This is a genomic window from Ureaplasma canigenitalium ATCC 51252, from assembly GCF_000712165.1.
Lineage (GTDB): Bacteria > Bacillota_I > Bacilli_A > Mycoplasmatales > Mycoplasmoidaceae > Ureaplasma > Ureaplasma canigenitalium.
In genome coordinates this window covers 115,344-223,207 of sequence record NZ_KL544010.1, presented here as the reverse complement: position 1 = coordinate 223,207, position 107,864 = coordinate 115,344, and the positions used below count along the sequence as shown (strand labels likewise).

The following is a 107,864-nucleotide window of genomic DNA, read 5'->3' as shown; positions in this document are numbered from 1 at the left end:
AGTGCTAAAGTTTCGTTTAGCAATACTTCAGTACTTTTTTGATCATCCTTATCCTGACTACCAACTAGAAGACAATCCTTGTATGGAAACGAAAGGACTACTTCACTTTTTTCACTTAAAAACTCACCCTTGTTATCCACTAAACCAATTTTATTTTTAAAGGATGTAAAACTGTCTGGCATAAAGTCTTTTAAGTTAATAAAGTCAATGAATTTTTGATCATTAAAAATTCAAAAATCATCAACTTTGCTAAAAAAGGTTCGCTTCATTAATTCATTATGGAAGAGTAATTTAAAGAAATCAGGATCATGGTTATTTACAGCAACAAAAATATTTCCAAGAAGCAATTTATTTTGTTCAGTCGAATAGTATTTTTCGTTTCCTTTAACTAAATCAAGTAAACTCTGCTTTAAATCCATACGATTCATCCTTATATATCTTTTATTAATTTATTTATAAACTAGGAGACAAAAAACATTAAGTGCTAAGAAACTTCACATTACATCCATCCGTTTTTTATACCATTATACATTTTACTTAGTAGACAACTAAGATAATTATAAACTTATACTGTTAACTATTTGTATTGTCCTTTTTCTATGGAAAAAGAACTAGACACCTGTGTCTTAATGACTAACTAACATCACATATCAAAAAAACACTCCTTACAAACCGTGTAAAGGGTGTTTTTTCTTATTAAACTTTACTCAATCGTATTGTAAAACTTCGGTATATTCTTGAAGTTCTCATTTTCATATCGATCAGGGTATAAATATGCGAGCAATCTTACTCGTTCATAAAATGAACCTTGGTTTTGGGGAGTTGAACCATCCCCAAAGAATTTATATTTATGACCGTCAATAATAAAGATACCAGCTTCACCTTTTTCATCTTGTTTCGCTCCTCTTGTTGATTCAACGAAGAAACCAACAAGACGGTTTTTAGAGTCATATACCGATGTACCAGATGATCCACCACCTGAGTCAACTAGACTAGTATCAAACTTGACAAGGGGATTCTTCGAAGTCGCTCCAAGGTAATTAACGACACCGAAAATGTCATCAGTATTTCCAAGTAGATACTCACGATATCGTTTACCACTTCTTGAGTCTTTATTGTTTGATGGTAATCCAGGATAAGTCGCTGCAAACCAGTTTAGGTTATAGTATTCACTTAGATGTCGATTGTATGTTGAAATGGTCATAAAAGGAAGATTCTTTCAATTTAAAAAGAATCTAACGATTTCTTTTTGACGATTATTTAGAGGAATTCCGTTAAAGGTTGCATTTTCAAGGGTATCAAGACTAAAATTCCTAAAAAAGAACGACATATCAACTTTTGCGATGATTAAATCAGCACGGCCAAGGACTCATTTATCAATTCCGTTATTCGTTCTAACTGAATCACCATAGGTATCTTTAAACTGCTCGGGATGTGGAAATGATTGATCATTATCAAAGTCAACTATCGACTCAATCTTAAATGGAATTTGATTTAAATTCCAGGTATTTGAACGGTCAAAATAAGGATCTTTATGAGGGATGCTTGGATCATTTGGTCGATTTAAAACAATCGGGACCTTAAAATTAGTGTTATCAAGAATTTTATAACCATTACCATCAATCGTGGTTCCAACATTCTTCGGGAAAACTTTTCAGACATGTGAATTCGTAATTACATAATAGTTGTAGTCGAAATCATCATGTGGTTTCACTTTTCCTAAAACACTCCAGGTTCCGCTCGGACTTTGAAGAATAGCAAATGAACGATTTCTGATGTTTATTGTACTACTTGATTGATCCTCCTTGTACAATCGTTTAATACTATCTTTTTTGTTTTTTACTTTAACATTTTTATTAAATAACTCTTCGTTATCTTCAATAGTCTTATCGATAAAGGTTTCGTTTAAACCAGTTGAAAGGTTATCCTTCAGAGGTGTCGCATTAAATGTAATATCGTAGTTAATATCTTTAGTTTTAATCCAGTGAAGGGTTGATGATACATTACCAATAAAAGTTGAATTTGCTAATGAGAAATAATGGTCAGCAAGACTATCAAAGATGAGTACATTATGGTATCTTGGAATGATTTCTAGTTTTAGTTTATTATCAATTAAACTAACCTTAAATTTAAATCGGTCTTGCATTTGTCGACGAATCGTCCTGTGGGATCTTACATCACCACGAGTCTGTAGGAAACTAAACGATAAATCTTCGATGACCTTATGTTCAAAAATATCCTTTAGACTAACTGGGATTGAGACAAACGATTTCGCTGTTATGGAAGCTGGATCAAGTGGGGTTAGTTCTGATAATTTTCGTTTTTGGTTATCTAATTCCATCCGGAAGATGAAAAAAGCATCATCCTTAATCTTTTCAAGTCCTATGTACTGATTTAAGTCTTCGGTGATAGTGACTTTCTTGTGATCATCCTTTATCACTGGAATGGCATTATCAATAATTTTTCGTCCACCAAGAACACGAATATTAACCTCTATATTATTCTCATTAACAAGAACGAAATGCTTTCTTTTTTTAATATTACCAATCACATTTTTATAGAAATGGTATCTTTCGTATTCAATAAGAGCATAATGGTTTTGAATGGAATATGGAATTTTCGTTTTACTCTCATCATTTAACCAATAATTAATTAAATCAGCTCGTGTTAGATCAAGTCGGTTTGTAATTAAGTCCGGATCAACTAAGTTAAAATGATGATTCGGTTTATCCTTTATCACTTGATTATTTAAATTAACTTGATAATTAAAATGGTAAGCGAAGTCTTTTTTTAGGTTATCAACTAAGGTAAAACGATCATAATAATCGTTTTGGGTAAATGGTTCAACTACTTTAACTTTCTTTAAAGTGTATTTTGTATTTTCATAAAACCCATTAAGACCAAACTTTCAGATGTGATTGAAGGGAACATTAATTTTGTATTCCTTGACAAAATTAAATTGATAATATTGTTCTTCACCTTTTTTTAATTCAGGTTCAAAGATAAACTGAAACCATTTATCTTTGAAATACGATAAATCTTGATTATTAAAATCAAAACTAGCTGATGCATAAAGTTGTTTATTCGTCTCATCCTTAATAACTTTAAAATCAGTTAAATGGTATTCCTTATCCATCAAATTAGTATTAAATTGATACTTCTTGTTTAACCCATAATCAATAACTTCATTATTAAAACTTGTAGCTACAATAATATATTCTGCAATATTTTTTGGTAGTAAATCAACATTAAAAGTAGCTATATGCTTTTCGTGGTCAAGGTTTCCGTTAACAATTTTTGACCAAGGTTGAAGGGGATTAAGACTCTTAATTAAAAATTGTACCTTACTAATATTTTTAGCAATATCATTCGTATATGATACTTTAACGGTATCATTCATAACACTAACTTGTTCAATATTAAAGTGTTCGTCAGTATCATCATCAATTTGGTCAGGAACAATTATGGAATGATTAAAATTAGTTAAATCAAAGTAATCTTTTCCGTCTTTTAGAACTAGAGATAGAACTCTTTTTACCTTCATTTTAGGGATATTCCCAACAATATCCCTCTGTTCTTCATCCCTGTTACTCTTATACTTTAAATCAATGTATTCAATCTGGTTTTGATGATTCAAAACCTTTAATGAAAAAGCATCAGGTCAGTCGATGTTTGAAACCGAGCGGTATGCTCTAAAATTAAATCGATAATTATTACTATCTTCTTTTTCAAGTTGTCAATCAGAGTAACTTGAAAAAGAAAAACTGGATGATTTGCTATTTGTTCTCTTGTTTCTTATTTCAAGTCCTTTGTTTTTAAAAGGAGTAACTTCCTTTGTATGATCAAAAAGACCAAGGATTTTGATTAATTCACCATTTGTTAGATTATCAATCATATAAACAAGAATGTCTTTTTCACTAGACTTTGGATTAATTAATTCTGTGTTACTGTTTCTTTCGATTTTTAGACTAATATCATTCAATAGTCCACTAACCTTTTTTAACTTAATAATTAGTTTATTATTTTCAATTCGATAATCAATAATCTCATTTTGTTCGTGTCGAACAAAATCTTCTTTTACGATTTGGTCGTTATTTTTTTGATTAATAAAATTGAAGTAATTCTCTAGATTACTTTCCTTTTTTAAATCATTAAAGGTATTTAGAGTTTGTTCCTGTACATTTAGTTCTTTGTCATAATAAATCGTATGGTTCGCAAGCGAAGGATTACCTTCCTTTGTCGTATTAGATTGATTATCTTCATTATCACCATTAACATTACTATCAGTACTAAATACAAATGAATGATGGTTTAAAATGGATTGATTATTAATCTTAAAATCCAGTACTTGATAAGTTGTATTGGGAGTTAAATTATTGATATGAAAATCAATGTAATCCTGGTTAGTTAAATGCTCGTTTAGTGTATGTTCACTAGTAACATTGTTTGTAAGAACAATAGTGAAAATAGGGTTGTTTTGACTATTTGTGTGGTGGTTAAAATATACTCTTAGCTGAACTGTACTACTAGTTTTATTTAAGACCGAAAATTGTTTAATTTCAAGGTCGTTTTGTTCTGGTGCATCCGGTATAGGATTAACAGGTGGATTTGGTTTTTTTGGTGGGACATCGTCCTTTTTCTTACCTTCATCATTCTTCGTTTCATCAAGGGTTTTAAAAGTTTTATTAACATTAAAGGATTCTTGGTTGATAGTAATATTACTAATTGTATATGAAGTATTTTTTGTTAGATGATCAATATTTAAAGTAATGTTCTTGTTGGATGAACTAACATTTTTAAATTGATAAGCTTGATTATTAATTGAAAAAGTAATATCTGCTTTACTTAACTCTTGATTAAGTCTAAGGTTAACAGTGCTTGAAAAAATCGAAGGAACAACACTTAAATCAGTAATCTCTAGTTTCATTTCACCAGTGTGGGTCTTCGTTTTAAAAGTACCATTTTTAGCATTATACTCAATTGCTTTTTCATCTAGAGTAATTCCTTTTAATTGGTAACTAGTGTTAGAATTAAGATTATGTAGAGCATATGTAGCATAGTTTAAATCATAGTCAATGAGTTTCGTTTCAACATCCTTATCAAAAATGAATTTGACCTTATTAAGCAAAGTAGGATCTTTAAAATTATGGTTAATTCTAAGCTTCGCACTAGTTTCGTCGATATCAAAAAATTCAATGAGATTAATCATTAACTTTTGGTTTTTCGGTAGTGTTTCAAAATCAATTTTTCATTTAGGATTAAGCTCAATTTTTTGATTATTAATGGTCAACGAACTAATCATATATCTAACATCGGGATGCAATTGGTTAACTTTAAAAATGATTTTTGTCCCTTCAACTTTTGGATGATGTAATTCTTTTCTGGTATTAAAAAGGTTTGAAAGAACAAGATTAGTTTGATCTAGATTGATTTTTACATCGGATGCTAAATTAATTGTAATCAAAGCAGAATCTTCCTTGATATCACTAAAAGTAACTCCAAGGACAGAAATTGTTTCATCCTTAGTCTGGTTATTTTTAGCACATGAAGCGACAATGGATGCTGAGATACTAGTAATTGTTAATAATCCAATTACCTTAGCTAGGATTCGAACTTTATTTTTTTTCATTAATCTCTCTCCTTCAAGTAAATCTGAACACAAATAGGATTGATGTTTTCTTAAGATTCTTTTTAAAAAAAGAATTTTTACTTTTACTACTATATTAATTAATAATAAAGCAATATTTTAATCATCATCTAATTGTTTATTAATATCTGTTTATAAGTCAAATAATGTTCTCATAATGACAAAAAAGTCGTCTACACTTACTAGATAAAATCTAATTAATGATTAATAAAAAAAGTTACTTATAAATTTAAAGTTGGCAAAATAGGTCAAAAAAACTTGTCAGAATGGTTCACGGAAATCAGTCAAAATAGGTCAAAAAAACTTGTCAGAATGGTTCAAAAACTATTTAAAAATGACTAATTAAACTATAATTATTAATAATTTAATAAAAGAAAAGGAAAATAAAGAATGGGATATCAAAAAAGAATAATCGACAAGATTTTAAAGGAAAAGTTGAATGTGTGCGATGCTATTTTATTAACTGGACCAAGAGCTTGTGGTAAGACATCATCTTCTATGCAGATTGCTAAGTCTTTTATTAAATTAGATGATTCAGAAGGTAATTTCCAAAATATGAAGTTAGCCTTATCTTCGCCCTCTTTCGTATTAAAAGGTGAAACACCAAGATTAATTGACGAATGACAACTAGCACCAGCAATCTTTGATGCTGTGAGATTTGAAGTTGACAAACGGGGTGAAGTGGGTCAATTTATTCTTACTGGTTCAAATAGTGGTCAACGAAAAAACACCCTTCATAGTGGTATTGATCGAATCGTTAATATTACAATGAGAACACTTTCTCTTTATGAATCTAATGATTCAACAGGTGAAGTTTCGCTTTTTATGCTCTTCAATAATCAGTTTGAAATGTGTCAATCTAAACACTCGATGGAAGATGTTGCTTTCCTAATTGTACGTGGTGGGTTTCCACGTATTTTTCGATTTAATACTAAGGAGCAACAGTTAACACAGGCGAGAAACTACTATAGTGGACTCATTAACAATGATTTATTCCATCAAGATAAGAAAAATAAGAACCCTATTTTAATTGACCTTATTCTACGAAGTATTTCAAGAAATATCGGATGTCGTCTTAAACTTGATACCATTTTAAAAGATATCACAGGCAGTGGTAAAATAAACATTTCACTTTCAACATTAAAAAGATATTTAAAGAATCTTGAATATGCATACATTATCGATTATACATATCACTTTACCGCTAACTTGAGAAGTAAAACGAACATAAGAACCACTCCAGTTATGTCACTAATTGATCCATGTATTGCTTGTGCTTCATTAAAAATCAATGAACATAATATTTTTAATGATTTAAATACATTCGGTTTTTTATTTGAAGCAATGGTAATGCGTGACCTTAAGGTTTATCTATCAGCTTATGATGGTGAAGTTTATAGTTATCGTGATAGTTCGGGTCTTGAAGTCGATGCGGTAGTTTGCCTTAATGATGGTCGATATGGTTTAATTGAAATCAAATTAGGTGAAGGATATTTCCCGGAAGCTGTTAAAAACCTTAATAAACTAGAAAATAAGATAGTTGGAGACTTTCGAGGTAAACCAACTTTTAAAGCAATAATTACAGCAAAAGGATATGCTTATATAAGAGAAGATGGGATCTATGTTATCCCGATTGGTGTTTTAAGGGATTAATTAAAACAAATTTATCATTTTAAGATATTTGCTCTTTTTATTCACATTATAATACTAAACAAACTTGTGTCTTTTACTTTCATTATTGCTTTCATACAATCTTTAGAAGATGGCTCATTATAATTTACATAATATTTCATCATTAACATATCAATAAGTTATCGAATTGACTAGCAAATTTCTTATATGAAACAAAATCCAAAGAACCACTAAAAATTACAAAATAAAACACCTCAAACTGTTTTGCTATTTGAGGTGTCGTGTTTCTAATTTTTTAATATAATTGCCGTGCCTCTCTTAATATCATAGATTGCATCTTGGTTTAATTCTTCACCTTTTTTTATAGCTTCATCAAGATCTTTAACTATTTCCACTACATCTAAAACAATTTCCTTTTTAGCATTTTCATATCAAAAACCTAGATTTTTTCCATATTTTGATTTATATTTTTTGATAAAGTTTTCGAATTCTTTTTTTGTTTTATCATCAACATCATTTCAAGTTTTTACATTATTTAAATCAATTCTGAAAGTTGCTAATGCTTCTTTTTGGATAGATACTATATATCCTTCTTTTCCATTATATGCATTTCATTCTTTCGTAGTAAGACCCATGTTCATAGGGTCTTTTAATCTATTCATAATATTCTTTACACCAATGCCCACAATCTCTTTATCATTCTTTTTTTCGTGGAGTCTTTTTAAGAATTTCTTTAATTCTTCAGTCATCATAACGGAATCCCTACTTTTTACTAGAATCTTTAATAATTTAGCAACAATTTTAGCTACTTTACGATCTTTAGATTCTTCTAAAATCTCTAGTGAGATTTTTGCATGTTCTTGCTTTTTTTTCTTTGAAATGCTAACACAAAAAAACAAGTGACCGAAAAATATAGGAAGAGAAAGGTGTTTTCATACTTTGAAATCAGTTTTTTAGGATTACTTAAAGAAAGTTGACTATTACATTACCAGATTTGCAACAAAGAGAGTATAGTGTTGCGACTTCTAGAATCTCTTTTAGAATATAGCCTTAACTTTGAAAGGTAAATGTCTACCAAATTGGGTAAACATGGAATTCACTTCTAAAAACAATCAAAAATATCATAATGCTAAACAAAGAAATGTTTTTACCAATTTTTATTAGTTAGTTCTAATCTTATATTTATTAGCAATCAATCTTTATAATTTCGAAATCAAAAATTTTTAGACTTTCTTCCACTCTAATCAAAATGTTCTTTTTTATATAATATTAGAAAGGTGGTGAGATGTTGTGACTCCTAACTATGAAAAAATGATGAAAATAAGATTATTAGCTTATTTTTTAAATGATGTTTTCAACGAAAGGGAACTCAATAGTTTTATCCATCAAAAAGAAATTAATTTTTATCATTACAAACTTAAAACTCATTTAAGTCTAAATACTTTAAATACCTTATTAAATATTTATCAAGAAATTGAAGCTTTTTGTTCTAATCCGAAGATTAAAACAAAATATCTAAATGCTTCAATTATAAGAAACTTAATTAACATTGATGACTACAATCTTCTTTATCATAGATGTTCAAAATATAAGAAAAAAAACTTTTATTTTAACATCGTTTCATTCATTAACTTTAATTATTGTTTTAAGTTCTTGAATGATATGGAAATGAGTGAAAACGAATTCAACAATTTTATTAACCAGCAAAAAAAGTTTCTTGATACCATAAAGAAAATTACTAATTGAACTGGAGCATAAAATGAGCAAAAAAACAAACAAAGAAATACTAGAAGTTGCGGTTAAGTTAACCCACAGCTCTGTTGCAATTGAAGGTAATACCCTTTCTCTTAAAGATACTTGAGATTTACTTGTAGATGGTAAGGTAAGTCTCGAGAATCAAAAAAAGATGCGCGAAATATACGAAACTAAAAATTTTTATCAGGCATTGATGTTTATTTTTAATAATCGTGATTTAACAATCAATAACCATTTAATTCTTGATTTACATTCGATAATAATGGAAAATATTATCGAAAATAACGGAAAGTTTAAAACCAATGATAATTATATCAATGGAGAAAATTTTCTTACTTGTCCTAGTAAACTAGTTGATTCCGAACTGAGTAAAATCAATCTTGATTACCAGAACGAAATTAGTAATGCCAGAGATGATTTAACTAAATACTATATCATCCTAAAATACCATGTGAAATTTGAAACCATCCACCCTTTTTCCGATGGAAACGGTCGAACTGGTCGTTTGCTTATGACATTAATGATGATTCAAAACAATTTAGACATCTTATATGTCGATTACAGTACTAAACACTCTTACTTTGATTTGCTAAACAAAGTAAGAGAGAATGAAAATGAAGTTGAAAAACTATTTCAGTTGCTAAAAAAAGTATAATGATAAAGATACCTTGGTAATGTAAAGTGAATTATTTGATCAGTACGATATTTCATCATTAACATACCAATAAGTTATCGAATTGATTAGCAAATGTTAAATGAAACAAAATACTAAAGAGCTATAAAAAAATACGAAATAAAACACCTCAAACTGTTCTGCAATTTGAGATGTCGTGTTTCTTTTTTTTTTTTTTTATCTTTTAAAGAGCTGATACTAATTTAAGAGTTTGTTCTAACTGATTAACCAATTCATTTTGTTGACTTGATGAAAGATCCTTAAATTGTTCTCTAACTTAATCAAAAGTTTTTTTCTTAAAATTTTTAAAAACTATAAAAAAAGGTACAAATATATGAATGAGCTTAACATTTACCCCCTTTTTTTAAGGATTTAGAAAACTTTAACAAATATAAAGTTGTATATTAACACTAGAAATTACTTATTCAAGGAGACTTATAATGAGTAAAAAGCATACTAAAATAGCTCTTACTATTTTATTAACTCCAACAGCGATCCTAGGTGCTTCTTGAGCTTCATTTCTTGTTTATGACCATATAAACTACCAAAACAAGTTTTTATCTAGGCTCGAAAATAATGTTCTTCTTAAAAAACAAGAATTAGACGAAGCTAAAAATAAACTTGATTCACTAAAGAATCAAACTTCTTTATTAAAGGAAGAAAGAAAGTCTCTAATTGCTTCTTTAACCACTAAAGAAGAAGAACTGAGAAACATAAATAACAACCTAGACAAAGCAATTCATGATCGAAATACTGCTATTGAAGAAATAGCTTCATTAGAAAGTGAAAAAAAGAAAAATGAAAAAGTCCTTCAGCAGCTAAATAAGGAACTTGAAAAAGAAATTGAAGAACTAAAAAAAGAAACATCTAGAAAGAGTGATATAGAAAAGAAGGTAAAATCTCTTAAAGATGAAATTGCTTCTTTAAATGAAGCAAAAACAAGAATTGACACAGAAATTGGTAGATTAAACCATAGAATTAGTGAAAAGAAAAAAGAAGAAAAAGAAGCACTTAATGAATATAACGACGCTGTATTAAATAAAGGTAGTGCTGATTCTAAAGTTAGTGAACTAAATACAAAAAAAGAAAATACCGAAAGAGATATTGCTTCTACTAATGAGTTGATAAAAGATAAAGAAGAAGAAAAAGTTAAATTATCTTCTGAACTTAAAACTATTGAAGACGAGTTAGCAAAAATAAAGAAAGAAGAAGTGAAAGTTTCTAATCAACTTGAAGAAACAAAAAAAGAACTTAATGAAAAAGAAGGAGAACTTGCTAATAAAAATAGTTCTCTTGAAAAAGCAAAAGATGAACTACTTAAGCTACAAGGTGAAGTAAAAAGACTTGAAAGTGATATAGAACAAAAAAATAATGAAATTGATAAAAAGGGAAAAGAAAAGGATAAACTTGATGAAGAGATAAAAGAATTAAATCAAGAAAAAGAACAAATATCAAAAGATATAGATGAAAAGAAAAACGATCTTGCTAAAAAAGAAGGATCTGTAGAAGATCTTAATCGTAAAGTTGGAGATCTTACAACTGAAATCTCTAACAAAGAAAATAGAAAAACAATAATAGAAAAAAATTTAACAAAAAAAGAAGAAGAAATAAAAAACTTAGAAACTGAACTAAGCACTAAAAATGAAGAACTTAATAAACTAAATAAAGAACACAAAGAAATCGAAAAAGAAACTAAAAGACTAGAAGAAATAAAGAATACAGCTGAAACTGAAAAAAACAGTGCAGAGTCTGATTTTAATGAAAAAAAGAAAAAACATCAGGAAAAAAAAGATGCCGCTGTTAAAGCAGAAGAAAATTTAAACAAAAGTAAAGAAGAACTCGAAAAGATTAAAAAAGACATTAAGGACAATGAAGATGAACTAGTAAAAATAGACGAAGAATTAGATCGACTTCGTCAAGAAGACCCAGATAATAATCCAGATTTAGAACTTGAAATAGATAAACTAGCTGCTGATAAAAACCATATCGAACAACAATTAGAACATCTAGAAAATTCTAAAAACTTTTGAAAAGGCGAAGTAGAAAGAAATGAAAAAAAGAGTGCTGAAGCTAAAGCGGCCGCTGAGTCCGCTAAAACAGAATTAGATAAAAGTGAAAAAGTACGAGAAGACAAAAATAAAGCTTTTGAAGAAGCTAATACAAATTATGAAAATCAAAAAAAAGTAGAAAACGACCATAATCAAAAAATAGCTAATAAAAAAAGCGAAATAGAATATATTCCAGGAAAATTAGGAAAAGAAAAAGGTAGAAAACAAAGCATTGAAAAAGAACTCGAATCTCTAAATAAGAGTATTGAAGATGATCGTCAAGAACTAACTACAGAAGAAAAAAAACGTGATGATTTGAGAAAAGAAATTGAAGAACTAAAACAAGAACTAAATGGTAAAGAGCAAAAATCAGATGAAATAACTAATGTTTTAAAAACTAAAAGTGAAGAACTTATTTCTATTCAAGAAAACTTAAATGAACTTAATAAAGACAAGAAAAATCTTGAACAAGAACGAGATAGTCACAAGAAACAAGTCGATACTAAAAATGATGAAGTAAATTCACTCAATGAAGAAAAAGAAAGGCTAACAAACACCATAAAAAACCTTAAAGAAAATAAAACTCAAGCAGAAGAACATCTTGAGAATTTAAAAGAGAACATAGAAACTAAAAATATAGAAAAAGACGAAAAAAATGCCGAGATAAACAATAAAATCAATGAAATAGACCAAGAAAAACAACACCTTTCGGATTTAACAACATTAAAATCTGATACCGAAGAAAAATTACAATCCGCTAAGGATGAGGCAGAAGTAAAAGGAAAGATTCTTAAAGATAAAGACAAGGTCCGTCATCAAATAACTAACGAAATTGACTCAATCGAACATAATCTTACCTCCACTTTAGAGCAAGAAAAGGTATTGAATTCAACTTTGAATAAAAAATTAGATGAAAAGGCAAAATCAAACAACACCCTTGATCAACTTAAAGAACGTGTTCATAGTCACGAAGAAAAGAAGAAGGAGATATCAAAAAACATTGAACAAACTCTTAAAAAAGATATGGAAGGACAAGTTAAAATTAACCAACTAAATTCAATACTCCAAACTAAGAATAAACAAATTAATGAATTAAACAAGAACAAGGAAAATGTAAATCAAAAGTTAAATGAAACTAAAAAGTTAATTGAGGAAAGAAACCGTGCTATATCAAGAACTGAAACAGATATAATTAACCAGGAAAAACTACTCATTGACATAAACAGACAAAAAGAAGAAGCTGAGAAAGAATTAAACAGTTAACAAAATAATAAGGTATAAAATCCATTTTCTTCAATAAAAAAAAGTAACTTCGTTGATACGAAGTTACTTTTTTTGCACCTTGCCAGGATTACCCAATTCAATGAACATTTCTTTTTTCTCAGTTAAGTCTATATTCTAATGGATAATTATCCAGGTTCAATTCTCTCTTTCTTGTAAATAATGAGGCGATTGCTCGGTATCTAACTTCATTTCTTCTTTGATGTTGACAAGATTTTTCTTTAAAGGAAATAATTTTTTTTTGGAGTTCATCCTTCACTTCGTAAACAAGAACTTTTCTACCTTTTTCATCTAGCTTTTAAAGTGATAATTTCAATTTTTTATTTTCCGTTCAATTTTTCAGACATATTGGGTTTTTATTAACTCTCTTAGGTTATGTACTAGTTCAACACTCGCTTTTAAAACATCTATTAAAGCTTTTCTTTTTCTAAGATTAGCTAATTCCCTAAGTCATTTACTAAGGGAGTTAACATTGTAAATTCCATTAACTATAAAGAACTTTTTATAATCAAAACCAGTCTTTTCGTATTCTTTAACTAAACGGAATTTAATGTGATTACATTTTCGCGATAGTTTTAAATTTTCAAACCACTCTTCACCGTAATAGTCAATTAACTGAAATTTATATAAAATAAGTTCTTTATTAACTTTAATTGCTCTACAATATCATTAATTTTTAACCCTTTTTTGTGTCTTATATTAACTTAAAAAATCTACTTTTTTCATTTAATAAGTGTCCACTTTTTGGGGTGATCCTAGGTTTAAGTTACTTAAAAATACTAAATAATGAATATGTACATTATTTGTCATCGCTCCTACTAATAAATTCCCTTGGTATACTATATTGATAGATATAATATCTAATATAGGATAAAGGACAAATGTATGGTAAATAATGAACTAACTAAAAATCAAAAAATCATCGATTACCAAAAACGATTGGAAAACATCAGTCGTAAAGATATTAATGATGATCAGAAAAGTTTGATTATCAGCATTCTTGAAAAACTAGATGAAAGAATGCTTGATAATGCATTTTACATGTTAATTAATCGAGTAAAAACTGGTCTAGTCTTCGATATTGCACCAGCTCTCGATCACGAGTCCATCGCACTCTTAAAAAAAGATCAAAAAAGATCTTTCTTTAATAACACTGAGGAAAAAATTGACAACACCCTAGTTATTGGTGAAAACTTCGATGCTCTAAAAAACTTAGTTGTCATCGAAAACGAGAGAGAGAGAGAGAGAGAGAGACATCTAAGTATGATGTAATTTATATTGATCCACCATACAATGTTGATAAATCTAAAACCGAAGGAAATCTCTTAGCTACTGAAAAATGTGAAGTTGAATCAAACCGGTTCATCTATCGTGATAAGTACAGTCGGACTGGTTGACTTAATATGCTCAATGAGCGTTTAAAAATGGTTCCTAAACTCTTAAAGGATGACGGAGTAATTTTTGTTTCAATTAACGATTATGAATATGCTTACCTTAAGGTGATGATGGACGAAATCCTGGGTGAGAATAATTTTGTTTGTCATTTTGTTTGAGAAAAGAAAAATAGTGGTTCTGCTGATGATGCGACCCACATTAAAGTCTTAACGGAATACGTCTTAATGTATGCTTATAACAAAGAAAAGTTAAAAACATCATCGTACATGAGAGATGTAGAAGATGGTTCATATAAGCAAACAGATGAATATGTTGAAACCCGTGGAAAGTATAAGTTGAAACAACTAGATTTTAGTTCTCTTACGTATTCAAAAGATCTTGACTATGAGTTTATTTATGAAGGAATTAAATACTACCCTTCCGGATCTTATGCTAATTGAAAGAAGCGTCATTCTGGTCAACATGCTGGTAAGGATTGACAGTGAAGATGATCAAAAAGTAAACTTGAATGAGGAATTGAAAATGGTTTTGTCGTTTTCAAGGACAATAAAATTTATACTAAGCAATACCAATTTGTAGATCATCGTAATCAGCAGCTTATGAGAACTGCGAAGTATGATAATTTAATCCTCGGACTTCATGGTTCAATCGGGACTGATGAACAGGTTGCTATTTTTGGTACTAAAGTATTTGACCACCCTAAACCAGTTGATTTAATTAAGTTTTTAATTAACCTTCATCCTAATAAAAATGCTCGTGTCCTTGATTTTTATGCTGGTTCTGGAACAACCGGTCATGCGGTACTTGAATTAAATCGTGAGGATGGTGGTAATCGTACTTTTACCCTTGTTACGAATAACGAAAATAAAATCGGTGAAAATGTTTGTTATGAACGTCTTTACCGGGTGAACCAAGGTTTTAGTACTAAAAAAAGCAATAAAATTGAATGAACTAAGTACAACACACCATTCAGAAAAAATTTAAAAGTATTTTCTATTGAATATTATGATATTTCCCTTTTTGATAAGAATAAAACAACCACCGAAAAAATCTATTTAGACTACAATCAATGTCTCATTGATAATGGTCTACTGACCTTAAATAATGACCAAAGTAATGGTAAGAATAACATTAAGTATAATTTAATGTCACTTTATCCAATGAAAAAGCAAGGTGACCAATAATGAAATTATCTACCACCCAACAATGAGCTGTTAATGATTTAGTTTCGTTTTACGATGAAAATAAAAGTTCACAAGTTTATTTTAAAGCACCAACTGGGTCTGGTAAGACCTTTATGATTGCGAATGTCATTAATGAAATTGGTCGATTAAATACAAGTAAACAATTTGTATTTGTGATCGCAACTCTTTCATCTGGTGACCTACCTGCACAGATGGAAAATAACCTTAATCAATACAAACAGTATTTAAGTTATTTTAGGAATAACATCGAAGTTACTCATATTAAATCACCTAGCTTAGTCAGTGCCGATAAGAGTGATACTGACTATAACTTGATAGCTAAACCGAATTGTGTTTATATCTTTGGGAAATCGTCTTTCGGAGCGAACAAGATTCTAACCGAGCAAGGAATACTACATAGTTTTCTTAACCAAATTGAAGAAAAAGGGTACCAACTAATTTACATCAGGGATGAAGCTCACTACGGAGACCAGGTTAAGGTTAATCATAGTAAAAAAGGCTTATTTCACGACTACGATAATGAAGCATTGCAAAATTTATCGCTTTTTGATTTGAATCTTAATTTCGAAGGGATGATGCAGAAGATTGCTCATTTTATAATCAAAATGACCGCTACACCTAAATGTAAAAATATCGAACAAGTAATCATTACCGAAGAAGAGTTGAACAAGGATACCCCACGACTCTTGAAAAGTGAACTTAATCTAAACGTTGGTCTTTCTGGAACTGTTACTGATGCGATGATTCTAGATACTGCTTGTCTTAAATTTAAGGAAATTAAACAAGAGTATAGTAATCCGGTAAAGGAACCAGGTTTAGTTGGAATTCATCCGTGTATGTTAATCCAGGTTGCTAACAAGAAAAAAATGAAGGAAGAAGAATTTTTTAATGAAATTAAAGAGTTACTTCAAGTCATTAAAAAACACCAATTAACCTATGCGGTTCATTTTACTGATAGTGACGAAAAAAAGAGCGATAATAAAGTTTACCCAAGAACCAACACCAAAGAAGACATCTCTTTAAGCTCAATTTCCCGAAATTCATCAGGAGTTGATTGTATTATTTTCAAAATTGGTCCGTCCATTGGATGAAACATTCCACGAGCTTGTATGCTTGTCCAAGTAAGAAATGTTAAATCAATTAATTTGTCAATTCAAACTATTGGTAGAATAAGACGAAACCCGAATCCAGAATTTACCAAAGCAAATCCAAGTTTTGATTACGACAATTCAATAATGAACCAATTTTACTTATACACTCAACATTCACCTAAAAACAAAGATTGGTTTTTTTATCAATTGATTGATGAATTCAGAAATAAGGATTCAAGTGTTAAAAAGTTTCATTATGGAATAATTAATACCAATATTAATCGTGATATCATCGAAAGTGATGCATATATTAAAAAAGTACTCTCCCTTCTTAGTGTTGATTTAATTAGAAAGGAATTATCCTTTTTAAAAAGTGAAAACACGAAGGATGAGAATAAACTTAATACTCTTAAATACTATATTGCTCCAAGACCTGAAATCTATGAATCAGATAATACACTTGATGAACAAAAAAAGGATTCTAGAAAGATTAAGAAAATTAATAATTTAATTACTAATCTATTAGAACTTGATTTATATATCGATGATGTATTAGAAGAAAATAAGATGTATTTTAGCAATCATCTTACACAAGAAATCAATCGCTTCATTAATAGTAATTATAGTGTGATTGCTAAGAATCATCCTTGAATCACAAAGAATCTAATATGATTTTATATCATCAATAACCTTCTCCTTGATATAAGAAGGATATATGTCGAAATTAAAGATTTGTACACTTTGAAAAAAGAAAGACATTTTGAATACACCATCTGTACGGAAAAAAGAAAACTTCCTGATAGTCGGTATCAATATGTTTCTGAATGTAAATTTCATTTTTCAGAAGAATTTACTGAAGAGAAGATGCGGTATGCTTATTACAATACATCAAAGGATAAAAAGAAGCGTTATATTCACTATTTAGATAGTAAGAATGAATTACTTTTTACCCAAAAACTTTTTGATCAATTTAAAATTGAACTTAATCAATTAAAAAATGAATATCCATCATTTGTTAATTTATGAGCAAAGAATCCTCTTCACGGACCCTCGTTCCAGTATTATAAGAGCGAACATCATATCGCAACTTCGTACCCTGATTTTGTCTTTAAATTCAAAGAACACGAACTAATTATTGAAATTAAGGACTATGTCTCAGATTATGATCAAAAGAAGACCGACTCACTTGAGATGGCCTATAAAGGATATATCGAAGATGCATTAAACAATCTAAACCACCGCTTTGACGAACACCACTCATTAACACTACTTCTAATTAAAATCGATAAACAAAAAGGTAGCGAATCCTTAACGGTAACTGGGGGTAGTACAAACGAAAAAATTAATCAAACAATTGAATTATTCAATAAAAATAATCAGCGACATGGCATTAGTTTTTTTATTAAATACTTAGTCGATCTTTTTAAGACACAGTGTGGATTTTATGATTCTAAAACATTAGATGAAAAGAAGGAAAGTGATAAAAATTAAAGGATATTTTTTTTCTATCACCAGGATTACCCATTTTAGTGGGTATTTCCTTTTTCTCAATTAAGTCTATTTTTCTAATGGATAATCATTAAGACTCAATTCTCTCTTTGTTGTAAATAATGAAAAGATTGCTCGGTATCTAACTTCTCTTCTTCTCTCTCACGTTTACAAGTTACTTCTTCATTAAAGGAAATAATTTTTTTGGAGTTCATCCTTCACTTCGTAAATAAGAACTTTTTCTTCAACCTTTTCAATTTAGCTTTTAAAGTGATAATTTCATCTTTATATTTTCCGTTCAATTTTTCAGATTTATTGAGTTTTTTTATTAACTCTCTTGGGTCATTTTTTAGTTCAACACTCATTTTTAAATCATTTATTAAAGTATGCCTTTTTCTAATATTAGAAATTCCCTAAGTCATTTACTAAGGGAGTTATATTGTAAATTCCATTAACTATAAATAACTTTTTATATTCAAAACCAGTCTTTTCGTATTCTTTAATTAGACGGAATTTAATGTGATCTCATTTTCACGATAGTTTTAAATTTCCAGACCATTTTTTACCGTGATAGTCAATTAGCTGAAATTTATATAAAAGAAACTCTTTATTAACCTTAAATTCCTCGACAATATCATCAATTTCTAACCCCTTTTTGTGTGCCTTATAATAAATTAAAAAATCTACTTTTTTCATTTAATAAGTGTCCATTTTTTGGGGTGATCCTAATTCTTAGTTAGAAAGACCGATTTAAATGACTAAAAAAACACATCGATTGGATGTGTTTTTTTAGGGTCAGGTTAGTTTCTAAACATTCTTTGGAGTTAATCTAAGACCATCGTAGACTTCAGCATCCCTTAGGAAACCGTCGCTACCAGAACCGTTAATTAGGTTACCGAAAGTACTATCATTTTTAAGATTCTTTAACTTAATATAAGTACTTGTAGATTCAGTATTAATTGTTTTAGAGTATAGGTCGTTAATTAGTTTATATGCTTGGTCACGTGTATATTGCGGATTATTACCTAGCATATTTTCCTTAATTTGAACAAATACCTTGGTCATAATTGAACGACTAATTTTATCGTTTACATTAGCATTAGTATCATTTGCTGGAGGAGTTTGTGTGTCTGGTGATCTTACTTGTGAAGCTAGACTGAATAAGATTCGAATGTCTTCGTTAATTCTTGTATATTCAACACCTTGATGAGTTCAAAGATAGTTCTTTAAGGTACGATAGAAGTCAAATAAACTAAAACCGGTGTCCTTATCGTTTCTTGAAGGTTCGTTAAATTGATAAGTTTCAGCATATTCCTTAATTAATCGAGTGTATTCTTCAACTCTTTGCAATTGACTATTATCGTATAGGTTTCTATATTTATTTCTAAAACGAGCACTTTCGAGTGTTGCAATCATTGATTTAATCACAGAACGTATCCGGATAGATTGTTGATAACGTCCTAAGATAAAGTCAACTTCGAGACTATAAACTCCGCGGAAGTCGTCTTTCTTCTTTAATTCTTTCTCGAATCATTTAAAGTATTCTTCTTCAGCAAAAACACTAGATTTACCATTTCTACCTTTTGAAGGATAAATTTTAGGTGCATCTTCAAGTAATGCCTTTCTTACACGTTGAAGCACTTTCTCTTTATCTTTTAAAAATTCCTGATGAATTTCGTTTCTTATTTCATTAATTCTTTCGGGTGTACTAGATGTAGCTGTATTATTTAATCTATCCAAGAAATCTTTATAGACAGGGTTAACTATTTGATAATTGATATCTTGCGGATTACTAATTCGTTTAACGATTAATCTATCAAGATAATCACGAGCTTCATACCGTAGTTTTTCAAGTTTTGCTTCTCTTGCAATTAGTTGTAATTCAGATAATGGTACATTATCTGGATGTTTTAAACGAGCAAGATATTTATCTTTTAGTTCTCTTGAAACCGAGTCGTTATGAACAGGGATTTCGTTAACAGCTTTTTGAGCTTCTTCTTTAGCGGCAGCAATATCTGCTTTCCGTTTAGTTATATCGTTTCTAATTTTTGTTATTTCATCCTTCGTATTTGAAGCAGAAAGACGTGCTTTTAAATCCATTTTATCTGCTTCAAGGTGAATTGCTCTTAAATCATTGACAGCGATGTTATATTCTTTAATTTTTTCACTAAGTGCAAGAAGTCCAGTGTCATCGGTTTGTGCAAATTCACGAGTATACTTAACTCTTTGTCCACCATCCGCATTTGATACATTTTCGACAGCATTAAGTACTGGTAGAAGTTGAGATTGGATAGTATTGTTAATGGCTTTTAATCTTGTTTCGACACTACTTTTATCCTTATATTTCTTTCCTTTAATGATGTGATTTTTGATTCTTTGTTTAGTTTGACTTACATCGTTTTGATATTGCGATTCTTTTGGATAATTAAGATTATGATCAACAAATCAATTGTAGTTCTCTTCAAAAGCATCGTTAGTAATTTTCTTAATTTTATTGATTACTTGATCAATGTTTGTTGAATCATATGAACCGCTTTGGATACTATTTAGTTCATTTACTTTTTTATTGTATTCAGTTTGATTATGTTGTTTTAAATTACTTAGATTATTTAAAACATTTTGACTTCCTTTTTTAAACTCACTGATGATTTCATTTACTAAATTATTTTCCTTATAATCCCCAACAGGGAAGGTAGTTGTGTTATCAGTTAAAGTTGATGGAACTGTTTGGTTTAGTCTTGTAAGAAGATTTTCCTTGTCCGAAGATGAAAGTATTCCATCTTGATCATTGATGATATTTTTATATTTTGTTATTCTCTCTTCTCAGTCAGACGGAAGAATACTATCGACATAAGCCGCTGTTGTTGCTTTATTTAGAACTTGATTAAAATATTCAATAGCAGTTTTAGTTTTGTTTGCGACATATGGAATCTTAGTTATTCTGGTTTTAAAAGATGCAATTTTATTCTTAAGATTAGTCATTTCAGTTTTAAGACTATCAAGCGCTTGTTTTGATTTTGCATTAGCCACTTTAGCTTTAAAGTCGTTGATGTTTTTCATTGCATCAGTTGAATTAGGATTTGGATATCCCAGATTATCAATGATATCGTTAATAGCTTTCTTTTCGTCATCAAGTAATTTCTTGTAGTTATTAACTTCAGTTATTAAGTTATTTGCCCCAAGTTGGTTACCATTAGTGTTAAGAACGACAACTTGTCCTAGTTTTGTTTCAAATTCAGTCGCTTTAGGGTCATCTGTATATGCATTTTTAAACTCAGCAACCTTATTTTTTGCTTCAGTTAATTTAGGAATAAATTCATTAATATCTCTTCTTAAACTATCAATTTTTGATCGAATATTAACATCATAGTTTTGTCCACCTGATGGTTTTCCAAGATCATCAAAAATTGGTTTAAAGTGTGCTTTATTTGATTCTGAACCAGTTGTTCCGATTCTATCTAGTAAATGCTTCGCATCAAGGTAGAAACCGGATGTGACACTTCCACCAGATTCCTGTCTTTGACCAAGATATTTAGTAATTTCATCCATTTCTGCTTTTGTCGCATTTGCTGGAGCATGGAGTATGAGTTCAAGTAATGAATCCTTAACTATTTTAGGAATATTATTACTTTCTTGATGGTATTTATGGTGGAATGCATGATTAGCTTTATATTGTTCAACTTCTACATCCACAATATGTTTTACTTCATCCGCATTATTTCTTGTTCTAAGTTTGTGAAGAAGTTGTTCATAGGTACCGAACCGGTTATCAGGATTTTTGCTAGCACTTGATGCGAATCATTGATTTTTATAAGATCGTAGTTCATTTCCCTTATCACCTGTTCAGAATCGATCTAATTGTTCTTTATATGGTTGAATCTTATTCTTAATATTGTTTATATCACTAACACTATTCTTATCTTTTGCATCATTAATAAAATTAACAGAGGCAAGAATATCACCCTTAAACTTCTTAGTTTCAGTATAAAGTGAAACCGCCGCATCAATTAGTTTACCGACTTCGTTTTGCGCTTGGACTGTATTTGCATTAACTAATTTAGTTCTTAGAGTGTTTTTTAACTCGTTTAGAGCTCGGTTAGCTGCTGCAAGGTCAGTAGTATTTTCACCATCACTAGGATAATCAACAATCGCATTTAGTTTATCCGCATTCGTTTTGTAGTTACTTGCTAATTGATGAACATTATTAAGTTTATTAACATCATTCGCTTCAGCAAATAGATTGTTAAACTTGTCAATAGCGGTACCATTTTCACTTGCAGAAATGCTAGAGATGGCTTGTTTAACATTCGTTACTTTTGTATTGATGTCGTTTAATGTAGTCTCTAAATTAGTAATGTTAGTTTGTTTGTTAATAGTATTAACATATTGATTCTTGAAGTGATTTTTTGTTTCAGTTACCTTAGTTTGGTATTGACTTCCTGATGGGTAAGGTAACTTATCAATAAAGTTACCATAGTTTTCTTTACGGGCATCGACAAGGTATTGATCAATCTTATCTACCACTTCATGTTGGTATTGATCAAGGTTCTTAGGAATTTGGATATCGTTAATTTTCTTTTTGTGAGCATCTTTCCTTGTGTTATCAAGATGGTACATTCCATCGAAAGCACTTAGAGCATCTTGTTTTAGACGACTTAGTAGTTCATTTTCAAGTTGACTTAACTTGTAGTCACCATTTCCGTTGTAGTTATCAGGAACAACTTCGTTTAGTTTCTTCAGGAATTCGTTCTTTAAGGTATTATTGTTTTGATATGTCCGTTCGATGATTGTTTTGTATTTGCCAACTTTAGTAATGAAAGCATCATCTAGGACATTCGAAGCACTAGATGCATCGGTTAATCCATTAATCTTTTCTTTAATCTTATTTAATCCGACAGTTGGTTTGCTACTATCGTTTTTGATATATGGAATATTATTTAGTTTACCAACAAGGGTGGTAACACTTGCTTTTAGGTCTTTAACTTTTTTATCTAGATTATCGATGTCAGTTTTATTGTTTTGAAGAGCTTTGACTTGATCTTTCAGATTTTTAATGGAAGCTTGAGCAGTTGAACTGTTTTTATCTGGATAAGGGATTTCATCAATCACTTGTTCAATTTGACGTTTACGAAGGTTAAATTGACTAAGAAGACGACCTTCTTCAATGATTGTATTGATAGCAGCTTGGTCAGCGGCTTGTGCGATTTTTTCTTTTAATGTATTTTTTTCATTAGCATCAAGGTTACTAATGTTGTTGATAGCATCCTTACCTTTAGCACGGATGATAGCAAGGTGGATAGAATCAGCATTTGAAGCATCTTCCATCTTGTTAATTAACTTATTAATTTCATTCTTTTCCGTTTGATCTGCAATGGTTGAAGCTTCTATTTTAAGTTCGTTAATCTTTTTTATAAGTTCGTTAATTTTGCTATATTCTGCATTGGTTTGTTGTTTAGTTGTAGTAGCTTTAATACGGTTCTTGATGTTTTCTTTAGCTTTAGTTGCTTCAGCTGAAGAACGATCCGGATATGGAATGGCATCAACTTTGGCATTAAGGTCTTCGTGGATAGCGTCAATGATTTTCTTGGTAATCTCGTTGAATTTAGTTTCAAGTTGTTCTGGTGTTAGACTATTATCACTATCTGTTCAAACTGGAATTGCTTGTTTTAGTTGTTCTCGACGTTGTGCACTTAAGTTGCTTAAATTATTAATAACAGCTTCAGCAGAACGGATTCGTTTTGTTTCGTAAATTTGTTTCTTGAGTTCGTTTTCATCACCAGTTGGTAGGTGGTCAAGACGGTTCTTTAAAAGAAGGTTTTGGTATGTATCTGGAATTGGATAATCATCCTGTTTTGTGATGAGTTCTTTATATTTTTGAATGCTATTTTTAAGAGATTCAGGAGCAATGTTTTGAATTTCATTTTCTTCTGTAGCATTATCTAAAAGATTATTTAAATGTCTTCGTCCAGGAGTGTCGTTTTCAGTAAATGGAAGATCAGCAATCCGTTTCTTAGCATTTTCAATAGCAGCTTTCAGTTTCTTTAGATTATCAACTTGTGTTTTGAAACTATTGTCTTCAATTTTGTTCGCACTTACAACCCCTGCTTTGAGCATTTGTTTAGCACGACCGTGATCACTTGGGTAAGGTAACTTGTCGATGAATTTATTAAGGTGTTGAGCACGTGCTTTTTCAAGAACATTAAGTTTATCTTGGTAGGTATTAGCAGATTCAACTTCTTTTTTAAGTTGTTCTTGTTCTTCGTGGGTAAGTTCATCGAGTGTAGCTATTTTTGTGCTTATTTCAACATTTTCATTTTCTTTTAATGACTTGATTGAGTTTTCAAGTTTTGTGAAGTCAGCATCCTCTGAAGCACTTGATAATTCAGTGTTTGCTGTTTCAATATCTTTTGGAGATAATTTAGAAATTTCAGTACGTGCATGACTTATCTTTTCTGATAAGTTATTAATTACTTCATTGAAATTTTCAAGGGTAGCAGTATCTGCACTTTCAATTTTTTGCTTTAGTTTTGTTTTAGCAGGGGCTTCTCCACCAGTACTTGGAATCGGATAGTTAAGACCGTCTACTTGTTCCTTTAATCTTCGTTGTAAATCTTGTTTATATTCATGTTCGTTTTGACTCTTGGCCTTTTCTATATTTAACTTTAAGTTAGTAAAGTCATCATCAGTAACTGCACGATTTAGTTGATCATTAAGGTCTTTAGTTCGTTTTCCATCTTTGTCTTGACCTGATGACGAAACAGCATTAATAAGAGATTTTGCTTCTTTGATTTTTTCCGGCAACCCTTTAATTAAATTTTCAACATCGCTAATGTTATGTTCTGTCGCATCTTCAATTTGACGATTAAGTTTACGGTTTGCTGAAGTATTAGGTTTGTTTGGATAATCAAGTTCACTTGCTTGTTTCTTTAACTTCGCTTTTCTAATGTAAAGTTTAGTGTCATTAATACCAGCGTCGTCCATATCGCGAGCAAGTTGTTTTGCAAGTTCTTTTTTAGTTTGGTCAAGTTCAAGGACATCCTTGTCTGTTAATCCTTCGATTTCGTTCTTTAGATTAGCCAGTTTTTCCTTTAATCCGTCAATTTCATTCTTCTTATTTTCAACTTGATCTTTTGCAATCCCATCAATAGATGTCTTTAGATTATTGATTGTTTCATCAATGATCTTTTTAACTTCCGGATCATTAGCAAGAGCATAGTCGTTTGGAGTGATAACCTTCTTTATCTGTTCAATCTTTTCAAGGAGAATTGCTTTATCGATAATGCGGTCAATTTCATCGGATGTAAGAGCATTATCAATTTCCGTTTTTAGTTCATTTTGTTGCTCAGTAGTTAATCCTGTTAGACCATCAATGACTTTTTTCTTGTCATCTTTATTTTTACTTAAAGCATTCTTTATTGCTGTATCGAGATTGCTAAATTCTTCATCAGTGTTCGCACTGTTAAGAAGGTTATTAAGTTGTTCTTGTTTATCCTTTGGAAGTTTTTCAATTTTCCCTTTTGCATCATTAATTTTCTTCGCAAGACCGGTATTTGGATCAGTAATTTTATTTTTAAGTTCGTTGATAAAACTTAGGTCAGTACTATCCTTGTATAAGTTCTTGATTTCAGTCTTAGCACTTGCGTTACTATCAGGATAAGGTAAACTGTCTACAATCCCATCAAGAAGTGATTTAAGTTGTTTTAAATCATCAACCTGCTTTTCGTTTTTCGCTTCGTTGATGATTTTTTCAACATCAGTTATCTCATATGCTTTGTTTAGTTTATCCTGCAGTGCAGTTTGTTTGTCAACAGCAACATTGTTGATGGCATCAATTGCTTCATCAACTTTGTTTGAAAGTTCATCAAGTTTCTTCTTAAATGCTTCAACTTTTTCTTTGGAGTCAATTTTATTTTCGTCTTCAGTGTATATTTGACGAATTAATTCAGTCACCGCAGTACTTGATGGGCCACCAGGATAGTTAATTGCTCTTGCTTTTTCTTCCAATCCCTTCTTTTCGACAAGAATTTTGGTTTGTTCAACAATGTCGAGCATTTTCATGTAGCTATCTGTTTTAGGATCATCAACTAGTTTTTTAAGTTTATCGATTTCCTCAAAACTTAGTTTCTGATTACCAGCCCCCTCGATTAGGTGTTTGATGTTATCCTTGTCACGACTAAGAAGGTTATTTAAAGCTTCATCTAATTCAGGGAATGAACGGTTTGGATAATTAATATCACGATTAAGAAGGAATGTAGCATCAAGTTGTTCGTTTGCTGTTTTTCCTGAATCAGGACTTAGTTTTTTGATTTTTTCCTTCGCTTCGTTAATCTTCAAAATAAAAGTAGGAAGGTCTTGACCGATTCTTACTTTTGCTAGTTCGTATTGTTCTTGTTTTGATAGTGAAGCATCACTTCTTATCTCACTAACCTTCTTAACAAGTTCGGAGATGGCAGTCGCTTGTTCCCCACCTGGATATGGAAGTTTTTTAATTTGATCAACAAGGTGATCAAGTTGTTCATCGTACTGGTTATTTTTCACATCATCAATTTGTGAAGCAAGATCCTTTAATTTATTCTTAATTAAAGGATCGTCGATTGGTAATTGACTTATTTTGTCGTATAGTTCCTGTTTTTTGTCTTGATCAATTAAATCATCCAGTTTTAAAGCTAGTTTTAGCTTTTCTTCGACAATTAACACCTGACCAACACTAGATGCTTTTTCGACTTGATTTTTTAGACTTTCTTTAATCTTTTCATCACTGAGTTGTTGGTCAATTTCATTGTTAATGTCTTTTTTAAAATTATTAATAATATCGTGAGCTTTGTTCACTGCATTCTCGATATCAGTTTGGTTAGCATTTTCATTGTTGATTAAATCTACAATGTCTTTTAATTTTTCACTACCTTCAAGAATTTTATTAACTTCAGGAAGTGCTTCTTTTTTAATATCATCGAGAACCTTTTTCGCTTCATCCTTTATGTGCTTGATATTTGATTCACTAAGGTCCTTTTGTTCGAGTTGTTTGATTAAGTTATTTTTCTTTTCCGTATTATCTTTTAGTTTATTAATTTGAGCGAGAGCATCAGTTTTCTTATTATTTAGATATTGATCAATTTGATTGCTAATGTCGATATACTCTTGTTCTGACAATCCATCCTTATTTAATTTGTTTGCAAAATCATCTTTCGTTTCACCATCAGAAAGAAGGTTGAGTTTTTCCTCTACTTGTCTTTTTGCTTCAGCTAGTGCTTCCTTGATTAAATCAGTTGCTCTTTTTAAATCGGAAGAAGATGCATCAGGATTGTTAATAATCGCTCTTATTTCCTCTTTCTTCTGGTTAGTATCAGAAAGAAGGTCAAGAAGTTTTAGGACTTCGTCTTTCTTTGGATTCAAAATCTTATCAGATTCATCGATCAGATTTTTCAAACGTTCCATATTTTGACTTAAAATATCAAGAGCGTTTCGAATAGTTTCGTCTTTGATGTTTTTGTTCTTACCGAGAAGATTATTTGCTTTAGTATATGTTTCTTTTGCGTGATTAAGGTAATCCCGGTTGGAGATATCCTTTTTTAAGTTATCATAGTCATTGACAACAACTAAGCTTAAGTCGTTAATCTCTTTAAGAAGATTATTATCAGTCAAACTAAAATAACGGTAAAGCAAATATCCTGCTGCGGAAGCGGCTGCAATACTTGAAACGGTCATTAATGTGGCAATAAGTTTTTTCTTTTTTGGTTTCATACTAAAATCTCTCCAACGATTTTGATAATTGGTGCTTTTTAGGTAGCTTTATTAGTTATTTTTGACACATATAAGCTGTCTTTATTATACAATCCCGCTCTTTTTTTTTTTTTTTGTATTTCTAAATTTTTTTTCTTATATAATTTAAAAACATTTTTTTACTTTGATTTTTGATAAAGGAGTTTGTATGAAAAATACAAATCAAAAGAATAAAAAAGGACGAATAGCCGCCATTTCGGTCATCGCCTTACTGGTCGTTGGTGCGATTGCTGCGGGGGTCGCAATTCCTCTCGCTCAACAAAAAGGAAATAGAAAAATTGGTCAAAATACTCAACCAGGTTCTGACCATTTAGGGGACACGAGTAAACCAAATACAAAACCGGAAATGAAACCGGAAATGAAGGATGATGGAAAAACAGAACAAAAACCATCAAATCCTAATGGCGGAAATCACGGGGGGGGGAATCTTCTACACCTATTACCTTTAAACCTAATGCAGTTCTTCACAGTGCACGCTTTAACTCATTAATTTTCGATGTTTCAAATTTAAATGATAAGGAACACCACGGGAAAGAGGTAGAAGTTAAACTAGTTGATAAAAAGACTGGTAAAGAAAAAGAAACTAAGACCTTCACTATTAATAATGACAGCACTCAACTTACATTTAGTGGGTTAAATGAAAATAGTGAGTATACTCTTGAGTTTCTATATGAAGGTCAAAAAGTTTCATCATTTGATCAAAAAACAGAAAAGATGCCGCAATTATTCGCTAGTGTTCTTAGTGCGACAAATGCGAACATCCGTCTTTCTTCGTTAAAGCAATTTGAAGGTGAACTTGATCATGTTGAAGTTGTGATTAAGAATGCATCAAAACCGAACGAAGCACCGATTACCATCAATGGTAAAGATTTTCCTGTTATTTCAGGTAATGGTCAAATTAACCTACAGGACAAGAACCTTCCACTTGTACCTGGAACGAAGTATGTTGCTAAATTCTATCTAAAAGAGAAGAATGAAAAAACGGAGATAGCAACCCCACTTAATTTTGAAACTCCACAAGTAAATAATGTTGTTTATTCATATCTTGCTGGTAAAGAATCTGATAAGATTATCCTTTATGGCTTAAAAGATGAAGGTAAAAAAATTGAAATTGAATATAAACCGCTTGGTACAAATCTAAACTATAAAAAAGTTACTTCAACCGATGTTGTTAATGGTGGAAAAGTTGAAGTTACTTTCACGGACGACTTAGGTTTTGATAATACATACGAATTCAAAGTGAAGTACGAGAATGAAAATGATTACCAAACCTTTGAACAAGGAAAAAAAGATACAGCATCTTTTAAAACACTAAAAGCTCCTACAATCAAAGTTGAAACAAAAGATGGACTTAATATTAAACTTGATAACCTTGGTAAAAACATTGATCAAGAAGAATTATATATAAGATATAGAGATAAAGAACAAGCGGGTGCTTGAACTGAGAAGAAAGTGAAGGATATTCCTGGGTTTGACAAGGGTCAACTTGATCTTTCTGATTTAGGTCAAAACAAGGATTATGAAGCTCAACTCCTTTATAAGAAAGCTGGAAGTAATGGTTCAAGTAGTGTTATTCTAAGTCAAGTTGACTTTAGAACAAAGCAAACACTAAGTTTTGATTTATCCAAATCAACAGTTACATCAACTAAGGCGATTATTACTTTTAAAGATAGCAGTGTTTCAAAGAAAATTGACAATCAATATCAAGGAGTGACATTAAAATACCATAAAATCGGAGATACAACAGAAAAGGATGCTATTGTTACTCATAAATTAATCAGTGATTTATCTTATGGTCAAAGTGTAATTGATGGTCTTGAACAAGATTCTAACTACCTTTGAAGTCTAGTTGATTCTAAGAACGAAAAGATAGCACAAGGATCATTTAAAACTGGAATTGCTTCAAATACTAATAAACCAAGTGATGATCAAAATGCCTTTGAAGATAAAGAAAGCAATCTAATATCTGTTGAAAATAGACTTTTTAATGGTGTTTTTGTCACTGTTAAGAACACTTTTGGTCTCCTTGAAGGAGATGGTAGTACTAAACTTATCCCTAACCGGATTAACATTAAATACTATCCTAAGAATAGCCCAAAAGACTATTTAACCGAATCTATCCTTATTACAAAACAAGATATCTTAAACAAGAATAAAAAGTTCTTTACAAAGCAAATTGAAAATCTTGATAACACTCCTTATATTTTTGAAGTGTCATATAATAATGGGCTAACTAATGATTATCAAGACAATGTTGTAACTAGAACATTTGAGATTAACTATAATCTTCCTGAAGTGGAATTTAAAAACACAGAAAAGCAACTTATTGTTAAAAATTTAAGTTCTCTTGATGGTAAGAATTTAACTCTAAAATACACTGATGGGTCAGATGAAATAACTAGTGTTTCAAAGACAGTTGCAGATGGTAAAATTGAGGTTAACCTTGACAATTTAAGACCAAATACTACTTACAATGTTAAAATCGATGTAGCATCAGGCGATGTTGAGTTTAAGAGCACGATTCCTGGTGAAACTCGTTCAACTTTCTTTGGTTCAATTAGTCAAGATGATAAAGTTACGATTGAATCTTCATTTACAACTGAAGCTCAAAAGAAAACAATTTGAGTTAAGCATGAAGCAAAAAGTGCATTAACAAGTACTTTTGATATTTATCCTGTCCTTGAAGGGTTTGACGAATATAAAGGTAAAACTGTTCATGTGAAAATTGGGACTGAAGAAGAACTTGCGAAAGTGAATGATGCTACCTATCAAAACGATAATGTTAAATCATTCACAGGTGAAGTTGCTGAAGATGGACACCTTGATAATGGTCAACAATGACTTCGTGGTCTTAACAAAGACGGTGTTTATAAGATTAGAGTGTATGAAGCAGAAACTACAACAAACAAATTAACTCAAATTGCAGAACGTGATCTTAAAAATCCAGATGTACCAACTCCAAGAGTTCAAAAACTAAAAATTGTTGGTTCAAACACAAATAATTTTGGATTTATGCTTGAAAATGTCCAAGAATTAAGGGATTTACTACCAGGTAATCCTGATGTGATCTTCCGAGCGCAAAAGATTCAAGATGACCGTCAATATGAAGAATTTACTACTATCCAACCGAAGGTGTTTCCTCCTAAAAATGGAGATGATTTAAGTTTCGGTCACCTGAAATGAACTAAAAAATATAGTACTTATGGTAATCAAGGTGATGTAATAAGTATTCGTGGAAATATTACGGGTGGTAATGATGGTCAATTTAACGGTTGATTTGCTAATAAAGAAAAATATCAAATTGTAATTTCAATAGTTAGTAATGGTCAAGAATATGTTGTTGCTACTAACTCGAAAGATGATCTACTTATCCCAAATCACAACCCACCTAAAGTTGCTGATGCTGACACAGTTAATGCTTTAAGTGCTAAAAAAGATGCTAACGGTAATTACACAGGAAGTGTTCAATATAAACTGCAAAACCTTGAAGCATATGCTTCATCAACACCAGACCATCCAACATTGAAAGCATACTATATTAAGGCTGATGATATTAAAGCACAAGGTGATCCATCAACTTGAACTTCTGCAGGAGAAGTTATAGTAAATGATGATAATACAGCATCAGTTGGTTTTGAAAATCTTGAACCAGGAACTAAATACAACTTTGCCGTTGTCGATAGTAACGGAAACAAGATTATTTCCCGAGATAATGTTAAAACAAGCAGTATCCCTAAGTTGAGAAATAAGACTTTAGGGGATACAATAATGAAGTATAACTTAGCTGATTTAAAAGGTAGTCAAGCGGTACTTCCGGAAGGTAAATATAAGATTAAATATAGTACGGATGATTCATATAGTAATGAGTCAAACGAAATTACAATTGATAACCAAATCAACCTTGCTACCTATGAAGGTAACCTTGAATTTGTTCTTAAGAACAATCTTACCCCTAATACTACTTATAAGTTTAAGTTAGTAAACGAGAAAGATGAAGTTATCCTTGGTTACGAAGACATCTTTAAGACTAATAAATCGCAAAGTGAGGAAACAATTGTTGGAAACGACTATGCGATTGTTAAGTTAATTAACCCATCATATACCCTTCGTGAAGGTTCGTATAGTATTGCTAAACGTGGCAAAGATACTGATCAAGATAAAACAGTTCTTGATGTACTAAGAATGCAATATTCAGAAGATGCTAATTTTAATACATACAAGGAATATGGTGTTGCATTATCTGAAAACGAAGCTCAGTTAATTAACCTGAAGTTTAGTGGATTACAACCTGGAAAAACATACTACTACCGTCTTGTTAAAGGTACAGTTAAAGCAGACATCATTAAGCGTGATGCAACCGATGCAAAACCTACTATTTCTATCGATACAGACCATCCTATTTTAAAAGGTCAATTTACAACCTTTAATGTTAATACTGACATTAAAGTTGATAAGACTAAAGCAACAATTACATTCGATAATCTAAATAACGTTACAGAACCTAATAAAGTTTATCTAAGTTATAAGAAACAAGATCAAACTAATGTTTATGATGTTAACTATGATTACCAAATCGTTGATAACAAGATAGTCTTTGAAATTGATAAACTAAAAGAAGGAACATATTACGAATATTCTCTTGCTAATGTGGATAACAACACTAAACTTGCTAACGGTACTTTCGCAACAAATAAAGACAAGCAAGAAGTTAAGTTCCGTACTTTCAGTATCGATGATGCGTATCGTCGTGTCCAACTTAGCAATATTGAAGACTATGTTGGAAGAAAGATTCGAATCTCTTTAAGTAAAGGTAAAGATAAGAAGAGTATTAACCAAGTAGTTTCAACTTACGATACTATTCTTACCAGTGATAACGGGGAGTTCATTTGAGACTTTGATAATTTTGAACTACTTAAGTCGTATCAATATAAAATTGATTTATTAGATGATAAGAACAATGTTGAAAAAACACTTGCTTCTGATACTTTTGATGTTAGTGCGAATTATACATCAGGTGGGGATCAAAAAGTTAGCACTAATGTGAAAGCACTAGGTAATTATGAACTAAATAACTGATATCCGGTAACTACCTTGCAAGAAGTTTATGCGAACAAGGATAATTGACAAGAACGAGTTGAAAAATCACTTGAACAAATCGCAATTTACGGTACTCAAGTTTCAGCTAACAATGCTTACGGATGACACCGTCTTCTTGTTACTGGTAGTCAACAAGTTTACTATAAGAAGGAAAATGATAAGCTTGTCTACGAGTACATCTTTATTGATATCGCGAACCAAACTGGTGAGAATGCGAAGCTAAAAGGGATTAAGTTCCAATTTAGACTTGTTGGTAACACCATCCAAGTTCAAATTCTTGAAGCAAAGGAAAAAACCGAACTTATCGACCGTCGAAGAAGTATCTCTGAATTTAGTTATGCTATGCTTGACCATAAGCTTATTTATAAATCTTCACTTGGATTGGTTAACCAAAGCAATGGAGAAATCCCTGGAGATAGATATATTAATATCTCTGGATTTAAGTTTAAAGCGACAACAGCAAAACGAGGAACTAGAGACTTTAGTATTCCAAACATCCTTCGTTACTCTAACCAAGAAGGAACACCAGCTTTAAACGAGAAGATTGTTTCAACAAATGGTAATACTGCTATCAGCTTTATTCATCTAAATAACCCACAACAAGAAGCTGAATATGGAGATTTTAATGATAGTTCTGAAGTTAACTATGATGTTCTATACAATCAATATTTAGCAAAAGAAAATAAACTTCTACCTTTCAATGCTAACTTCTTAATTAGTCCTTCTATTTATCCAGGTTTAGGACATTCTCGTTTCAATACAACCGAAACCGGTTTTGAATACAATAGTCAACTTAGAGCGAAGTTCTTCGCTACTCTAAAACAATACGGACGAATCCGATTTACAGGACAAGATGTTACTAACCGTAACTGAATATCATTTAATAGCGATGACATCATTCTTTTCGAAGATGAACAAAATGCTTATAGCACTAAATACTTTAAAGAATTTGAGTTAGCAAAACGTCTTATTTGACGAGATGGCAATACAATAAAGGGTCTTCGACTTACCCTAAATGATGCTGGTCAAGGACAAGGAGCCGCTCTTGGGATGCTAGATGATACCGTTTACTATCTTGATGATAATGGAAACCTTGATTTAAATAACCTATCTTGAGAAGAGTTTGTTAAGAGTGCGAAGAAGCACACGACATTTAAGTTTATGAATCCTGATAGTCCAGGAACGGCAATTGCCGGTATTTCATTTGTTTCAAAAGAAAAAGATTTAATTACAACTGACGAAACAAGCTTTACAAACCCACAAAGACAAGAAGCTAGTGTCCTTCTTGAATCTGAAAGTCACGATGGAAATCAAACCCGAAAACTGAAATTCTTTAATGTTCCTGCTGGAAGATATACTGTGAAGATTGAATATCCAATTTTCTTCCCAACGAAGGAAAAAGATAAATTTGAACCTAAAACTACTGAATTTACATTTAATGCTGACACTAAATACTTCGAAACTGATTTATCAGATGACTTAAAGTACAGTACTCAATACAAAATTACTGTAAATAAGGATGGTAGTGAATATAAGGTGTTCACAGGTATCAATCCTAATATTGAAGGTGGATTTACTTTATTTAGTAGTCAAGAAGTTATTAATAATACAGTTCCTATTCAAAAGGGAGATTTTTATTCTAATGGTGCTTATAGACCAAGTGCTTCATTTAATTTATTTGGTATTAATCCAAGTGATAGCAAAAGAAAAACTCAAGAGGAAACAGCAAATAGAGTTGGTGCTGTTTTAATTGGTTCCACATTATTAAGTGATAACAGTCAAAAAATGCGTTATAAATGATCGTTCAAAACTCAAGTGGCAGGAATAAATCAAAGATCTAGAGAGGAATCATGAGGAAGTCGAACTGAAAGTTTGTTTACAGCTGCTGTCAGTGACGATAATGCCAAAATAGTAATTTTATGAATTAAGTTAAGAGTTCTTTATTGAGGATCTAATGTTGTGCAATTCTCGGTTATTAACGGTGTTGAACATACTTTAACCGAAGATGAAAAGAACAATCTCCAAAATATAAATTTATTTGATATTTGAAATAAAGAAAATACTAAATTTAATGTGTCTCATAAAATTGTTGACAAGACAAATGCTACCGAAGCTGACTTTACAGGTGATAATGCAGGTAAGGTTGCGGCATTTGGTTTCTTTATTAAAGATAAAGAACCAGCTCCAGCTCCAACACCTACTGTTCCAACAACTCCAAGTGCTCCAAGTACAAGTTCTTCTTCAAGCGCCGGTGCTTCATCAAATAGCAGTAATAACACCGCTTCTGGTATGTCGCAAAGTTCTGCTCAACCTACTCCATCAGGTTCATCACCAGCTCCAGCTAAGCCAGCTCCAGCACAACAAACTCCCCCAACAACTAAGTAAATTGTTAATTTACTAAATTAAGAAAAAGCTTACTAGTGGTGAGCTTTTTTCTTACTATTTAGTCCTTTTATAGTTTATTCATAGCAAAATTCCGTCTTTAATCTACCATCTTAATTAATAATCTTTATTTCTTATTTAAACTACTTTATTTCCATAGGATAAAGAAAAAAAGGAATAAACTAGAAAATATTTAGATGGTAAAAAAATCTTAAACATCTTCGCTAATCTTCGATAAAATATAAACTAAATTTTGATTAAGGATTTATCTTAGTAGACATATCTATTTATGTGAAAAAAATAGCTTAGAGATGATTAATCACATCTTGTCTAACAACTCCAACACTTTAAAACTCTAATAATGACGAATATACTCATTATGAAATAGTTTATAAATGATTATTAATAATAAAAGGAAATAATATCAATGATTACCACCACAATTGATTCATCCCTGTTTCACTATACCATTGTCGAAGGAGAATATATGGATGTAGGATTTTTTCTTACCGCTCTTCGATGTTATGCTGTCGGTGCTAAGGTAACCGGATATGTTCTTGGTAGTATTCTTGCTATTTATGTCTTTGTCGGAGTTGCTCTGTTAACGAAATATGGTCTTGAACGAAAAATTAAAAAGCATAAACTTATTTATAGTTCCATCGGTTTTGTTTCCGGTATTATCCTATTAAGTATCCTAATCTGAACTTTACTTGACTATGTTTTTCCTTTTTATGTCGAGCAACTATTTAATGAAGCAATAAATAGTGGATGAATTGATGAAGAAGGTAGTATCATTCTTGATGGTAAATTAGACTTATATCTAAAGATGCACGATGATCGTCACCTTGTTCTTAAATCAATTAACGATATTCTAAGGGAGCAATTTCACTTAATTAAGAAGGATCTTAGTTTTAAAGAAAATTAGCATTATGAAATCTTACAAATTCCTTTCAGGAAGGAAAGTAAGATTTTTTTAATTATCAAATTCAGTTATTTTAATATAAATTAGTATTCTAATAATGGTTCCTTAGTATATTATAACTATTAGAAAGCTTGAGTTTTTTATCCTGGATGACAAAGGATTATTTTATTTATTCATTAATTAGGGTAAAACTTAAATTCTTAGATAATCATAAGAACTGTTTTTTTGATTGCAGTTGCTTTTCTCATTGTTTAGGTTTAAGGATATTAAAATATAAATTATCTTGTTAATAAATAAACAAGTTTATTTATATAACTATGATACATTAATTAAATTGTTTATTGGTTGGTGCTCGTATGTCTAGCGATAAAAGTATGGCTAATTTTATTGATTTCCTAGAAAAGGTTGTAGATTCTAAACAAAACGGTAATACAGGTGATGAGTTTGAGCATTTTATTCTAAAAAAATTAGATGGTGGCTCCTTTACTAAGGTGAGTCTTAAAAAAGAAGAATCTATTGATTACCTAAATAATTTATTAAAAATTGACCAAAGTGTGTTTGAATCACTAATAAATAAAATGAATAACCAGGTGCTTGATAAAAACAACATCCAGGTTATACGAAATCCTTTTGGTCATTATATCGGTGATTTAAACTGATATGTATACGAACCTTATGGTAAACAAAATTTTCCAGATCTTTTAATTTTTACTAGTCAATTTATATTTCCTATCGAAATTAAGTTTTCAACAAAAAGAAAAAGTGCTACCTTACCTAAGGGAAACAGTAATATCCCAAAAGAAAACACAATTTATCTTTATGCTAACACAGAAAAACACAACCCCATTATTTTTCTAGGTAGCGATTATATAGGAAGGGGAACAAGAAAATTTTTAAATAGTTATTTTGATTTCTTTAATGAAGATTTAGCAGTAGCTAATTTAAATGAAGAATTGAAGAATGATCCGTCTTCTTATAACCCATTTGGTTTATATCCTAAAATTAGAACTGATTTTATCTGTAAGAATGAATTCGTATTTGGTAATGATGAAAAATTAAGTATTTTTGATTTCGCCGAAAAAATGGAATGGAGGGAGAATGTCTTTCAATTTCTCAGGGATTTAGCGATGCATGAAGAAGAATAATTTAGATCAATTTTACACCAATCCTAGAATCGCTGATTATCTTGTTAAAAAAATTGATGAAATGTTTCAACTAGAACAATTTACCATTTTTGAACCAGCGGCCGGAACAGGCAATTTCATTCGTGCTTTTGAAAAAAGAGGAATTGATATTACTCGACAATGTGTTGCTTTTGATCTTGAACCAAAAGGTCAAAAACTCATTAAAAAAGCTGATTTTCTTAGTGTTGATCTTTCTCTTTTTAATAAGAATAAGAACATCGTCATTACTAATCCCCCATTTGGTAAGAGATGTCACCTTGCGGTTCAATTTTTAAATAAGTCACTTATGCTAGCTGACATCGTTTGTATGATTTTGCCAAATACCTTTAATCGGTATTTAACCCAGAAGCAAATTAAGCATGATGCTAAGTTAATTTATAGTGAATCGTTACCTTTTAATTCATTTATTGTTAATGATCGTGAATATAATGTAAAATGTGTTTTTCAAATTTGAACCAATAAGAATATTAAAACCTGGTTAACCGATCATCGCTTAAGAAACAATAACTTTCAAACCCTTCCCGGACTTACCCTTTATACCCATAATAACACGAAGGAAACAATGAAGTTTTTTGATAAGGATAAGTACCGTTGAAATTTCGCAGTTGTACGTCAAGGATACTATGATTATTCAAAAAAAATCAGGAATCCCAACGATTTAGTTCCGAACCGTCAGTACCTGTTTATTAAAACAGAGAACCAGTATTTGCTTGATTTGATCAATCAGGTTGACTTTACAAAGTTATCAGAAAGTAATACATCGGTAAGGGGTTTTTCCAACACCGATTTAATTAACGAATTGTATCAGATGCATATTAATAGAATTTTGAAATTCTATGAGCAAGAAAAAGAGAAATGGTTTTAAAAAAGAAGGAGTTTTTCCTTCTTTTTCACACTATTGCCCGCTAGTTGTATTCTTACTGTTAAGGTACATATTTTGCTTTGTGATAATAAAATTGATTAATTGTTTCATCTTACTTAAAACTTCATCCCTATTTGTAAATGAATTAATTTCATATAACATATATTCTTCGTTTGAGGCTTGATAAAAATCAAGTAACTTCATTAATTCCTTATACAGTCTTTTTACCCGACTATCTTTATTAAAAAGGTAATTAATAATGTAACTTAAACGTTCACGAATTGTTTTTACATATCGGAGATGGTGTTTTGAATCGGTAATATAAGAAACATCAAATTCTGAATCAAAACTTTTTGAACGGAGAAAATATTCATCGATTTCTTTTTTATCATCCTCGAGTCAATTCGAGTTAAGTAAATCACGATTTTGACCTGGATTGATTGATTCAAGATAGTTAAAGAGGTGATTTTTTAAGTTTAAGAGTTCGACAATCTCATGCACAAGATTTCCATAATCACTGTTGTATTTTTTTAATATTGCGATAAATGAGTGAATTTCATTTAGGAAATTAAGAAATTGCTCATAAAAAATTTTGGATTGGTTAATGAAGTCCATATTTTTTCCAATCAAGTCTTTACTAATGAACTTTTTTTCAAGTAAATCAGCATTTTTAATGACTCCAAGAATCATATCATTTAGGTCATTAAATGAGTAGTATTTTAACTCCTCGTCAATCTTCACAATGATTGATCTAATTTCCCCTAACCGGTATGGAAAAGCTTCAAAGTCGTCCTTAAACTTATAAAGATATTTTTCGTAAAGTAACGCCCCTTTGTAGTTACTACTTGAGATGTTATAGTAACTGATCGATTGATTCATAAACATCGACAGGTCGCTGTTAATAGTTTTGAATTTAGTCATCTGTAGTAGGTTGTTTAAGGTGTCGTTTAAATACTTTTCAAAAGAAATATTGAATTTCACAATTTCATTCTTCTCTTCTTCTGTTAAGAAAGTTTGTTGGTTAATGTTCTTGATGTTTTCTTTGTTCGCGTTTGTAATCTTAAATACTTGGTTAAATACATTACTAAAGTTATTAATGATTCAACACTTATTACTAATTCGGTGGGCAATTTGGTAAACTTGTTCACTATATAAACTACCGTTCATTTTAATCTTTGCCTTCATCATTGTCTCAAAAAGATCGATGATTCAAAGTTCATTTGTCATTCATCGTTTACACTCGTAATTAAACTTAGTTTTAACCTTATTATTTAGGTTGTTGATTTCATTATTAAATGCAATAAGACGATATTCAATTTGGTCAAGTCGATAGAAGTCGTTTCAAAATTGGTAAAGTAGTTCATCAAGAATTTTAGTTTGATCACGTAATATTTGGTCAAGTTTCATCGTTTCTTTCAAAATCTTCTTGAAAGCAATGACAGCATAGGAATTCGCAAGACTGCGCATATTCTTTAATAATGTATGCATCTCATCAAGATTGATTTTTACTACACCAAGAACCTTGTTTATTTCTTTACCACAGACATGATTTAAGGTAAAGAAATAACTTTTATTATCCTTATAGTGCATATTAAAAACACTATTCACTCTTCCATAATAAATAATGTAATTTTGACGGTAAAAATGGAAAAGTTTAATTGCTTTTCGCATTTTAAAATAAATCGTAAGGTAACCAAAAAAAGCAATTAAAATGGGAATAAAGACGAGTGTAAAGTACCAATTCATAGAAAAAAGACGGATTATGTAATTTCTATTAATTATAAGGTTTTTTAAAGTATAATCTTTAAGTTAATAAATCTAATTTTTAACAGCAATAAAAATAGGTAAACCCTAAATCAAGTAGTATTTTTATTCCTTGAGGATGAAAGAGTAAGCAAAGCAATGCTGTCTTTGAAACACGGAATCCGTGTTTTTTAACTGAAAATCAATGTGGTGTTTTAACTATTTTTTTGATTATTTTGAAAGGAAATTATGTCTAGATATTTAGGAAGTGTTTTTAAAAAATCTCGTCATCTTGGTTTTAGTTTACTTGAAAACGGGAAAGAATTTAATACAGGAAAGAAAAGAACTTATGGTCCTGGACAACACGGGAATAAACGTGTTAAGTTGTCAAACTATGGTCAACAATTACTAGAAAAACAAAAATTAATGTACCTATATGGATTAAACGACCGTCAATTCCGTCGTTTATACCGTGTTGCGATGTCACGTAGTGGAGTTCTTACTCTTAACTTACTACAAGTTCTTGAATCACGTGTTGACTCATTAGTATTCCGTGCTGGATTTGCTCCAACAAGACGAGCTGCCCGTCAACTTGTAAACCACAACCATGTCCTTGTTAATGGTAAGAAATCAAACATTCCAAGTGCTCTTGTTGAAGTTGGTTCAACGATTTCACTAAAAGAACCGATCCTTCTTTCAACATTAGTGAAGAATACTAATAACAAACCTGCTGACTTTATTGAAGTTGTTGATAAAACAAAGAAAATTGCGAAGTTTACCCGTTTACCAGAACGTGACGAATTAAGCAAGGACATTAACGAAGCTTACGTTGTTGAATGATACAACCGATTGATGTAATTGATTATGAAATACCAGGGGACAACCTTGGTATTTTTTTTTTTTTTTTTCATTTTCTCTAAGAAAAAATATCCGCGTAGTACTCATTTTGCTATACTTAAATAACATTTACTTTAAGATTAGGTTGAAGTATGAAGAAGAGATGAAAATTATTAATAGGACTACTATCTCCTTGATTAGTAATCCCGACTATTGCTATTGTCGCGAGTTGTTCATTAAATGAACCAGAGCAAATTATTAATAGTGTTTTCTCAGCAATTGCTCTTAAACAACTTGGTATCTCAGAAAAAGTTCCGCAAGTCGAAATCGCAAAGGAACTTCCTAATGATAATAAAATTGTTGAAGTCATTAAGGATGATAAAGACAATGAAGATAAAGTTGGAACTTTAAAGATTGATTTAAATTTAAAAGAACAAATTAAACCTGAAGAATTAGAAAAAACTAAGGTAGAAGGTAAGTTTTTTGCTAAACCAACCGTAATGGGAAGTCCACTTTTCCAACAAATCATTAATGGGGTAGTTCAAAGCAAGGTTAATAATGCTCCCAACTTAGAAGTTTATCAATTTAATGTAGATAAAGATGGAAAAGTAATTATTGATAAACAATATACTAAGCAAATCGAAAAAACAAGAAAAGAAGCTGATAAGTACTTTGATCAAATCTCCAAAGAGGTTAGTGCTAACATCCAAAATTTTAAGAATTTTGTAGACTTTAGCAAATTAGACATCATCATCGCAATCCACATTATTCTAACTCTTCCAAACAAGGAAAACATCTTAACTCCAGAACTCTTCTCACAACACTTTTATTTCGATGAAAACGGAAATCTTAAATTAGGTGAAAGTAAATATATTGGTGAAAAATAAAATCTAATATCATTACTATAACTAGCAGTTAAAAGGGGTTTAGTCTGTCTTTCCATCACAAGCATTAAATGATGGAGTTTTTGGTGATTATCACTTATGACTTTGATGGTGAATATGTTACTTGAACGACCGATGGTTATGCTGGAACTGTGTTCTTTAGGAATGACAAGTTTTTAGCTACAAATGTTTACGGGATACTAAAGAATAAGGACAATTCAAACTTAAATGTGGAGTATTTGTCTTATATTGCAAAAATTAATTTTCCTAAATTTGTTAATAAATCAAATAGCAATTTTAAATTAATGAATAATGTAGTCGTAAACATTCAAGCTCCCTTTCCATTCGAAATAAAATAGTAGAAATTTTGGATAAATTTACGGAACTTGAACTACATGATAAAGAGCATAGTTACTACTTAAACAAAATCCTTGGTTTTGATAATAATACTGATCTTTTAGACCGGATTTTAAAGTATTTACTGGAAGAGAAAAATGTAGAAGAGACTAATAATAAAATTAATTTTAAGTCTCTCCATAAGCTATTTGATATTTATGGGAGTTATACTCCTTCAAAGAACGATACTGATAATTGGACTAATGGGATAATTCCTTGATTTATAGCCGTTGACATCAGATTAATCGGGAAAATTTTAACCAATTTTACAGAAAGTTAAAAGTGACAAAAAAAGCTTTCCAGGAATTCTCTTCTAATATCGACTACAACCACAATTGGTGAATATGTCTTAATCGCCATAGCTATTTCTGTGGTATTCCTAGGAATACCATCGCTATTTCTTAAAAGGTAGAATCCTTCTTTAATTGTTGTCATCATCGATGTCACTAAACATAATTTCAGTAAATATATCTAGAATCTGTTCAGTACGTTTTTCGATATTTTGTTTTCACTCTTCTCAATCGTTTTGTATAAACTGGTAATGTTCATTTTTATATTCACTAGTTTTAATGCAAGGGTAAGTTTTCTCTAAACTACCTTCCTTCCCTTTAATCGAGAAGTTGTTAATTGAAACATCTTCAACCGCTTTAACAATCTTTTGATGAAGATTATTCCGAACAGACTTATTTGTTGTTGGTTCAAGTAAACCACAGTTACCAATTTGGTTAACATATTTATAGTAGTCCTTATCATCAATGTGACCTAGAAAATCTTGTTTGGTATCCTTCTTAATCGGCAGGATATGTTCGAGATCATAGTCTTTGTAGTCGAGAAACTCATTATTTCGTTCACTAGTTAATTTCGTATAGCAAAATTTATTGTTATTATGAAGGTAAACACAAACTCGCGAAAGAATCATTTTCTTATTTAGATTAGAGGTTCTATTCGGATTTTCATCATTGTTCATTGCACCATAAAGTCTATTAAGTTCTTCTTTAAATTTCGATTTGGTTTCATCATCATCTTTACATTCTAAAATGCTGTTTAACTTTGTCTTGAATTCAGGTAAGTATTCTTTTAGTTTTAAGTAATTTTGTTTAGGGTTGCCTTCGTTCGGCATCTCATTTGCTAGTTTTAATAATTTTTGTGTCAATGACTGTCCTTCAAAATAAAGGTAATTTCATTTATTTTGGAATTGTTCAAGTATTAATAAGTATCGACTAAATAATTCTAGGTGAGAGAATTCACCGTTTCAAATATCAAGTAGTTCCATTAATCGGTTAATGATGACAAGGTAGACATGCTTCTTACCCCAATTAGTGATGTCGACAATCTGGTGACAAATAAGTTGTATTTTTGCAACTTCCTTATTTTCGTATTGATCAAATAAACCTCTATAATCTGCGAATATTTGTCCCATCGTTTTTGTTTTTTCAACTTGATCATTTAACTTTTTAAAAAGTTTAAAATTACCATTTAGTAAGAAGTCAAAAATGATTGTCTTCTCGTATAATTGGTGCATAATACGGTTTTTATCTTTCCTACTAAATTGCTCAATTAAAATATTTAACCCTTGATATGTTGATCCAGTTGAAATTTTCGCTCTTATATTTTTCTCTTCATCATAAACAAGGAATGTTTCAATAAATTTATTAAGTAAATCGATATCAATTTCATTTTTACTTGATTTCTTTGTGAAGTAACGATTAAAAATCTTATTGTAAACAATAAGCTGATTCGTTCTTTCTTGACTACTAATCTTATTCTCTTGATTAATCTGGTCGATTCGACTTTTTAATAAATCAATAGCACTTAATGGTTGTGCACACTGGTTCATTCGAATGTAAATATCAGTTGCATCAGACTCATTACTTACAGAACAAGGAGCGATGATTATGTCAGAATCATTAAGAAAGTAATCAATAAACGACTCAAGATCATTGATTGTTGAAATTCTTTCCTGCAACTCCTTGCAAATTGTTTCATAGTTGGAATGAAATTGAGATTTAAGGAAAAGAATTTTTTTATCTCGATCATTAAATGAACGATTATTTTCTTTATAGATTGTAAGAAAATGATTATAGTCATCATTATTTTCACTAAAAGATTGACCTTTTTCTAGAATTAATTTAAGAGGAATTTTGTTGTTTAAATGATTAAGGATAGATAAACCTTTATCCTTCATTCCTTCCGCACTATTCATTAAATGATAAAGGTAGCGGTAAAACGCGATTACAATTAAAAATAAAGTTGTAGTTCGTTGTTGACCATCAAGTATTTTAAACCCGTTATTGTCAACAGAAAGTGAAATATTATTTAAATAATAACAATCTTTTTGATTATCACTTTTATTTTTCATGTGTTTTTCAATCATTGATGCTACTAGGTTAGATGCGTTAATACTTGGTCAAATATAGTTTCGTTGAAAAATGGGAATGGTAATTTCTTTCTTTCATCCAAGGTATTCAGCGACAGTACATCGTTTTGGATTTAAAACTCCTTTACGTTCAGAGTAGTCTTCGATATCCAATTGGAAATCACTTTTGGATTCAACTGGATTATCTAGTTTTGCTTCAATCTCCGTGAGTTTTGCTGTAAAGTATCAATCGTCATATTTGCCCAAAGTTTTTTTAATTAATTTTTTAATTTGGTTTTTTAGTTCATAATGATACTCATTAAGTTTTTCAACAAAATTATTGTATGTATCCTTATCATCAATCTTTATTTTAAGAAGTTTCTCTGCAATTTCACTATTAAGAAATTCGCGGTCATAAATAAGTAGGATAGAATAAAGGAAATTATATTGGCTTTTGTCAGAATTAATGTTTGGTTGTTCTTCATCCAACTCATCATCAGTGCAATCTTTTTTAAAGACCAGGGGAAAAATGTGCTTTTCAAGGTTCTTTATTAATTTTTTGCAAATTATTTCATCTATATTTTTTATTTTTGCTTTATCACTAGATAGCCTAGCTACTTTTTTAAAATCATCATTAATGAGATAAATTTCATCATCACCATCTTCTTTAATGAATTCAATGACTTCAAGATACTTTAGAGTTTGGATAATTTGACGATAGGTAACATCGCTCTGGCCTACTTTATCTCGGTCTTTCTTGTCATTACAATAGAAATAAATTTTCTTTTCATTGTTTCTAAAGTAAGCTTTTTCTTTCTTATTATTTCGTTGAAAAACGATTTCATCGTTTAATAGCGATTTAAAAATTCCTGATTTTACTCAAAGACAAATTGTTTCTTTGAGGTACATATTAACATCAGTTGCAATTTTTCAATACTCAAGCGTGTTATTTTTTATCATATTAATTCCTCTTATTTTTTTCTTTCTATTTTTTTGATTAACCGAAAGATATTAATAATACTTTCAACTACAATCGAATTTCCAGCTTGACGATAGACCGACTCAAGGGTTAGGATTTTCCTCTTAATTAATTTGTTTAATGGTTCGAAATCGAGTCTGGTAAACCCCATTAACTGAAATGCTTCACGCGGGGAAATAAAACGGTAGTTGAGTTTATCGATGAAATTATTTTGATAATTAATAATTCCACTATTTGGTATTCGATCTTGTTTTGTTGTTAAGGTGCTAACAATGTAATTAGTTGATTCGGTAATGTTTTTTGACTCAACCACCATCCTTTGTCGCGATGGTGTTTTATTAATGATAAACTGGTCGTTGTATGACGTTTTTTTAAAATGAAAAATATCGTTAAAAGCAATTCTTCGTCCTTTTTCATCAAGTTTATTTGGCTCGTAAATTGCTCTTAAATATTGATCGAATGTTACATCATCACAAAACGGTAATTTAGTTCCTTTCCTGATAGAAAGAGCAAACACTCTCCTTCTCTTCTGGATAGAACCAGCATCGATTCCGTTAATAATGGTGGTATATGTATCATAACCAAGTTGGTTCAAGACTTCTTTTCACTTTTCATATTGATTAATGAATTTAGCTGAAAGAAGGTTTGGGACATTTTCCATTAACAAGTATTTCGGTTTGTTTTGACATTCATTTAAAATACGTTCGATTTGTCAAATAAGGGAAGATGTTGAATCAGTATTTTCAATACCTTGAGCACGTCCCATATTAGCAATGGAAAGTCCTTGACACGGGAAGGAGTAGGTAACTAGGTTAACTTTAAGTTGATCAATTAAAGAACCGTTCACTTGATTAATATCAACCTTGTTATTAGAAAGGATTAAGGAAGCGGCAAGTAGTTCCTTAAAGTAAATTGACTTACCTTGCAGTTTTGAATAATTTTTCGAGTTCAAGGAGAATGTATATTGCGAGAGGAATTGATTAAGGTTTCGCTCATCACTTAAACTACATTCTTTAATGATTTCACGATATTTTCCAAGTAAATTATGATGAATCGCTGCATATGAAATGTTCGCACGGGCATCTCATTCGACAGTTGCTACGATGTTAAAAAGTTTATCCGCATTATCCTTTTCGAGGATATCGATTGCTTTCTTTTGTGCTCCAATCCCAGAAAAAGTCTCTAATATGTTGATCTTTTTCATAGGGATAGGAAAAATACCACAATATTGTGGTTAGGAATTAATGACTTGGAAGGATTGGAAGGTTTATTTGCTCATATATATATATATATATATATTGAAACTATTGAAATTTAATATTGAATACGACATTGACTCTATACCTATAAACTATCAATATCTTCTTCATCTGTCTTATCAATTTTTTCTTCTTTTTTCATTGTTAAAAAAGAAGTGTTGACATCTCCTTGAGGGAGACTTACTTGTTTGTTGTTAACACTCAATGATGTAATTTGGTAAGTTGTATTTGGTGTTAATTCTTGAAAAATAAAAGGCATTGCATAAGAGTCGTCGATGACCACTGATTCAACACTAACATTATTGTTTAGGGTAAGAACCATTTTTGTTCCAATTGGAATTTTGACATCAAACTGAAGGGTCACTGTTACCCTGTACGGACTGGTAGCCAGGGTAGAAACCTTGATGATTTTCGCTGTTGATGGATCAATTTGTCGACATGCCGAAGCACTAATTGCGACAGCAGATATCACTGACACACCTAAGATTGAAAAAACGAAGACTCTTTTTTTGTTTCTATTCATAGAAATCCTTTAAATCAAATTAAGAACTTACAATTTTTAATTATAGCAAAATAAAAACAACACTGAGTGTTGTTCCTTTTTAAATTGTTTGAGCTGCAGTAATATTTAACGAAAATTTCTTGATATTTCGCTTAATAATACTGTTAGCAATTAAATAAAAAAGATAATGAATGAAAATCATTAGGCCAAAAGCACCAATTTGCACAAAGGTAAACCATGCATTACCATTAACCATCGGCCAAATATTGGTAAACATTCCATAAACCGAAACATTAGCGACAACCGGTAGGAAGGTGACATAACAGTTGTAAATACACAAATAGAAGATAAATACTTTTAGGGAATTAGCGTAGCCAATTTTCTTTAGATGGGGGTTAGTGACAAAAATAAAAATACTGAAAGCGAGAAAAGTCAATGGTGTGACAACATGGTCGTAGAACCCGGTCATTGAATTAAACCAAATTCAAGTTTCATTACTTGAAAATACTGGATATAAGATGCAGAGTCAAACTAGACCAACAATCATAATATAGCTTAAAACAGAGAGAATAACAACATTGTGTTTAAGAAACCGTGCTCGGTGATTAAGGAACACGAAGAAAAGTGTTAAGATACACATCCAGTTTCCTTCGGTTGTAAAGTAATGAAGGTTGCTAAATCAAATTTCTCTTGCATAAACGATTTCAGTAATCGTGTTTTTATTTGGAATAATAATATTCGTATCGACAGGTCGATTCTCAATTGAAGAGAAAACCATAAAGGGGATAAAAATAAAAAGACAAATTAGAGCAAAAATGCTTTTTTTATCACGAATATTGAATTCAATTAAGTTCCGATCAGAAAGAATTCAATAAAAAGTAATCGTTAAATAATCCCTCTTACTAACGATGTTCTTTCTTATGTAATGATGAGCATAAAAATTAAGGATAAGGCCGGTTAATAGAATGAAGAAAAGTCGTTTACTGGTTTTGATTCTTGTTGAAATATTAAAAAAAACAAAGATGTTAACGGCCGTGTATCAAATTACAGCATAAAGACCAATTCCGCCTGCCGTCTGCTTTATATGATAGGAATATGTTTTAACAGTATAAAGAATATCTTTGCGTTCAAAAGTAGACGATGGATCAAGAAAAATGGATAAACAAATAATGGTAACTACAAGAAAAACACTAGAAAGGATGAACTGATTCAATAATTTAGGCGCAATAAGATGCATATTATTGATGAAAAACAGTTCTTTTTGTCGCTGAAAATTCTTGTCAACATACTGTTTATTATTGAACATTCTAAATTCCCATACACATATACATAATTTTATATTATGCTTATTATAATATTATAAATAATTGGAAATTTTAAATAAATATTTTATGGTTACGGAAATTCTTTATAGCTACCTTCTTTTTTTTGTTTTTGCTCCCATTTACTCTTATTTAATCGGGGCCTTAAACTTTTCAATCATCGTTGCTTTGATTATGAAAAAAGAAGATATCCGTAACTTCCATAGCAAAAATGCTGGTGCGACTAATATGTCACGAGTTCATGGAATGAAACTCGGGATAGTTGTAATGTTCCTTGATGTGATTAAAGCAATCATTGCTTTATCGATTACTTATTTAGTTTATAAGTATGCTCTACATGAACCGATTGATTTAAAAAGTGGAATTAAACTAAGTCCATTAACTTTTTTTAGTGCGATTTTCATTATCCTTGGTCACTGCTTCCCGATTTATTTCAATTTTAACGGCGGAAAAGGAGTTAGTTGTATGACTGGTATTCTCCTTGTCTCTTGTCCGATCATCCTTCTTGTTTCAGTCTTGATTATGTACATCATTGTTAAGTTTACTAGACACATATCGCTTGGTAGCATGATAACTAGTTTAATCGCTGTTTTTTTACTTCTTATTCCTGGATTTTTCTATGTTCCATTCTATCATGAACATCTACCAGATTACTTCCTTGATTTAAATAGTAGTTATAAGCATATCGCAATTGTTTTTACCTTCCTTATTTTTACTTTGATTATCCTTGTAGTGCAACATCGAACAAACATTAAAAGACTTGTTGATAAAAATGAAACTAATTTCTTTTTCTCAAATAAAGATAAGGTGAAATTTGAACAAAAGAGTGTTATTAATTAAGGGTTAATCTCTTGCAATTTTTTTATCCTTGTTAGAGTTTTCAAATTATTTATAAAAATTTTCAAAATTTTAAATAGTCATGCATCGAAACTACGCATTATTTATATGCTTTTAATTGTTTTATGACTTAATGCGCATTGAAGTAATACATTGTTCTTTATAAAATCAAAATATTCATATATTTTTATTATTTGATAAATAGCTAAAACTAGATTAGTACTGTATTTTAATTTAATTTTTAAGTTATATGTAAACAACATTAATAAACTAATTTTTTTAAGTTGTTTGGAATATATAAATGCTTTGTCTTCATTTCCTTTAAGTTTAATTTAATATTTAGTTATTAGTAAATTAATGAAATTTTAAAAAATTAAAATTAATAAAAACCTTAAAATTTTAAAATTATCCACTACTGTTAAAAATTACTTATACAGTCAGCACATATTTACTATATTAATCGACGGTTTTTCTTATATATTTTTCTAATATAATTAAAAATTGATTGTAAATTGATTGAAGGAAAATATGAATACTTTTATAAAACTTAATTCTATATATAAAAGTGAAAATAAAGAAGCATTTAATAACTATACTGCAAGATAATAAGAAATATTATTCAAAGGAATCGGGTGATTAAAATGAATACAAGAAGTGAAATAGTAAATCAAATTGGTGGAAAGTATTTAGAAAGTAATATTGAAAATGATGAATTTAGTTATCCAAAAGAATACAAAAAGAATAATTTAAATTTTAGTCAAACTATTGAAGGAATTTACAAGTCTCTAAAAATAAATGAAAAAAGGAAATATGAAAAATTAGACATTAGATTTCAAAAAGAAAATACAATAATACAAATTGAAACTAAAAAAAATGATAAATATGAATTTAGCAAGTCCGAGAGAGACCAACTAATGACATATTATTTTTTAGAAAAAGAATTGACAAATAATTATAGAAATATTGTTTCTATATTAGTGAATATGAACACTAAAGCTATTAGAGTTTATATAAATGGGGTACTTAATAGTGATGAAACAACTATAAATTCTATGGAATATTATGAAAATTTATTTAATAATAAAACCAATGATAAAAATAAAGTAATTGAAACTACAAATGAATTGAATAACCTGCTACATAGTGTAGGAATAAGAGAGTCTTTACGATCACAATTTGTTGGAAGTATTTTGGTAGCTTTAAACAATAATTTAGTTGTGGATGCAGAAGTAGGAACAATAACTATTTTAGATCGTATAAAAGAAAAATTAAGAGAAAAAATTAAATCATCTAATGACGATAATTATCAAATTAAAATAGATTTATTAGTAAATATCCTAGACAAACAAGAAATCAAAGAATTAAAAGTTGAATCATTAATCAAAATAGTTGAAAAAATACAGAACGATTTAGTTCCGTATATTAATAACAAAACACCTACAGGAGAAGACCTACTTAATTTATTTTTTACAACATTTAATAAATATGTAGGTAAGGCAGATAAAAATCAAGCATACACACCTACGCATATAACAGATTTTATGTGCGATATAACCGAGATTTCTTGAAATTCAAATGTATTAGACCCTACTTGTGGTTCAGGTTCTTTTTTGGTTCAAGCAATGTCGAAAATGATAAAGTTAGCCAAAAATGATGAAAAAAGAATCAAAAACATAAAAGCAAATCAATTATTTGGGATTGAACGAGAGGACAAGGCTTTTGGATTAGCTACAACTAATATGTTGATTCATGAAGATGGTAAAACAAATATTATAAAAGCTTCATGTTTTGATAAACTTGAATGAATTAAACAAAAAAATATTGATATAGTTTTAATGAATCCACCATTTAATGGTCAAAATATGCCTAATGATTGTCCGGTTAAAGATACAACAAAAGTTGATGCTACAAAAGGTTTATATTTTGTGTATGAAATATCAAAAAGTTTGAGAAAAGGCGCAAAGTTGGCAACTATTTTACCTCTTCAATGTGCAATAGGTAACGATAAGAATATAGCAAAATATAAAAGACTGATGCTTGAAAATAATAGTTTGCTTGCTGTTTTTTCATTACCTGATGAACTATTTTATCCTGGTGCCAGCATTAATTCTTGTATTATGCTTTTTGAAACTGGTAAACCACATTCTGATAATCAAAAAACATTTTTTGGCTATTTCAAAGATGATGGGTTCATCAAAAGAAAAAACAAAGGTAGGGTTGAAAAAACAGATTGAGACACGACTAAAAAGAAATGATTCGAAGCATTTGAAAAAAACAAGAGATACCTGGTTTAAGCATTATGAAACATGTAGACAGTGCTGATGAATGGTTACCCGAAGGTTATATGGATACTGATTATTCAATATTGAATGAGGATAATTTTGTTAGAACTATTAGAGAGTATATTGCATTTAAAGTTAAATATGGAGAATTGAATGATAGAAATAAATAATAATTGGCGTTTTTTTGAATTAAAAGAACTTTTTACAATTGAAAGAAGTAAAAATGTTACTATTGAAGACGCTAAAGACTTCATTGGCTATACCATTCCTTATATAACTAGAACTGAAAATGATAATGGAACAAACTTTTTTATAAGCGATGACGGTGAATTTCCATTGGAAAAAGGTAATTGTATAACAATTGGTGGTGAGGGAGCACAAATTTTTTATCAACCAATTGATTTTATAACTGGTAATAATATAACAAAACTTTACAATATTCATTTAAATGAAAACATAGCTTTATTTATTGTTTCAGTGTTAAGACTAGAAAAATTTAGGTATTCATACAATCGTCCATTTAATCAAGATTTTATTAAGAAAACTAAAATAAAGTTACCAGCGTTGATTCGTGAAGGTAATATAATTCCTGATTGAGATTATATGGACAAATACATAAGAGAATTGAGAGAGAGAGAGAGAGAAAGAGAGTTATGAAATTTCTCAATCCTTGTTAAGGTTAAAACTTTCATGGTCAATGTCTGAAATGGCATTGTTTCAAGTTAATGAATATTTTGATGTATATGGAAGCAAAACAACAAACAAAGAAAATTTTGATAAGGGTGGAATTTATAATTACATTACAACAAAAAATAGCAATAATGGTGTTGAATGTAAAGTAAATTACTATACCGAACCTGGGAATTGTATAACCATAGACTCAGCGACTATTGGAGCTGTGTTTTATCAAGAAGTTCCTTTTTTGGCCAGTGACCATGTTGAAATAATAAGGTTTAAGAATAAACATCTTAATAAATATCACTATCTTTATGTAGTTTCGATTTTAAAATTAGAACAGTTTAGATATGGATACGGTAGAAAATGAAATCAAAAAAATATAAGAAATACAAAAATTTTACTACCGACAAAAAATAACGTTCCTGACTGAGATTTTATGGAAAACTATATAAAATCGCTTCCTTTTTCAAAATATTTATAAGATAAGAATTTAATTTGAATATTGTTTCATTGTTTAAAAGAATGAATAATCAGCATTTTTAATTTTGGATTCAACCTCAATCAGATCTCATTCTTACAATATTTCAAAAAGTTGTCAGCAATTTATTGAATATACTAATATCAATAAATTCTATCCCCCTTTTTACTATCACAAATAGCAGCTATATTAAACTACACACATAAACTTTTATCATTTCTAAATTCCCTTATTTTTTCGCTCAAAACGCGACAGCTAAGTAATACTCTATTCATATTTACTCCTAATTAACTAATCAAAAACTTATAATTACTCAAACTCCAAAAAGACTTAAAACCACACTAGATAAAACAATTTTTCACTCCGGACTCTTCAATCTTGTCGCACGCTTCACACCCTTATCACGACTAAAACACTCCCTATAATCCTTAACTAAACTCACAATACCTAATATGCCAATCACTACCAAAAACACACCAGCACAAATTAAATAATTTATCTCCCTACTCATCATTTTTACTTCAAAAAACCACCGCTAAATATTCTAAAGTGTGAAAAAATATTCGGATAAAATCCGATTTTTTCCTGTTTATTTCATATTAAATTTCATTTCTCTTGTTGTTCTCAAATATACAATATATGCTGTAAACAATTTTTATATTAACAATGGAGTTATAGATAAATATACAAATGAATCATTGATAACATTATTAAATTCGTGTTTTTGAATGCACTCAAAATATTAACAATAAAACTACTACTAAAAAATTTGTAGAAATAAATCTATTTATATCAAACATTGAAAAATTTAAAGAAATAAACACAATTATCAAAAATTGTATGTAAGAAATTGAAAAAAGCAAAATTTGCATATAAAATGACTCAAATTTCGTTTTTTTAGTTATTGCTCCGAAACTCAAGAATTTTAATTATTATAAAAATATGTCAATATGTCTAGATTGGTAATAGTCTAGATAATAGAGAAATAGAACACTTCTTTTCAATTCTTAAATCAGAAATTTTTCCAAATTTTTATCAAACTTGTAAAAATCTTACTTTTAATGAACTTTCTCATAATTAACGACATAGCTAATACCTTTATTTTTTCAGGATTTTACTGATATTTAAGACAAAAGACAGATAATTATATTTTATTTGCCCCTATTAAATATTGAAAATCACAACATTTAATCGATAAAAAATTGTATGCGGTTTCCTATGTAATAGAAAAAAAATTAATGCCAATGAAGCGGCGATTTCTTTAATTCATTGCAAAATGAAGATGCTGTAAATAATCAATTAACTTTAAAAATTGAGAGAAGTTAAATAGTAAATCAAATTGGTGGAAAGTATTTAGTATCTAATATTGAAAATGATGAATTTAGTTATCCACAAGAATACAAAAAGAATAATTTAGATTTTAGTGAAACTATTAAAAAAATTTACAGGTCTCTAAATATAAAAGAAAAAAGGAAATATGAAAAATTAGACATTAGATTTCAATTATCAAATTAAAATAGATTTATTAGTAAATATCCTAGACAAACAAGAAATCAAAGAATTAAAAGTTGAATCATTAATCAAAATAGTTGAAAAAATACAGAACGATTTAGTTCCGTACATTAATAACAAAACACCTACAGGAGAAGACCTACTTAATTTATTTTTTACAACATTTAATAAATATGTAGGTAAGGCAGATAAAAATCAAGCATACACACCAACGCATATGACAGATTTTATGTGCGATATAACCGAGATTTCTTCAAATTCAAATGTATTAGACCCTACTTGTGGGTTTCGTGTCATAATAATGACACAGGTAAATAGTCAAGTAAATACAAGGGTTTTAGAGCTTCTGCCAAAGTTTAAAATCAAAAAATGAATAGTTGGTGTGCTGTTTAGAGCAGTTATTACGAAAATAAATGTTGTAAACAGTATATCAGCATAAAGGAGGAACTCACATGTCTAATGCAAAAAAAGACACGATTGAAGCAAAAGGTTTTGCTATTCAAATTTATACTGAAGACTTTAAAAACGACTATATAAGTCTAACAGATATTGCTAGATATAAAAGCGATGAACCAAGTGATGTAATTAAAAATTGGATGAGAAAAAAAGATACAATTGCATTTCTTGGTTTATGGGAAAGCTTAAACAACATGAATTTCAATTCGGTCGAATTCGACCGAATTAAATCGGAAGCTGGATATAATTCCTTTACACTGTCCCCTAAGAAATGGGTAGAGAAAACTGGAGCAATCGGAATTATCTCAAAAGGTGGAAGATATGGTGGTGCATTTGCACATACAGATATTGCCTTTGAATTTGCTTCATGGATTTCTGCTGAATTTAAGATGTATGTAATTCAGGATTACAAAAGACTTAAGTCAGATGAAAATTCTAAACTATCATTAGGATGGAATCTGAATAGAGAAATTTCTAAGATTAACTACAAAATTCATACAGATGCAATCAAAGAATATCTTTTAAAGAATCTTACCAACGAACAGTTATCTTATAAATACGCAAGTGAAGCAGATATGCTCAATGTTGCCTTATTTAATAAAAGAGCAAAACAGTGGCATGAAGAAAATCCTGACTTAAAGGGAAATATGAGAGACTATGTAAGTCTGAATGAGTTATTGGTACTAGCAAATATGGAAAGCTATAATGCAATTCTTATCGGAAAAGGCATGGATCAAAAAGAAAGAATGATAGAACTTAGAAAGCTTGCCAGAACACAACTGATGTCAATTGAAAAGTTGAACAATACAGGAGTTAAGAGCTTAGAAGATAAGTCAAAGAAATAGAGAGGTCTGTTATGAGATGGGCATTGAAAATTATCTTATTTCCAATAATATTGCTCCTGTCGATACTAATTGCTTTTCTAAAATTTGCTCGAATGAAAAACTTTATCGTAAAAAAGGATAAAGTTTTTTTGTTGTTTAAGCAAATACTCTTTAAGTTCGTTCCATCCCTCTTTTAGATACATGAAAACAGCTCAGGTATAAGCATAAAAAGAAGTAAGGAACAGCATTTGGTACATAAAGGATAAATCAAGATGGTAAGTTTCTTTTATTAGATTAAATGTCAATTGAAAATCTTCACCAGTTAGGTCGCGAAGGAAGTTGAAGATATCTCAATACGGAATGTTATAAGCAGCATACTCAAAATCAATCACCTGAAAAATCCCCTTTTTTTCATCATCGAGAATATTTCAAACAGAAAGATCGTTGTGACTTAACACCAACTTATTTTCATTCCTTAATATGCAGTATAAAGTATGGTAGAAAGAAAGATACTTACTTATTTCCGCTGACCTATAGTATGGATGAAACATCGGTTCATCCTTAATGTATTCATCGTATTTAAAATCAATTTGTTCCACATCTGGAGTGTAATTTGTTAACTGATTAATGAATAAAAATAAGGATTTTAAATACCATTTGTTAATTTGATAATGTTGCGGTAGTGACTTCATTAAGGTATTACCAGTAGAGTCACATCGAAAGTAATTTCCCAGGTAAAATTTAGTAAATATTGCTTTTTCAAGTAATGTTTCTTTTTTTCTTTTAATTTTTAAAAAATAAGTGGTTTCATTAGTTCCACTTATTTGATAAACATCATTACTTCAAGCACTTTTTACTTTTTTAATGGAAAACGTTTGATCGTCGTATTTTAGTAAATGCTGATCAAGATGATCAATCAAAGTTTGATAGAAAGGAAGGAGTTTAATCATATTAAATCTTTTTTAATTCGCTCGTCAGTGTTTTAATAAATTCATTAAGTCGTTGTTCATCATAATTAACACAATCATGATAGAAGTATGTGTCCTTAATGGTTGCTCTAAGTTTTTTTAGCATTCCATCATTATTATTTAAATATTCAAGTGCAGTTGTACCAAGACCAGTCTTTTCATCCTTTGTATAATGAGCGATGTTATTACCTGTCGTTACAATTCGATAAATATTCTGTCCTTCAAGGGTAAAAGGAAAAGTTCTGAAGACTTCGATGAAGTATCGTGATAAATTTCACGGAATGTTGTACCAGTTCATCGTAAAAAGAAAAATTAAATTATGATAACTATTAACTTTCTTTTGTTCTTCTTTTACATCAAATGCTTTTGTTCCATCAATGACTAATGTATCAATATCAAGTTCCTTCTTTAAGTGTTCAAAAATTTTGATAGTATGCAAGCTTTCAGTTGGACAAACTCGACTATAAATTAATAAAGTTTTTTTCATAAATTCACCTTGATATATTATATTTGATTACTTAAATGTTCCTTAATTGAAAAGTATTGATTTTTTCTAATTAGTTGAAGAACTTCATTGATCTCAGCATTAAGAAAACTCTCTTTGCTTGGATAAACCTTGAGTAGTTTATCAATAGTCTTTCGACCAATTCCAGGTATTCCGTCAAGGTATGTTTTAAGGTTCTTACTTACCTTCTTATTAAATCTGGCAAGAGCAAGATTATGAACTTTTTCCTGCATTCCACAAAGAAACTTATAAAGATTACTTTTTCGGTCAAGGATAATATCTCTTCCGTCATCAAACATCAATCGGTCGGTAGTATGTTTTTCGTCTTTGACAAGACCAATTACTCTTGCTTTTAAGTCTAGTTCACTAAAAGCCTTTAGTACACAACTAATTTGAGGCATCCCGCCGTCAAGAATGATAAGTGTATCTTCAATGTCTTTCCTTGTAAGGAACTTAAATCGTTTCTTTACTACATCATAAAAGAAAGAACCGTCATAAGCACCGGCATAGTTAAGAAGGTTATAGAATCTAGTGTTCTCCCTTGTAAAAATTCCGTTGGTATAGCAGATTACACAACAAACATTATTGATTAAGTTAAGGTTACTATTGTCATACACTTCGATGTTTTTTAACTCATTAAAGTGAAGAATATCCTTCAATTCTTGATAACCTTTGGTCATCATTGTTTCCTTAATTTTCATTGTTTTTAGTTTTTCAATGTAAATTAACGAAGCTTCATTAATTCCGTTTTCCATAATCTTTTTTTGTTTATAAGTAGTCGGAATATTGACTTTGATTCCTAATTGTCGCTCAAGGAAGGAGCGATGTTCTTCATCGATGTAGAGAAAAAGAGTCTTAGGTTTTTTATTATTCAAATAATATTGAAGGATAAAAGAGACTTGGTATTCAGGAAGGTCGATGGATGAAACATCAAACTGAAATGAGACTTGTTTGCCAAGCAGTTTTCCTTTTACATAGTTAAAAATAATCATGAGAAGAGCTTCTTCTTTGTTCAAAAAAACGACAATGTCGAATGATTTATTAGTATCAAGTTGCACTGAAGAAGATGTGAAAAAACCAGTTAAAGCTTTTTTTTGTTTTTGAAAAAGGAAAGCATTTTCAAAATCAAGTTTCGCGGCAGCATTCTTCTCTTTCAAGGTTAACAGACGAATAATATCCTTGAAATTTCCTTTAAAAATTTCATCAAGTACCCGTTTAAAATCGAGATAAGATGAAATTTCATTTTCATTGTATATGGACACTTTATAGGTTAAAAGGGATTCATCGACTTTCGCATTAGATAACCAGTCTTTACGCTTAAAAGGGAGGATGGAAAGAAGAAGGTTGTATAAATCGTACTTATAGATGCCTTTTTTCGCAATTGGTCCATAATAAGTACCAAGTTTTGGATTGTATCGATGTGTGTAGACTAACGACGGATATTCATCATTCTTAACTGGTTTCTTCAGTAAAAAATAAGGATACTGGTTATCGCTTTTTAAGACAATATTAAACTTTGGTTGGTATTTTTTAATTAAGTTATTTTCCAGAATCAATGCTTCGTTTTCGTTGTTTACAACATAATACTGAAGATCGACGATTTGCTTCGTTAATTGATCTGTCTTAAAATCGTGATGATCCTTATTGTAAGATGAAACACGGTTAAAAAGATTAACCGCTTTTCCAACATAAAGGACATTGTTGAACTGGTCAAGATAAACATACACACCGTATGTTTTCGGTAAGTTTTTAACCTTCCGATTAAGTTGTTCATTAAACTTAGCCATAATTAATTTTGATAAAGATAACTAAACAAATCAGGTAGTTTTTGTCCGTTAAAAATGAGTTGGTAGAAATAATAAAAAAGTGATTTATCAGTTAAAAGGAGTGATGATATCCATGATGCGACAACAGCTAAGTTATTATAGCCTTCGATGGTCACTTTATTGTTTTTAAGAGCTTCGTCGACACCAAATTGAGCAATACTTTTTCCGAAACTAAAATTACGACTTTTACAGTCTGTACAAGTAAGTAGAATGTCCCCAAGACTATAGTAGTTAAGCATATCTATTTCCTGGTTCAATTTCATAGAAAGAACGGTTTTAATTTCATTAATTCCATAAACAAGGATAGCGGATGAAGTATTATTAGAATGATACTTCATAGAAACATATCCCATGATAATAGCAAGAGCATTCTTAAAACAACTAATTAGACCAGCAACATTATATTCGTCGTTATAAATCAATTTAAATCAATCATTTTCCATTAAGGATTTAACTTCCATACAAACAATCTTATCATCACCTACAACATTAATCACCGTTGGTTTAAGAAAGAAAGTATCGTAAGCAAAAGAAGGACCGATGACAGAAACAACTCCCCGAGTTTTATCAAGATGTTTTTTCAAATACATTAGATACGAACTATCCGTTTCTTCATCAATTCCCTTGCATGCATTAATAATAACTGTTTGACTTAAATCGTATTGTAAAAGTTGGCCTACAACATCTTTAACCGCAACCCCTGGAATTACAATAAAAATATAGTCGTAATGGTATGTAGATAGAGAAGAATTAAGATTTGTAAAAGTGTTTCTGATAGGATGAACTAACTTCATCTCACCAAAAAATTTAGCATTCATGCCCGTTTCTTTTAATGAAAGGAGTTCATATTCATCCTTACCAAGGACATCAACTATATGATGGTTACTGACAAGTACTTGGGTGAGAGCTGAACCAAAAGCACCTGAACCAATTACTAAAACTTGTTTACTCATTATTCCCACCTCTTTGTCTTTGGTTTTTATCTTGCCAATAAAGTGTGATTGGCACATCAGAAAAACCAAATGCTTTCCTAATTGTATTTTCGATAAATCGAGCATAAGAAAAGTGAAGGTACTTCGGGTTGTTACACTTAATTACAAAAGTCGGAATTTGACTTTTTACTTGGACAACATAAGAAATTGCAATACGCCCCCCTTTATATGGTGGGGGTTCGTGAAAAGCATTCGCTTTAAGTACGACATCATTTAAGATTGATGTCATTACTTTTTTACTTTTTTGTTCCTTAATTAGTTCAATTTTTTCAAAAAGACGGTGGATGTTTTTCTTGTCTTTCGCACTAACAAAAAGGATAGGAGCATAGGAAAGATGCTTAAAGAGACTTCTTATTTCTGCTGTCTTCTGATTATAAAATCGGTCGCTTTTTTGTTCAAATAAATCAATTTTATTAACAATGATGACTGTTGGAATATTCGCACTTGATGCTAGTCCACCAATAACTTCATCCTGTTCCTTAAAACCATCTTGACCATCAAGCATCAAAACAATTAAGTCACTTCGTCTAATTGCTTTTTCTGTTCTTAGATAAGCATATTTCTCAATTGATGCCTCAATTTTTCCCTTCCGTCTGACTCCTGCGGTATCAATAATAGTATACTTCGCATCATGGTACTTAAAATCAACATCAATGCTATCTCGTGTCGACCCAGCTTCGCTGTTAACAATAACCCGGTCTTCATTTAGGATAGCGTTAACAAAACTTGATTTTCCAACATTCGGGCGACCAATGATGCAGAATTTAAAACTGTCATTGTTCATTTCATCATCTTTTGGAGGGATATCCTTAATTAGATAATCAAGTAAATCACCAATCCCAATTCCGTGTTCAGCTGAAATGTAAAGTGGTTTCCCAAAACCAAATGCATATAAATCATTTTCGTTGATGTTATTTTTTCCATCAACTTTGTTAACGACCAAAATGATTTCTTTTTCCTTTTGAAACTTCTTTAAAAGTTTCGCGATATACATGTCATCACCATTAATCCCATCCTTCAGGGAAAGAAGAAAAATAATTGTCGAAGCTTCATTAATCGCTACATCGACCTGGTGATTAATATTGGTTTGGTAGCTATCATTGACATTTAAAATCCCACCTGTGTCAATAAGGTCAAACTGACGTAATAACCATTGTACCGTACCGTAAATTCGGTCACGTGTAACCCCAGGGGAATCATCCACAATTGACTTTCTTATTTTAATCATCCGATTAAAAAGGGAAGATTTTCCGACATTCGGTTTTCCAACTATTGCTACTGTTTTCATTGCTACCATCCTTAATATGAGATTATACCAACTAAGTTTTAAAGTTATTTAAAGTAATTTTCTAAAAAATGCAATTCTTAGCGAATATCCTTATGTGAAAAAGAAAATTATTTTGAATGGTTTTAGTCTTCAAGGTGAACTTGTTTTTATCCTTTTCCCACTTGTGACTATTGTCACAAGTTTTAGAGACAACAATTTCTTCCTACTATTATTAAATGTTTTTCTACTTTTTTACTGGATAAAAAAGAAAAGAAAACATTTATGGTTAACCCTTCTTATCTTTTTCACAGCATGTTCATTGACAATCCTATTTTGTTTTTTAATGGATAAAAATTATAGTTTATTCAATGTGATTAGGAAAATCGATGACATTAACCCTTATTCTTTGAGAAAGGTCATTCTATATCATATTAACAATAGTTACAAGAACAAGGAACTGGTTCGTTTTGTGAAACTAATTACCCTGAATGTAAAAGCTAAAAACGATTCTTTAGTAAGTTCATTGTATGAACTACACATCGCTCATCTTTTTATTATTTCTGGGATACACATTTCTTTGTGATTAAAGGCGATTGATTTCATTTTTAAGGATAAACTGAAAAAATTAAAACTTTCATTACAATGATTCTTAATCCTTCTTTATGGATATCTAATTGGATTTACTCTTGGAATTATGCGGATTATTTTTGATAAACTACTAGCTTTCAAAAAATGAGCGTTTAAGGAACCAATGGATCGTCTTTCTATTAATGGATTCTTAATTGGTTTATTCGGAATTTATCAACTTAGCAGTTTTTCTTTTTTCTTCATTTTTTCAGCCCTTTTTGCCATTTATTTTGTTGGTGGTTTACCTATCAACAACAAGATTGTTAAAGGTGTTCTAGTCTCGATTTTAATTACTTTTTTTAGTATCGGAATTAGTGTTAATTTGTCCTATAAAATAAATTTTATAGGACTTCTCTTCGGGTATCTTCTTACTATCCCGATTCTCATTCTTTATGGGTTCTTTTTTTGACTTTTTCTTATACCAGGAATCGAACTCTTTCTCCAACAAATGTATATCGCTGTCGTAAAAGTAATATCGGTATTAAAGGGACTAAAAGCGACCATTAACCTTAAGGGTTTGTCATGGATTGGTTCATTCCTATATTTTTTCTTTTTGTATAATGGTTGCTTTATCTACAATATTTGGAACAAAAAAAGGATAACAAATCATTTTGCTCCCTTAAATTATTAAAAAGAGTGAAAATAATTGTTAAAAATGGTTTTTTTGTATAGAATAAAGGTACCAAGTGAAAGAAAGTGGGTTAAAGTGGATGATATTCAGTGGAACATATCAATTGGTTATCGATAATAAAAACCGAATCAGTGTTCCAAGCAAAGTTAGAACTTTGTTCAATTCTTCTACTGTCTATCTCTCACTTGGTATCGATGGTAACATCGATTTGTTTCTAGTTGAAGACTTCCAAAATTACATTGCTAAATTCAAAGAACTTTCAATTGCTAATGCTAATGCACGACGTTTTGTAAGAACTATACTTGCGAATTCGTTTAAAGTTGACATTGACAATAACAACCGTATACTAGTACCGCAAATTCTAGTTGATAAAGCTAAATTAACTAAGGATTTGTACCTAATCGGTAATGATAGTAAATTTGAAATTTGAGCAAAAGAAATGTACGATGAATATTTAGATGGTGGTGAAAATTCACTATCAAACTTAGCAGAAGGTTTATCAAATGAACTATTCTAAGCATATTCCTGTGCTTCTAAATGAAAGTATCGAAGCTCTTAACATCATACCCGATGGTGTTTATGTAGATTGTACTTTCGGCCGTGGTGGGCATAGCCAGGCGATTTATCAAAAATTGAGTAAAAAGGGAAAATTAATCATTTTTGATCAAGACAAAGAAGCAATTTTATGTGCGAAAGCAATGTTTAATGATCAACCAAATGTATTTATTGTTCATAGTAATTTTAAAAATCTAAAACAGAAATTAACTGAACTTAAAATTAAAGAAGTCAATGGTTTTCTCTTTGATCTCGGTGTCTCAAGTCCCCAACTTGATGATCCCGACCGGGGCTTTAGTTATCATAAAGAAGCCTTACTTGATATGAGAATGAACAAGGATGACCAACTCACCGCGTCATATATCATAAACAATTATTCCTTTAAAGATCTTTTGTATATTTTTAGAAACTACGGGGAAATTAAAAATCCCATTCGAGTGATTAATAGTATCATCGAAAAACGTAGTCAAACTCCTATTAATACAACAACGATGTTCGTTGACCTAATTAAAGAAAATACCCCTATTAAATTGCTTTATCAGGATAAGCACCCCGCACGACTTTACTTTCAGGCATTGCGGATAGCCGTTAATAACGAACTCGAAATTCTCAATCAAACATTTAATGATGCAACATCCTTTCTCGTAAAATCTGGTACCCTTGTGGTCATCTCATTTCATAGTTTGGAAGATTATTATGTAAAAAAAGCCCTACATAATCTAGTAAAACCAAAAATCCCTAAAGAAGTTCCAATAATTAATAACACCCCACTTTTTTCATATCATATTCATAAACTATATCCGAGTGATTATGAAAAGGAAATTAATTATCGTTCTAGATCTTCAATATTAAGAGCTATAATAAAAAATAAATAAATTGGAATGGAGAGGTTAGATGGAAAACACGAAACTAATCCTTTTCATTTTAAATCGTGCTGTTTGTTTATTTAGTATTAAAGTTAATGACGATGGAAATAAAGTCATTCTTTTTGAAAGAGCAAAATTAATTAAACAAGAACTTACTGATGAACTTAACATTGCTTTAATTAATGAAAATATCAAAGAACTTTTAAATCTATATATTAGTCAGTATGGGACACTAAAAACTAATAACATTGAGTTAACATTTGGACTATATTGCTTTGAAACCATATCTTACTATGTTAATCCCGATGAGTTTAACACCCCATTTAACCAAAGTTTATACTTTAACGATAAACTTTTGATTAGTGATGAATTTAAGAGTGATAAAAGTATTCTTGTTGATTACAATGCACAGGAGATTAGCAATAAACTCATTAAGATTATTGCTTATTACATCAATGCTGATGTTTTTCAGGCGATTAAGAAGTGTATTAGTGAATTCAATTTAAAAATTAGTCAAATAACTATTTTTGATAGTTGATTTACAATACCTGACGAATCCATTGAAGAACCAAAGCCAAGAAGTTATCTCCTTAGGATCAACTTTAACTCTTGTTTACTATATAGTTACATTGACAATGTGTTATCGGATAAATTAGAATTCACTAACGACCGATTCCCAAATAATGTACAGATGCTTCTTCAAAGCATAATGACGAATACCAAAATTCCCGTTGAAAACACCTTTCAATATTTATCCTTGTCAACTGGGAAAACCGACATTATTAAATACTACACATCAAACCAAACCAATTTATTCCAATATCTTTCGGTAAGCAGTGGCATACTTAACGATTATATTAATTCATTTTTAAAGAATTTGTTTCTCCAAGAACCAATTCAGTCTGTGCTAAAAAATAATGAATATCTTTCAATCAAGACCGATATGAACGGGTTGCGCACGAACTTAACTAATTTCTTCTTGAACTATGAACATCTAGCTAATGTTTATATTCAACCAGCAATTAATATTTTCGATAGCTTCCTGCTCGATGTTCTTGATGAATGCAAAAGAGATTTATTTAACAATAAAGCAAATAAAAATCTTAAATTAATTCCTAATGTCTTTGATCTTAATAATCAAGGCAATCATTAATATAGGGAATGAATGTAAAGACTAGTTCTCACTAGTCTTTTTTTACTAAAATTAAATAAGCATTATTGTCTTATTTTTAAGGAAGAAATTATGAATCATAACGACATCGATGTTAAATTATTTGGTGATTCCATCGAACCAAACGAAAGTAAGTCAGCAATCAATGATAAGATTATGAACTTACTTAGTTTTGATAGTCGTGATTTATGTATTATGACTCGCATTAACAAGAATGTTCTAAACTTAAAGAACCTTGTTGATCTTACTGAAATGAATCTTTTTCTTAAAAATGAGAGCAATATCATTAATGTCAAAAACTCAGTAAACAAAGAAGAAATTGAAATCGCTTTACAGGAATCTTATGACTACCGAAGTTTCCTTGATGTATTTGAAAGTTTTGACCTTGATGTGAATAATTACCTTAGCACACGCAAACTAAATAACTTAGAAGAAAACTTTGTTGACAATGTCCAAGATTGTATTTTTTCTACCATTAAAAGCATTGATGGGGAAAAAAATCGCATTCTCAACTTAAACAAACTAGCAAAGCAAATTTATAATCAAACAGGTACATGAAGTCTATATTTAGTGTATGATTTTTGTCTTGGGACAACGAGTAAACCTTCTTGTTTTAATGCTCCTTTACTCCTTATTTCAATTGAAATAAAACCGATTAATAACCAGATTATTATTAAAAGAAAAGATAGTCAATGAGTTGTTAATGAAAAGTTAATCCAATTACTAAAAAGAGATTATGGATACAAACAGTCAATTGACCTAAGATCAATTAAGACACTAGAAGATGCTACATCTCTTGTCTCAATAATAATGAATAAAGATGGAATTAACGAATTAAGTACATCTGGCTTTCAAAATTTAAAAACTCAGGAAATAAATGAACTTTATTTAAACAAGGTTAATCACTATCAAGCTCCGATGATTGGCCTTTTCGAACCACAAGGTGGAGCAATAAAAAATGATCTTATCCAAATTATCGACGAAGGTATCGATCCCTTTGTTGATGAAGGATCGTCCTTTAATCAGTCAGTTAATGACCGCAACTATCATTTCTTTGCTTTTAATAACGAACCACCGCTAATGCAGATTAATCGACCGATGAACTTATATCAAAAGTATGCAACATATTCTTCATTAGCTCGTAATACCTTAATCTACGGTCCACCTGGAACTGGAAAAAGTCAAGTTATTTCAAACATTATTTTTAATTGCATTCTAAAGAATAACAACATCCTTGTGGTATCTGACAAACAGGCTGCCCTCGATGTCCTTGAAGAGCGTCTTAGTGAAGTTAACGGTCTTGCACTGTACCTTTATAAAATTAGTGATAAAGAAGAATTTTATAACAAAATAAAAAGTGTCCTTGATTTGCTAGATCGATTTTGATTGTCAAGTAAACCACCTGTTTACGATGAGTTTGAAATCATTAAATACCTCAATAAAAATAAGGATTATAAAAATGTCGTCCATTTCCATGATGTCCAAAAAACTAATATCTCTATTTTCAATAATTTAGTATCATCAAAAGATAGCAATAATCATCATATTCTGGATTATTTTAGTCTTTTAGACCAATTCAAAAATCGCCCTAATATCTTAAAGAATCATACCCAAATCTATCGAACTATTCGGGATGAACTAAGTAAATTAGGAATTGATTTTGTATCGTTTAAAAACCGAATCGAAACAACTTTTAACTTTTTTTTGAACCACAGTATCGCTTTTAACGAAACAAACTACGAAACCATTCATAAACATCTTAGAAGTATGATTGAACTCGAATTAAAGTATAATCTTACATCAACATATCTAAAGGATAAAAAGAATTTTGATTTAAAGGTTTCCATCTTAAATGATTTCTTAGTTAAAAGTAATTTATTTGATATTGTAAAAAACACTGTCAAACATGATCAACTAATTGAATCATTTAGGATTGCTAAAGCATTTTGTGAAAAATATCGTCATCTTCTTACTGAACCTGAGGTTTACTCTTTCCTTCTTAACAACGAAAACACTCATAAGCAATTTCTTCGTCAATATGAAAACTCAACACAGAAGGATCAACCTTATATCGCTGAACAGTACCTGGTAAATAGGGTAATTGTTACGAAAAAACCATTATTAAAAAAGGTGTCACCAAACAAAAAATACCTTGACATTGTCTCTTTATTAAAGGATTATTACTCTAATCTAGATCTTATCGCAATCGGTTTTTCACGAATCGTTGCTTTTCTCGATATTGATAATAACATCCTCTCTAAAAATGTTTTTCTCCTTCATGTTTTTAACCATATATACAGCAATACTTATGTACAGTCGTTATATAACAAGAGTTTTGACGACAGTATTTCTTATGAAATCCTTAAACTTTTTATTGAAAATCAACTAACAATTGAAGACTATACGACATTGAACGACATATATCAGTTCGAGAAGGAAGTTTTAATTGATTACAGTCAAATGTCATCGATGAACTTATTTAATGATTTAAACAACTACCGACAAGCTGAGATTACTTTAGCAAAAAACATTGCTCCCCTTTTCTTTCAAAAGTACATTGAACTTTTAAAGAAGAAAGTATGTTTTCTTTCACCAAGCTTGCAAGAGGAAATAAAAAGTATGATTCAGGTTTTACACCGAAATAATAAACCTGACATCGCACAGTTTATTTTGCAATATTACAAAGTGCTTCGCATCATTTTCCCAATCTGAATCGCAAAACCAAACGATGTTTGTGAACTTCTTCCCCTTTGTCGGAATATTTTTGACTACGGAATTTATGATGAAGCATCACAAATGTTTCTTGAAAAATCATATCCTATTCTTTATCGAACGAAAATTAAAATTGTTGCCGGAGATGAAATGCAGCTCCGTCCAACTTCGTTTTTTAATAGTAAAACTACTCAGGAGATTGAAGAATACGACATTGATGATCTTGACACCGCTATTTCCCTACTTGACCGTGCAAAGGTATCACTTTGGTCTTCGTATATTCTAAGAAACCATTATCGATCAAAAAGTAGTGATTTAATTACTTTTAGTAACCAATATATCTACAACAATAATCTCCATTTTGCTTCACAGAACATCAAAAACGATGTTCCTTTAATGGTTATTGATGTCGAAGACGGGGTGTTTGACGGAATTAATACTCGCGAGGCTGAAGTTGTTCTTAAACAACTTGAAAAAAATGCTAAGCAATATGAGAAAATTCTAATCATCACTTTTAATAATAAACAGAGCGACTATATTTCTTCCCTTCTTTACTCCTCATATAATTATGACCACATCATTACGAAGAAGATGGAAGCTGATTTAATTCAAGTAACAAATCTTGAGAATGTGCAAGGAAATGAAGCTGACCTTGTCATCCTTTCCGTTAGTTATGCTTATAATAGTAACGGAATTCTTAATAATAAATTTGGTCCACTAATGCAGAAAAACGGGATGAATCGGTTAAATGTCGCAATCACTCGTGCGGTTAGCAAAATGATTGTTGTTAAATCAATTCGTCAAACCGACCTTAAGGTCAATACAACAAACAAGGATTTAAAGGTGTTTTTTGATTTTATTTCTTTCCTTGATTTAAAAAAAGCAGAGGCACTAACCGATTCTTATTTAGCTCATCAAGTTCATTATGAAAACGAAAAAGTCTTATCCTATCCTTCATTCTCTCTTTATCAAATTCTTCTATCAAAACTAGAGGAAAATGAAATCATAGTCCACCAGTTTTATATCGGTAACTACCTAATTGATTTTGGGATTTATAACAAGGAAGATAAAACATTCCGTCTTCTCATCGTGTTCTTTGATTACAATCTTCAATATAAGAACAAAAACTATTTGAACGAAGTTTATGATATGTATAACCACTTGAGTGATTTAAAATATCAGGTATTTATTATTAATCCGCTTGATTTTTACCTTGGTCGGGAACAACAAATCAAAAAAATACTTAATCCTTAGAATTAAAATTTTCTGTTCGTTTATATCATCCAACTTCTTTTACTAATATATTTATCGATTAGTTAGTTAATTTCTTTATCCTTAGGAGCAATGGTAGGTTTTTTAATATTGCTAAGAAAGTATTTTTAATATTATTTCATTGGTTCTTTTTATAATATAACATATATGAAAAATGAGCCTAAAAATTACTCTTTAATTAGTCAAAAATTAAAGTCAATGAATTTGTCAAAAGAAGAATTTAAAAAGTGTCGGTTTTGAAAAATAATCAACGAAAATAAGGATGTTATTGATTGATCAAAAAAACTGATACATGCTAATGTTACATCTATGTGTCTCGATAATGATCCCGACCGAATAAGAATAAGAAGCGATTTATTTCTTTGCTCGGCTCATAATAAGGAAAATGTTTTTTTAATTGCTTCTTTCAAGTTTAATGATGGTGAAATATACCATTATGTTTTATCTTCGAAATGGTTTGAAAATTATGTTAAACATTGTAATGTTTCGAATAGTTTTATTAATTTTTCCTTTCAAGATTTACTAGTTTTTAAAAACAATCCTGGATACCAATATAAAAAAATTAGAAAAGATATTACTAAATTTATTTTCTTGATTATTAAAGATCAAGAATTTACTTTTGATAAATTGCTTGAATATCACAATTTGTCTAACAATATTGATTTGGGGTTTAATTATTTATCAGTTAAACATTTATTAAATGATCCTAAAATACCAAACGAAAATAAATCTTTTGTTTTAAAAAAATCTAATTATGGATGTCTCATTCATCGTTATGATAAAAATAGTTGTCGTACGAAAATCGATTGAGAAGCGACCAAAAAAGCGGTTGAAGGAACTAATTTAAATGTTCCAATTGACATTCACCATTTTATTCCAAGATCGGTATTTAAGAAAGCTTGAATTAATCAAAAAGTAGAAAATTTAGATTGGTCAATTATTCACTCAACTGATAATTTAATTCCCTTATGTCAAATATGTCATCAAAGTATTCATAATCAAAACAAAGAACTAGTTTTAACAACTTTTCAGTTAATCAAAAATGCTCTTATTGAAAATGGGGGATGAACTAGTTTTTTACATTTTTTAAAAAATTCTCTAGTTATTAAATATATTGACGAATTATTAAATGAATATATGAATTAAAGAAAGGAAAGGTATGTCAAAAAAATATGTCGTGTGAGACCTCTTTGGTGGTGGGCAAAACAGTGTATACCGAACAATTAAGGAACACCATCTTGAAGATTATTTTGAAATTTACACTTTTGATGTAACCGAACCAACACGGCATCTACATTTGAAAGTTGATCTTGCTCGTGATGACATCATTGAAGTAATGAGAGAGTATCCAAAACCAGACATCATAGTCTCATCTCCCCTCTGTCAATCTTTTTCTTGTGTGTTAAACATGAAGGGTGGTGGAACTTGTTTCTGAAAGTACGAAGACTCATCCAAAACAAAAATCATAGAACGCTCTATCGTTGAATTTGAACAACTAAAAGGTGGTTTTACAAAGAACCTAAAGGCAGATGTTCAACTTTTCATTAAGCGGCTTGGTGAAAAATGTATTAATAATACCATTAAATTAATTAATCATTTTCAACCAAAATATTGATACATTGAAAATCCAAAGCATTCCTTAATGTGAAAGTATATTAAATACAACAGGAGCGACTTTTATAAAAAACATTTTCACTTAAATGAGGCATCGTTAGGTAAATATGGTTTTTTAACAACAAAACCAACCATTTTCTTATCAAATATCTTTCTTAATTTAGAAAAGGGAAAAATCCCACCACCTTATACGATAGAAGTTATTAATGACAAAAAGTATTATGTCCTAAAAGATGATCCATCGGCTAAACTAGAGTGTTCCCTAGATAGTCGTATGCTTGGTCTTGCTTCTTTAAAAAAGATGATTAAAGCGCGCAATGCTAAATCCGGGATGGGTGCAATGGACTTTGTTATGCGTTCAGGAAAGACAATTAATCAAAAAAATAAAATGGTTAATGAACAACTCTCCGAAGCAGGTCCAGCTAGTGCCATTCCTCATCTCCTTCTTAAAGAAATTTTTATGTCTTTCCTTTCTTTACTTGAAAAAGATGATGAAATTCCTGAAAAAACTAATCTTCATATTTCCCTTTAAAGCATTGTTGAGAAATAACTAACTTTGCATAGTTTTTTTTATCAACTAAAACTGCAAAGAAGAATTAAGATAAAATCGCTAAAAAACGAACAAGATAGCACATTATTGCTACCTTTTTTAAGCAAAAATGGACATCTTTTTATATATTCTTCATCAATAAAAAAGAAAAAAATATAAACTTTTGAAAAAGAAAACCTACTATGGTTAGCTTTAAATTAGATATGGAAAGGTGTAAAAAAAGAAATTAGCAAAATAGACAATATAAAAAAGAGTTCGTATCGTTGTGATTTTTCATATTCACTTTATAGTACATCAATCTCCAATTAGTTAGTGCTAGAGCATATAGAAAAAAGATACAACTACAAACGCATACCGTAATCTAAGAATAATTAATCCGCTCCAAGCATTTTTCGACTTGGTAAGGATTTAATGTAGTATATCAATATTTCGATAAGGATCAATCTTTATAATGACAAAGAAAAAACAAAATATATTATTTAGTTTTCTAGGAACTTTTGCTATCTCAGCTTCAATCGCTGCAGTCGCGGTCGCTTGTCGACCTGAAACGGGAAAGGGGAATCAAAGTAAAAAACCTAAAACCCCAGAAAAACCAAAGAATCCTCAGGAACCAAAGGGACCGAAAACCCCAGAAAAACCAAATAAACCTGAAGATGGTAAAAAAACTCCAGAGACAAAACCTGAAGACGGAAAGAAGACACCAGAAAAAGGTAAGGATGAAAAGAAACCAGAAGCTGGAAAAGACAAGAAACCAGAGAATCCTAAGAAACCAGAGATGCCTAAGGAACCGGAAAAGAAACCATCACCTAATAAACCAACTCCCCCTACTCCAACACCAGTCCCTCCTCCAACTGATAAACCACAACTTTCAGACGATGAACTTCTTAAAAAATTAACTTCATCAACTATTGAAAATAAAGAAATCTCTCAAAATAAGGTTGTTGTTACTCTTAAGCTTAGTGAAGAAACACATTCTGCTCTTAATGCTAAAAATGGTGCTCTAATTAAGGCTAAGTTAACTGAAAAAAATAAAAAACCTACTGAAACTAACAAACACGAAGAAGAAAAAACTGTTCAAATTTCTGACACTAAAATTCTTGAATTTACTTTCACAAATTTAAATCCATCAACGGACTATATAATCACCTTCACATTTGGTGATGGTAAAAATGCTAATTTCAAGAAACATGAAATTAAGACTGCTGTACCTGTAGTTGATATCGAAAAAGCAAGAGAACCTAAGGATGCTTTCTTAACAACTGGAAATACTATAAGAGAATTTGAATTATCACTAGATAAAGATAGTAAACCGAGTTGAATAACCGAAGCTGAAAAGAAACAAAATGTTTTAGCTAACTTCGTTTTTGAAGTTGAGTTAGATGATGGTAAAAATACTAAACAAGAAACATCAAGCCAATTTCCTATAAGTGTTCAATCTTTATATTTAGCTGATGACAAAACCCTTTCGTTAAACGGTTTCTTCCAAATTCCAAGTAGTGCTTATGACACAAAAAATAATAAAGAAATTCCATTGAAATCATACAAAGTTAAAAAGATAGAAATCAGGGATCAAAATAATAAGAATACTACTTTAGAAACTTTTAACCTAACTAATGAAATCATTTCCGACCCTAAACTTGACTTCCAACCTCCAAAAGTTAAAGATGTTATCAAAAAAGACAAAAAACTTTACATTGAATTTGACCAGTCAATTGAGGGATTAAGCTTTAGCGAAGACTTCTTATTCGCGGAAAACGCTGCTCAAATACCATTAATTCCTGGACAAGTTTTCCTTCCTATAAACAATTTTGAACATAAAGTTGTTTCAAGAAAAGACGAAAAAGGTCCTGGTCGAATTCTTGAAATTTCATTTACTAATATTGATAAAAAATACACTTCAGTTAAATTATTTAAATTACTAATTAAAAAACAAGACAGAATCTATACCCACTTATTTTTACCAATAAGACACAATAGTGGAAAAGACAATGATATTACTATTAATTTCAAGGAATCAAGTCCATCTGGAACAAACACTACTAATCCTAAGACTAGTTCGCCAAGTTCATCCACTGTCACACCATCGAAACCACCTGTAATTGCATCGGATGATAAAGATAATGTAATCATAAATGTACCAGACAGTAAAAAACTAACCGAATTTTTAAAAAATTACAATTTTGGTAATTAATAACCTAAAGTCTTTAATTCATCATCTTTCCATTTCTCATTCAATATTTGAAACTCAAGTGCATCTGCATTTGGGTTTTTATTTTAATAAAGTACAATGTTTATTACCACCCGTACACATTGAAACCATACAATAACCAGGGTTTCATGAAAACCAAGCACATATTAAAAAAATAAATTTTCATTTGATAGACCAAAGAAGAAGAACAAAAGAATAGATGAAAATTGTATCCTAAATTTTCTCCACAAGAATATAACCTTGATTAAGAAATTAGTTTACCATCGAATAATGCAATTCCAGAATCGACAAAAAAAGGAAGCGAAAAAAATGAAAATAAGTTTTTCAAAACTAAAAGCAAGGAAAATATCGTTTATTTCTTCATAAAATCATCATTTTTTAAGAAAAAACTATATTATAAAATGAATAATAACCACATTGAAATCATATATATTAATTCAATAAGCTGAAAGGTATAAATAATGAACGAAATTAACGAAGTTGAAAAATCCAAAAAAACGAAGACGCACCGCCGGGATCGTTCTTGGTTCGCTATTCGGTATTGCAGCAGTTGGAGTTACCATTGGTCTTCCAATACATTTTACTAGAAACAATAGTGCTCTTGTTAATCCAAGATCGCTATCAATTACTGTTTCTAAAATCGATAGTGATAAGGCTTCTTTTGTTCTTAACAAATTAGATGTTAAAAACAACTTAAATAAAGAAATTTTAGTAAGAGTTTATCCCAAGAATTACAAGAGTAAAGCATTTACAAAGAAGTTTATAGTAAAGAGTGATCAAATTACTCTTAACTTTGGACAAGACAACAATAACTCCTTAACTCCCGATACTGATTATGTCCTTGAAGTCATTTCTGGTAATAATGTTATTCTTACAAGACACTTTAAAACAGAAAGTAAGAAGGACACAACTCCGAAGCAACCTGAAGATGGAAATAAAAAGCCTGAGGCACCAGAAGTACCAAAGCAACCTGAAGACGGAAAGAACGATGGAAATAAAAAGCCTGAAGCACCAGAAGTACCAAAGCAACCTGAACCAACTCCTCCTGCTCCAACACCAGTCCCTCCACCATCTGACAAACCAAAATTAAACGAAGATGAGATAGCTGATAAACTTTCTAAATCAGTTGTTGAAAACAAGGAAGTTACTCAAAATAAAATTGCTGTTACTCTTAAACTCGACCAAGAAGCTTTCGATGCTCTTAAAGCAAAAAGCGATGTGGTAATCAAAGCTAAGTTAACTGAAAAAGATAAAAAGATTACTGATACTAATTCACATGAAGAAACAAAAGAAGTTAAACTTGGTACATCAAAAGATCTTGACTTCGTCTTCGAAAATTTAAAACCTTCAAAGGACTATACAATCACTTTTATGTATGGTGATGGTAAAAAGTCTGACTTTAAGAAACATAATGTTAAAACAACGGTTATTAGTGTTGAAATTCCAAATGCGAGAGAACCTAAAGATGCATTCTTAACTACGGGAAGTGTTGCGAGAGAATTCGAATATACGGTAGAAAATAAAGAAAGTAAGCCAAGCTGAATAGATAATAATGACAAAAATCAAGATGTATTAGCTAGCTTTACTTTTGAAGTTGAATTAGATGATGAAAAACATACAAAAAAAGAAGTCTCTTCACCTTTCCCTATTAAAATTAGAGCACTATATTCTGTTGATGATAAGACCTTAACTTTAAGTGGATATTTCCCACTTCCTGGTTCAGCATTCGATGAAGCTAACAAAAAAGAAATTCCTTTAAAGAACTATAAAGTTAAGATGATTGAAATTAAAAATAAAGATAACAAGTCTACTGCTGAAACACTAAGTTTAGGCAGTGAATTAGAATCAAATACGCAACTTGACTTCCAACCACCTAAGATTAAAGATGTAATTAAAAAAGACAATAAAATGTATATTGAATTTGATCAATCAATAGAAGGACTTGCTTTCAATGAAAGTTTCACTTTCGCTGAAAACGGTGGTCAACTTCCTTTCCCATTCCCACCACCTAGTGATTTCTTATCTGACAAAAATTACGAAGAAAAAATTGTCTCAAGAAAAGGTGGTTCTAGTTCTGGTCAAATTCTTGAAATATCATTTGAGAAAATTGATAAGAAATATACAGCTGTTCGTTTATTCAAACTATCAATTAAGAAACAGGATCGAATTTATACTTACTTATTCACTCTTGCTCGTCACAATGCTGGAAAAGATCAAGATATTACAATTGAATTCAACAAGCAGAATCCTAGTGGTGCAAGTACTGATGGTAAAATAACCGTACCTAAGACACAACCACCAGTAGTTTCTTCAAATCCTAATGATAATTTTGAAATTAAATTACCTGATGCTAAAAAATTAGCTGAATTGATTAAAAATTACGGTTTAGGTAACTAATAACAACTATCTCAAAACACCACTTAGCAATCATTCAAAGCGGTGTTTTTTTAATCCATTCAAGGAGTATTCCACTTCCCTTGTTTACTAATGTAATAATGGTTAAAATAAACACTAAAAAAGAGATTTCTAATTAATCGACCATTAATATTCTGTTTTAGTTTTTCTGGAAAATTTTTAATATCCTTCTTTTCATTATGTTCAAATTACATTTAATTCATCAATGGTTACTAAATTAAAATGCCATTTTTACCTAACCATAGGTTAGGGGTATATTATTGACAAAAAAAATGAAAACTAACACATATCAATAGCAACTATCTATATAAGGTATTTCCTAAGTATAAGCTATAATATATTAATAGTTTATATAATAGCAATACAATTGAGTAAAGAGTTAATGTATATACCATATAAAGATTTTAAAAATATGCTTGATCAAAAGATCAAGATAAATAGTAAAGAGTATACAAACATTCTTAAAAAAATAATTGAAAATCCCCACCGTTACTCTGAAGTTTTTAGAGTGACAAACATTAATACAAAGATCATCCAAAACTTAACTCAAAGTAATGAAATCAAATTTGGCGACTTTCTTGAAGATATAATCTCTGAATACATTCAAAAATAAAGGTTATCAATTACTTGATAAAAGAATAAAAGATAGTTCTTCGAAGGTATTTGATATAGATCATTTTTTTTACTGATAACACCAATATTTATGTAGTTGAACAAAAAATGAGAGATGACCACGATAGCACCAAAAAAGAAGGTCAAATTAAAAATTTTTTTAGCAAAATTGAGCTTGTTAAAGAATCTAAAGATAACAAAAATATAATCGGAATTTTATGATTTATCGATTCTTCATTTTCAAAAAACAAATCGTTCTACGAGCGATTAATCAAGGGTTTCCAAGAAAAAACAAAGGTATTCAAGTAAAACTCTTTTATGGTGATGAATTTTTTAAATTTCTCAATATGACAGAAGTATATGAAGAATTAATAGACCATCTTAAACAATATAAACAAGAAAATAATGATGTACCATTTAATCCTTTCAATACGAATAATTCTTTAAACCTATTCACCGAATTAGTTAATCTGGATGAAAAATATTGAAATAAACTTAACAGCGACGATGAAATTTATTTGTCATTACGAAATGAACTATTTAAAACAAATGAAATGTTTGAACAAATTAAATTAGAACGAAGAAAAAAATAAGGGAGATCCTATGAAATTAAATATCATCATTAATGAAGATTGTATCAAAGCAATGAATCAACTTCCTGAAAACAGTATTGATTTAATTTTCGCAGATCCTCCTTACTGAATGAGAACAAAAGGAACTCTTCTTCGTGTCGAAGGTACAGAATTTAATGGTGTGTCTGACGACTGAGATCATTTTGATTCAGAAGAAGAATACAATTCTTTTACCAAAAAATGATTAGAAGCTTGCTACCGCATCCTAAAGAAAGATGGATCAATCTGAGTCATTGGTGGAATGCAGTGCATCTATACCATTGGAAGTATCATGCAGGAAATTGGTTTTTGACTTATCAACGATGTTATTTGACATAAAAAGAATCCAACTCCAAACTTTAAGGGAACTAGACTAACAAATAGTCATGAAACCTTAATTTGAGCAACCAAAAGTAGTCGCTCAAAGTACACATTTAATTACAAGACAGCAAAGGAATTAAATACTGAAATCGTTGATTTCAAAGATGGAATAAGAAAACAACTTGGTTCAGTCTGACGGTTCTCGGTGGTCTCTGGTAACGAACGACTAAGGGATACGAATGGTAATAAGCTCCATAGTACTCAAAAACCACTAGAAATGCTTTACCGGATTATTACTTTATCATCAAGAGTAAATGATATTGTGTTGGATCCTTTCGGGGGAACAATGACTACCGGAGTGATTGCAAAACAAACCGGTCGCAACTATATAATGATCGAAAACAATACTGAATATTGTGAAATCGGACAAAAACGCATCGATTCTGTCATTCCTAAGATTAACGACCTTGAAAAAGCAATTTACGATAAAAAACCGGTGCGTGTTCGTATCAAGGAAATGATTGAAAATGGTATTCTTTTTCAAGATGAACCTTTTTATTTTAAGGATGGAAAAACAACTGGTGCTAAAATTAAAATAGACGAAAAACTATCACTGTCTTCTGGAGAATCGGTTGATATCCACACCGGTGCAGCATTACTCTCTAATAAAAAAGCAAACCGGGTTAATGGTTTTGACTATTGGTATGTAAAAAGGGATGGAAATCTCATCTCAATTAAAGATTTAAGAGAGCAATACCGAAAGACGAAGGAAAACGATGGAAAATAAATAAATTCAAATGTAAGTAAATTACACTTGAATTGAATAAATCCTATTTATCCTATTTTTCTTGTTTCTTTTTTCGTTTTAAATAGTATCAGGTACCAACACCGATACCAATACCAGCTGGAATTAGAACAAGCGGAGTTGCAACAGCTGCTGCAATATTAGTTTTTGATTTAGTTTTTTTCTCCATGACATCAGGAAGGTCTGGGATTTTTGGAGAATCTGGGGTTTTTGGTTTCTCTTTCGATTGGTTTTGTTGCTCAACAACAGCACTTTGGATTTCTGTTTTAAGTGCTCTTAGTTCATTAATACTCTTTGCATTCTTGACTTTATCTTGTAATTCATTTTTTCTTGGATTACCATCGTCTAGTTTATTTAGTTCAAGCATTACTAAACTAAGTTCTTTGTTAAATTCCTCTTCTACTTTCTTAGTTAATTCCTTTAATTTTTCAAGATTGTCTTTATTCATTGAAAGATCTTTTTTTAATTGATCACTTTGGTCGGAACCTTCAATTTTATTGATTGCGTCTTTAGCATCTTGCTTAATTTTTGCTTCTTCTTGTTCTTTTTTTACTCTGCTTAGTTCTTCATCTAGTTTCATTAAGGATTCAATATTAGGAGCACTATCGATCTTACTTTGATAGTCTTTCTTATCCAGTAATTGATTGAAAAGACTCAGTGTTTTATTTTTCACACTATTAAAGAGTTCATTTGCTTTCAATGTAAGATTATTTAACTTCATCTCATCATCATTATCGTTTGTTAATGATGACTTCAATGTTTGGTATTGATTTGAACCTTTTGTTTTTTCCACCGCAATAGAAGCAAGTTTTCTCGCTTGAGCTAAAGACTGTTCTTTAGCTACTTTTGTGATTTCGGTTGTTAAGGAATTTAGAGTACCTACATCGGCCGCTTTATCAATTTTATTTTGATAATCTTTCTTATCGAGTAACAACTGGAAAGCTTGAAGTGCCTTATTTTTCGCAGCAGTATATAGATTATCAGCTTTTTCAGTTAGCGAGTTTAATTTTGAAACATCATCCCCAGCTGAACTTAATTCTTGTTTTAGTTGATTATATTGTGTTGAACCTTTTGTTTTTTCAACAGCCATTGAAGCATGTTTTTTTGCTTTGTCAATTTCTTGCTTTTGCTTTTCAACTTTAATTTCTTCATTTAATTTAGAAAGATCACCAATGTTTTTTGCTTCATCAAACTTTTTTTGAAAATCCTTCTTATCATCAAGAGCGGTTAAATTATCCATTGTTTCCTTGTGGATATTATCGTATTCTTCCTTCATTTCCTTTACAAGAGCAAGAAGTAGGTCAGTTTGGTTTTGAGATGAAGAATTTCTTCGATTATATTCTTCGTGTTTCTTTGAACCCTCGGTTTTTTTAAGTAAATCTTCCGCTTCTGCACGAGCATTAATTAGATTTTCATTACCACGAATTTTTATTGAATCAGCAGCAATAGATTTAAGTGTTTTAACATTAGGAGCATCGTTAACTGCTTGAGTTTGAGCATTACGAGTCATCTCATCAAGAATCATATTAACCGCTTCTAGAGCTGATTTCTTTTCATTTATGAACTCATTGTCAGCTTCTTGCTTAATTGCAGATAATTGTTCATGAGTAAGTTGTTGAATTTTTAACTTTTCAACAAACTCATCGTACATATCAGAACCTTCAGCTTTAGCAACAGAGGCTTCAACTTCTTTTCTAAATTCAGCAAGTAATAAAATATCAATTTCTTTTTCAATTTTTTTTAAAACACCGATGTTTTTAGATTTTTTAAGTTTTTCTTCCACCTTATCATCTTTATTTTTAAGTGTCTTGAATTTATTAGTTAACTTGACATATTCAACATTAAACAAAGCTTCAGCATCGTCTCTTAGCGTAGTCAACTCAGTTAATGAAGTGTCTTTTGTAATTGCTTTAATTCTCTTTTTAAAATTTTCATCATACTGTTCTGATCCTCTTGTTTTTCTTACTGCAAGAAAAGCTTCAAGTCTCCTTTTATCATTGATGTTTTCGTCATCAACTTGTTTCGCAATTTGGTTAATGGTATTATCGCCGCTAATTTTTAATATTTTATCAAATTTCGGTTTAAGTACTTCAATCGTTCTTCTAAAATCAGAAGACCCCGCACTTATTCCTTCTTCAGTTTTTAACAAGTCTAATACTTCTTTTTTTAAAGTTATATTATCCTTATGTTTTTTTAAAATTTGCAAAGCAACAAATTGAATTATAAGAAGTCTTACAAACGAAACTTCTTCAAACTTTGAGTCAAAATATGTACTATAAATACGATTAGATTTAAACTCTTTATCCAACTTATCATCGTTGTCTACAGCTACTTTTTTCAAACTATTAAGTAAGTACTTTTCATAGTCAAAATCTTCTTGTTCTCATAAACGAACAAAATCGGTATTGTAATATTCTAGTTCTTGAAAATTAGCTTTAATATTCTCTAAATCAGCCCTGTGCTTCGGATCTTTAAAAATATCTATTTCATTTAAAAATTTCTGATATGGAATGGAAACTATTTTTCTTTCATTAGTTTTTAAAATTCGCTTTAAAACTTCATAAGCATGTTTTAGGTAATATTGGATTCTTAATGCTTCACCCCTGAAATATAAATCAAAATCTTCAACATTATCTATATCTTCACCACGTACAGGTTTTTTTGGACGATTGGCATCAACAATTTTTGTAACTCTATTTGTTTCAACTCCTGTTTGAACTGGATTTCTAGTTTCACCAGCTTGTAAACTAACACTCGTTGGAGCACCGGCTATTAAAACAGAGTTTACTAAGAGTTTTAAAATTGATTTCATATCCACCTCTATGGTTCATTCTTCTTACGAACTTGTTATTTTTATTAAGTTTTTTTAAACATCTATGTTAAATAAAAAATTTAGTCATATTAATTTACCTATTAAGATTTTTATTAAACAATAGAACTTAAAGATAAATTAAGTGCAGCAAATTTAATTAGAGTGCATAATTAACAAAATGATTTTTTTTATCATATATGCGCATATAGTCATAATATTTTATAGATTAATTTTCAAATTTTTTTTAAAAATAACAAAGATGATAGATAAAAATTGCAAAATCACCCTAGATGATTAAGTTGCACAAAGAAATCTTGCTCTTTTTTCGTCCAGAATGACCAAAAAAAGATGATTGAAAAAAATTGGTTTTGTTCTAAAAATCCATTTTTTTAACGAATATACTACTGGAGTGATCCTTAGTCGATTAAAAAACTCCTTTGATTTCCTTGTTTTTTCTTGATATTTTTTCTTCATAAAAAGTTAATATATGGGTTTTTGTTAACCGAAATAAAAAAACCAAGATAAGCTCCATCTTATCTTGGCAAGAGTTAAGGATTTTAAATCCGGTGTGAATTGAAATGCTTAATTATTATTTTTGATTGCCTCAATTACAATTCATCCCTTTTCTCGTTTAAAATTAAACACGATTCGATCAAACCCAGCTTCGTTTAATTCCTTCATCATGACATATTCGTCAGTAGCAATTAATCCTGGAATGTTCGTATACGGAATTAGTTTTTCCTTCATTGAAACAACAAGATAGAAAGAACCACCTTTTTTTAGAATACGGAAGATATTCTTGAAAGATGTTGGTCGGTCTTTTCAAAAATAAACTGAACTAAATGAGGTAATAACAGTGTAAGTTTCAGATGCAACATCATAGTTGCTAACATCTGCTTTTAAGACTTCTACCTTATTGCTTTTAACCTCTTCTTCGTTAACTTCTTTTGAAACTTGACAAGCCATATCAGAGATGTCAATCCCTGTTATGTGTTTTGCTTTTTCGGCCATTCGTTTTAAATTAATGCCCCCACCACATCCGATGTCAAGGACGGTGTCATCTTCTTTAAGACGGATGACGCTTAAACCGAAGTCACCCATATCTTTATGACCTTTATTCATTCCAATGGTTAAATTTCGACCAAGTTCATCGTTAGATGGACATCCATAACTTTCGTTAGTAGGTCCTTCCTCATCGTGGATTCTTTTTGTTTCTTTTGCCATATTATTTTCTTTCTTTTATATTTCTTTATCAGTAACTCTAATATAAATTAATTTATATACCAAATATGATACTTACATCATAATTATCTATCGGTTTATTGACGGATTAATAAAGTAATGAAGCTTGATTGGTCAATATTGATGAGCTTGTTCTTTGTCTAACAATTTATTTTGTTGCTTTTAAGAGAAGTCAACCTGTTTCACGTCATAAGAAAAGAGTTTGATCATCAAAACCGGCATCGGTTAATTCTTTCATTATTTCGTATTCATCAGTAACAATTAATCCTGGAACATGCTTCCATTGGAGTAAACTCTCTTTTGTCCCAAAACCAAGATAGAAAGAACCACCTTTTTTTAACATTCGAAAAACATTCTTGAAAGAAGTGGGTCGGTCTGTCCAAAAAAAGACAGTACTGAAGGCTGTAATGATATCAAAGGAATCGTCTTTACCTTGATAATTTTCAATGTTTCCTTGTTCGATTTTTACAAGATTCTTCTTAATAGACTCTTCATTGATTTCGCTTGAAACTGTGCATGACATCTTTGAAATATCAATTCCAGTAATATGGTTGACCTTTCCAACCATTCGTTTGATGTTAACCCCACCACCACAGCCGACTTCAAGAACATTAAATGATTTTTCAAGATTTATAAACTGAAAAATTCATTTCATTCCTTCTTCGTGCTGGTTGTTCATATTATAAAGAATGTTGCGTCCAGCATTATCATAAGTAGGACAACCAAAAGATTCGTTAACTTCTTTTGTTTCATCTATTTTTTTAGTTGCCATTTTTCTTCCCCATAATCATAAGACGTTTTGTATTTGGTTGGTATTTGATAGAAATTTCATCAAATCCAACATCATTTAATTGTTTAATTAACCAAAACTCATTTATCTCTTTAAAGTTAGGAACATCCTTTCATTGTTTTTGTCAATCATCCTTGCTTGTTGCAATCATGATGTAAAACCGTCCACCTATCTTTAGATATTGGTAGATTTTTTGAAGCGAAAGACTTAAATCAGACCAAAAGTAGATAGTGCTAAAAGCCGTAATAATGTCGAAAGAATCATTCATGAAGTTACTATCTTCGATACTGATGTTTTTTACATCTAGGTTTGTCATATTTAATTGATCGTTAAATTCCCTAGTTACTTCTACTGCTTTCGCACTAATATCAATAGCAATTACTCTTTTTGCTCGCTTCGCAAGTTCAGAAGCATTATATCCCCCACCACATCCTATTTCAAGCACAAGATCATCTTTTGTTATAGTGACATTTTCAAAGAAAAAGTCACTAATGTGTTTGTGACCAACATTCATACGAAGAAGCATTTCCCTACCGACTTCATTATTTGAAGGATGATCATATCTTTGTTTCTTGTAATCTTCTCTCATTGTATTACCCCTTTTTTAAATTATAAGAAGATTAAGGAAAATCTCCGTATCTGTCTACCTTGAATGAAGAAAAAAGACAAAAGAATAAAAAAAATGCACTTAGTATTGCTAAGCACATTTAAAGATAATTAATTAATGGTGCTCAAAAAGGGACTTGAACCCTTATGATTTCTCGGTTGATTTTGAGTCAACTGCGTCTGCCATTCCGCCATTTGAGCTTTATTATATAATTATAATTAATTAATAGATATTTGTCTAAATAATTTCTTTTTGACACTTAGGACATAAATAAGTTCCACGATTATTAACCTTGATTTTGATGATTTTATATCCACAGTTAGGACAATCATGATCTTTTTTAGTGTGAACTTTTAAAAAGTTTTGAAAACCTCCTGTATCGGTTGTATTAAACATATAACTGTGAATCGTAGTTCCCTTGTTTAAAATACTAGCATTTAAAATTTCCTTACTATACTTAACTATCTTTTTTAAATCATCATCAGTTAATTTAGATGCGATACTATTTGGGTGAATCTTCGAATAAAAAAGCACTTCATCAACATAAATATTCCCAAGACCTGAGACGATACTCTGGTCGAGTAAAATATTTTTAATTTTACCTTTTTTATGTTTTAGTTGGTCTTTCAAATAACTAGGGGTAAATTTAGAATCAAAAGGGTCTGGAGCAATCTTCTTTAGCATCGGAGATTGATTAAACTCATTTGATGTAAAAAGATGAAAGGTACCAAATTGTCGCGTGTCGTTATATACTAAAATACTGCCATTTTCAAAATAAAAACGAATATGATTATGCTTATTTTCAACATAAGCATTGCAGGAAGGATAATAAAAAAACTTACCTTCCATTCTTAGGTGAACAACTAAAAAGTTTTCATTTGAGAGATGAAAAATAAGATATTTTCCTTTTTGAGTAATTTTTCTGAAAGACAAACCTATCATCATCTTAACAAAGGAACTTGATTCCTTGTTTTTAATAAGTTTATTTAAACGGACTTCGGCATGACTAATAGTTTGATTTAAAACATTATCCTTTAAATGTTCAATGATGGTATAAACCTCTGGGAATTCAGGCATTTTGCTACCCCTTTTTATTTCAATAATTGGTGATTTAAATTAATGTATAGTGAATCAGCGAGCTTTTTAATCCCTTCTTTATCAAGTTCCTTTTTAATGAATTCATCAGGTTCTTTATCGTTAAAAAGAGAAGTTTCAATGAGTGCGAGACCATAGCAAAAATAAGCACTATTTTTATCATTAGAGAGCTTCGTTTTAACCCCGAGAGAGAGTTCATCAAGATGTAGGTAAATTTCATCAAGAGAACCATATTTTCGAATTAAATTAACGGCCGTTTTAGGTCCAATTCCCTTAACTCCAGGATAATTATCACTAGTATCTCCTACGAGAGCTTTAAAATCTACGATTTGTTTTGGTCTAAGGTTGTGAAAATATTGATCAAAATTTTGGAGGTTAATAAGGTTATTATTTCCTTTGCTAGACGAAGAAAGAAGACTCATGTTAGTGTTCACATCAATTAGTTGCATTAAGTCATTATCCCCACTAAAGATAGTAGAATTGATATTGTTCTTACTCATTAAGGTAGTAAAACTTCCAATTAAATCATCAGCTTCATATCCAGGTATTCTCATTACCTTCACATTGAGTAAGTTAAAAAATTGTTCAATGTAAGGTAATTGTCTAATCAAGTCATCTGGCATTGGACTTCGTGTACCTTTATATTCATCATACTGTTCTTTGCGTTTTGTTTTTTCTTTTGAATCAAGTGCGATGAGCATGTATGATGCATCAAAGGTTGAAAGGATATTAAGCACTGTCATCATTACCGTTCTAATCGCATTAGTCGGAAGGGTATCGTGGTCGTGAAAGTAAGCAAGTTGGTTATATGTCGCATAAAAAGACCGGTAGATAATGGCATATCCGTCGATGACAATTGCTTTTTTCATACTACTTCTCTCCTATTTCTTTTATGTTTTCAATAACATTAAAACGGTTAAATTTACGCATCGTAAAAAGGTAAATTTGATCTTCCTTGATCATTTGATATAATTCGTATCCTTTATGAAAAATGGTAAATTGATATTGCTTTTCGTTGACCAGTACGTCAATGAAAAAGATTTTTTTATTAGTCGTTCTCGTAAAGGTTTCGGTTTTCTTAATAACCTTAGCAATCACAAATTGAGGCTCATCAGTTAATTCATTAACACCTACGATTTGGTAGTCACGATACTTTGTATAAATAGTATCATTGTCACTTAAAAGAAGTGATTTTAAACAAAAACCAAGTAATTCTTCTTCATCTTTTAAGTATTCATTATTAAATGTCGAGTTAAAAGCATCTGAGTTTTTTACATAACATTCTTCAAAAGTTTCAACATCAAATTTAAGAATGTCATTAATGTGTTCGATAAGGAATTTACGATTATATCCATAACAATCAAAAGCACCAATCTTAATAAAGGTAATTAAATTATTGATGGTTAACTTATATTTAAAAATGCAGGCTTTAATACACTTAAAACAATCATTAATGTCGTCGTCGGCTATTAAATTTAACTTATTTAGTATTTCATTACCAACCCCTTTAATTCGTTTAAAACCAATAATAATCGCATTTAAATTACGATCAATTTGGTAATCGCTATTGTGATATTTAATCGATGGTGGAATAATTTTAATATTATTTTTGATTGCTAACTTAAAGTAAGTTTTTTCCTTCCCATCGGTGGTGTTAAGAAGGTTACAAATAAAACAAATTGGATAATGAAATTTAAGGTAAGCTAGTTGGTAACTAAGTAGAGCATAAGCTAGGGCATGTGATTTATTAAATCCATAGTCAGCAAAAGATTTAATGTAATCAAAAATTTCAAGAATTAATTTGTGATTATAATCACGCTGTATAGCTCTTTTAATAAACTCATCCTTGTATTTATCAATCAAGTGGTGGTCTTTTTTACTAATCGCTCGCCGGAAGTTGTCAGATTCAACTTCATCGAAACCAGCAATCGTGTTAACTAGTTTAATGACTTGTTCTTGGTAAACAATAATACCAACAGTTTCTTCGAGCACTTTCTTACATTCGTTATTTCAATAAACTATTTGTTCAAGACCGTCACGTCGTTTTACAAGACGGTCACTATTTTGGGATGGCCCAGGACGGAAAAGAGCTGAAACAAGAGCGATATCAGCAATATTTCGAGGTTTGATTTTTTTAATTAAATTGACCATACCTGGTGATTCAAGTTGAAAAATACCGGTTGTTTCCCCTTTTCTTAGTTGCTCAAAAACTTGATCATCGTGAAGGTTGATGTTATTAATATCGACACTCTCTTCATTAACAATTCTAATTAAATTAACTGTATCCCGCACAATCGATAAATTCTTTAAAGAAAGAAGGTCAAATTTAATCAGCCCGAAACGTTCAAGATATTCAAGGGGATACTGGGTAAGGGGATAATCATCAATACCGTTTTGAATTGGAATAACGGTTTTTATATCAAGGTTAGAAATAACGATACCAGCCGCATGGGTTCCAATTGATCTTGGAAAGTTGATTAAACCAAAAACAAGCTGAAAAAAATCAAAACCACGATATTTAAAATTCTTAAAATCGGATACTCTTTGACTAAGAATCTTGTTACGATTCTTACTTACGAAATTATCAAAGTCATCTAGAGTTTCAATTTTATCATCGTTAATTAATTTAGTAAGTTCGTTAATATCTTTTAAATCGATATTAAGCACTCGCCCAAGGTCACGAATGGCCATTTTCAATTTCATTTTAATAAAGGTGCAGATAAAACAAACTTTATCAAAACCATATTTATTAAAAATGTAATCAATTAACAAAGGTCGCTGTTCATCAGCGATATCAATATCGATATCCGGCATCCCTTTTCTTGATTTATTAAGAAAACGTTCAAAAATAAGATCATATTCAATGGGATCAAGTTTGGTAATTTCAAGTAAAAAGGAAATTAAAGAACCACAAGCTGAACCCCGACCAGGTCCGACCATAATATCACTCTTGATAGCATATTGAATGAAATCATAAACAACAAAAAAATAATCAACGAATTCCTTTTCTTCTATAACCGCAAGTTCTTTTTTTAATCGTTGTTTATAAGTATCGACAACTTCTTTTGTAAGGCGGTTGCCATACCTATTTGTTAAATATTTTTTTAAATTACTGGTAGTAATTTCCTTTAGTAACTGGGAGTTATTAGGAATATTATCCTGGTAAACAGGAAGGTTTGGTTCTTGGTTACTAATAACGAGATTAATGTGGTTAAGGAGTTCGTCAAGATTCTTTAGGTGTAAGGGTCGGTAAAGTTTTAATGCTTCGGTCTCTGTCAGCATTCGATTATTGACAGTGTCATGATACTCGCTGTTCAATTCCAGTTTTGTTTCAGTTCTAAGAGCATTTACAACATCGTATAGAGCATCACTAAAGGAATCGAATGAAACATTTAGTTTACTTGGTAGATAATCATCCAACTCATCATTATAGTTTTGGTAAACCAAAGGAGCATTAGAAGAAAAATGTTGATTATTTTGGTAAATAATCGCAACATTGTTCATCATAATCTTTGAAAAATCAAGTTCTTTGTTAGTGTTAACTAAACTCGAAAGATAAATTAGAGTTTTATATCCATCTTCATTAAGAGCGATAAGAAGGACATCAAAACCACGATAAACTAAATTAAGACCAATGATAGGTCGTAATTTGTTTTTGATACATAGATCATAGAATTCAATCGTCCCATACATCGTATTAAGATCGATCAATGAAGCATATGTTGATTGTTCTTGTAGACTAAAAGAGATGATTTGATCAAGTCGTAGACTAGATTTAAGTAATGAATAATAAGATCTATTGTTTAGGTTAACAAACATATTATTGTCTGTTTTTTTCTTTAATAATACGTTTAATCTTATCTCTTTTTTTCTTATCTAGATCTTCATATTCAAGTGAGTATTCAAGTTCTTCTATCGTATATTCTTCAAGGGGACGGTCGTCTTCAATGTCATTTAAATCAAAGACTGATGTTTCTTTGACCTTCGATCTTTCAAAGATACTATTTTTGTTTTTATCTTCCATAATTGTCTCCTTCTTGAATAATTATTTAGTTTAAATTGCTAAATACTATATTTAGCTAAAATAGCTTTAATGTCGTTTTCAGATTCCTGAATATCTTCGGTAGTTAGTTGGTAAAGGGCATTCAAAGAAACTCGATAGGTATAATTTCAAACTCCGTTTTTATGATGCTTATCAATAATTTTAGCATTAGTTACATTTTTAACAGTCCTTAATTCGCTTAAGATGTCTTGATGTGAAATTGTTTCGTTAATAACAGCGGTAAAGTCTTTATCGATGTCATGAAGGGTATATGGTTTTCCAACAATGATATCTTGCTCAAATAGATTTAACAAACTCGTTAGTTTTAGGTTGATAAATCAAACATCTCCAGGGATATTATGTTTACTTAGATCTGTTCGCTTAAAACGGCCAACAATCCCGTGTAGGTTGTTAAAAATATCATAAACACCAACAGCGTGGTTCACATCACCATTTAGAATTGGACGAAGGCTATAGTTTAGGTTAAAAATGGAAAGAATTTTATCAAGTAGACTTCTTACTGTCTGGAAGCTTCGATCAATTTTATTTGGAGTTAATGTTGAGTTAATTAAATCAGTTCCAAGGACAACTGATAAAACTTCTTCAAAATATTCACAATCCTTGATATTTACCTGTGAAATTTCAAATCAATTACCAGGTTCGTTTTTTAAACTAGCATTATACGAAAGAACTTCAAGTAAATTTTGCAGGTTGTTTAACTTAAGATAAGCTCTTCTCTTAGAAAGTGGATTAGCAATTTCAATGACACTTCCTTCATTAAAATAAAAGTTAAAACTATTCGCTTCTTCAATTGTTCCTAAATTATAGGTGTGAGCCTCATTAATTCCAAGGTTAACCAGCATTGTTCTTAGCTTTAACTTATTTAAATAAACTTTGTTAAGAGGGGTCTCGAGAAGACTTGCTTTAATCGGTGTTTTAGGTAGATTGTTAATCGAAAATTTCTTAAGCACATCTTCAAAAACATCGTTGATTGTTAATACATCATACCGGTGAATCGGGGGAATTATTGTTTCACTGTCAATGTGATAACCAAGATGATTAAGGAATCTCAACATTTTTTCTTCATTAACAGCAGCACCTACGAATTTTGGAAATGAAGCAAGTTCATTAGCTAAAGGTAAGGTGTCATGGGGCATTTGGTAATGGAAAACGAGTTTAGCATGACTCTGAAATGATTTAAGAACTAGTGAAACGGTACTTGTTGTAATAGAAGAAGAGAGTGGTTTTGAGAAAAGCATTGATGCTTTTGTATGCATTTTTAACCGGTTCGCTGTCATTCTTATCAACTTATTATTAAAATTTGCGATTTCCATTAGTACTTTGGTTGTATTACTATCGACCATCGTATCTTTTGAACCAATGATACCAGCGAGAGCAATCGTTTTCTCTTCATCTTTAATAATGATGTCACCAGGTTTAATTTCATATGTTTTTCCGTCAAGTCCGACCATTACTTCATCTTGCTCAGCATGTCTTACTGTAATTGCTCCAACAACTTTAGATGCATCAAAAGTATGAAGCGGATTAGCGGTTTTTAATGTAAGATAATTTCCAACATCAGCGAAAGTATTAGATAGTTTAATTTGATTATTAATTAAAATAGTGCGGTGAAATCATTCGATATGCATTTGGTCAATCCGACTAATTTCAACGAGGTTGTAAGAATAAACAAGGTCACTTAGAATAGTGACTTGACGAGTGTTATTTTTACTATCAAAACAATGTTCAAGATTAATGTAGTAGTCAAGACCAAAATAAGCACATAGTTCTTTGGTTAATCAAAGATAACCATTAAGGTCGTTTCGGTTACTTGGTAAACTCAGTTCAAGAACAGTGTCATCTAGATTAAAGTGTTTATTAATACTTTCTTCAAGGTCTTCATCTGTGTTCATCACAATGATTTCTTCCTGCATGCTAGATGATAGGAAATGAACATTGAACGGACTTAAATCAGTATAACCAACAAGCATCCCATCAGAAGGCTGACCATAAATTTCCTTCAAGGTAATAAGTAGGTGGTGTACAACACTGTTCGGTGGTGCATAGACAACTATGTCACCCACTTGAAAGTTATCAGCTTTTGTAACCACTTTCTTCTGTTGACCTTGATAGTCAATGACAACATGATTTAAAAAAGTGTTGTCGATTTTTTCCTTACTAATAACTTTTACATAAGCAAGATCAACTGAAGGAGTATGGTTTATGACTTGTTCAATTTCGCATCCGATATTCATTAATCCAGACTCAAGGGATGCATAACTGATGTGTTTTAATTTAGGACACATTGTTTTTAGTAAATTAAGACTTAAAAGCATAAAAACTCCTAGATTTGATCGTTAAACTTCTTATTATTAGTGTATAAATAACGGATGTCATCAACATTGTATTTAAGCATTGCAATTCGGTCAATACCAATCCCAAAGGCAATCGCACTTCTTTTTTTCGTAATTCCAGCATTTTCAAGGACAGCAGGATGGAGCATTCCTGAACCAAGAATTTCAATTCATCCTGTTTGTTTACACAAAGCACATCCTTTTTTATCACACTTAAAGCACGATACATCAACTTCAAAACTAGGTTCGGTAAAAGGGAAGTAACTAAGACGATAACGAGTTGTAAGATTTTCTTTAAAAATGTATTTAATTAATTCATCAATTAACCATTTTAAATTAGAAACAGTTAAGTTGTCCCTAACTCAAACAAGATCCATCTGCATAAACTGATGACTGTGGGTTGCATCATCGTCATCTTTTCGGTAAACATTACCATACGAAAGCAAACGAATATCTTCATCCTCGTTATTCATTAAGAAATGAGCCGTGGTTGAAGTGCAATGAGTTCGAAGCATTTTAGAAGCTGAAATGTAGAAGGAATCATCATTAACTCGTGCTGGGTGATCTTCCTTGATGTTAAGGACATCAAAGTTATAAAGTGGATTAACGACTTCATTAAATGAAACGACATTAAACGAAAGTTTAGCAAAAAAAGCAAGGATGTCATCAAGTACTTTATTTAAAATGTGAAAATGACCATTAGGTAGGAAATTATCTTGCTCACTAGCAAAAAGCATCGAAGGGATATCAGGAGCCTCGTCTTCAGTGAAAGAAATAATATATTGATTCGTTGTCTCTTCAATTGCTTTTTTCAAATCATTTAAAAAAAGACCATAACTCTTCTTATCACTAGCTGTTTTCAATTCTTCGTATAGTGGTTTTACCCGCTCTTTAACAAAGATGTTTTTCTTTTCAATTACCCGTGCTTTTGAATCAGCATCATCCAATATTTTTTTTAGTTCACTAATATAGCTATTTAAATCGTTCATTACTTTTTACCCTTCTTACCTTGATTCTTCTTTTTTTCATCCACTTGTTCTTCTAATATATTCGTATTTTTTAACGATTCTTCAACAAAATCTTTTTTACTCATCGTTCAAGCAATGGTTTTTGTCTTCGTTGAGAGTTGGTTAATATTAAGAGCAAGTGTTTTCGTATAGTTTTCTTTTAACTTTAAGGTTTCCTCAACAATGTCTTCCTTCAACTTATCAGTCGAAGGATGTTTTAAAAGATTAGTTTGTAGGTTAAGAGTGTCACTTTTTTCATTCGGTACACCATCACTTGTCATTTCAATAGGTGGTGATAGTGTGTTTGGAACGAGAGCAAGTTCTTTATTTTTTCGATTCGCTTTTTTTCTCTTGTCGTTCTCATTTTTCTTAGTTAACTTATACCAATTTTTAAGAAGAATAGTTTCTTTTAATTCAGGGATATAGACATTTGAATATGACCAAAAAGTACCAAGGTTAATGATGATCATAATTAGCACAAAAATGGAAACACCAACAACGGAACCGTGTGTGAAAATCATCTCTTTATCATAGTTTAAATTAATCGGAACTGGATCAATACTTCGTGCGACTGTTTTGCTTATTTGAATGTAATGATTTAAGTTTATTCCGCTATAAATGATGAGAACTAGAGCAATTAAAATGAAAGCAAAACCAATTCCAGTAAAGATTCAGGCTTGCTTAATCGTTCTTATTGAAAAATTATTGATTTTTTTAATCGTACTATTCGAACTATTTTCCATCGACTTTTTCCACTAGATTATTATTATATTTTATATGAACGAAAAGCGATATATTTGCTTTTTTCAAAATGCTTATGTTTAAATGACTGAATTCGTCTTACAATCCTTTCTTCAACTTCTTTGTCAACGGAAAGATGTAGTAGATAGTCATCAAGTTCATGGTAGGTAAATCCAAGTTGTTCCTCATCATTGGGTTCATTTACCGAATTACCAGGGGTTGGTTTTTGATTAATAATGGTCTTATTAACACGAAAGAGCGTAGCAAGCATATAAATATCTCTTTTAAGAAGATTTATAAAAAGAAAATAATCTGCGATTCCATCACCAAATTTAGTAAAAAAACCAGTAATGTACTCGTCATAATTAAGAGGACTTACGACAAGTCCGGAATTAAGACCAGCGATGGTCGAAAGATAATTAGCTCGAATTTTTGGCTTAATGTTAATCATTTGAAAATGGTCTTTATCAAGTTGAAAAACATTTAGGTAATGAAGAAAAAGTTGGGTTAGATTGACTTCTTTGATGTATGGATAATCTTTCTTTAACAGATTGATATTTTCCTTGATGTAATCATCGGTGTCAATATCAATAAATACCGGAAGAAGACGGATAGATGTACTTTTCATTCATTGGTCAAGAATGCTAAGAAGAACAGCACTATCCACCCCACCTGAGACACCAAAAACAACCGTTTTTAAATTGTTTTTTTTAAGGTAGTTTTCAAGGGTATATAAAACTTCATCAAGATGGTTAAGAACCGCTCCTAGACTTGTTTTGGTTGAATCATTAGTCATTAAATTCATTAATCATTTATTCTTCATAATTAAGGGTGATGTCATAAATATTTAAAGTGTCGTTTTGTTCTACCCCAAAGTCCTTTAATTGTTGTTTAAAGTTAATGGTATCAAGTTTCTGGTTAAGTCGGATTAAATTATCTTGTGTAGTAAGCGGGATGCGATTGACTCAATATTCAAGATATTCACCAGTAATGGAAAAACTATGGTCACCGGTTCTGGTAATAACGATTGTTTGGTCGAGGCTTTTCGACACATTTCGTTCTTTTTTATGATAGGTAATTAATTCGTCAATTCCACTAGTATTTTCCTTCATCATTTTTTCTTTTGACTGATTGAAGTAATCAACAACAAGGTCAAGCATTTCTTTGATGTTAGTGTATTCTAATGCTGAAACGGAAATTAAGGGATAGCGATTGTTAATGTGTTGAGAAAGGATTTCAAGGTTCTTAACACTATTTAATGCGTCGATTTTATTGGCTACAACAATCATTGGTTTGCTTTGAAGTAAAGAACTATATTCCTTCATTTCATTCATAATAGTATCAAAGGAATCAATAATAGAAACTTCGTGATCATTATCATCAAGGGAAATGATGTGCATTAAGAGAAAACATCGTTCGATGTGTTTTAAAAAATCAAAACCAAGTCCAGTTCCTTTATGAGCACCCTTTATTAATCCAGGAATATCGGCAAAAATAATTCTTTGATCATGATGGTAAATTGTTCCAAGAACAGGATTTAAGGTAGTAAATTGATAAGCGGCCGTTTTTGGTTTTGCATTAGTAAAAGTACTAATTAGGGTTGATTTACCAGCATTAGGAAGACCAACAATTCCGATATCAGCAATCGTTTTAAGATTAAGAAATAGATCTTTCATTTCACCTTTTTCACCCCGTTCATATAAGTTAGGAGCTTTGTTGAAAGCTGACTTAAAATGCATATTTCCGTGACCACCTTGACCACCACGGGTAATAAGGTATTTTGCTTTATCAATAAGGACTTCGGTAATTGTTTCAAAAGTCGATGCATCAATGACCACTGTACCTAGTGGAACTTTAACATAAACATCAAGTGCATTTTTTCCGTGTTGGTTCTTTATATCCCCTTTTTCACCATGTGGAGCTCTGATGATTTTTTGATACTTTAAGGTTTCAAGACTTGTTTCATTGTGGTCACCAACAAAGTAAATTGAACCACCATTCCCTCCATTTCCACCAGCGGGTCCTCCCATCGGAACATGAGCTTCACGGCGTCAAGCTAGCATACCATCACCACCGTTACCAGCGACTAATTTAATGTAACACTTATCACTAAAAGCCATTATTTCTTACCTTTATCCTTTTTTAACTCAACTTTATAGGTTGTTTTTTCCTTACGACGTTTCTTCAATTCTTCTCGTGCTTTAGCCGTTCTTTGGTAGTATACTTGACTGTCGCGAAGTTCATTATACATATCAATCGTATGATCTTGAAAATCCTTGCTATAAGCAATCAACCGGTTCGTAATTTTCACCATGATAATGACAGGTAGAATGAAGGATATGACAAGGATTAAGAAGCGAACAAAATAACCTCAAAGTTCAGCATTAACATAACCTGTAACGATTAACATAAACATTCCAAATCAAGTCGTCACAATTCCATTTAAGATGTCATATCGTACTTTTTTAACAGTTTTAACAAGGATGATAGCAATAATGATATTAATTACGATGACAGGAAAAACAGATGCTCAAACATGATAGTTCGTAAGGGGTGTTGTTCCGTATTCAAAACCATATTTAAGACGAAATTCAGATAAAATACCAGTTGCTCTTATCAAGGAAGTTGGGTCAAGTTTTTTTAGGAGTTCCTGATCAATTTCTTTGTACTTAAAAAAACCAGGTGTATCAAAAAGTTCAATCTGATTGTTCTTAACAATAAAACCATTTCCGTAATATCTTCCAAGTTGGCCAATGATTGAATTAGTTCCAAGCAGGTTCGCTTCACCAAATAAGATGAAAATAACAAGCATCGGAATAAAAACGAGAAAGAGTGTATAAAGCACACGTAAAAGGAGCGGAGATTGGAACCCTTTAGTTCTAAATAAACCCTTAAAACCTTCGTGTTGATCAATGTTTGTTTTCACTATTTTTCATCCTTTACTAGATAGTCATTAAAAATTCTAGAACCATTTAATATATCTTTAACAGGTAATGCTTTTTTATTAGGTAGTTGAATGACTGAAAGTTCAATGTCATAATCAGCTGTTGCGACAAATAATCTCTTATTCTTAACATAAATTTGACCGGGATTTAAGTTCGATTTAATCGTTGTTAAATTAACTTGATGTACCTTGATTTGATAGTCATTAAAAGAAAAAATAGCCATTGGTTTATCATATAAACCATTAACAAAACGAAGGATATTTCAACTTTTTTGGTTGAAATTAATGACCGTTTCTTCTTTTTTAATATTGTATCCGAATGTGACTTCACTTTCATTTTGAACAGTCCCAAGTAAATTTTCGTCACATAACTCATTAAAATGGTCAAAAAGAAGATTAGCACCAAGATGAGCTAAATCAATGTTAAGACTATGGTAAGTGGTTGTATCAAGAATCTTCATCTTTGCTTGAAAAAGAATGTTCCCTTTATCCATTTCTTTAATGGTGTGCATTAAAGTAATTCCCGTTTCACTTTCACCTTCCATAATCGCACGGTGGATTGGAGCCCCACCACGGAGTTTGGGGAGAAGGCTTCCGTGGACATTAACTATTTTATATTTAGGGATATTAATAATTTTTGTTGGAATAAATTGACCGTATGCGGCGGTAATAATAATGTCAGGTTTTAGATCAACTAAAGTGTCATATATCTCACTAATTTTATTTGGTTGCAGAAGAGATAGATTATTTTCAAGACAAAATTTTTTAACTTCCTGGAAAACCGGAATACCCTTACGGTTCAATTCCTTATCTGGTTGAGCTACAACAGTGATGAGTTGAACATCTTTGTGTGTCATCAACTTTTCAAGGACAATTTTCGCAAAAAGGGGAGTTCCAAAAAAAATTACACGCATATTTTTTCCCTATTTCGTTCCTTCTTTTTGTTTTTTGGCGTCTTTCATTTTCCGTCGTTCAAGATCTTTTTCTTGACGTTTTTTATCCATTGCTAACTTTTTCTCGTATGCAGCATCATCCTTATCTTTGATTGGTTTAATTCAAACCATTTCCTCATCGTAGTTAAGCTTACGAAGAACATTGATTTCTCTTCGTTGTTCTTTTTTATTAATTTGAACCATTTTAACTTCACATTCAATAGCACGTGGGGCATCTACAATATGTGTTTTCGCATTCCGAGTGGTAAAAAGCACAACATAAATTTCACGTGGTTTTGCTCTTTTTTCCTTCTTGATTTGCTCCATTGCTTTCTTGTACTCAATTGGATCACTGACTTTCAGTTCCTTCAATTTTTTCATCTCATCACGATAAGCAATCCGTTGTTCTTTCGTCATTTGTGAAGTGTTGTGGGGATCAGCACGTCTTACGACATAAGAATCAATGACCTCTTTACCATAATCTTCGATTTCTTTAAGATGTTTCTTAATTGTAGATCAGACTTCGTTTGTCTCAGACTTATTTCCTTGGTTACTCGGTGAGTTAGCTTCCTGTGACTTTTTTCGTTTTTTATATATGAATCAAATAATAATTGCTATCGGGATAATAACAATTAAGATTGTTAGTAAACTTGAATTACTTCCTTGTCCACCCATAATGTATCCTATTCTTGAATTTAAATTTTGCTTTGCTACTTCTTAACTTATAATTATAACAATATTAAAACTAATTCTAACGACATAGCAGCAATGAAGAAGGAAGTTATGTATAACATCAAATTTACCGATTTAATAAAGAAGAACTCAAATCCAAATAAAAGTTGGATTTTTATGGATCATCATCCGGTAATGTTAAATCCGTGCGAAGAAATAATTGGTAATGAATTTTCCAAGGAGGATATTTATTACTTAAAGCGAATGGTTAACTATATTGAAATTAGTTTCCTTGATAAAGCAAAAAAATATAACATCCGACCAGGGGTCGCGATAGCGGCTAACCAGGTGGGATGAAACAAGAGAGCAACATATATCCACTTTAAGGATAGTAATCAAATCGAACATCAATATTTATTAATCAATCCGAAGATTACTCATCGATCTATGAATAAAGCCTTTCTTTCGACCGGAGAAGGGTGTTTGTCTGTTCATCCTGACCAACCTGGTTATGTGATAAGAGATCAAGAGATCACTGTTCAAGGGTATAATTTAGTTAGTGAATCATATATAGAGAAAACCTTTACCGGTTTTATTGCGATGTGTGTCCAACATGAACTTGACCACCTTGATGGTCGTCTTTATTATCATCGAATTAATAAGGATGATAAATTCAAGAAAGAAGCTTTGTGAGAAGAAATCAAAAGATAGGTGAACTTTCTTCAGCAACTAAAATAGTAAATAGGAAAGCTATTTACTATTTTAGAGTTATGCTAAATGATTATAAATTTCGTCAACTATTTGTTCAGTATTGCTTAATGGAAGATCGAAAAAACGAGCACTATACTGAAGGGTATCGATATTATTTCTTAAAATACTTTTAATAATATTCTTCTGAACTTCTTTAAGGCCTCTGTTTCTTTTTAAACAAGCATGACAAACTGGACAAAGTTTAACCATATTATTTACATCATCTAATTCATTCCCATTAGCTAATGAAATATTGTGATGAACTTCAAGATAATAATCATTAGTTTTACGACTGATAAAAGTCCTTTCTTCCAAGTTATATTGATCATTACAACCTGAACATAAATTAGGTTTTAATTGATGCACAATTTCAACCAAAATAGATATTCGTTTAATTTTGGTTGAGTCTACAATTAAACTAAAAAGTACCCCGTGAATTAAAGGGTTAATTTTATTCTTAAGTAGTTCACTTAATAAAACACTCATTTATTTTCTCCCTTCACATCTGTCAACGGCTATTTTAAAAAATTTATTATCTTTTTCTATACCGATAAATTTTCTATCTAGCAAAAGAGCGGCAACCCCTGTTGATCCGCTCCCCATGAACGGATCAAGGATTAAATCGTTTTTGTTAGTATGTGTTTCAATTATCGATTTCATAAGACTAAGACTCTTTTGAGTGGGGTGTATAGTACGTTCATTACCTTGAACAGTTGGTGTTTCAAAAACTGAACGCATATAAGGTTTACTTTTATCTTTATTAAAGATTCATTTCTTTCCAGGTTTAACCGCTCATATCGCAAATTCCATATCTTGAACATATCTACGAGTTGTATTACGTGGCATCGGATTTTTCTTTTTTCAAATTAGAACATCTTTTATTTCTATATTATTTTTGCTCAATTCATCACAAATATAGCTAATGAAACGATAAGAACAAAAAACAATAAAAGAACCGCCTGGTTTTAGAATTGTTGAATAATCTTTTATCCAATCTAATAAGTTAAAATTCTCATCTCATTGACCAAAATAAACACCTTTTCTTGGTTTTTTTAGTGTGTTAAAATTATTTTTTTTAGAAATTACATATGGTGGGTCCGTAATAATGTGATCTACTTGAATTTTTTGATTGATTAATTCATTTACAAAATTAAAAGCATCTTTGTTAAAAAGTTGATAATCACTATTTCAGACAAAATTATCATTGTAATTTTCATCGATTTTATTTGCTATTGCTTTCCCAATTAAAGGTGGTACTGCGTTCCCAATCTGTTTACAAATAGCAGTTTTAGTTCCATAAAAAATAAAACTGTCAGGAAAACTCTGTAAACGAGCAGCTTCACGCGGTGTAATGGAGCGATTTAAATAAGGATGTGAATTTTTTCCGTTTGATGGTGTGTCAAATCTAGTATCAATAGTAGGACTAATATTATTTCATTCAAGACGTGACCAAGTTGAAGAAAACTTTTGTTTTCCGTGTAATTCTTTTGGTAAAAAAGATTTATCACCTTCAGGAGGGATTAACATTAATTTTTTTAATGCTAATTCACTATGCTTGGTCGCAATATGGTTATAAAGTTTATTCGACCTCATTTTCTTTTGATAGTCACTTAAAGGTGCTGATGGATAGTCAACTTCAAACTCACCTTCTCCTGAACTTAAAAAAGAAAGATCAGATATTGCATCTCAAACTGTTGTAAATTGTTTCACACACTTAGTAGGTAAACCTATACTTTTAGTTTTAGAACCAATGATAATTGCTCTTTCTCGATTTTGGGGAACACCAAAATCCCTGGCGTTTAAGAAACCGTAATTTACAATGTAGCCTAATTGTCTTGTTCTTTCAAGAATTTGTTGAAGAAAAAAACCGTTATTAGAACTTAATATATTTCTCACATTTTCAATAACAAATACTTCGGGCTGTATTGCTTTTAACATTTCAATATATTCTAAAAAAAGAAAATTTCTAGGATCATCTAGTCCAAGAAGTTTTCCTTTTAAACTAAAACCTTGGCATGGTGGGCCGCCAACAATCATATTAATACCTTTAGAAACTGATAAACTAATAATTTTTTCCTTGATTTCTTTATTTGTAATATCACCACAAATAGCTTCAGCCGTTGGAAAATTAAGTCCAAAGGTTTTGATCGCTTGTTCATCAAAATCCAAACCAATTAAGGTTTCAAAATTTTTATTTTTATCCAAGCCTGCTGAAAAACCACCAGCACCACAAAATAAATCTAATATCTTAAACTTCACAAAAAAAAGAGGTAAAAAATTCCTTTACCTCATATTTTAACATTATTTAAAATTTGTTAATAAATATATAATAAATTTCCTTATCAATTCAATACCTTTTTGTATGTTAATGATGAAATATAAAACTGATCAAATAATTCACTTTACATTACTTGATTTTTATACAAAAGAAATTATTTATTAACCTTAAATTGTTCGATAATACTATCAATTTTTAACCCTTTCTTGTGTGCCTTATAATAAATTAAAAATCTACTTTTTCATTAAATAACTGTTCGATTTTGGGGGTAATCCTGGTACTAAGTTTTACAATACGATTGAGTAGATTTTAATAAGAAAAAACACCCTTTACACGAGATTTGTAAAGAGTGTTTTTACATTTTTTTCTCATGAATGATAAGAGAGGGGTTGCCTTATTATTTTTTATTTTTTTCTTTTTAGTTGGTCTTGAGCCTTCTTTTTTATGTCTCTGAGTCCAGTGATATTGACTTGTCTGTTTAATTCTTCATTAAGATTATTTCTAATACCTTCATCTTTAATTTGATTTAGAACTTCTTGTACCTTCATTTTCTCACTGTTAAAAATTAGTTCTGCTTCGTCACCGAGCTTTTTGATCTGGTCTTCAGTCTTTGATTCGTCATCAACTTTATTAATAAATTCTTGATATCTCTCGTGACCGTTAATCTTATCGATATGTTCTCTTTTAGTTATATCACGAGTGTCTTTTAGAAGGCTCTTTATTTCATTCATTATCTTTTCAACTTCTTCAAGTTTATTTGACATATCAATACGGGCTTCAAGCATGTCTTTTCTATTATTATCCTCTGATAGCTTCTTAAGTAATTCCTTGGCTTCTTCTTTCTTTGGAAGAACTTTTTCTAAATCACTAATTGCTTTGTCAATTTCTTCTTCTACTTTATCTATATTTGAAATGTCACTATTTTTGACTTTACCATTTAACTCATTTTGAAGTTCATCTGAAAGTTTTGACTTTCTAATTTTTTCATGCAATTTAGTTTTTTTACTAACAAGTTTTTTCGACTTATTATTGTTATCCACTTCATCTAAGACTTTTTTCTTTAAAGCTTCTAAGCTCTTTTTATCATTAGCTTTTTTTAATTCTTCAAGGAAACCAGGTGTAGGTCCGCCAGGAGGTAAGCTTTCTATTTCCTTTTTAATTTCATCTTTTATTTTTTTAATTTCATTACTATTTTCATTTGGATTGCTTGGTGGTAATTCATCTGGTGTCTTTGGAACTTGGTTGTCATTTGGATTTGGAACTTGGTTGTTTCCAGCATGATTACCATTGTTATCAGGCATATTATTAGATGAATTATCGTTCGGTTTTTCTTGATTAGTGTTATTTTTAGATTGTTCATCGTTACCAGGTTTTTTAGAATCTTCATCCTTACCAGGTTTTTTAGGATTACTTATTTCGCCACCTTTACTAGCGTCTTCTTCTTTTTTTGATTGGTTCTCTTTACCTTGATTGTCAGGTTGACTAGGTGCTTCAGGGTTTTTAGGTTCATTAGGTGTGTTAGTTTGACCATGTTTATCCCCTTGATCATTACCCGTATTATCTACATGCTCACCATTACCAGGAGATTTATCATCTTCAATAATCTTCTTTAAAGTATTTAGGTCATCTTTAGATTTAACTTTGTTAAGTTTTTCAAGATATTCTTTCTTTTTGTTTTCATCTTTTAAGCCGTTTATCAGATTAAAAACACTAACATCTAAGTCTTTAAGTTTATTAACTTCGTTTTCAAATTTACTTAAATCATTATTACCTTTAAGTTTAGAAAGATAACTAGTTTTTAAACTAGTTGAATTAAATTTATTTATAGTTTTCTCTATTTCTTTGTGTTTTTTGTCTTTTTCATTTATCTCTTGTTTATTGTCCCTTTTATTTATCTCTTGTTGTCTATTGCCATTTTTCTTACAACCAACAGCAAGTCCAGCAATTGCACTTCCAGCAAGTAGAAGACCGAATGATGTAAATAAGATTTTTTGCTGTTTCTTTTTCATATGTCTATTCCTTAATCAACAATTTGTATCAATAAGTTAATTATTTATAATTACATAGAAAAGAAAAAACGAAAAGACAAACTGACAAAAAAATAACCTTTTTTCTGTTTTTTTTAAAAAAGTGAGCTTTTCTCAACAAATATCGGTAGATTTTCTACATAGTATTTCACTTTTTTTAAGCTAAACCATGCTTACTCTATCATCCTTTTTTGTCATGTTCATAGACACTAGCAAAAAAAAGAATCTCGATGGATTAAAATTAATGTAATCCTCCTAAAACTAGAAATAATTTATTAAAAAATATTCAAATATAATATTTTTCCTAGTTTCCTTCTTTTTTTAAAAAAAGGTTATGCTTTATTTTTTTTGTTAGCTAAACCTACAGCAAGACCAACCGAAAGACCAACAATCATAATTCCACCGATGACAATACCGCAAATCAGTGCGGCTTTTCTTTTTTTCCTACTCATATAATCCTATTTTATCCTATATAAGGTTAAAATTAAATACATTGAAACGGGTTTATAATATTTTAAGGTAATGTAAGCTAAAAAGGTAGATTAATGAATAAATATGAAGCTAGTGATATAAAAATCCTCGAAGGTCTTGAAGCTGTTCGAAAACGTCCTGGAATGTATATCGGTTCAACGTCATCAACCGGTATGCACCATCTCATCTGAGAACTCCTTGATAATTCCATCGATGAGGTTTTAAACGGAAATGCTGATTACATCGAAGTTGTCCTAAATAAGGATATGTCAGTGTCCGTATCGGATAACGGTCGAGGTATCCCGGTCGAGGAAAACCCCCAATCAAAAAAATCAACCGTCGAAACGGTTTTTACTGTGCTCCATGCGGGTGGAAAGTTTGATGAAGGAGCTTATAAGACTTCTGGTGGTCTTCATGGGGTCGGTGCTTCTGTTGTCAATGCATTAAGTTCCTTTGTCGATGTGACTGTTTACCGAAACGGAAAAATTTATCAATGTCGTTTTGAAAACGGTGGTAAAACGGTCAAACCCTTAACTGAAGTTGGTAACACGAGAAAGACTGGTACTGTTGTTACCTTCAGACCAGATAAGGAAATTTTTCACGACATTTCCTTCTCTCCAACAAGCATTGTAACAAGACTAAAAGAGTCATGTTACTTAAATAGTGGTCTTAAAATTATCTTCACCGATAAGGTGAACGATCAACGCTATGAATTTTTTAGTAACGAAGGTTTAAAGGATTTCATCAAGGATATTAACAGTGATTATACGACTACTGTAGAACCGATTTATTTTGAAGGAACTGACTCCGGAATTAACGTTGAAGTTTCCCTTAGTTATACCAATCGGGAAGACGATATGATTGTTTCTTTCGCAAACAGTGTTAAAACAAACGAAGGTGGTGTGCATGTCAATGCCTTTAAAACTGCACTTTCAAATATTGTTAATAATTTCGGAAGAACCTATCAACTTTTAAAAGAACGTGAAAAAAACCTCGAGGGTGATGATATCCGTGAAGGTCTGTCGTGTGTTATTAGTGTTAAAGTACCTGAACGACTAATTTCATATGAAGGACAAACTAAAAATAAACTATATACACCTGAAGCTTTTACTGCTGTTAAAAATGTTGTAGAACAACAATTGAATTATTTTCTCTCAGAAAACAAATCAATTGCTATTACCATGATAAACCGAGCGATTGAAGCACGAAATGTTCGGAATTTGATGCGTAAAGCAAAAGAAGAGACAAAGAAAACAAAAAAGATTAAAGAAGAGCGTTTTATGGGCGGAAAACTAACTCCAGCCCAAAGTAAAGATCCAACAATGAATGAACTTTTCATCGTTGAAGGGGACTCGGCCGGTGGTTCAGCTAAACTTGGACGAGATAAAAAGCACCAAGCTATTTTGCCCCTTCGCGGAAAAGTAATGAATGTTTTAAAACAACGACTTGTCGATGTTCTTAAAAACGAAGAAATTTCTTCCCTTTTTTATGTCCTTGGAACTGGAATTGGAAATGATTTTGACATCAAAAAACTTAAATACCATAAAATCATTATCATGACCGATGCTGATACTGATGGTAGTCATATTCAAGTTTTATTAATTACTCTTTTTTATAAATTTCTAAAACCTTTGATTGAGAACAACCACCTTTTTATCGCTCTCCCTCCCCTTTATAAATTTACTAATTTAAATACCAAAAAACATTATTATTGTTTTGATGAATACGAATTAAGTGAAATGAAGAAAAACTGCAAAAATTTTGAAATCCAACGGTATAAAGGTCTTGGGGAAATGAATGCGGATCAACTATATGAGACAACTATGAGAAAAGAAAACCGCATTCTGCTTCAAGTCAAAATCGAAGATGCTCTACAAGCGGAGAAGCAAATCAATACTTTAATGGGCGATGATGTAGCTCTAAGAAAAAAATGAATTGACCAAAATATCGATTTCAGTGTTGTTGATGAAATCATTAATACAGGAGTTAAGGAAGATGAACAATAAAGTCAAAATTACCCCGATTGATGATCTTGTCTCAAATGCATACGGAAAATATGCAAAATACATTATCCAAGATCGGGCATTACCCGACATCCGTGATGGTCTAAAACCTGTGCAGAGAAGAATTTTATATGCAATGCATGAACTTAATATCTTCTTTGATAAACCATATAAAAAATCAGCTAGAACTGTTGGTGAAGTAATTGGTAAATACCATCCGCATGGGGATAGCAGTATCTATGATGCTATGGTTCGAATGAGTCAAGACTGAAAAAACAACCTTTGCTTAATTGATATGCACGGAAATAAGGGGTCAATCGACGGAGATAATGCAGCGGCAATGCGTTATACCGAAAGTCGATTAGCAAAAGTTGCTAATATAATGCTCTGAAACCTGAAAAAGGAAAATATTGTCTTTATCCCTAACTTCGACGATCAGGAGAAAGAACCATCAGTCCTTCCTTCACTCATCCCTAATTTACTAATTAATGGTGCCTCGGGAATCGCCTCGGGATATGCGACGAATATCCCTCCGCACAATCCATCCGAAGTTTTCGATGCACTGATTTATCTTCTTAAAACAAAAAAACCAAGTTTTGATGAATTAATTAAAATTATTAAAGCTCCTGATTTTCCAACCGGGGGAGAAATTCACGGGATAAGTGGAGTTGTTGATTCTTATAAAACAGGAGCAGGTAAGTTTCTTATTCGAGCTTCGATGATTGAAAAAACAGATGATAAAAAAATTAATCAATTAATCATTAAAAGCATTCCATACGAAACAAATAAAGCTGAAATCATAAGAAGTATTGAACAATTAATGAACAATAAAGAGCTCGAGTATGTTCTTGAAATAAGAGATGAAAGTGATATTAACGGGATTTCCATTGTCCTTGATGTAAGGAAGGAAGCATCGCTTCTTAATCTACAAAACTTCCTTTACAAGAAAACTAATCTTCAAGTTACGTACCATACCAAATTCATTAGTATTGTAGACCGAGCACCAAAACAAGTTGACCTTATTTCTTATTTTACCTGGTACATAAAGTTTGCTCTGGAAGTAATCAAAAAGACGGATCAGTATGATTTAAACAAGGTGATTCTCCGTCTTGAAATTGTTGAAGGTTTAATAAAAGCAATCGACTATATGGACGAAATAATCAAAATAATCCGTCATAGTGATTCAAAAAATAATGCTAAGGATAACCTAAAAGAACGGTTCAAATTTACTGAAAATCAAGCTGAAGCTATTGTGATGATGCGTTTATACCGTCTTACAAAAACAAATATCGATGAACTTAACATTGAGAAAGAAAATTTAATCAAAGAACAAAGAACTTTAAACGAAAGAATCAACAGCGAAGATGTCGCAAAGCAATACTTCATATCCGTAATCAAAAACTACCGAAAAGATTTTGATCAAGAGAGAAAAACTAAAATAGTTGAAGAAATCAAAGAATTAACTATTAATCAAAGTGAAATGGTAATGCAGAGTGATCTCATCCTTTCAGTTAGTAAAGAAGGATACATAAAAACCCTAACCAAAAAAGCTTTCGAAGCTTCTGATTATAATAATCCAGGACTTAAAAAAGGTGATATCCAGGTTCTAACAAAACTAGTTAATTCGCACGATTATGTATGTTTCATTACCACTAGTGGAAAGATTTACTACACCATTATTTACAAGATTAAAACTCTTAAATGAAAAGAACTTGGTGTTCATTTAAGTAGTATGTTTAAAACATCTCTTAACGAACATATTATTAAAGTGATTACTTTTAATGAAAAAACTAAACCAAATGATTATCAATTAATTCTACTTAGCTCCGATGGAATGGTTAAACGTATTGATTTAGCTGAGCTTAATTTAATGAACGAAAAGAAGGAATCAAGCATTATTAAATTAAACGATGATGCATCACTGATAGGAGCTGAATTAATAAGAAAAAACAACAATTATCTTCTTTATGGTTTTAATACCGCTGGGGAATGTCTTCTTATTCCGTCCGATGAGGTCAATCTATTAAATAAAAATGCGAAAGGGATTCGTTTCATGAAACAAAAACCAAACGACAGGATGGTTAAATTATTTGTTTCAAAAACTAATGATGTAGTCTTAAATTGTTTCTTCAACATTGGATATACCAGCATTCCACTAACTGAAATACCATTAAAAAAACGAGCACAAGCTGGTGTCAGTATTTACGAGAAGGGAAAGAACAAAGTTGAATTAGTTTCAATTTGTCAAAACTATAAGGAAAATGCTTTCTACTTAAAGAACGAGGAAAACGAGGTTTTTGCTTTTATTATTAAAGCTCTTCGTCAAAAAGGTCTATCAGGTAAATTAACCAAATACGAAATTCCAAAAATTATTGATATACAGGAAGATAGTTATTTAAACGAAGTTCATGATAATTTTAACCTTCACCCAACTTTAAATGCGGACGAAATCAAAGTTGATAATGAAGTTATATCAAACGATGAAAAACCATTATTTTAAGAACGAGGATTAGATGAATTTAAACAAAAAATGTATCGGTTGTGGGGTTTATCTTACAAACGATCCAACTAGCTTTGGATATACACCGAAATTAGATGAAAATAAAAAATATTGTATGCGTTGTTTTCAATTAAAAAACTACAACCGTGAAAGTTTACCAAAAGATGTTGTTAACAATGAAGTTTATGTTAATGATGTAATCAGTGAAATTGATTTAAAGAACTTATTAATTTTGAATGTACTTGACATCCTTGATCTTGATAATACTATTATCGACGAAC

73 protein-coding genes, 1 tRNA gene and 2 pseudogenes (1 of these 76 only partly in view) are annotated in these 107,864 nt (G+C 30.6%); 38 read left to right on the top strand and 38 right to left on the bottom strand.

Annotation, left to right across the window (positions count from 1 at the left end):
• Together T416_RS0102905 and T416_RS0102900 are read right to left on the bottom strand one after the other, a co-directional pair.
• A partial coding sequence (locus tag T416_RS0102905; protein ID WP_169737246.1) for a site-specific DNA-methyltransferase occupies positions 1 to 419 on the bottom strand: 419 nt, incomplete at its 3' end.
• A 284-nt stretch (positions 420 to 703) separates the two neighbouring features.
• Positions 704 to 5,629, bottom strand: a complete 4,926-nt coding sequence (locus T416_RS0102900) for a hypothetical protein (protein WP_156953988.1) — start codon at positions 5,627 to 5,629, stop codon at positions 704 to 706.
• A 408-nt stretch (positions 5,630 to 6,037) separates the two neighbouring features.
• On the opposite strand from T416_RS0102900, the gene T416_RS0102895 reads away from it, so the two are divergent.
• Positions 6,038 to 7,300 carry an ATP-binding protein gene (locus T416_RS0102895; RefSeq protein ID WP_031489315.1) on the top strand — a complete coding sequence of 421 codons (1,263 nt, stop codon included), beginning with the start codon at positions 6,038 to 6,040 and terminating at the stop codon, positions 7,298 to 7,300.
• Positions 7,301 to 7,566: 266 nt separating this feature from the next.
• Here T416_RS0102895 and T416_RS0102890 read toward each other — a convergent pair whose 3' ends face one another.
• The gene (locus T416_RS0102890; RefSeq protein ID WP_156953987.1) at positions 7,567 to 8,031 is read right to left on the bottom strand and encodes a hypothetical protein; all 465 of its coding nucleotides are present in this window, start codon (positions 8,029 to 8,031) and stop codon (positions 7,567 to 7,569) included.
• Between the two features lie 538 nt (positions 8,032 to 8,569).
• On the opposite strand from T416_RS0102890, the gene T416_RS0102885 reads away from it, so the two are divergent.
• The 6 genes from T416_RS0102885 (at position 8,570) to T416_RS0102860 (ending at position 18,218) form a co-directional block, all read left to right on the top strand.
• Positions 8,570 to 9,037 (top strand): hypothetical protein, encoded by a 468-nt coding sequence (locus tag T416_RS0102885; RefSeq protein WP_031489313.1) that lies wholly within the window; start codon positions 8,570 to 8,572, stop codon positions 9,035 to 9,037.
• A 1-nt stretch (position 9,038) separates the two neighbouring features.
• The gene (locus T416_RS0102880; protein WP_051675987.1) at positions 9,039 to 9,689 is read left to right on the top strand and encodes a Fic family protein; all 651 of its coding nucleotides are present in this window, start codon (positions 9,039 to 9,041) and stop codon (positions 9,687 to 9,689) included.
• Positions 9,690 to 10,147: 458 nt separating this feature from the next.
• Complete coding sequence (locus T416_RS0102875; protein WP_031489311.1) at positions 10,148 to 13,018, top strand: hypothetical protein; 2,871 nt, start codon at positions 10,148 to 10,150, stop codon at positions 13,016 to 13,018.
• Between the two features lie 903 nt (positions 13,019 to 13,921).
• The gene (locus T416_RS04015; RefSeq protein WP_031489310.1) at positions 13,922 to 14,308 is read left to right on the top strand and encodes a hypothetical protein; all 387 of its coding nucleotides are present in this window, start codon (positions 13,922 to 13,924) and stop codon (positions 14,306 to 14,308) included.
• The gene (locus T416_RS0102865) at positions 14,308 to 15,615 is read left to right on the top strand and encodes a site-specific DNA-methyltransferase (protein WP_318023710.1); all 1,308 of its coding nucleotides are present in this window, start codon (positions 14,308 to 14,310) and stop codon (positions 15,613 to 15,615) included. The genes T416_RS04015 and T416_RS0102865 overlap by 1 nt, the downstream gene beginning before the upstream one ends.
• On the top strand, positions 15,615 to 18,218 hold the full coding sequence (locus T416_RS0102860; RefSeq protein ID WP_031489308.1) for a DEAD/DEAH box helicase family protein: 2,604 nt from the start codon (positions 15,615 to 15,617) through the stop codon (positions 18,216 to 18,218). Before T416_RS0102865 ends, T416_RS0102860 begins: the two co-directional genes overlap by 1 nt.
• Before the next feature lie 74 nt (positions 18,219 to 18,292).
• Here the strand turns inward: T416_RS0102860 and T416_RS0102855 are convergent, their stop codons facing one another.
• From T416_RS0102855 to T416_RS0102845, 3 genes are all read right to left on the bottom strand, one after another.
• Complete coding sequence (locus T416_RS0102855) at positions 18,293 to 18,580, bottom strand: hypothetical protein (RefSeq protein ID WP_031489307.1); 288 nt, start codon at positions 18,578 to 18,580, stop codon at positions 18,293 to 18,295.
• Between the two features lie 37 nt (positions 18,581 to 18,617).
• Complete coding sequence (locus tag T416_RS0102850; RefSeq protein WP_031489306.1) at positions 18,618 to 18,911, bottom strand: hypothetical protein; 294 nt, start codon at positions 18,909 to 18,911, stop codon at positions 18,618 to 18,620.
• Between the two features lie 111 nt (positions 18,912 to 19,022).
• On the bottom strand, positions 19,023 to 27,956 hold the full coding sequence (locus T416_RS0102845) for a GA module-containing protein (RefSeq protein ID WP_031489305.1): 8,934 nt from the start codon (positions 27,954 to 27,956) through the stop codon (positions 19,023 to 19,025).
• A 187-nt stretch (positions 27,957 to 28,143) separates the two neighbouring features.
• On the opposite strand from T416_RS0102845, the gene T416_RS0102840 reads away from it, so the two are divergent.
• The 5 genes from T416_RS0102840 to T416_RS0102820 all read left to right on the top strand — a co-directional run bounded on the left by T416_RS0102840 (position 28,144) and on the right by T416_RS0102820 (position 38,445).
• Positions 28,144 to 28,485 (top strand): hypothetical protein, encoded by a 342-nt coding sequence (locus T416_RS0102840; protein ID WP_031489304.1) that lies wholly within the window; start codon positions 28,144 to 28,146, stop codon positions 28,483 to 28,485.
• Positions 28,486 to 28,709: 224 nt separating this feature from the next.
• The gene (locus T416_RS0102835) at positions 28,710 to 35,477 is read left to right on the top strand and encodes a hypothetical protein (RefSeq protein WP_031489303.1); all 6,768 of its coding nucleotides are present in this window, start codon (positions 28,710 to 28,712) and stop codon (positions 35,475 to 35,477) included.
• A 424-nt stretch (positions 35,478 to 35,901) separates the two neighbouring features.
• Entirely contained in the window at positions 35,902 to 36,399 is a 498-nt protein-coding gene (locus T416_RS0102830) for a hypothetical protein (RefSeq protein ID WP_031489302.1), read from the top strand.
• A 353-nt stretch (positions 36,400 to 36,752) separates the two neighbouring features.
• Positions 36,753 to 37,541 (top strand): hypothetical protein, encoded by a 789-nt coding sequence (locus T416_RS0102825; RefSeq protein ID WP_031489301.1) that lies wholly within the window; start codon positions 36,753 to 36,755, stop codon positions 37,539 to 37,541.
• Positions 37,528 to 38,445 carry a hypothetical protein gene (locus tag T416_RS0102820; protein WP_051675985.1) on the top strand — a complete coding sequence of 306 codons (918 nt, stop codon included), beginning with the start codon at positions 37,528 to 37,530 and terminating at the stop codon, positions 38,443 to 38,445. The genes T416_RS0102825 and T416_RS0102820 overlap by 14 nt, the downstream gene beginning before the upstream one ends.
• A gap of 30 nt (positions 38,446 to 38,475) precedes the next feature.
• On the opposite strand, the gene T416_RS0102815 is transcribed toward T416_RS0102820, so the two are convergent.
• Positions 38,476 to 40,113, bottom strand: coding sequence for a hypothetical protein (locus T416_RS0102815; protein WP_169737244.1), 1,638 nt, complete (start codon positions 40,111 to 40,113; stop codon positions 38,476 to 38,478).
• Between the two features lie 321 nt (positions 40,114 to 40,434).
• Between T416_RS0102815 and rpsD the strand changes: the two genes are divergently transcribed.
• From rpsD to T416_RS0102795, 4 genes are all read left to right on the top strand, one after another.
• The gene (gene rpsD / locus T416_RS0102810; RefSeq protein ID WP_031489298.1) at positions 40,435 to 41,043 is read left to right on the top strand and encodes a 30S ribosomal protein S4; all 609 of its coding nucleotides are present in this window, start codon (positions 40,435 to 40,437) and stop codon (positions 41,041 to 41,043) included.
• Between the two features lie 131 nt (positions 41,044 to 41,174).
• On the top strand, positions 41,175 to 41,909 hold the full coding sequence (locus T416_RS0102805) for a Vmc-like lipoprotein signal peptide domain-containing protein (RefSeq protein WP_031489297.1): 735 nt from the start codon (positions 41,175 to 41,177) through the stop codon (positions 41,907 to 41,909).
• A gap of 83 nt (positions 41,910 to 41,992) precedes the next feature.
• Positions 41,993 to 42,265, top strand: coding sequence for a restriction endonuclease subunit S (locus T416_RS0102800; protein ID WP_211246923.1), 273 nt, complete (start codon positions 41,993 to 41,995; stop codon positions 42,263 to 42,265).
• A gap of 8 nt (positions 42,266 to 42,273) precedes the next feature.
• The gene (locus T416_RS0102795) at positions 42,274 to 42,582 is read left to right on the top strand and encodes a restriction endonuclease subunit S domain-containing protein (protein ID WP_031489295.1); all 309 of its coding nucleotides are present in this window, start codon (positions 42,274 to 42,276) and stop codon (positions 42,580 to 42,582) included.
• Positions 42,583 to 42,723: 141 nt separating this feature from the next.
• Here the strand turns inward: T416_RS0102795 and T416_RS04105 are convergent, their stop codons facing one another.
• The 5 genes and pseudogenes from T416_RS04105 to T416_RS0102770 all read right to left on the bottom strand — a co-directional run bounded on the left by T416_RS04105 (position 42,724) and on the right by T416_RS0102770 (position 48,704).
• Positions 42,724 to 43,269 carry a GmrSD restriction endonuclease domain-containing protein gene (locus tag T416_RS04105; protein ID WP_408645119.1) on the bottom strand — a complete coding sequence of 182 codons (546 nt, stop codon included), beginning with the start codon at positions 43,267 to 43,269 and terminating at the stop codon, positions 42,724 to 42,726.
• A gap of 828 nt (positions 43,270 to 44,097) precedes the next feature.
• Positions 44,098 to 45,567: pseudogene (locus T416_RS04100) on the bottom strand (DUF262 domain-containing protein); the annotation flags it as partial.
• 62 nt (positions 45,568 to 45,629) lie between these two features.
• The gene (locus T416_RS0102780) at positions 45,630 to 46,841 is read right to left on the bottom strand and encodes a DNA cytosine methyltransferase (RefSeq protein WP_031489293.1); all 1,212 of its coding nucleotides are present in this window, start codon (positions 46,839 to 46,841) and stop codon (positions 45,630 to 45,632) included.
• Positions 46,842 to 46,981: 140 nt separating this feature from the next.
• Complete coding sequence (locus tag T416_RS0102775; RefSeq protein ID WP_031489292.1) at positions 46,982 to 47,419, bottom strand: DUF1410 domain-containing protein; 438 nt, start codon at positions 47,417 to 47,419, stop codon at positions 46,982 to 46,984.
• Between the two features lie 79 nt (positions 47,420 to 47,498).
• Complete coding sequence (locus tag T416_RS0102770) at positions 47,499 to 48,704, bottom strand: DUF1600 domain-containing protein (RefSeq protein ID WP_051675983.1); 1,206 nt, start codon at positions 48,702 to 48,704, stop codon at positions 47,499 to 47,501.
• An 85-nt stretch (positions 48,705 to 48,789) separates the two neighbouring features.
• Between T416_RS0102770 and plsY the strand changes: the two genes are divergently transcribed.
• The 6 genes and pseudogenes from plsY to T416_RS0102735 all read left to right on the top strand — a co-directional run bounded on the left by plsY (position 48,790) and on the right by T416_RS0102735 (position 55,808).
• Complete coding sequence (gene plsY, locus T416_RS0102765; RefSeq protein ID WP_051675981.1) at positions 48,790 to 49,560, top strand: glycerol-3-phosphate 1-O-acyltransferase PlsY; 771 nt, start codon at positions 48,790 to 48,792, stop codon at positions 49,558 to 49,560.
• Positions 49,561 to 50,198: 638 nt separating this feature from the next.
• Positions 50,199 to 51,851: an N-6 DNA methylase gene (locus T416_RS03860; protein WP_051675979.1), complete on the top strand. Its 1,653-nt coding sequence runs from the start codon at positions 50,199 to 50,201 to the stop codon at positions 51,849 to 51,851.
• Positions 51,852 to 51,992: 141 nt separating this feature from the next.
• Positions 51,993 to 52,565: a restriction endonuclease subunit S gene (locus tag T416_RS0102755; protein ID WP_031489289.1), complete on the top strand. Its 573-nt coding sequence runs from the start codon at positions 51,993 to 51,995 to the stop codon at positions 52,563 to 52,565.
• Positions 52,537 to 52,998, top strand: a complete 462-nt coding sequence (locus tag T416_RS0102750; RefSeq protein WP_084277171.1) for a restriction endonuclease subunit S — start codon at positions 52,537 to 52,539, stop codon at positions 52,996 to 52,998. The genes T416_RS0102755 and T416_RS0102750 overlap by 29 nt, the downstream gene beginning before the upstream one ends.
• A 955-nt stretch (positions 52,999 to 53,953) precedes the next feature.
• A pseudogene (locus T416_RS04085) lies at positions 53,954 to 54,076 on the top strand (IS3 family transposase); the annotation flags it as partial.
• 883 nt (positions 54,077 to 54,959) lie between these two features.
• Positions 54,960 to 55,808, top strand: a complete 849-nt coding sequence (locus T416_RS0102735) for a KilA-N domain-containing protein (RefSeq protein WP_031489285.1) — start codon at positions 54,960 to 54,962, stop codon at positions 55,806 to 55,808.
• Between the two features lie 77 nt (positions 55,809 to 55,885).
• Here T416_RS0102735 and T416_RS04115 read toward each other — a convergent pair whose 3' ends face one another.
• Genes T416_RS04115 through der form a run of 5 tightly spaced genes read right to left on the bottom strand, consistent with a single transcriptional unit; the run spans position 55,886 to position 61,366 of the window.
• Entirely contained in the window at positions 55,886 to 56,737 is an 852-nt protein-coding gene (locus tag T416_RS04115) for a phosphotransferase (protein ID WP_031489284.1), read from the bottom strand.
• A gap of 1 nt (position 56,738) precedes the next feature.
• Positions 56,739 to 57,242 carry an NAD(P)H-dependent oxidoreductase gene (locus T416_RS0102725; protein ID WP_031489283.1) on the bottom strand — a complete coding sequence of 168 codons (504 nt, stop codon included), beginning with the start codon at positions 57,240 to 57,242 and terminating at the stop codon, positions 56,739 to 56,741.
• 17 nt (positions 57,243 to 57,259) lie between these two features.
• Entirely contained in the window at positions 57,260 to 59,047 is a 1,788-nt protein-coding gene (gene uvrC, locus T416_RS0102720) for an excinuclease ABC subunit UvrC (protein ID WP_031489282.1), read from the bottom strand.
• 2 nt (positions 59,048 to 59,049) lie between these two features.
• Positions 59,050 to 60,039 carry an NAD(P)H-dependent glycerol-3-phosphate dehydrogenase gene (locus T416_RS0102715; RefSeq protein ID WP_051675977.1) on the bottom strand — a complete coding sequence of 330 codons (990 nt, stop codon included), beginning with the start codon at positions 60,037 to 60,039 and terminating at the stop codon, positions 59,050 to 59,052.
• The gene (der, locus tag T416_RS0102710; RefSeq protein WP_031489280.1) at positions 60,032 to 61,366 is read right to left on the bottom strand and encodes a ribosome biogenesis GTPase Der; all 1,335 of its coding nucleotides are present in this window, start codon (positions 61,364 to 61,366) and stop codon (positions 60,032 to 60,034) included. Before der ends, T416_RS0102715 begins: the two co-directional genes overlap by 8 nt.
• A 349-nt stretch (positions 61,367 to 61,715) precedes the next feature.
• Between der and T416_RS0102705 the strand changes: the two genes are divergently transcribed.
• The 12 genes from T416_RS0102705 (at position 61,716) to T416_RS0102655 (ending at position 78,298) form a co-directional block, all read left to right on the top strand.
• The gene (locus T416_RS0102705) at positions 61,716 to 62,603 is read left to right on the top strand and encodes a hypothetical protein (protein ID WP_156953983.1); all 888 of its coding nucleotides are present in this window, start codon (positions 61,716 to 61,718) and stop codon (positions 62,601 to 62,603) included.
• Between the two features lie 79 nt (positions 62,604 to 62,682).
• Entirely contained in the window at positions 62,683 to 63,120 is a 438-nt protein-coding gene (mraZ, locus tag T416_RS0102700; RefSeq protein ID WP_245600639.1) for a division/cell wall cluster transcriptional repressor MraZ, read from the top strand.
• Positions 63,107 to 64,033 carry a 16S rRNA (cytosine(1402)-N(4))-methyltransferase RsmH gene (gene rsmH, locus T416_RS0102695; RefSeq protein ID WP_031489277.1) on the top strand — a complete coding sequence of 309 codons (927 nt, stop codon included), beginning with the start codon at positions 63,107 to 63,109 and terminating at the stop codon, positions 64,031 to 64,033. The genes mraZ and rsmH overlap by 14 nt, the downstream gene beginning before the upstream one ends.
• Positions 64,034 to 64,052: 19 nt before the next feature.
• A complete protein-coding gene (locus tag T416_RS0102690; protein ID WP_031489276.1) occupies positions 64,053 to 65,177 on the top strand; it encodes a hypothetical protein in 1,125 nt (374 codons plus the stop codon).
• 90 nt (positions 65,178 to 65,267) lie between these two features.
• The gene (locus T416_RS0102685; RefSeq protein WP_031489275.1) at positions 65,268 to 69,161 is read left to right on the top strand and encodes an AAA domain-containing protein; all 3,894 of its coding nucleotides are present in this window, start codon (positions 65,268 to 65,270) and stop codon (positions 69,159 to 69,161) included.
• A gap of 165 nt (positions 69,162 to 69,326) precedes the next feature.
• Complete coding sequence (locus T416_RS0102680; RefSeq protein WP_031489274.1) at positions 69,327 to 70,325, top strand: hypothetical protein; 999 nt, start codon at positions 69,327 to 69,329, stop codon at positions 70,323 to 70,325.
• A gap of 13 nt (positions 70,326 to 70,338) precedes the next feature.
• On the top strand, positions 70,339 to 71,325 hold the full coding sequence (locus tag T416_RS0102675; RefSeq protein WP_031489273.1) for a hypothetical protein: 987 nt from the start codon (positions 70,339 to 70,341) through the stop codon (positions 71,323 to 71,325).
• Between the two features lie 469 nt (positions 71,326 to 71,794).
• Positions 71,795 to 73,534 (top strand): Vmc-like lipoprotein signal peptide domain-containing protein, encoded by a 1,740-nt coding sequence (locus T416_RS03695; RefSeq protein WP_051675975.1) that lies wholly within the window; start codon positions 71,795 to 71,797, stop codon positions 73,532 to 73,534.
• Positions 73,535 to 74,032: 498 nt separating this feature from the next.
• Positions 74,033 to 75,949, top strand: a complete 1,917-nt coding sequence (locus T416_RS0102665) for a hypothetical protein (RefSeq protein WP_031489271.1) — start codon at positions 74,033 to 74,035, stop codon at positions 75,947 to 75,949.
• A 400-nt stretch (positions 75,950 to 76,349) separates the two neighbouring features.
• On the top strand, positions 76,350 to 76,580 hold the full coding sequence (locus T416_RS03690; RefSeq protein ID WP_051675974.1) for a TdeIII family type II restriction endonuclease: 231 nt from the start codon (positions 76,350 to 76,352) through the stop codon (positions 76,578 to 76,580).
• A 217-nt stretch (positions 76,581 to 76,797) separates the two neighbouring features.
• On the top strand, positions 76,798 to 77,172 hold the full coding sequence (locus T416_RS03685; RefSeq protein WP_051675973.1) for a hypothetical protein: 375 nt from the start codon (positions 76,798 to 76,800) through the stop codon (positions 77,170 to 77,172).
• 10 nt (positions 77,173 to 77,182) lie between these two features.
• A complete protein-coding gene (locus tag T416_RS0102655) occupies positions 77,183 to 78,298 on the top strand; it encodes a DNA-methyltransferase (protein ID WP_031489270.1) in 1,116 nt (371 codons plus the stop codon).
• Positions 78,299 to 78,350: 52 nt separating this feature from the next.
• Here T416_RS0102655 and T416_RS0102650 read toward each other — a convergent pair whose 3' ends face one another.
• From T416_RS0102650 to T416_RS0102570, 17 genes are all read right to left on the bottom strand, one after another.
• Complete coding sequence (locus tag T416_RS0102650; protein ID WP_031489269.1) at positions 78,351 to 81,128, bottom strand: hypothetical protein; 2,778 nt, start codon at positions 81,126 to 81,128, stop codon at positions 78,351 to 78,353.
• A gap of 582 nt (positions 81,129 to 81,710) precedes the next feature.
• A complete protein-coding gene (locus T416_RS03680; RefSeq protein WP_051675971.1) occupies positions 81,711 to 82,352 on the bottom strand; it encodes a class I SAM-dependent methyltransferase in 642 nt (213 codons plus the stop codon).
• 166 nt (positions 82,353 to 82,518) lie between these two features.
• Positions 82,519 to 83,142: a class I SAM-dependent methyltransferase gene (locus T416_RS03675; protein WP_051675969.1), complete on the bottom strand. Its 624-nt coding sequence runs from the start codon at positions 83,140 to 83,142 to the stop codon at positions 82,519 to 82,521.
• On the bottom strand, positions 83,132 to 83,749 hold the full coding sequence (locus T416_RS0102635; protein WP_031489266.1) for a class I SAM-dependent methyltransferase: 618 nt from the start codon (positions 83,747 to 83,749) through the stop codon (positions 83,132 to 83,134). The genes T416_RS03675 and T416_RS0102635 overlap by 11 nt, the downstream gene beginning before the upstream one ends.
• A 136-nt stretch (positions 83,750 to 83,885) precedes the next feature.
• Positions 83,886 to 83,967 (bottom strand) — tRNA-Leu (locus T416_RS0102630).
• Positions 83,968 to 84,004: 37 nt separating this feature from the next.
• On the bottom strand, positions 84,005 to 84,844 hold the full coding sequence (gene mutM / locus T416_RS0102625) for a DNA-formamidopyrimidine glycosylase (protein ID WP_031489265.1): 840 nt from the start codon (positions 84,842 to 84,844) through the stop codon (positions 84,005 to 84,007).
• A gap of 14 nt (positions 84,845 to 84,858) precedes the next feature.
• Positions 84,859 to 85,731: a 5'-3' exonuclease gene (locus T416_RS0102620; RefSeq protein WP_031489264.1), complete on the bottom strand. Its 873-nt coding sequence runs from the start codon at positions 85,729 to 85,731 to the stop codon at positions 84,859 to 84,861.
• A gap of 1 nt (position 85,732) precedes the next feature.
• Positions 85,733 to 88,681 (bottom strand): DNA polymerase III subunit alpha, encoded by a 2,949-nt coding sequence (dnaE, locus tag T416_RS0102615; protein ID WP_031489263.1) that lies wholly within the window; start codon positions 88,679 to 88,681, stop codon positions 85,733 to 85,735.
• Position 88,682: 1 nt separating this feature from the next.
• Positions 88,683 to 88,886, bottom strand: coding sequence for a hypothetical protein (locus tag T416_RS0102610; RefSeq protein ID WP_031489262.1), 204 nt, complete (start codon positions 88,884 to 88,886; stop codon positions 88,683 to 88,685).
• A gap of 38 nt (positions 88,887 to 88,924) precedes the next feature.
• Positions 88,925 to 91,240, bottom strand: a complete 2,316-nt coding sequence (gene pheT, locus T416_RS0102605; RefSeq protein WP_031489261.1) for a phenylalanine--tRNA ligase subunit beta — start codon at positions 91,238 to 91,240, stop codon at positions 88,925 to 88,927.
• A gap of 8 nt (positions 91,241 to 91,248) precedes the next feature.
• Positions 91,249 to 92,247, bottom strand: coding sequence for a phenylalanine--tRNA ligase subunit alpha (gene pheS / locus T416_RS0102600; protein ID WP_031489260.1), 999 nt, complete (start codon positions 92,245 to 92,247; stop codon positions 91,249 to 91,251).
• Positions 92,247 to 93,008: a hypothetical protein gene (locus T416_RS0102595; protein ID WP_031489259.1), complete on the bottom strand. Its 762-nt coding sequence runs from the start codon at positions 93,006 to 93,008 to the stop codon at positions 92,247 to 92,249. Before T416_RS0102595 ends, pheS begins: the two co-directional genes overlap by 1 nt.
• A gap of 23 nt (positions 93,009 to 93,031) precedes the next feature.
• On the bottom strand, positions 93,032 to 93,829 hold the full coding sequence (gene nadE, locus T416_RS0102590; RefSeq protein WP_169737241.1) for an NAD(+) synthase: 798 nt from the start codon (positions 93,827 to 93,829) through the stop codon (positions 93,032 to 93,034).
• The gene (obgE, locus tag T416_RS0102585) at positions 93,819 to 95,126 is read right to left on the bottom strand and encodes a GTPase ObgE (protein ID WP_031489257.1); all 1,308 of its coding nucleotides are present in this window, start codon (positions 95,124 to 95,126) and stop codon (positions 93,819 to 93,821) included. Before obgE ends, nadE begins: the two co-directional genes overlap by 11 nt.
• Positions 95,126 to 95,932 (bottom strand): hypothetical protein, encoded by an 807-nt coding sequence (locus T416_RS0102580; protein ID WP_051675965.1) that lies wholly within the window; start codon positions 95,930 to 95,932, stop codon positions 95,126 to 95,128. Before T416_RS0102580 ends, obgE begins: the two co-directional genes overlap by 1 nt.
• Positions 95,932 to 96,864, bottom strand: coding sequence for a methionyl-tRNA formyltransferase (gene fmt / locus T416_RS0102575; RefSeq protein WP_031489255.1), 933 nt, complete (start codon positions 96,862 to 96,864; stop codon positions 95,932 to 95,934). Before fmt ends, T416_RS0102580 begins: the two co-directional genes overlap by 1 nt.
• 9 nt (positions 96,865 to 96,873) lie before the next feature.
• Entirely contained in the window at positions 96,874 to 97,557 is a 684-nt protein-coding gene (locus T416_RS0102570; RefSeq protein WP_051675963.1) for a DUF5385 family protein, read from the bottom strand.
• 108 nt (positions 97,558 to 97,665) lie between these two features.
• Here T416_RS0102570 and def point away from each other — a divergent pair, with 108 nt between their 5' ends.
• Positions 97,666 to 98,265, top strand: coding sequence for a peptide deformylase (def, locus tag T416_RS0102565; RefSeq protein ID WP_031489253.1), 600 nt, complete (start codon positions 97,666 to 97,668; stop codon positions 98,263 to 98,265).
• Positions 98,266 to 98,322: 57 nt separating this feature from the next.
• Here def and T416_RS0102560 read toward each other — a convergent pair whose 3' ends face one another.
• The 4 genes from T416_RS0102560 to T416_RS03845 all read right to left on the bottom strand — a co-directional run bounded on the left by T416_RS0102560 (position 98,323) and on the right by T416_RS03845 (position 103,061).
• On the bottom strand, positions 98,323 to 98,790 hold the full coding sequence (locus T416_RS0102560; RefSeq protein ID WP_031489252.1) for an HNH endonuclease: 468 nt from the start codon (positions 98,788 to 98,790) through the stop codon (positions 98,323 to 98,325).
• On the bottom strand, positions 98,791 to 100,563 hold the full coding sequence (dcm, locus tag T416_RS03770) for a DNA cytosine methyltransferase (RefSeq protein ID WP_084277165.1): 1,773 nt from the start codon (positions 100,561 to 100,563) through the stop codon (positions 98,791 to 98,793).
• 423 nt (positions 100,564 to 100,986) lie between these two features.
• On the bottom strand, positions 100,987 to 102,591 hold the full coding sequence (locus T416_RS0102545; protein ID WP_031489251.1) for a Vmc-like lipoprotein signal peptide domain-containing protein: 1,605 nt from the start codon (positions 102,589 to 102,591) through the stop codon (positions 100,987 to 100,989).
• A 350-nt stretch (positions 102,592 to 102,941) separates the two neighbouring features.
• Positions 102,942 to 103,061: a hypothetical protein gene (locus tag T416_RS03845; protein ID WP_156953981.1), complete on the bottom strand. Its 120-nt coding sequence runs from the start codon at positions 103,059 to 103,061 to the stop codon at positions 102,942 to 102,944.
• Positions 103,062 to 103,151: 90 nt separating this feature from the next.
• Here T416_RS03845 and parE point away from each other — a divergent pair, with 90 nt between their 5' ends.
• The 3 genes in view from parE to T416_RS0102525 are tightly spaced (at most 13 nt apart) and all read left to right on the top strand, a layout consistent with a single transcriptional unit that may run on beyond the window.
• Complete coding sequence (gene parE / locus T416_RS0102535; RefSeq protein ID WP_031489250.1) at positions 103,152 to 105,086, top strand: DNA topoisomerase IV subunit B; 1,935 nt, start codon at positions 103,152 to 103,154, stop codon at positions 105,084 to 105,086.
• Positions 105,076 to 107,583 carry a DNA topoisomerase IV subunit A gene (gene parC / locus T416_RS0102530; protein ID WP_031489249.1) on the top strand — a complete coding sequence of 836 codons (2,508 nt, stop codon included), beginning with the start codon at positions 105,076 to 105,078 and terminating at the stop codon, positions 107,581 to 107,583. Before parE ends, parC begins: the two co-directional genes overlap by 11 nt.
• A 13-nt stretch (positions 107,584 to 107,596) precedes the next feature.
• Positions 107,597 to 107,864: the 5' portion of a GTPase gene (locus T416_RS0102525; protein WP_031489248.1), read on the top strand. Its footprint extends 815 nt past the window's final position; only the first 268 of its 1,083 coding nucleotides appear in the window; it begins with the start codon at positions 107,597 to 107,599; its stop codon lies off the right edge, out of view.